The sequence below is a fragment of the Neobacillus niacini genome (assembly GCF_031457145.1).
In the GTDB taxonomy this organism is placed as follows: domain Bacteria; phylum Bacillota; class Bacilli; order Bacillales; family Cytobacillaceae; genus Neobacillus; species Neobacillus niacini_J.
On the sequence record NZ_JAVDVZ010000007.1, the window covers coordinates 173,015 to 271,048 of the forward strand.

The following is a 98,034-nucleotide window of genomic DNA, read 5'->3' on the forward strand; positions in this document are numbered from 1 at the left end:
TTTTTCCATGTTTAAGGAGGGATATCCCATTAATTTCCATTTTATTTTTTCCAATTTGTTTCAGCTGCGGAATAAAGGGCGTTTTTCCTTCTTGATAAAAATCAGTAAGAAACAGTTCCAGATTTGATTTTGGCAGATCTTCATTTCTGATATTATGTTCCATCAATTTTGAAATATAGGTGGCAGTTCCTCTTATTCCATATTGTCCAGCAAGTAATTCCTTCGTTTCTCCGTCTACCATGGCTAAATAGAGACCAGACCCAATTGATGGGTCCCTTTGAAAGGCGTCAACCAATGGCAGAATTCCTAATTTTTCGGTTAAGGTCTTACTAAATAAGAGCACCTCAATGCTTCCGGTTACAATTGGATCAGCTGTTTGTCGTTGAATATCCTGCAGAATGGACTTAGTAATCTCAGCTTTTGTCGAGAAGGTATTGCTTTTAGGTGGTTGATCAGGCAGGTAAACGGGAATGACAACTGTGCCAAGGATGTTTTTTTTGTCAATATAGTCGAAGCCTATTCCTTCAATTAAGCTAATATCATCTAATACCTCTTTCTTGACACAGCCAATTAGGTTAAGGGCTAGGAAAACAGAGGCAATCAATTTAAGTATGCTTCTCACGATTTCTCACCTTCTTCGCTATTAACGTACCTGCAAACAATAATGGAACGTATATGAAATTGAAGTAAAAACCAACCTTTCCTGTATAATCTGTCAGTATATTAATTTGTCCTCTTGTTGATATCAAACTGGTGGCTATTAAACAAAGAATGGCAATGGCCGGAACCGATGTTTTTTGGCGAATGGAAAATAGCTGTTTGGCTAATCGACTTGCACACCATAAACAAATACATATATTGGGTAATATCACTAAACCCCAGTTTGAAACTCCGATATATTCAAAGCGTTCAACGAAAGGTAATTTAATAATTTTCCACATTGCCAATGTAGGCCATATGTTTTTTTGCAATTGTGCCTCTGGAAAAAAGCCAAAGGCTAGAATAGCCAAATAGATACAAAGCATTGTTGTATATAATGCTCCAAAGTGAGCCCACTTTTTACTCCTCTCTGGGTTTTGAATGAACGGATAAAAAAATAATAAGGTTTCAAATCCTAATAGGGTAAACGACATATCACGACTAGCAAGCAGTAACTCCTTTACCGAATGATCGAAAATTGGCAGGAGATTGGTAAAGTCAGCATACGGAATGATCACAACAAACAATACAGCAATGTAGAATGGTAATATGATCGAAAAAAAGGCAATCCCCGCTACCGTCCTAAAACCCCCAAACACAATATAGATAACTAAAATATGAAAGACAAGAGCAAACCAAAATGTTCTTAGTTCTGGAAACATCCATACTTGAACAACCTCTATGTAGCTGCGCAAGATGGCTACGGTAAATAAACAAAAATAAAGGATAAAAAAGCTACTAAAGATTTTCCCGATTTTTTTTCCAAGTACAAAGGTATGAATCGAAGTCATGTCGCCATCTGCTATTTTTAGCATTTTAAACATCATCCACAAAAGTATATGGACAAACAAACCCGATAGAATGATGGACATCCAAGCATCATATCCTGCGGTTTTAGCGATAAATCTTTGAAATCCTAGAATACCTACCCCTGACTGCATGGTATGAATAAGAAAAAATACGAGAAAAGGAGATATCTTTTTACTATCTGGAACGTTAGAATTCATAGTGGTCCCTCTATTCATCTTCAATATCTTTCTTGTACTTTGCAGCCTTTTTATGAAAACGATTGGGTTGCTTTGTGTTCAGCAGGAATGGTCGTTTTCTTTGTTTATCAAAAGATAACCGTATAAAAGCATCTTTAAGGTCCTGCATCCTAGGAGGGTACAAAGGTTCTAAATAAGGCCTTCCTAGTGAAGTAAGTCGAATAAGGTGGGTCAATAAAAAACAAAAGCAGACTACTATTCCCAGGAGTCCCCAAACTTCCGCAAAAAGTAAAAAGGGAAAGCGCAGTAATCGAATCGTGTTGCCTATTCTGTAGACTGGGGTTGTAAAAGAAGCGAGTGCTGCTAAGGCAATGAAAATTAATAGAATGTTACTCGTAAGACCAGCTTGGACACTAGCCGTTCCAATAACAATCCCGCCAACGATACCAATTGTCTGACCGACCTTTGTCGGCAATCTTGCTCCTGCTTCTCGTAAAAGCTCAATCGTTAATTCCAGAAATAAGGCCTCCAAAATAGGGGGGAAGGGAATGGCTCTACGAGAGGCTACTAAGGTATTCATTAAGTCTATCGGTATTAATTCATAATGATAACTAAGAGTTGCCACATATACTGGAGTAACCAAAATAGAAAACACAACAGCAAATAATCGAATTAAGCGAAAAAAGGAAGATAGTATCCAATTTAAGTAATAATCCTCAAATGAGCTAAAAAATTCAACCAGTGTGGTGGGTCCTATTAATGCATGTGGTGAACCATCAACGAAAATGGCTACTTTGCCTTCTGCAAGTATGGCAGAAATTCGGTCTGGTCTTTCCGTGTCAAGAAGCTGTGGGAATGGTGAATTTTGATTATCTGAAATAATTTGAACAATATAGGAGCTATCTGTAATCTCATCAAATTCAATGTCTTCAATTCGCTGCCGGACTGTATTTACATTCTCGGGATTTGTAATCCCATCTATGTAAAGAATAGCTACTTTTGTCTTAGAAAGTGTTCCGACCGTTAATTTTTCCATAATTAATTCTTTAACTGGAACTCTTTTTCTTATTAGATTAAGATTCTGATCAAGTGATTCTACAAAGGACTCCTTTGGACCGATTACGCTGAATTCAACTTCTGGGAGGCTCACGTTTCGCCCGATTTCTTTCCGGGCTCCTAAAAAACAAAACTTGTTTTCTTTACCACTTACAGTTAATAGGACAGATCCGGTAAAGAGCTTATCTTCAATCTGCGAGATATCCTCTGAGAGTTGGATATCAGCAAGAGGAATAATTTGTTTGGCATCTTCAATTTGTTTGAAGTTTTCTTCCAATAAATAGGGCAGGACACTTTCTTGAATTGTTTTCGAATCAACAAGAGTGGCCAAAAATTTCAACGTAAAAGAAACGTTGGTTTTATTGTTAAAATACTCAATGCATTTAAAATCATCGGATTTTGCTAAGAGCTTATCCAAATTTTCCTTTTCGTGATTTTTGTTTTTAAAAAGATTAAACATACTTCTTCTCCTTTTTTGGAAGAGGCTAAGTGTAGTGTTACCAAAATTGGAAAGTTTATGATACTGAACAGCTATGGTTCGCAGTATAATAGTCGTAATAAGTAATTTCGGGGGAATTTTGATGAGACATAATAGCTTTATTGGCCCATTGGCTGCCATTTTAGTTCCTTATCTAACCTTTGAGGCTTTTCATTTGGGTTATTTTAAGGATTTGATTTTCTCCAAACCAATGGGACATTTTTATATCGTAAGTCTAGTGTCTATTTTAGCCGCTATTATTTCTGTTGCAGTAGGAATTGCTGGGAGGAGGTTACGAAATATACAAGTAAGTTTCCTGGCATTATCATTTCTATCTCTTGGATTAATGTTTTCGATTCATGGTCTTTCTACTCCCAATTTCATACATGGTTTCACCCATTTGCCTGGAATATCTTCGCAATTAAGTATGCTGCTGGCAACAGTCTGGCTATGTTTATCTTCCATGCCATCAGATCATCCAATAGTTGAATTCTTCGCAAGAAGGCAGAGGCTGCTCTTACCGGGATGGACAGTTGCTTTAACTATTTTTGGGTCTATAGGGATGCTTTATCCGAATATTGTTGATATCATTCCGTTAAATGCAGATCCTTTAACTATCATTATTACAATCATTATCTTAACGTTAAACAGCTTTACGATTTACCGCTATTACCAATCATATAGATACACTAGGTTTCCTTTGCAGATAGCCATTGTCTATAGCTCAGGCTGGATAATGGTCTCACAATTAATTATGGTAAGAGGAGTACAGTGGGCATTCAGTTGGTGGATTTACCACTTTCTATTACTTGCAGCAATGATTATTATGATTATTGGCTTAGTTAAACAATATGCTGTAAAAGGAACACTTGCAGAGTCGATTCGTTCTCTGTTTACCAATGATCCTTTTGAACGGATTACGAATAGTATTTCTCCTAGTGTTAAAAATTTGGTGACTGCTACCGAAAAGAAAGATACCTACACAGCAGGACATACCTTTAGGGTTACCATGTATGCTTTAAAGCTTGCGGAGGAACTTAACTTGAAACCTGAACAACTTCGAGCAATTGTTCAAGGAGGACTTGTTCATGATGTAGGTAAAATAAAAGTACCTGATGAAATACTTAATAAACCGGGGAAATTACTTGATGAAGAAAGGGCTCTGATTGAAAAGCATCCTGTATATGGTTATGAAATGTGCAGGAACCTTGGATTTATGAAGGAAGAGCTGAGCATAATCAGATCTCACCATGAAAAGTGGGATGGAAGCGGGTATCCAGATAGATTAAAAGGGAATGAAATCCCTCTCTATTCTAGAATAATGGCGGTCGCAGATGTATATGATGCACTTACATCAGAACGTTCTTACCGTAAAGCGTGGTCACATCTTGAAACGATGAAGTTTATGGAAGAAAACAAAGGAACTCATTTTGATCCTCTATGTGTCGATGCATGGGAACAGCTTTGTTTGCGCAGTCCTGAAGTTTATCTGTATCCTTCGCAGGTAATCAAAGAAGAGACTACCATCCAAAAGCTTTCTTTATTCTAATCATTCATGTTCCGATAAATCTAGATGAAATTAAGAAAGCTGTCCAGCCTATTGGACAGCTTTCTTAGGTTGAATGATTAAAATAATTTAACCAAATCGTCTTCAATTTTAACAGGTTCTGTCGTTGGGGCATAACGCTCTACAACCTGCCCGTTCTTATCAACTAGAAACTTAGTAAAGTTCCATTTAATATTTTTTGAAAGAAGTCCTTTTTTCTGTTCTTTTAAGTGGTTGAATAATGGATCAGCATGCTCGCCATTTACATCAATTTTTGCAAGGATAGGGAAGGTTACTCCATAATTTAACTGGCAAAACTGAGTGGTTTCATCAATATTAGCAAATTCTTGATTGTTAAATTGATCACAGGGAAAGCCTAATATCTCTAAACCACTGTCCTTGTACTTTTCATATAATTCCTGAAGACCTTTGAATTGGGGTGTAAGCCCGCACTTGCTCGCAGTATTAACGATGATTAATGGTTTTCCTTCGTATTCCTTAAGGGATTTTTCCTCACCATTTGTCATTTTTACAGTAAAATCATAAACAGTTTTCATTGCGGCTCCTCCTAAATAACATGTAACGGGTCGTGTGTGATTTTAATGGTACACGATAAAATTAAAAACAACAATAAAAAAGCAGTATCCCAAATTAAATGAGATACTGCTTTTACGTTGGATTAACGAATACCTTTCATTAACCCTTGAATTCTTGGAGCTAATGCAAAAAGAATAATACTTAATACGATGGCTGCTCCACCAATGACACCGAAGTAGGTCATTTCATTTTCAGGTGTATAAAATTTAACGACTTGTGCATTTAGAGCTTGAGCAGCAGCACTTGCTAAGAACCATAAGCTCATTGTTTGCGCTGAAAATGCAGCTGGTGCTAATTTTGTTGTTGCAGATAAACCTACAGGTGATAAGCACAATTCACCAAACACAACAATTAGATAGCTGAGTACAAGCCACATTGGACTAACTAATGAATCTGTTCCGCCAAGGTATGAAGGTAAAAGGATAACTAGGAAAGATAGTCCTGCAAACAATAACCCTAATGAAAATTTTTGAGGTATCGTTGGCTGACGTTTTCCTAATTTAAGCCAGAACCAAGCAAATATAGGCGCAAAAATGATAATGAATAACGGGTTCAGGGATTGGAACCATGCTGGAGAAATAGTAATTCCCATCCAATCTAATTGAGTACGTTTATCCGCATAGCTTGCAAGGATAGTTGAACCTTGCTCTTGAATGGACCAGAACATAACAGCTGCAATAAATAGCGGTATATAAGCAATGACACGCGAACGTTCGACAGCCGTTGTTTTAGGGCTGCGGTACATCACAACAAAATAAATAGTAGGAATTAAAACTCCAAGGAATGTTACGATATTAATAAAGCTAGCGAACGTTAAAACGCCCATTGGAATTAAAATAGCACACAGAACACCGAGTACTACAATTCCTAATCCAATGAAGGTGAACGTTTTTTTCCTTTCAGACTTTGAAAGTGGGTTCGGAACCGTGGTACCCGCAAGACCAAGGTTTTTCTTCTTCGTTAGGACAAATGTAACAAGACCTGCGAACATACCGATAGCTGCAATTCCAAAACCTAAGTGGAAGCTATAACCCATAACACTTCCGACAATTAATGGTGCTAGAAATCCACCCATGTTTATTCCCATGTAGAAGATGGTGAAACCAGCATCACGTCGGTTATCGGTTTCACTGTACATTTCACCAACAGCGGTAGATACATTTGGTTTCAACATTCCTGTTCCAAGAACGATTAATACCATAGATACAAAGAACATCGCTACGCTTCCTGGTATGGCAAGCACAATATGACCAAACATAATTAATATTCCACCATAGAATACCGCCCGTGAAGTACCGAATATACGGTCCGCTAACCAACCGCCGATGATACCGGACATATAAACGAGAGATCCATAAATGGACATAATGGAAAGAGCAAGATTTTCATCGAGTCCTAATCCACCTTTTGAAACTTCATAATACATATAGTAGACTAAGATTGCTCTCATTCCGTAGTAAGAGAAACGCTCCCAGAATTCTGTAAAGAATAGTGTGAATAACCCTTTGGGATGTCCAAAGAAACCTTTCTGAGGTACACTATCCACAATTTTCTGCCTATTGTAATTCGACATAATTCTACCTCCCTGTATTATATTATAATACTTTTGATTGTTTTCAATTGTCAAAAACTATTTTTGGTAATGTATATTTAAAAAAGCATGAAGCGTTGATATATAGGGGATTATAACGGCAGACTATTAAAAAAGAAAGTTTTTTTAAAATAATATTTTTATTTTGATAAAATAGATAATTATATTTTTGTGGGGGGTGATAAAAAAATGATATCGCTTTCACTTGTTTTTTTCTGTTTTGGTGTTATGATTATAGTAAATAGTGATCACATGTTACTGATACGCATCAGGCATGGTGGTAAGTAAAAAGGCACATTCGCTGCCCTTTTATTGTACCCCCATGCCTTTTTTATTTATTCTTTTAAAGTAAAGGGGAATTGGAAATGGCATTTAATTTTTTTAAAAAAAAGATACACATCGTTGCACCAGTTAATGGGTCAATTGTTCCATTAGAGGAGGTTCCAGATCCTGTATTCAGTCAAAAGATGATGGGGGAAGGTGTAGCAATACTTCCTAAGGAAGGAAATATATTTTCTCCAGTAAATGGGAAGGTTATTCTTGTCGCAGCTACAAAGCATGCGATTGGTCTGCGAGCTGATGAAGGGTCTGAAATACTCATTCATGTTGGGTTAGAAACCGTTGCCTTAAATGGTGAAGGATTTAAAATGGCCGTTCATGATGGGGATAAGGTTTCGGTTGGGCAGCTGCTAATGGAGGTCGATTGGGAATATATTCTTACACATGCAAAAAGCACGATAACACCAATTGTCATTACAAACAGCCAGGAAAGGAAAAAGGAATATATCCTCACCGAGGAAAAGGAAGCCTTACAAGGTAAAACCGTAATTATTTCAGGCTCCTGAGATGTATCCTATTGAAAGGGGGTGGGTAATTTCAAAAATTAATTATGTTTTCTTAGTAGACCCAGTTAGGTTGTATTCAAGTTACTTTAGAGGACCAAATGGACAAATTCATGCGACATAGCACTTATCCTTATTTTCTATCGCAGCTGTCTTGAGCAGGAATGTAAAACATTTGAGGCATTAAGTAAGTTGAGGCAATGGGTCAAGGAGATCATGAACATTATTTTAAAAAAAGATAGGGGGAATTAAAATGATGAAATACCTTCAAAGGCTAGGTCGTTCTTTAATGCTGCCAGTAGCAGTATTGCCTGCTGCAGCGATACTAATGGGAATCGGGTATTGGATTGACCCTTCAGGCTGGGGTGCTGGAAGTCCAGTAGCCGCTTTCCTAATTAAAGCCGGGGGTTCGATTATTGATAATATGGCTATCCTTTTTGCTGTTGGGGTAGCTCTTGGGATGTCAAAAGACAAGGATGGTTCAGCGGCTCTAAGTGGTTTGGTAGCCTATCTTGTCATTACGACTGTCCTCTCCACTAATTCTGTGGCGTTGCTTCAAGGAGTGGATCCGGAAAATGTAAACGCCGCCTTTGAAAAAATTGGAACTCAATTTACGGGGATTCTTTCCGGTATTATTGCTGCCATTATGTACAATCGTTTCAGTCATGTGAAGTTACCGGATGCGTTATCCTTCTTTAGTGGAAAACGACTTGTTCCCATTATGACATCCGTAGCGATGTTAGCTGTATCTTTAGCAATGTTCTTTGTTTGGCCATGGGTTTTCTCCGGATTAGTTTCTTTTGGTAAAGGGATTAGTGAATTAGGAGCAATCGGTGCAGGCATTTATGGTTTCTTCAACAGACTACTAATTCCTATCGGTTTACACCACGCCTTAAACTCTGTATTCTGGTTTGATGTAGCAGGAATTAATGATATAGGTAATTTCTGGAAAAGTGCAGGGGAAAAAGGTGTAACCGGAATGTATCAGGCTGGTTTCTTCCCAGTTATGATGTTTGGTTTACCAGCAGCAGCATTAGCGATGTACCATACTGCTAAATCTTCAAAGAAAAAACAAGTGGCTGCTTTAATGATGGCAGCAGGTGTAGCTTCCTTCTTCACGGGGGTTACAGAACCTCTTGAATTTGCATTTATGTTTGTTGCTCCAGCACTTTATGTAACACACGCAATCTTAACAGGTATTTCATTAGCCGTTGCTGCTGCGTTCCATTGGACTGCAGGCTTTGGTTTTAGTGCAGGGCTTGTTGACTTTGTATTAAGCTTAAAAATCCCAATTGCCAATCAACCTTACATGTTACTCGTTCAAGGTCTAGTATTTGCAGTGATATACTATTTCCTATTCCGTTTCATCATTACAAAGTTCAACTTAATGACTCCTGGTCGTGAAGAAGATACTGATGAAAGTTCGGATGAAGTTGTTACAGCAGGAAACAAATTCGCTGGTATGGCTGCTAAGATTTATGAAGGCTTAGGCGGCGATGCAAACGTAACATCTGTAGATAATTGTGTAACTCGTCTACGATTAGAAGTGAAAGATATGCAAGCGGTAGATCAGAAGAAGATTAAGTCTACTGGTGTACCGGGGATTAATGTTGTAGGTAAAAACAGCATTCAAGTTATTGTAGGTACCAATGTACAATTCGTAGCGGATGAAATCGCGAAAATTCGTAAGGAAAAATAATCAATGAAAAACCGCTAGGACCATCTGGTCCTAGCGGTTTTTAGTTTATCTGTTTCTAATTCTTTCTATATGAATGGTTATATAGCCCAGTTCCTGTTCCGGCAAATGAATGCCATAATTTTTCGAAAGAAGCTTGGCCACTTTTTGTGCAATCTTATAGGAAATAGAGAATTTATTCTTCAACATGGTCAGCATTTCTTCATCCATGATCGGCTGATTTTCATTACTGAGTCTGGATAGAGTAAAACGCAGGTGGGTCATTAATCGTTGGTAAGAAAGATCATCTTCTTCTAATTTAACCGTAATAGATTCTTTAATGGTTTGTATCATTTCTCCGATAATCGCTGTTTGTCTTAATGTTTGCTTCATATCATCGCTTTGGGGCTTGGAAGTATGAATATGAAGGGCTATGTATGCTGCTTCATCCACTGGCATTTTTACTAGTGTCTTTTTTTCAATATGTCTAATCGCCCACATACCGATATCAAATTCTTTTTTATAGAGAATTTTTATTTCATCAAATAGTTTATTTTTAAGGTGAATTCCTTCCGTTGCCCTTTCGATGGCGAAAGACAAGTGGTCAGTAAGGCCAATATGGATGTGCTCATTTAATTTTAAACCCAGACAATCCTCGGCATAAGAGATGATTTCTTCAGAGATGGAAAAGTGTTCTTCTGGTATTTGCTGAAGAAGCTGTTGGAATTTCTCATTTTCCTTCATGACAAATAGCTTTTCAATTTTACCTGGATTGACAATGTCATTTTTCCGTTTTTGAAAAGCAATTCCTGCGCCGATTGCTATTTTTTCTTCATTGTTATCTGAAACTACAACAGCATTGTTATTAAGGATTTTTTTAATTTTCATGAAAAACCAGCTCCTCGAATTCCCGTTACTTCCATCTTACCCATTAAAACAAAATGGGTCCACCACTAAAAAAGATTGCTATACAAAACGGCTCAAAGAGAGTAAACTTATATTTACATAAACCGATAAAACCAATAAGAAAGGTGGGTTTTAATTGTCTGATAAGGTCCGTTCCATTCCAAGGCCACTTGTAAGAACGAACCAATGGGTCATTGTTATTAGTGCTCTTTTAGCAATGGTTTTCGCTGAAGGATGGTTTTTAATAGTCCCGTTACTCGCAGGAATCTCAGGAATTGTCTTTAAATATAATCCAATCATGAATTTCGCAAAGCTCTTTCTAAAGAAAAAACCAGAAGAATATCTCCCGGAGGACTGGGAGCAGCAACAATTTAATCAAACGCTGGCTGTCTTTTGCTTAGGTGCTGGATTCATAAGTTTTCAGCTTGGGTGGACTATAGTTGGATATGTATTCACAATCATGGTAGCATTAGCTGCTTCTATAGCAATATTAGGCTTTTGTATTGGTTGTTTTATTCACTACCAGTGGAAGATGTATCAATATAAAAAAGCAAATTCATAATAAAAAAACTGATGCGGGACTTTGCCTGCATCAGTTTTTTGTTTTTTATATAGCTGTTTTTGCTTTTATTGAATGCCTTTGCCAAGTGAATGTAATAAATAGAGTTACTATTAATAATACAAGTCCTAAAACAAATGGATAGGTAATTTTAATATCGTATAGAAGTCCTGCGAGTGTTGGACCAAGTACGTTTCCAATACTCATATAGGCATTATTCATCCCCATTGCAAACCCCTGCTCATTCCCAGCAAGCTTTGAAATCAGCGTATTAAGCACAGGGCGGAGTATGGATGTTGATAGGAAAATAAAAAGTGATATTACAAAAAATAGCGTGTAGTTGGAGGCGAAAAGTGAAAAAAGAAATCCTGCCGCAGCTACGGCTATAAATACATTTAGTACTGATCTTTCTCCAAACCGGTTAACAATTTTATCAACAACAAAGAGCTGAACAATTACACTAACAATTCCGGTTGCTGTTATCATGATGGCAATATCTTTAGCGGTTGACTGGAACTGGTTGTCAAGGTATAGTCCAATGACTGATTCATAGGCAATTAAGCCGAAGCTCATCACTAGAGTAATAATGAGTGGAATAAAATAAGGCATTTTCACTGAGCGGGCGATTTTACGAGCCATTGACTCGTCTGGGAGAGTTTCCATTACCTCACCAATTTGCTCAACTTTGCTCTCCTTTAGAAGGAGAACGGAAAACAATACGGAAACAAGTGAAACAAGTGCGGATATTAATATGGGGAATTTTAACCCGAATCCTGCTAAAAATCCACCGATTCCAGGACCCACGACGATCCCAAGCGACATGGCTGCCGACACTAAGCTATTTCCTCTCGCACGTTGTTCAATGGTCGTAATGTCTGCTATATAGGCAAAGATTGCTGGTACTAGCATCGCGCAGCCGATTCCACCAACAGCACGAGAGGCATACAATACCCAAATTGAATTAGAAGCGTAAAAAATAAACATCGACAGGGTAAGTCCTGCCAGACCATAAATAATCATTTTTCTGCGTCCATATTGATCTGTCCATTTACCTGCAATCGGGGAAAAGATGAACTGCGCACCGGCAAAGATGGCAATGAACAGTCCAGCAGCAGTTCCGCCTTGATTAATCGATTCCAAATAGGCAGGTAAAATGGGGATGATGATTCCAAAACTCCCAATTGCAATAAACATGTTGATCATCAACATGATAATTTTCTTTCGTTGTTCTCCTGTCATCATAAGCCACCTTTCGATATAGGGATTATTCATTTATTTGTAGTGGTAACTCTTTTTCACTGTTTACTATCATATATAGGGCGACAGGGTTTTGTCAAAGAGAAAGAACATTCGAAAAATAGATTTCTGGTGCGTGAATTGTTAGGGAATTGTTAAAGATTGATCAGTTCCTTAAGAAACTATGTGATATGTTCTATGTAAGATGTAGATTTAGCTAGTGCTAAGGAGGTTAAGTACCATGAATAGACAATTAAATAATGGTCCAAACATCCAAAAGGAAAAGGAAATTGTCACCAAGATGATTAATCTGTATTGTCAAAAGAAGCATCACCACCAACAAGAGTTATGTAAAGATTGCCAGAACTTAAAAACCTATGCTTTGATGAGACTTTCACTCTGCCGCTTCGGTGAAGAAAAAAGCGCCTGCTCCAATTGCACTGTTCATTGTTATAAGCCAAAATATCGTTTAGAAATGAAAACAGTCATGCGATATTCAGGACCATGGATGATGTTGTATCACCCAGTTTATGCCGTGAAGCATTTGCTGAATAAACCAAAAAAGTAAGATGTATGAGCGGTAATTTTTCCATGTGTTGTATTTTTTCGATAATTCTATATTAACTATCTCCAATATTTGGTATTATTTAGCTAAGACAAGTACATGGAGGGGATTGAATGACAGGAATAATCGCGGTTATTATGGTATTCTCGATTCCGATTATCGCAATTTTAACAAGCCATTTTCAGAAGCAATCCAAAATCAAATACAAAATGATTCAAGGGGAATTAGAACTTGAGAAACTTAAACACCAAAATTATTTGATTGAAACGGAAAGAATGAGGCTTGAACTAGAGAAGATGAGTCTAGAAGAGCCGAAGGACAAAATTAAATTAGTTTAAGTAAAAATGAGCGTGAAATCTTCAGCAATTACACGGAAAATTTAATTTAGCAATCAAAAAAAGGTTCTATCTAAATAAGATAGGACCTGATTTTATTAAACTGGCTTATCCCCTGGATTTATTTTTAAAAGGGCCTCTTTATTGCAAATAACAAAAAGCTGGGCTTCCTCTGGAATGGGCTCATCAAGTTTTTGATTGATGTGCAGATTTCCTCGGTCTGCTACAAGAGTTGCACCTTTATTGAGCAGATCCAAGTAAGCATCCCGGTAGGTTTTCCAGTCTGCTTGTTTTGCTATTTCATACATGGATTCTTCATACTGACTGCTCATTAGCTCAGAATACATATTGGTTACCCCATGAGAGAATAACGAACGGACCGCAGCATGAGAAATCATTTCTTGTGTTGGAATGAATTCATCCACCTTTACATGTTGAAATAACCGAATATGCTTTTGATAGACAACTTCCGCTGTAACATGAATAGGAGTATTAAGTTTCTCTTCAATCGCCGTAATCGCTGTTGCAATCAGCATTGTCTTTCCATCAACAAGCAGTGGGTCTTTAGAGCCGAAGTTATCTTGCAGGATTTGATCAGCGAAGATAATAACCCCTTTCGCTTCTGGTAAATTTGCTTGGAGCAGTGTTTCTTCCTCCGTTGCATCACCGCGGACATAATATAATTGTTTCTCCACCATTGGAGCATTTTCCAGTTCGTCAATAATCACAACATCAATCGATTTATCTGATTTCAGGATTTCTTGAATAGCCAGCTTCGATTTGTCACTCCAGCCAATGAGAATAATATGGTTTTTGCCTGTATACTTCATTTTTCCACCAACCTTGAGTTTGTCGAACAGATAGACGATTTTTATCATTTTTCCAATAAACACGCTGACAAGTCCAATTCCTGTTATGTAAAGGACGATTGTGAATGCCTGGCCCAGTTGGGTGACAGGAGCATAATCTCCAAATCCAACTGTTGCAAGTGTTGTCAGCACCCAGTAAATAGCGGTGAGATAGGTGCCAAAGGTCTGTGGTTCAATGTATAAAATAATATAGGCGGCAAATAAAACATACAAAATGAAAAGGGGGAAAAATATTCTATTTCGTAGCTTTGTTAAGTAGTATAGAAATTTTTTAAACGTCATTCCCATAGGTTCTCCTAGCTTTTGAGTGATTGAATAAACTTATGTTCCCAAAAGCAGTGGAAAAATAATCATTATGGTTTTATCCTATTGGAAAGCTTATAATGGAAACAAAATTATTTGCCCGTGGGAGATGTGGAATCCGTTGTCAAACAGTGCATGGAGAGAAAAAAATATCGTGTTTATTGGTTTTATGGGGGCTGGCAAAACAACTATTGGAAAGTTAGTAGCCAAAAAGCTTGATCGAGATTTTATTGATATCGATGAAGAAATTGAAAAAGAATACAAGATGCCAATCCCTCAAATATTTGCTGAAATTGGTGAGAAAGCTTTTAGAGCCAAGGAAAAAGAATTCATTCAACATCTATGTGACTATAAATTAAAGATTATATCTGTAGGCGGAGGAGCTTTCCTTCAAGAAGAAATTAGGAATGTTTGTCTTTCTTCCTGTATTGTATTTTATTTAGATATTGTCTGGGATGCCTGGAAAAACCGTCTAAGTTCGATCGTCGACAGCCGTCCGGTACTCCAAGGAAAGTCAATGGAAGAAATCGAAGAGTTATTTTACAAACGACAAGAAATCTATAAAAATAACTTTCACTCAAAGATTGAAATTAGCAATCAGGATATGGATGAATTAGCTGAGTGCATTGTAGAAAACCTAAAACTATCTTGGGAATTGCATGAAACGAAATAAGGCTGGAGAGCGGAGGGGAGTTTTAATGAAAAAAACGATAACGGTAAAGGGTGTTACGCTTGGAGAAGGGGCACCAAAGATCTGTGTTCCAATGGTAGGGAAAAATCTAGAGCAATTAAAGGAAGAGGCAGTGTTTTTAAGAACCGTGGACTTGGATATCGTGGAATGGCGTGTTGATTTTTTTGAACAAGTGGAAGATTTAGAGAAGGTAAAAGAAGCGCTAGCTGCCATTCGTAAGATATTAAAAGATATCCCGCTTATTTTTACCTTCCGCAGTGCCAAAGAGGGCGGAGAAAAGGAAGTCAACGAGAATTATTATTTTCAGTTAAATAAAGAAATTGCTAAATCTGGTCTGGTCGACATTGTCGATGTAGAGTTATTGACCGATGAACATGAGGTTAAATCATTGATTGAAATAGCACATCGGAATGATGTTTATGCGATTGTTTCGAATCATGATTTTGATAAGACGCCGGCAAAGGAAGAGATTATAGCTCGTTTGAGAAAAGCACAGGAATTGGGAGCGGATTTACCAAAAATTGCTGTTATGCCGAGGAATGCAGTGGACGTATTAACCTTATTAGAGGCAACAAATACGATGTTTGAACAATATGCCGACAGACCGATTATTACGATGTCAATGGCGGGTAAGGGAATTGTCAGCCGCTTAGCTGGGGAAATATTTGGATCGGCCCTTACTTTTGGTGCAGCTAAGAAAGCTTCGGCTCCTGGACAGGTGCCTGTCACTGAATTACGGAATATTTTATCACTAATAAATAGAAGTTTATAATCACTTCTTATTATAAAAGGGTAAATACCTAGGCAGGTTAGGTATTTACCCTTTTTTCTTACAGTCAGACATGAGAGATCCTCGTGCCTGTCTTTTTTTACGTAATTTTCTTAGGTTTGGGTTGGTTCATTAAAGATAGTTGTCCATAGATTCCAGTGGATTTATAAAGGAAAAGGGTACAAACCCAAAGCGAGTGCAGTTCATAGTACATATAAATAAAGTACACTCAGACAACAGAGATAGATGGAAGGGGGGGACAAGAGCGGACTTGGGCCTTGAGGAGGTAGAGTCATCTCATGAAACATCATGAAAAACTAACTAGATTGGAAGGGGAAAAATATGATTCAACCTATGGTTTGGATGACCATTTTAGCTTTTGTGGCTACGCTCATCTTTATTCTATGGAGACCTAGAGGAATTAACGAAGCCATTCCTGCCACAATAGGTGCGATTTTTGTGTTAATCAGTGGAAGTGTATCGCTTACAGACCTTGGAATTATTGCGGAAACCATCTCGGGTGCAGCGATTACCATTATGGCAACGATTGTAATGGCTATTGTATTAGAAAGCTTTGGATTTTTTAATTGGGTAGCGGAGAAACTCGCTGCTAAAGCAAATGGGTCAGGTATACGGTTATTCTGGTATGTCAACCTTTTATGCTTTCTAATGACCCTTTTCTTTAATAATGATGGAAGTATTTTAATCACGACACCCATTCTTGTGATGTTATTGAATAATATGGGGTTAAAAAATCATCAGAAAATACCTTATTTATTATCAGGTGGATTAATTGCTACTGCGTCGAGTGCTCCAATTGGTGTCAGCAATATCGTCAACCTCATTGCCTTAAAAATAGTAGAAATGGACTTGTGGCTGCATACCGCGATGATGTTTGTGCCAGCAACGCTTGGTCTTTTGTTACTTGTTTGGCTTCTGTTTCTTCGCTTTAAAAAGGTTATACCAAAAACTGTTCCTGTTAAAGTAACCGGCCTGACTCAAAGTTCCTATCATCCACTTAAACCTGGTCCAACTTATGCCTCTGAAAAGGATCGGTCTCGCTTTATGAGAAATGTCCTCCTATTCGTATTTGCAGTACGTCTCAGTCTATTTGCCGCATCATACTTTGCCATACCTGTATCGGTAATGGCTGTGATAGGGTCACTTGTCCTTTTAGGCTGGAGATGGGCTTATTTAAAAGTATCGCCAGTAGATATGCTGAAAAAAACCCCATGGTATATTCTCGTTTTCGCATTTAGTATGTATGTCATTATTTATGGCTTGCATAATATTGGTTTGACAGATTTGCTTATTGATTATATGCGTCCAATGGTATCAGGAAGCCTGCTCCATGCGAGTGTGATGATGGGAGCACTATTAACGGTTCTCTCTAACATCTTTAATAATCACCCGGCACTCATGGTCGGAACGCTTACGTTAATGAATATGGACCTTAGCCCGCTTGCATTGAAAGTCTCGTATTTAGCTAATGTGATTGGAAGCGATATGGGGTCATTATTACTGCCAATGGGAACGCTCGCAACACTAATGTGGATGCACATCGTTAGAAAAGGAAAAGTCATGATCACATGGTGGGAATATGTAAAAATCACCTTTGTTGTTATTCCTCCAGCGACATTGTTTACATTAGTTGTTTTATATTATTGGGTTTCATGGTTATTTGGCGGAGCACTTCAGTAACGAGAAGATAGAAACAAAGGAGAATTTTAGATGACTTTATATAAAGGTTTAATTGGGAAAAATATTGAAATTGAGATTTCAGGTGGGAATTTTTACTCAGGTATATTAGTTGATTCTGGATTAGATATTCTGGTTTTATATGTGGGGAGAAGTCAAAGATTCTATTATATTCCGACCGTTCATATTCAGCGGGTGAAAGAAGCAAAAATGGACCAATATTCAGACGTGTATGAACTTCCTGAAGAAAAGCCGCTTGAACCGGATTCCCTTACCATTTCATTTCGAGGAATATTGACGAATGCGAGGGGAAGGTTTGTCGAGGTATATGTAACAGGTAATAAATCCATTCATGGCTATTTGACGAGTATCATGAACAATCACTTTGTTTTTTACTCACCAATATACAAAACAGTGTTTATTTCGATGGATCATGTTAAATGGCTCATTCCCTATCCAGAGCATAGTGCACCCTATTCCATCAACAATCAGACACTCCCTGCTGCTCCAGCCTCGATTCCATTAGCAAGAAGTTTTGAAGATCAGTGCAAAAAATTAGAAAATCAGCTTGTGGTAATAGATGGTGGCGACTGCAGTGAAAAAATAGGGCTGCTTCAGAAAGTCTCGAATTACCAATTAACACTCATTACGGCAGAAAGGGAAATTGTGTATAGAAATTTAGAACATGTCAAAACAATCCATTTCGCGTGAACGCTATGGAAACTCAGGTCGATTATAAGAAAGATAACAAAAAATAATCCAAGCTTGTATGGCTGACAAGGATGGATTACTCTTTCGCACAGGCGCGATAATATGGAACCGTGGTGGTAGGTGGTCCACGGTTTTTTTTTGTTATACTTATTGTAGTAATAAAATATGATTTGAGCATTAACTTGGTTCTGGTTTAAAGATAAAAATGTTGCTTTGGAGGATTGGAGTTTTACACCATCGCAGATATATTTTGATTTACGCAGATATATTCCGATTAACGCAGATATAATTGAATTAACGCTGATAAAATGAATTTATCGCAGATATAATGATTGTAAAGCAGCAAAATGGTCCAAAAAGGAGGGAAAAGCTTGCACCATAGACTTTGGGTAGTAATAAATAGTATCTTAATTGTTTTTTCATTTATATATATCTGGTTTTTCCGGCCGCATGATAGCAGTTTAGTGGTAACGGCTCAGTTTTTAGCACAAATTGCTATGCTGCTGTTTTTAATTAATATCAATATGTATTTCATCTTTCTCGTTATTCGTAAATCATCCGTAAGGCAGGTAAAGATTCGACTTGCAAAATTTTCACGAGTCATGATGAAGTGGCATATTCCGATAGCGGTTACTGCCACAACGATTATTATTGGTCACGCCGCGATCAACTTATATGAAGTTGCACCGGCTGTTGGCTTTGCTAATCTAAAATTAGTCAGTGGTTATGTTGCCATCATCCTACTATTCGTTACATTAGCAGCAGGCTATTTACGCCATAAAAAGTCTTCCGGATTCCGACGAAAATTCCATCTGACAACAGCAATGGTATTTTTCCTGGTTTTTCTTATACATATGTTCATACCAATCTAACCCGAGGTGAGATGATGAAGCCAACTGAAGGTAATAAACGAATAGATATTCTTGATTATTTACGGGGCTTAGCACTGCTGGGGATCATTCTAGTCAATATCCTGCCGTTGTTGGCTGTTAAACTTCCGTCTCCTGGGTCGGCGGATGCAGCCTATCAAAGGTTTCTATTTTTATTTGTCGAGGGCAGGTTTTATACCCTTTTCTCATTCTTGTTCGGTGTTGGGTTTTACATATTTATTTCAAGAGCGAATGCGAAGGGGAAAAATGGCTATGTTTTGTTTTTACGGAGAATCGCAGCGCTATTTATCTTGGGATGGTTTCATGTTAAGTTTCATCCAGGTGAAGCCTTAACGGTTTATGCCGTTACTGGGCTTCTCTTACTCCCATTCTACAAAGTAAAGAAAGAAATTAACCTTGGTATTGGATTAATACTCCTTGTTAGTCTAAGTATCATGGCATTTAAATTGTTTATGGTGGTACCGTTAATACTGCTGGGGATCGCAGCCGGTCAATATCGAATTTTTGAAAAGTTGGCCGGTAAGCTGAAAGAAGCAGCCATTTTTACTGGGGTCATGTTTTTATTGAGCATGGCTGGACTTATTTATCAATTTCAACATGCTCCATCTGCACCCTTTGGATTTTTTGAGGGAGGAGTAGATGAAACAACCTACATGTTTTTAAGTATCGGAATTATGATTGGACCACTGGTTTCGGCGTTATATGTTGGACTGCTAATTTTGCTTTTACAATTCTCGTTTGTACAAAAGCTATTATCACCTTTGAAAAGTTATGGGCGAATGGCATTAACCAACTATATCTTTCAAACTGTATTTATCTATCTAGCAGGTTATGTATTTAACTTGTTTGACGCTCTTTCCTATCTTGAGTCTCTTATTGTTTGTTTAATAGTTTATGTAATCCAGCTTATCTTTAGTGTCGTGTGGCTTCGATACTTCCAATTTGGACCGCTGGAGTGGATATGGAGAGGACTTACATACTTGGAATTACCGCCAATGAGGAAACGAATTAAAGATGAAAATTGATTCTTCTAAGAACTTCTAAGACTAAGGGCACTAATAGCCCTAATAGATTTAACGATATTGCGGTCACTAATAGCCCTCATTAGTTCCCACTTTACCGATAATAATAGAGTTCCGGTCACTAATAGCCCGTATAAGTGCCCACTTTTCCAATAATAATAGAATTCCGGTCACTAATAGCCCGTATAAGTGCCCACTTTTCCGATAATAATAGAATTCCGGTCACTAAGTCCGCTTTCTCCAAAAAGAGGGCCTAATCTCATAACGATTAGGCCCCTTCTTTTTGCTATTCTTCTGTTTGTTCTTTGCGAATATAATCCGAGTATTCCATAAGTGATAATGTATTATCAATACTTTTTTGTAGACCTTTGGTATTCTTTGTTTTCTTCATTGTTTTTCGGTCATATATGGAGGCAGACAGCTTGGCACTCGGTGCTGTGTAAAACGTTTTATCACTGATAAACGATCCTCCAGGGAGATAATACCGCATTCCAAGCAGATTCTTTTTGTATTGAAACAAGTTATGCCCGACCATTTGTGTATCATGCTCAATACCCAGCAAGTTTAAGAGAGTTGGCATAAGGTCAATTTGACCGCCAAGGTGCGAGTATGTTTCACCCTCAAATAACTCAGGAACAGTAAAGATGACCGGTACAATAAATCGATCCTGCATAGTATATTCATGGCCTAATACTTCTTTTAAAAGGGCTTTATCATTTTCTGTAACAGGTGCACCATGGAGGCCTGAATGGTCTCCATAAATAAGAATAATCGATTCATCATATATCCCAAGCTGCTTTAAGTGATTGATAAATAACCCGATTTGTTCATCCGTGTACCGAACCGATTGAAAATAGTTGCCGACATAGGTTTCTTGATAGTTTTCCGGTAAGTCAAGAAGCTCATATTCTTCGGGCATTTCAAACGGTGTATGGCTTGTGAGCGTAATAATATTGGAATACATTCTGTCGTGTGTTTTCAACTGCTTTGGAAGTTGTTCTTCTATATAATTAAATAGCACTTCATCTGCAGGTCCAAAGCCAATTTCTTTCTCGTCCGGTATTTCGTTACTCGTATAAATATAGTCAAATCCTAGTGCTGGATATAATTTATCACGGCTCCAATAGGTAATATCATCAGCGTGATAGGTCGCAGTACCATAGCTATTCTTTTTTAATGTCCTGACTAGAGAAGGGATCTCAGTTCCTTCAATCGTGTTAACAGTTGGATCCATGCCCTCAGGATAGAGGGAAGTATGCATAAGCCATTCCGCATCAGAAGTATTGCCTGCCCCGATTTGTTGGTAAACATTATCGAAATAGGCACTATCCTTTAACAGAGTATTTAAATTTGGCGTAATTTCTTGACCATTTATACTTTGATTGATGGTAAATCCCTGTAACGATTCCACTTGGATAATAAAAACATGGCGATTGCTCGCAATCCCAAAGCTTTCGTGTTGTGCAGCAGGGACATACGTATTGCCTTTTAGTTTTTCAAGTTCTTTTTCTGATAACCGCTCCTGGCTGGCAAGAGCTGTTCCAAGGCTGTTTTCGTATGCTTGAACGAACTGCGATTGGATATAGCCATGCTTTTTGGCAAAGTAGGATACATCAATTAACGGATAGCGAAAAGCCACAATTGTCATGATGAGTCCGATACATCCAAAGCCAATTGCCCATCTTTTTGCAAAGGCAAACGATGTGGAATTTTTTTTGAAAAACCAAATAAGCGGGAGGACTACTACGACATCTAAGAAAAATAAAAAGTCATAGGGACCGCCGAGCAGTGCTACAGTGCCGCCGACAGAATTGGATTGATAGATTTGTTTTACATCATAATAGGAAGGCACCGTTGAAAAATACCGGGTGTAATAGACGACAACAATAAAAAGTCCCGATAGGATTAAGTTGTAAATCCATATAGCCAGCCAGATCCTTTTTTTAAAAAACATAATAAGGAAAGTCAGTAATAGTGCCCACATTGGAAACTCAACAAATAACACATGGAAAAATGATTTATTCTCAAAAACGATAACCTGAAAGGCATAAATTTTAATAAATAATACGGCTAAAATTAATACGACTGGGTGGAGGAAATGGTCTTTTACAGAAATCCCCCAATGATTTTTCATAGCGCAACACCTCTAAAAAACTCTTCTCTCATTAACTTATCAAATCTTATACAACTCTATCAACAGATAAATGGTAAATCGATTGTAAATTTTCTAAAAATGACCATGGTTTTGATGAAATATGTTTTCCAGTATGATATGATTATGCAGAATTTTGGCAAAAATAACTATATAAATGTTTTGGGGGAGGAATACCATGCAAAATAGTAATCAGGGCTCATCAGCCATTTCTACAGGAAATATCTTTGCAAATCGTATTGTATTGGCGATTATGAGTTCAAATTTTTTGCTGCAGTTAGGTATTTGGATTAGAAATTTTGCCATTTTATTATACGTTACTGATATTACAAATAACGATCCGTTCTATGTTTCATTGATTTCGGTTGTTGAGTTTACACCTATCTTTATCTTTTCGTTTATTGGTGGGACATTTGCAGATCGATGGAAGCCCAAGCTTACAATGGTTTGGTGTGATATGTTGTCTGCCGTTTCAATTGGATTCGTCTTGTTAGCACTTCTTTTTGGATCCTGGCAGGCGATTTTTTTAGCAACGTTTGTTTCAGCTATTCTATCACAATTTTCTATGCCTTCTGCGATGAAACTATTAAAGCAGCATGTTCCTGGCGAACAATTGCAATCCGTTATGGCTATGTTCCAATCGTTGATGGCAATCTTCATGGTCATTGGGCCCGTTATCGGAACACTTGTCTATCAAAAGTATGGTATATATGTATCTATTGGTGTGATGGGAACGATGTTTTTACTTTCAGGTCTTGTACTGATGTTTCTTCCACGTGATGTAGAGAAGGAAAAAGCAAATGTTGAAAATAACTTTAAGAAAGAGCTGGCAGATGGATTCCGCTATGTGATGTCCAATAAGATACTGAAATCAATGGGTGGTATTTTTGCTTCATGTGGCTTAGCTGTCGGGTTGATTTCACCATTAATGATTTTTGTAGCGATGGAAAAACTCGGGCTGCCAAAGGAATCTTTGCAATGGCTGCTCATGGCGAATGGAATTGGTATGTTAGCCGGCGGCGGTATCGTGATGGCTTTTTCTAAAAAAATCTCTCCGCAAAAGCTCCTTGCCCTCGGGATTTTCGCCAGTATGGTGTTTACGGTGGGGATAGGCTGGTCAACAAGCTTTGTGATAACGATCATTTTACAGGTATTAAACGGTATGTTCTTCCCATGTATTCATATTGGGATTAACACAATAATTCTTAAATATTCAGAAGAAGCCTTCATTGGGCGTGTGAATGGTGTCCTTAGTCCGCTATTTATGGGGATGATGGTGATTGGAATGTCGGTAGCAGGTGTTGTAAAAATACCGCTGACCATATCCGGAGTTTTTACTTTATCAGGCGTGTTATTTCTAATTGGAACTTTATTGGTGATTCCGCTTTTCAAAGTAAAAGAAGAAGGGGCGCAAATCTCTATAACAGAGAAGCAACCCCAGCATTAGAATGTAAAAGGTGCATTAAGTTCAGCTTAATGCACCTTTATTATTTTCTATGTCTCCGCTGGTTAATTGCTGTTCAGCGAATTCTCGATATAAATCATGTGATTGTGTTAATTCGTGATGGGTTCCGATTCCAGTGACTTTCCCTTTTTCGATAAAAATGATTTTGTCCGCATCCACAATGGTTGATAAGCGGTGGGCGATCACAAAGGTTGTTCTGCCTTCCATTAATCGTGATAATGCTTGTTGGACGATTCCTTCGGATTGGCTGTCTAAGCTTGCTGTCGCTTCGTCCATCATTAATATTTTGGGGTTACGTAAAAAAGCCCGTGCAATCGCAATACGCTGTCTTTGTCCGCCAGAAAGTTTTACCCCGCGTTCGCCAACTTCTGTATCCAATCCATCTGTAAAGGATTGGATAAATTCATCTGCATAGGCCATCTCTGCTACTTTCCAAAGTTTTTCGTCTGAGATCTTTTCTTTATCAGGTAAACCATAGCATAAATTTTCACGAATGGTTCCTGCCATCATGGCACTTTCCTGTGATACATAACCAATTTGACTACGCCAAGATTCAATCGATAAATTTGTGATGGGGGTTTCACCAACCAGTATTTGCCCTGATGTTGGCTCGTAAAAGCGTTCAAGTAAACCAAACATCGTTGTTTTGCCCCCGCCGCTTGGTCCGGCAAAGGCAATCATTTCACCGGGCTGTGCTTCAAATGACACAATTTCAAGGACAGGCTCATCCGCACTGTAGGAAAAAGAAACATCCCTTACATGAATAGGCTTATTGGTAATATCTATTTCCAACCCTTCCTGTCCTTCTTCTAAAGGCAGCTCTAAAATATCAATAATCCTCTCGGTTGCACCTTTTGCCTTTTGTAACTGGGTAAAAAACATGGCGAAACTAGTAATGGGAAAAATAATTTGAAAGAGGTAGAGCAAAAAAGCAACAAGGGAACCCGTTGACATCGTTCCATCGGCAACTCTCATTCCACCGTACCCAATAATCATCACAATCACAATCATGACAACTAGGTACATGAAGGGAGCAATTAAAGACGTTATGCGTGCCTCTTTAAGACCAAATCCGAGTAATCTTCCAATTCCTGATAATCCTGTTGTTTCTTCATGCTGTTCCGCAGTAGAGGCTTTCATTAAACGGATTTCACTGAGCGTCTGTTGGATCTGACCAGTAAAAGCAGCCGTTTCATCCTGTAAACCGCGGGAGATTTTCGCCATTTTTCTTCCAAGGGGCATCATAATAATAAATGTAAGGGGAACAGATATTAACATTAATAACGTCATTTTCCAATCCATAATAAGGAGAATTACGATCGCACCGATAATCGAAATAATCCCTGAAATGAATTGTGGAAAATGGTTCGATATTAAATCACGGACCACACTTGTATCATTGACAATCCTGCTGACGGTTTCACCGCTTGATTGTTTGTCAAAATAATTTACCGGTAAACGGATCATTTTCATCCACATCCGTTCACGCAGACGAACGACAATTTTCTGACCGACAAAACTAAGCAGATAAATGGATACACCACTGATGATGGCTTGAAAAATAAAAGCAGCACCAATTCCAATCATCAGCGGAACACTTAAGGCAGAGACAGAGAAACCATCCACTAAGTTTTTCGTTAGTACTGGAACAAGGAGACCAGCAAATGTTGTAATAAGACTTGCAGTTAACCCGATTCCTAATGCAAGCTTAGGAATTTTCGTTGATAATATGAGGGAAATGAATGGCTTGAGACCTTCTTGATTTTTGTTCACAATGTATACTCCGATCCTAGAAAAAAGAATATTTCAATAAGCATGATACGTTCAAATGGAAGTATATGCAAATATTTTGTAAGATGGAAAAGGCAAAGAAAGAGAGGAATTAATTATCGATGAATGAATCAAAAGTGATAACAAAATCAAAAGCGACGAACGAATCAACAGCATGGCTTTTCGTTATTCTTGCAGGACTTCTTGAGATTGTCTGGGCAAGCGGATTTAAATATGAAGAAGTTCCCTCCCTTGTTGTTCTTATTGCGATTTTATTAAGTTTTGACTTAATTATTAGGGCAACAAAAGTGATACCTGTAGGCACGGTTTACGCCGTATTTGCGGGAATTGGCACGATTGGGACCGTGATTGTTGAAGTTATCTTTGAGAATGGCTCTGTTAGTCCATTAAGAATCGCCCTTATTTTATTACTATTGGTTTGTATCATTGGCTTGAAATTAACAAATAAGGAGGGTGAGGTTTAATGGATTGGCTGATGCTTATTTTTGGAGGATTATTTGAAGTCGTTGGGGTTATCGGTTTAAAAAGAACGGCCGATAAAGGTAACTTTGTCAATTATCTAATTCTAATTGGTGGATTTATTATGAGTTTCCAGCTGCTCGTTCGGGCAATGGAGACGATTCCGTTATCAACCGCCTATGCGGTATGGACAGGTATCGGAACAGTAGGGGCTGCAGTAGTCGGGATGGTTTTCTTTAAAGAATCGAAGAGCTGGCTTCGCTTAGCGTGTATTCTAGGTATTATTATTTCGGTCGTTGGTTTAAAACTCGTTCATTAATTTTATTTATGGAGGGATTAAAGTGAAGAAGTTAAAGAATCATGTAGATGAATTATTTAAAGATGTGGCAGTGAGTGATTCCTTCCCGAATTTGAACGCTACCATTTAAAATACATCGCTAAAGACCACCATAATACCGCAAAGGTCGGATATACAAACCAAATTGTTCTTTGGTGAATAATAGGCCAATTCAGGCTCATATTGTTGCAGCTGCCATGGCGGCCATTGCCGATTCAAATAAAAAAGGTCAAAATGTAAATCTTTCATCAAAAATAGCTCGGATAGAAATTAAGTTGGGATGAAAAATAAGGTCAAATAGCTAGTCATATGCACATTTCCCGATATTAGCACACTTAAAAGATAATCCTTCATAATATACACATATATAGAAAAAGACAAAAATAAAAGGAGGATTATGGGTAATTGCTGACTAGCATACATGATATACGTAAAATTCCTTGGGGGATTCCAGTCTTACTTTTTCTAAAAGGTAATAATCACTGTGTAAACGGAATTTTTAGTACTAAGTTTTTATTGCTAAACCAATTTGATGATGATAAAAAATGTGTTACGGCAAGAGAATTAAAAAAATGTAAGGTTTGTTGTGACGAATTTGTTCTTATACCTACTGATGTATGCATTTCATTTGATATTGGTTGTATTTGTGGCTTCCAAGTATTTCCTGATACCTGTGTTAGAAAATGCGAACATCCCCCGATTGAGTTTGAAGATAGTATTTGTGGGAATTTTGCAATAACGTCGGGATTTCAAGAAGCGGTCATTTGGCAATCAAACTTTGGTGATCATCAATATGGTCGTGTTTCTATTGAAGTTGAAAAGGGGGAAAAGATTGGTTTGAAATTAGGAGCGTACAATAAATTTACAAGTATGGTCGAATCATATCCTTTATTTGAAACACCATCCTACGCATTTGATCTATCCAATTATTCTTCCATAGCCATCTTTAAATCAAATTTAGACTCGGAAGTAAGTGGACAATACGAAATTGATTTAATTAGTCAAATTGAAATAAATTAGAACTTAGAAATTACTGTATAAAAGGTAAAACTTTACCAATACAGTAATACCTAAGTTTTTTCTGTGAAAATAAATATTCTTATCTCCGCCTGTATACTACGGATCAAGCGGGGGAATTCTAGCTCGTTTAAAGTACCAAAAAGGGAATTAGAAATTTTTTGTTTTTTCCAGCCATTCTTACATGAATACTGGTTTCTACATTTTAAAGAGTAAAAAGATATTAAACAGTAAACATAAAAACTAGTTAAAAACAGTAAATCAAATTGTTTCATTAAAACAGGTCCGAAACGGGACCTGTTTTTTCAATTAATTGGACTTTATTTAAATAAACTTCATTCATAAATGGACAAATAGAATTTAAGTTAATAAAAAGCCTGACCAAAATGAGGAAATAGCCGTTTCACTACATGTCCCTTATTAATATTGTAAAACATGACCTAATAATTTTTTAAAATAGGAGATGAAGGGTTTGAAAAAATGTCGTAAGAATAAATGGCATGATGATGATTGTCATTCAAACAAAAAGAAATGTGATCTGAAGCTAATCAAAGAATGCATATGTGTTGAATGGTCTGTTCCACACGGGGAAACTCAAACTGTTTTTGAAACGGGAGGTTTTGATCAATTTTTCGCTTCTGGTTTTGTCAGTTTTGATTGTGGCAGTCCACCATTTATCCGCGTTAGATTTTTCTTAGGGAATAACTTGGTTGGAGAGGTAATTAGAGTGTTTGAGGATAGCAGTGTTGCATTCACTTTTACTAGATTTGATCGAATCACAGTTGAATGCCCTGGATTTACAGGAACGCCTGATCCCGATTGCCCGACTGCATGTGAAGGTGAAATTTGTATTACGGCAAGGTTTCCTGTCAGTGTAGGTGATTAATTAACACTAGTTTATTAGACGGTATTAATGAAGGTAACCCGATTTAATAAAATATAATTTTTGAGTTGAAATTGGGGTAATCGCCGTTGCCAAGAAACTAAAGTTTAATATTTTATAGGGTAAATAAGAAATGAGGTGGATTTTCTTGTCTTGCAAAAAATGCAATGGGCATGATGATGATTGTGAATGTCATGATCATCATTGTGATTGTAATAATGACGATTGTTTAAGAAGAAAGAGGAACAATAAAGCTAAGCGAGGACCCACCGGGCCAACCGGGCCAACTGGGCCAACCGGACCGACAGGACCAACCGGACCAACAGGGCCGACAGGACCAGCCGGAGCAGTTGGAGCAATTGGTGCAACCGGAGCAACTGGTGCAACAGGAGCAACCGGACCAACCGGACGAACCGGACCAACCGGACCAACCGGACCAACCGGACCAACCGGACGAACCGGACCAACCGGACCAACCGGACCAACCGGACCAACCGGACCAACCGGACCAACCGGACGAACCGGACCAACAGGACCAACAGGACCGACAGGACGAAAAGGACCAACCGGACCGACAGGACCAACTGGACCGACTGGACCGACAGGACGAAAAGGACCAACCGGACCGACAGGACCAACTGGACCGACAGGACGAAAAGGACCAACCGGACCGACAGGACCAACTGGACCGACAGGACGAAAAGGACCAACCGGACCGACAGGACCAACTGGACCGACAGGACGGACAGGGCCAACCGGACCGACAGGACCAACCGGACCGACAGGACGGACAGGACCAACCGGACCGACAGGACCGACAGGACCGACAGGACCGACAGGACCAACCGGACGGACAGGACCAACCGGACCGACAGGACCGACAGGACCAACAGGACGGACAGGACCAACCGGACCGACAGGACCAACCGGACCGACAGGACCAACCGGACCGACAGGACCGACAGGACCAACCGGACCAACAGGACCGACAGGACCGACAGGACCGACAGGCCCAACCGGACCGACAGGACCGACAGGACCAACAGGCCCAACAGGACCGACAGGCCCAACCGGACCAACCGGACCAACCGGACCGACAGGACCAACCGGACCAACCGGACCAACCGGACCGACAGGACCACTAGGACCAACAGGGCCAACCGGACCAACCGGACCGACAGGCCCGACAGGCCCGACAGGACCGACAGGACCAACAGGGCCAACAGGACCAACAGGACCGACAGGACCGACCGGACCAACGGGACCAACGGGACCAACCGGACCAACAGGACCGACAGGACCGACCGGACCAACAGGACCAACAGGACCAACCGGACCGACAGGACCAACGGGACCAACCGGACCGACAGGCCCAACCGGACCAACAGGCCCAACCGGACCGACCGGACCAACGGGACCAACCGGACCAACAGGACCGACAGGCCCAACCGGACCGACCGGACCAACGGGACCAACAGGCCCAACGGGACCAACGGGACCAACCGGACCTAGAGGACCAACGGGACCAACCGGACCGACAGGACCAACGGGACCAACCGGACCAACCGGACCTAGAGGACCGACAGGACCAACGGGACCAACCGGACCGACAGGACCGACAGGACCGACAGGACCGACAGGACCTAGAGGACCAACAGGCCACAGTGCAATTATTCCATATTCATCGGGTAGTGAGGTTACAATAATTTCTGTAGCTGGTGGTTCGGCCGATACTGGTGCTGTTATTGCATTTGGTGACAGTTTTACTAATGCAGGTTTTGGTGGAGCTACTATAAATCTACAAGGTGTTGTTAACAATGCTTTTGTAGTACCTCGTCCTGGGGCGATTACGTCAGTAGGAGGTTTCTTTAGTATTAGAAAAGACATTAACCTTAGTTCCGGAAAAGCAACTATTCAAGCCCAAGTTTGGAAATCACAAACCTCTAACTCGAATATATTTGAGCCACTTCCAGGAACGCTTGTATCATTATCTCCAATATTAACAGGAGTGGTGATTGTAGGTACAAATGTTTCAAATGTACTTTCACCAATAAATGTGCCAGTTGCAGCAGGAGATCGTTTAATAATGGTATTTACTGTGGTATCTACTGGTATAACTGAGGCACAATCAGTTGTAGGAGTTGCAAGTGCAGGTATTACTATCGATTAAAAAAATCTAAAACTATGAGTTAACGATTATTTAGGTCAACCAAAATTTGGTTGACCTTTTATATTGACTATTTGGACACATATTAAAGTATGATACTGTAATCGTATGCTCAGCTTTTTATCAAACGTAACGAAACCAATGGGAGTTGAATATATTGGGGGTGGAGGTGATGTTACTTTGAGAATTGTGCAAATAGCCCCGGATGTTTTTCCAATTCCACCTAATGGCTATGGTGGGATTGAAAAAGTGGTTTATGATTTAACTGAGGAACTGGTAAAAAGAGGACATGAAGTTTATGTATATGCACCCCGTGGAAGTTCTACCAGTGCTAATCTTATTTCCTACCAGCATGATGGTATTTGGCAGTTTGAGGAGATGGTCAGTCGTGTTATAAATACACTACCTGAGAATATTGATATTATCCATGATCATACCCATGATTCTCTCATTGGGAAATTGAACTTACCTATACCAACCTTATGCACCATACACGTTGATCATGGCAATGGGGTAAGCAATCAAGTATTTATTAGTAAACGCGCAAGAGAATTTTTAGGGAGTCCAAACGAAAGATACGTTTATAATGGACTTTATCCATCGGAATATGATTTTAGTTATGAGAAAGAAGATTATGTTCTTTTTTTTAGCAGATTGGTTCAATTTAAAGGACTTGAGTATGCCTTGGACGTTGTAGAGAAGACAAATGATAGGCTCATTATAGCAGGCCCTATACATGATCAGTATCTTTTTGAAACGGATTATAAGCCAAGGATACAATCAAACCCAAATATCGAGTATGTAGGAACCATTGCAGGAAAACAAAAACAAGAAATATTAAAGAAAGCAAAATGTCTATTATTCCCAGTTGTTTGGGAGGAACCCTTTGGCCTTGCCATGATAGAAGCGATGGTTTGCGGAACACCTGTTCTGGCGTTTCCAAATGGTGCAGTCCCTGAAATTTTGGAACAATTTCCAGATTTTATCTGTCATTCCGTTGAAGAAATGATAGAAAAAGTTCGTGCAAATTCCTTTCCATACCCTGATCAGCTTCGGAGATATGTAATTGAACGTTTTTCAGTTAACAAGATGACCGATGACTATTTGGCTATCTATCATGAATTAGTGGATTGTAACAAATAGTAATCATTATGACTGCTAAATAGTAAGAAAAAGACCCGCATATCATATGCGGGTCTTTACCTTTAATCTACCTGTATTTGCAGATGTTTCTTTACAGAAACATTGTTTTGATCCAAAAATATTGATTGAAGCAAGACATGATACTTACCTGTCGTTTGATATGTTCCTTTTGGTGGCAATTTTACATATCCTGTACTACTCCATTGATTAATATTCGATGTTGAAACTAATTTGGTTCCCCCTGTCCAATCAATGAGTGTAAAACCAACACCTGCACGGTTAGCTGAATTGTCGTAATAGGCATTGACAGCTTCTATCACAACAGTATGTTTCCCTTTTTCTAGGAAAAGTGTTCCATTTTCAGGCGGTAAGTCGTAGCCGTTTTCTACTATCCCCCGTTCGAAATATCCCCCTTTATATGCTATTGGTTTTCCATCAAGATAAACGATGGCAGCATCATCTGCGAAATGTAGGAAGAAATGAATATGCGTAGGTTTATCAAGTTTAAAGGTTGACAAGTAGAAAATGAGTCCGCTTGGTTCCCCCCATCCGCCATAAGGAATTTCGTTTAGCCACATACAATCAGTTTCTCCAATATGACTATGCGTTACAGACTTAGTGAACTGGTCTGTTTCAAATGTAGGGTGATAATCCCAATAGTAAAATGGTACTTGATTATCTGCAGGATTAGGTGTGTCCAAGTGAAGTGTTTCGTTTGTCTTTAGCCTAATGATTTGATCGTGATTCTTCTTTGCTAGTAATGGTTTTGAGATAATATGGGATGTTTGTTCTTTTATTTTCCTTAAGCTATTTTTATATCCATAAATATCTTTCCAAGGGTGATGGAGTGCCATCATACAAATTTCGGGATCGCTAAGCCCGTGTCGCTTAAAAATCTTTTTTAGATTTTCTGCATTTCCATCAACCCCGCGGAAACTTATGGGATGCTCCTGATGATATCCTACCGTGTTGTCAATACTCCGAAATTCTACTCCGATTTTCGAAAGTCGGTAACCAAGTTCCCAATCTTCAAGACCATAATGGAAGAACTCTTCGTTAAAGCCGCCAGCACGGAGGAAATACTTCTTCCCCACTGATACCCCTCTTGTTATAAAGAGCATCCATGGGGCAACATCTGTTTTTTTACATTCCTCTTTAACTTCTTCATGTAATAACCAGTCTGAAACCAACCGTAATTTTTGATAATTTCTTTCTCGAATATCTTCCGGAGTTACGATTGAAATAATTTCAGATGAACGTAAGAAGGAATTTTTCCATAATTCATATGGAGTCAATCGTGTTTTCATCATGTCTTTTTCCCAGCTTGAAAATTCCGGATAATAATGAGTATAAGCACCAATCCACGACTCAGGTACGACAGATAGGGAAACATTTTCTTTAGAATCATGTCCATTTATGAATGTTTCAATGAAGGTGGGGAATACGACAAAGTCAGAATCACAAAAGATTAGGATAGGACCATTTGAATGTTTCACACCTTGATTTCTTGTAGCAGCCCTTCCTCTTTGTTTCTTCGTTGATGTATAAATCAAAGGAAAAGGAGATTCAGCTTGGTAATCTTTAATAAATTGTTCAAGTTCATCGCTAGAACCATCATTAACGATAACGACTTCAAATCGGTCTAAAGGATAAGTCTGATTCTCTAAAGAAGCTAAAGTCAATTTTACTTGATGGACCCGATTGAACGCAGGAATGATCACGCTTGCTTCAATCGACATAAATTTTCACCCCTTGGAATAACGTTACTTATAAATGTTTGTAATAGGAGACATTTAAATAGTATGTTTAACCAAATTACAATGTGTATATTTTTTTGGAATGTGTTTAACGTTTTCCTTTAAGAAGTCATATATTATAAAGAATTTCAACAAAGAATAAACTTCGTATTCAGGAGTGATAGCGTGTTAGAACGTGTCTCAATTATAATCCCATTTAAAAATGATTTTGGTCCTAGAACACTTGCATTTGAGTGGATTAAAAAGTTTTATCGTGCAATGTTACCTGAAACAGAAATTTGTATTATTGAAACTGATAGTAATCCTTACAATAGGTCAGAAGCGATAAATAATGGGGCAAAAAGAGCAAAGAATGACATTTTTGTGATAGCGGATTGTGACATTTTTTATGATCCCCAAATTCTTTTAGAGGCAACAAAATTACTAAATGAGTATGCTTGGGTTATACCATTTCGATATGTCCGGAATCTTTCTAATAATCAATCTATAGAAATATTCCATAATGAACCAAAATGGCCGATAGAGACTGAAATTACTGATTTTGAGTTTGTTGATTTCCAGCCTTACAAAGGAGCAAAGTTATTAGTAGTGACAAGAGAAAATTTTGAAAAAGTTGGCGGTTTTGATGATCGATTCATTGGCTGGGGACGTGAGGATGAATGTTTTACATTTGCCATAGATACATTATGTGGACCGTCTATTCGTCTTGAGCATACGATTAATCATTGTTGGCATCCATTCGTTGGTTCAGCAGGAAATCCGAATATTGAACAGAGTAACCAGCTTTGGTGGAGATATGCTACGGCTAATGGGAATGTAGAATCTATAAAGAAAATAGTTGAGGAACGCCGAAAGGGAAACAGTTAATCGTGTAATTCGTAAAGACCATTTTCTTTATTGTGAGGTGATCTTTTTGTGCCAACAATTAGTCTTTGTATGATTGTAAAAAATGAAGAGGAAGTTTTAGAGCAATGCTTGAATAGTGTAAAAGAAGTATGTGATGAGATTATTATTGTTGATACTGGCTCAACGGATAAAACGAAAGAAATCGCTTCGACATTTACGAACCGGATTATTGATTATAAATGGATTGACGATTTTTCTGCGGCTCGGAATTATGCCTTTAGTAACGCTACAATGGATTTTATTTTATGGTTAGATGCAGATGATTCTATACAAAAAGATGATCTTGAGAAATTAAAGGCTTTAAAAAATGACCTAAATTCGACCATTGATGCTGTGTCAATGATTTATCATTATGGCTTTGACGAAAAAGGAAATCCAAATTTCATTTTTAGAAGAAATCGTCTTGTGAAACGATCAAATCAATTCAGATGGCATGGACCGGTACATGAATATTTGGAAGTACGGGGAAATATTATACATTCGGATATAGCGGTCTCGCATAATCGGGACATGAAACAGAATATTCCCTCACGCAGGAACATTACAATTTATGAGAATCGATTGAAAAAAGGAGAAGTCTTTGCACCAAGAGATTTGTATTATTACGCAAATGAATTGAAGGATCACCAAAAATATAGAAAAGGAATTAGATATTACGATAAATTTTTAGCAACAAAGAATGCTTGGGTCGAAGACGAAATAATGGCCTGTTTTAGTAAAGCCGAATGTTATCAAGCACTTGGAGAGAAGGATAATGAAATGAATTCATTACTTCAAAGTTTAAAATATGATTGGCCCAGACCAGAATTTTGTTGCAAAATGGGTAATTCTTTCATGGAGAAGAGGGAGTTTGAAACTGCAGCCAAATGGTATCACGCTGCATTAGAGAATAAAAAAACAGACACTGGGGGATTTCAAAATCTAGATTACTCTACCTGGTATCCCCATTTGCAATTATGTATTTGTTATTGGGAATTAGGGGACCTTGAAAAATCTTGTGAACACAATGAGAAAGCTGGAGAATATCGCCCAGATGACCCAAGTGTATTATCTAATCGAACTCTATTCAAATAACATTATGCAAAAATTTCAACTTTATTTTCTTTTTCAATTTTTTTTTCAATATGGTCTCAATTCCATTGAAATGTCGTGAAGGTAAATACTTCAAACCATTCAAAAGTTATTTATAATAATAAAAGGATGAACTAAAAATGCATAAGGTAAAAAAAGCCATTATCCCGGCAGCCGGGCTCGGAACAAGATTTTTACCAGCAACAAAAGCTATGCCAAAAGAAATGTTGCCGATTGTAGATAAACCAATGATTCAATATATAGTTGAAGAAGCAATCGAATCTGGAATCGAAGACATTATTATCGTTACCGGAAAAGGAAAACGTGCGATTGAAGACCATTTTGATTCTGCCTTCGAATTGGAACAAGCCCTATTAAAGAAAGAGAAGTTCGACCTATTAGAAAAGGTTAAGGAACCATCGAGAATGATTGATATACATTATATAAGACAAAAGCAACCAAAAGGCCTGGGTCATGCTGTGTGGTGTGCACGAAAATTTATCGGTAATGAACCTTTTGCCGTTTTGCTAGGTGATGATATTGTTCAAGCAGAAACCCCTTGTTTAAAACAATTAATCAATGAATATGATCGTACACATTCCACTGTTATTGGTGTGAAAAAAGTTCCGGACCACCAGACAAATAGGTATGGGATTATAGAGCCCTTTCACCAGATAGAACGTTCTTTTCAAGTGAAGAATTTTGTTGAAAAACCAAAATTAGGTACCGCTCCATCAAATTTAGCGATTATTGGCAGGTATATTTTTACACCAGAAATTTTCATGTTTTTGGAAAACCAAGAAATTGGTGCCGGTGGAGAAATTCAACTTACAGATGCGATTCAAAAATTGAATAAAATACAACGGGTATTTGCTTATGAATTTGAAGGGGAAAGGTTTGACGTAGGAGAAAAACTTGGTTACATTCAAACAATTATTGAATTTGCACTTAAGAAGGAAGAATTAATGGAAGATTTATTAAAATTTATGGAGAATAAATTAAATAGGAAATAGTCAGGGAAATGTACCGTTCAAGTTGCGGAATGGTTAAAAAAGCAAATCAATAAATAATATTTAATGATGTGTACCTTTGAAAGGTGCACTTTTTTATGTTATCAAAAAGCAGCGTAAAACCTCTAGCTTTAGATATGGGGATATAAGCTGTATTTTTTTGGATAAAGTCAGGGCTCCTACTATACTTTCTATCAAACTATTTGTTATAATGAAAGTATAAATAGAACGTTTGTTCTTTGTGAGGAGGTGAACGAAATGTATAGTGCCTATAAAATACAAATACATCCGGCCCATGAATTGTTTGATTACTGTGATACTCTATGTTTTAAAGCAAAAAATTTGTACAACATTACCAATTACTATATTCGACAGGTTTACACGGCTCTAAATAAAGAAATGAAAAATGAAAATCAACTCCAGGTTCTAATGGATATTGAATTACATTTAAGTAAAATGAATGAGATTCGCCAGAAAAGCTATGAAATAGCAAAGATGAAAGCTAAGAAAGTAGATAAAAGCGGCAAATTAATTGATTCAAAGTTGAAGCCATTTGAGATGCCCCATCATAAAAAATCATTTATTGGATATGGCTTTGTGGAAGCCTTATTTAAAGTGATGAAACAAGTAGATTACACTTCTATGCCCTCCCAGTCCAATCAACAAACGATGAAAAAAGTTTATGATGATTGGAAAAGTTTCTTCGAAGCCTTTAAGAAATATAAAATCAATCCTGCCAGCTTTTCCGGTAAGCCAAAGATTCCAAGATATAAACAGAAAAATGGAAGAACCACGTGTTATTTAACCAATCAAATAACAAGGATCAAAGAAGGTAATGTTCTTAAATTACCAGGAACCCATCTTCAATTAAGCTTGGGTAAGGTTGCTTGTTCCGAAGGAAAACTACAACAGGTTCGAATTGTCCCCTCCTATGGCCGCTATGTAGTGGAAGTCATTTTTAAAGGTACACAAGACAAGGAAATTCATCGTAGTGAAAAGCAATTTAATGAATTTGTATTTGAGCCTAAACGAGTAATGGGTATTGATTTGGGCGTTGATAACCTGGCAACTATCGTCGATAATATGGGGCTAAAGCCTCTCCTTATCAAGGGCACAAGGTTAAAATCGATCAATCAATACTATAACAAATTAAAGGGCAAGTACATGAGTATTATTCGAAATGGGAAAAGTCCCAAAGAAGGGATTTTTAACACTAAACGAATGATATCGTTGGATCGAAAAAGAAATAACCGAGTCATGGATTTTATGCATAAAGCTAGCGCTAAAGTGGTGGAAATTGCTCTAGAAAGAAACATCGATACAATTATCATTGGAAGGAATGTTGGCTGGAAATTGGAGGTTGATATGCAAAAGGCAAATAAGCAAACCTTCATCCAAATTCCATATGCGACTTTCATTGAAATGATTCGATACAAAGCTGAGCGAAAAGGTGTTCAAGTTATTGATAGGGAAGAAAGCTTTACTTCCAAGTCTAGTTTCTTGAATCATGACCCCATTCCAACATTCGGAGAAGAACATCAAACCATTTTTAGTGGGTATCGAAGCACTAGAGCTTTCTACAAAATTAAGGGCTCAAAAGTTCTAATCCATGCAGATGTAAATGGCGCCTTTAATATCGTTCGAAAACATGTAAAGAATGCCTTTGAAGGACTCGAAAGAAAACACTTCCTTCAAGCTCCACAGAAAATCATCATCATGAAAAATAGACATGCAAAGCTGAAGGCTTCGGCCTGATGTAGTAGCGGGACTTGTGGTAGCCCACGTAAAGACAATGGTGCTTTTTAAGACTATTCTTTCGAAACCCCTAGCTTTAGCTATGGGGATATTCATCGATAGCCATTGGCCTATGATCATTGAAGAATGATAAAAGATAAATATTCAAAGGGTCGGCTTAACACTTTGCTAAATGTGAAGGCGTATCAATAGTAGAAAACATCTCTCGAATTTATATCGGGAGATGTTTCGCTTAAATTATTTAGTTAACTTTTCAAGTTCAGAGAAAACAGCTTCATAATCTTCTTTCTTGTCTGCTTTAAAGGAGGTGTTTATATAGGTAATGCTTCCATTTTTATCGACAACAAAGACCGAGCGGATGGCGACTTCCCCTTTTTCGTTAAACACCTTGTAGGCTTTGATTGTCTGCCTGCGCCAATCGGAAGCTAAAGGATAAGGCAATGTCCCCATACTGGCGGCAAAAACTCTGTGCGAATGAATATGATCCGCACTGATTCCAATAACTTCTGCACCTAACTGTTCAAACCTTTTGTAATCCTCTTTCCAAGAGGAAATTTCTTTAATTCAGCCGGGAGTAAAATCCATTCCATAAAAGGCCACAACCACATTCTTTTTGCCTCTGTAATCTGAAAGTGCGAGGGGGTCCTTTGTTGTTGCAGGCAGTGAAAAATCAGGGGCAACATCCCCAACATTCAAGGTTGCTTCCAAGATAACTCCTCCTTTCTCGAAACAATATCCTTTCCTAGGTTTCCCGGTTAATGAAAAAATAGACAAAAAAGATGGTGCCTGGCACCATCTTTTTACTTTATAGATATGGCCTGGCTCCCAAATTGGGTCCAGCTGGTTACAAAGTCTTTAAAATTAGCTGATCTGTTTTGGTCACGATAGAAGGGGTCATTAAAATAGACGCTGCTTTCGTCATACCCTGTTACTAGAACAGAATGGGTTTTGAAAGTGATTTTCATTTCTCTATTAGTCGTATTCCAGGTTTCCCAATGTTCTTCTGGTAAAAAAGTAAATTTACTGCCAACAATAACCCAAACCGGTTTACCCTCGTTCAGTTTCTTTTGCACAGCAGAAAAACGTTCTCCAGTCATATTATCAATTTTGTTTGGCAGGTATTGATTTGCAAGGTCTTCGATCACTTCATGGTAAACAGCTAAGCCAGGTTCGTTATATGTATACATATTTCCTACAAATCCATGATGGGGATTCCCATAAAAGCCGTCGCTTAAGAAAGGAACCTTAGGGACCTGATCGGCGAGGGTAAGCTTATCAACTGTAACACCAGCAAAGTTTAATAACATGGCCAAGCTTGTTACTTCACAGCCTCTAGGAAGTTCTGGGAATTGCTGTATAGCTGGAACACTTAAAATGACGCGCTCTTTTAGCAGGGGTTCATTTTGATATGTTACGATTGTTCGGTCTAAATGGACATCTGATCTAAATTCAGCTCTGGTTTTCAAGGGAACAAGTGAGGCATAAAAGATTGGTACGATTAGCAGGAGGCTAAAAAAGGCAACTTTATGTTTATTATTATTCATATTTTATCCCTCCTTTTATATAAATCTCTTAACCTATTGAATTTTTAGCTGCTTGTTAAGGTCAAATTTAATTTTTCCTACATTACTATTAATTCCTCATATTAATAATATTCTCCTTCATTAAAGTAAGGATAAAGTCCCGATTCTTTTACAATGATATTGCCTCTCAAATGTGCCTTGAAATAGAAATCCAAAAAATACCTATATTGAGGTTTACGAGGTTAATACCTTCTATATGTCACAAAATAGTCAGAAATGAGTGAAAATAGTTCTCAACTACCTGTTGACGAGAAAATTATCACTGTTTATAATCAATGTATAAGACATTGATAATGATTTTCAATGCCGATTATTTTTGTAAATGAGTGAAAACTATTCTCATTTGAATTTATTGTGTCTATGAGTGATAATTATTCTCATTGACTATCATTTTGTTTATTATTGATAATGATTCTCATTTAAGGGATAATCATAGAAAAATAGAAATGTTGGGGACTGCCATGAAGAAGAAAAGATATTTACTACTAGCATTAATAGGATTATCTGCTGTTTCCTTGTTTGTTGGCGTTAGCAGTATATCACCAATGGACCTGTTAGATGTTCAATCGGAGGAAACCCAGATTTTCCTAATAAGTAGACTTCCAAGGCTTGTAGCTATTTTACTTGCAGGAGCTGGAATGAGTATTGCTGGCCTAATTATGCAGCAGCTCAGCAGAAACAAATTTGTTTCGCCGACCACGGCTGGAACGCTAGACGCAACCCGGCTTGGTATTCTAGTCTCTATGTTGTTATTTGCAAATGCAACCATGCTTGAAAAAATGGCTGTAGCCTTCGCCTTCGCGCTTGCTGGTACGTTTGTATTCATGAAAATTCTAGACAGGATTAAGTTTAAAGACGCTATTTTTATTCCGCTAGTTGGTCTTATGTTCGGTAATATCTTGTCCTCAGTGACCACTTTTTTCGCGTATCGAGCTGACGTCATTCAAAATATGTCTGCTTGGCTTCAAGGCGATTTTTCCATGATTATGAAGGGGAGATATGAACTTCTGTACATAAGTATTCCAATCCTAATCATTGCTTATTTCTATGCCAATCGCTTTACCATAGCTGGTATGGGCGAGGATTTTTCAAAAAATCTTGGGCTTGCCTATCGTCGTATTGTGAATATTGGCCTCATCCTAGTAGCGCTAGTAACGACAACAGTTGTATTAACAGTAGGGATTATCCCTTTTCTAGGCCTGATTATTCCTAACATTATTTCGATTTTTAAAGGTGATCATTTGCAAAAAACTTTACCGCATACAGCACTCCTTGGAGCTATCTTCCTTCTTATTTGCGATATTTTAGGAAGAGTTCTAATCTATCCCTATGAGATTTCGATCAGTCTCATGGTTGGCGTAATCGGAAGCGGAATTTTCTTATACTTACTGTTCCGGAGGAAGGCATATGCGTAACTCAGTAAAGTTGATGATTCTCGCATTGATCGCTGCGGGGGTTTGTGCCATTTATTTATTTCATGAATTAAACGGAAGTTTTGGATATGCTCTTCCAAAACGAATGATAAAAGTGTTAGCAATGGTGTTAACGGGTGTCACGATTGCCTACGCAACCGTTGTTTTTCAAACCATTACTCATAATAAAATCTTAACACCAAGCATTATGGGGCTGGATTCACTTTATCTGCTCCTACAAACCTTAATTATTTTCTTTTTAGGTTCCGGTCACATGATTATGGTCAATAAGCAGGTGAATTTTTTACTCTCAGTTGTCGTAATGATCATATTTGCTCTTCTTTTATACAAGTTTTTATTTAAAAAGGGCAATCAGCCAATCTACTTTTTACTACTAGTCGGAATCATAGTCGGAACGTTTTTCTCTAGTATCTCAACCTTTTTTCAGGTATTGATTGACCCGAATGAGTTCCAAATCGTTCAAGACCGCATGTTTGCAAGTTTTAATAATATCAATTCAGACTTAGTCTGGCTGGCGATTATCATCGTATCACTTGTGATGATTTATGCATGGCGTTTTTTAAAGTATTTAGACGTGTTGTCATTAGGCCGTGATACAGCTATTAATTTAGGTGTTCCGTATGATTCGATTGTCAAAAAAATGCTGGTGATTGTGGCAGTCTTCATTTCCATCTCGACTGCTCTAGTAGGACCAATTACCTTTTTTGGTTTAATTGTTGCCAATCTGTCCTATCAATTTTTCAAAACATACAAACACACCACACTGATAACAGGTGCGATTCTCATGAGTATTGTCGCTCTTGTTGGCGGGCAATGGGTAGTCGAACGAGTTTTTACCTTTTCGACCACGCTAAGTGTCATTATTAACTTTATTGGTGGAGTGTATTTCATCTATTTACTGCTAAAGGAGAGGAAAGCTGCATGATACAAGTCCGAGCGTTGACAAAGTTATATGGGAAAAAGTCGGTTGTTGAGGATGTAACGGTTGATATCCAGCCGCGGAAGATAACAAGCTTCATCGGACCAAATGGAGCAGGTAAATCAACACTATTATCCATGGTAAGTCGGCTTCTTGATTCAGATACAGGTGAGGTACTCATCGATAAATCGGATGTTAAAAAGATGAAGTCGAATGAGTTTGCCAAAAAGGTGTCGATTTTAAAACAGTCTAACTACATGAATGTTCGCCTGACCATTCGTGAACTTGTTTCCTTTGGAAGGTTCCCCTATTCGAAAGGGCGGCTGACGCAGGAAGATGAGCGAATTATCGAACAATCACTGGAATATATGCACTTAACTGATATGCAGGATAACTTTTTAGATGAATTATCTGGAGGTCAAAGGCAGCGGGCATTTATCGCAATGGTAATTGCTCAAGATACCGAGTACATTTTGCTTGATGAACCGTTAAACAATCTAGATATGAAGCATTCCGTCCAGATTATGAAAATCTTACGTCGCTTGGTCGATGAGCTTGGAAAAACAGTTGTTATCGTACTCCATGATATAAACTTTGCGTCCGTTTATTCCGACCGAATTGTCGCAATGAAGGATGGTAGGGTCGTGAAAGATGGACCTACGGAAGAGATTATTCAATCAGCCGCGTTAAAAGAAATTTATGATATGGATATTCCGATTCAGCAAATGAATGGCTGCCGTATCTGTGTATATTTTGGATCATAATAATAAGGGGAGATAAGTATATGAAAAAGTGGAGTTTTCTATTAGTTATGTTTTCAATGATTTTGGTATTGGCAGCTTGTGGTGGTGCGAAGGAAGAAAGTAAGACAAAATCAGCAGGAACGGAAACGGCGAAAGCTGAAAAGATGACGATTGAGCATAAGTATGGAGAAGCAGTAATTGATAAAAACCCAGAAAAAGTAGTTGTATTTGACTTCGGAATTTTAGATACATTGGATGAATTAGGTGTTGAAGTAACAGGTGTTCCACAAACAACTATTCCAGCTTATTTAGAAAAATACGCTGGTGAAAAATATACAAACGTTGGCAGCTTGAAAGAGCCTGATTTTGAAGCGATTCATGCTATGCAGCCTGATGTTATTTTTATCAGTACTCGCCAAGCTGAATTATACGAACAGTTCGCAGAAATCGCTCCAACTGTGTATGTGGAATTAGATTATACAAAATACATGGAGTCCTTTGAAAAGAATATGAATCTTGTCGGTGAAATTTTTGACAAGAAAGATGAAGTGGCAAGTGCGGTTGAAGAAATTAAAGCGAGCGTTGAAGATTTAAACAAAAAGGCCTCTGGACTTGATAAAAAAGGGTTAATTGTCCTAGCAAATGAAGGAAAAGTGAGCGCCTATGGACCAAGCTCTCGTTTTGGCGTGATTCATGATGTATTTGGTTTCGGTGCGGCAGATGAGAAAATTGAAGTATCAACCCATGGTCAGAGTATTACCTTCGAATACATTATGGAAACAAATCCTGACGTATTGTTTGTCATTGACCGTAACTCAGCTGTAGGCGGAGAAGCTGGTGCTGAAAAAGTAATCGAAAATGAACTTGTGAAAAAGACGACGGCCTTTAAAGAAGATAAAGTTATCTATCTTGATCCAGACGCTTGGTATTTAAGCGGAGGCGGATTACAATCTGTAAAAATGATGGCTGAAGAAATCGAAGCAGCATTATAAAATTTAAGCCAGGTTTATTCCTGGCTTTATTTATAGGGAGGGATTTTGATGTTTTATCAAATTAAAAGAATAGTGGTTAAAGAGGGATTTAGTAATCAGGTAGTTGAGGGCTTTTCTAATCGGGGCGGTTTGCTGGCTCAGCAGCCTGGATACCTAGGGAAGCAGGTACTGGTAAAAAAGGTTCGCCGTGGTGAAGAGGAAGTAATGGTTATGGTTAACTGGGAGTCTGAAGAGGATTGGAAAAATTGGGAGAAAAGCCCGGAGCATATTGCCGGTCATAAGGCGAAGCCGAAGGCAGAAAAACCTGAGTATATTGTTGAATCGAGTCATGACCTTTACTATGTAAAAGGGTAATCGTTAGGGATTAAAATTAGAGAGGCTTACACCGAGGGTAGATTGGAATGACCTTAGGTATCAGCCTCTTTCGTTTAATTTTTTTCTATTTCTACGTTATTTTCTTCAGCTAGGGCATCAAGCTTATCATTATAGTCTTCGATTTGCAGACGGCCCTCTTCTAAAAGTTTATTGGCTTCATCAATTATATTGGAATCCTGCTTTTCGATGGCTTCTATTATCTTTTCAAAGGCACTGAATTGTTTCTGTACTCCTGAAAGGTAGATTGCATGAATCTCCTTCAGTTCATCTGTTTCAATGTTTACGGACTCTAATTCGTTGAGTAACTTTGTATAGGTTGGAATTACTGCAGTTACCAGAGCATTATGCATGGTTTGATCATCCGTGTAATTAGCACCTGCAACCCCTTCATACGCAGAAACAGCCTTCACTTCGAGGTTCTGTGCTGATTTCAAATCCTCATTTATATAATTCAAAATGTCATCCTGAACAGGTCCCCCACACCCAGCCAAAACAAGCAAACACCCAAACACCATTACAGCCAATATGCGCTTCACCATCACTCCACCTCCACCCGACCATTATATGAACCAACGGAAGTCCACTATGTATGAAGAAAATGTGGGAAAAAGTTCTGATTGTCCACCTGGGGTGGAAAGTGTCCACGGGCGGTGCCTGTCACCAATCTCCACTAATTTTTACCAATTTTCAAAAAACAATTATATGCCTATCAATCTTTGTGCCAGTCCATCATTAGATAAAGAAAGAAGATTAATTATGGATAGGGGATTGAAATGGCGAAGAGGAATAGAGGCAAAACGGTAAACTACCTGCCATCAAGGGGCCGCGGGACATGTCCGTTGTGTGGGAGGACAAGAATAAAGCTGTTATATCCACATAAAACCGAAACCAACCAAACCGTCAAAGTATGCAAAAACTGCCGGTTAAAAAAATACTAAACTATGTTCCTAGGGAGTTTCCTTAGGGACCTTTTTATGGCTTAAAAGGTATTTAATGAGATTTTTCTAATAATGAAAAATAGTATTGAACAAAGCCTGTTCCACTATGGACCAGGCTTTATTTTATAGTTATCTAGTTCCATTTTTTGTAGACTGTCATAAAGTACAAGTTTATTAATCCCATTGACTAAGTAATATTTTTCTTTATAAATCGCATGGATGATTTTTTTAATTGTTTCTGTGTCAGTTTCGTTCTTTTGTAGATTTTTAATAAAGAGATTAAGTGGAATTGGTTCATGTTCCTTATGTAAGGGTGGCTGCAGGTAAATGATTTTGTTTACCTTTTTGTAATGATTTCTTTCGAAGAACTGGTTTCTTTTCACGCAATTTTCTTTTTCCTCACTTGTATGAACCATATCTTGAGTTTCCGTTTCAAGAATAATTTCTTCCAGGTTGGAGTTTCCTGCTGTAATTGCATCCTGGTTTAATAATTCTTCCATTTTCATTAATGTTTTCGAACCTACTCCTTTACTTCTAACTAGAGGATCTGTTGCGATATAAACAATAAATCCTGCATTTACCTCCTCTAAATAGTGTCCAGTTGCAAAGGATACAAGTTGTTCTCCATCTAAGCCTAACAAGAAACGAAAGCTATTCGGCTTTCGATTTTTCGCATAGTGTAGCCCCTTTATAAAAACTTCATGGGGTTCTCTCACCTCAATGGGAAATACTAAATCATATAATTTTAAAACCTTTTCGAAGTGAAGCAAATGATCAATGGTAACTTCATCCCATGTAATTGTCATGAAAAACCCGCCTTACTCATGTGCAAATCTATAATGGTATCACTATAATTGTACAACAAATATTTAATATATAAAAACAAGGGGCACCTGGCTTTTATATTTATGCAGGTATTCCTATTGTACGCAGAGAAATACTTATACAATATCAAATGGAGGGTAGATTGCATGGCTTATACAGAAAGAGAGATTATCGCAGAATCGAATATGTATCATGTTAGCAATGTAAAACTAAATGAATATTTAGATGACGCACGAGCAGAGTGGTATAAATATAGTGTTAACGCAGGTGTTGAATCCGTAGTAGTACATATCAGTGCAGATTATAAAAAGGAAATCTTCCCCAAGGACTTGCTGCGAATTAGAACCTCGCTTGAACGGGTAGGGAATACTAGCTTTACTCTTAAGCATACTGTAATGAATCAAAGAGATGAACTGGCTGTATCTGCTGAGGTAGTGCTGGCAACCATAGACCGTCAGAAAAGAACAAAGGTTGCTGTTCCGAACGAGATTCGCAATCTTATGGATATTCCTGACGCTTTGGATTTGACTCTATTAAATAGGCAACAAAAAAATCCCTAGGAATCTGTATCCTTAGGGATCTTTTCGATTCACCTATTCAAACTTTGGTGACATGCAGGGTGTTGAATGACCAAAACAATGAAACCCATGCTTTTCTAGTATGGGCCGGCTCATATGGCTTGCATCGACCATGAGTAACGGGTAACCGTTGGCTGCAGCTTCACGTGCACGAATGGCTAAAAGGGAACTGTAATAGCCCTTTTTCCGATAATTGGCTAGGGTTGAACCTCCCCAAAGGCTGGCAAATGGTGTCCCTTCATGAAGATACATCCAAGCAGCACTGACTACTTTCCCATTAACGAAGGCTCCGTAGAGGGAAAGGTGAGCAGTACTGTCATGAAAATCCCGAACAAGACGCTGACCTAAATCCTGATGATTCTCGCTCCAAACATCTTCTTCGAGTTTCATAATATCCCAGATTTCCTGTTCATTTATGATTCTTCTTATCTCTGGCTGAACAGGTATATCAAGTAACAGATTTTCCTTAGTTAAATCAGAAATCATGAGTGCCTCTGATTCTTCTATTGTAAACCCTTTTTTTAGCAATCTTTCCTTTAAATCTGATGGCTTATCGTAATCATATACCTTCCACTCAAATTGCTGTTTTAATTTTTTATAATAAGCAATTTGTTCTTCGATGACACGGTCAGCGTTTGATTCATTCATATTGGAATAAGTTATAAACCCAGGTTCGTTCGTTAAGGACACCTTCCTGATAACAGAATCGGTCTGCTCCCTTCGAGAGTCAGGTTCAATAATATCAATCCGTAAATGTTTATTAAAAAGATCAAGTATTTCATCACTCTTCATTAAAGGTCTCCTCTGAGAAGTAATTCTATAGGTACATATTCTAGCATATAGAGATTTTTTCCTGTTAGGCAGCTATTTTATTTTAACCTTTTTTTTATGAAGTCTGCGAGTTGCTTAGGATGATGTGGATAATGGATAATTTCAACTTTCTAAATCCATAATAAATACATTTGATTCAGGAAAATTGAGGGGGGCAATATGTCCATGAAACGGCATGGGAGATGGGTTTTTCCAGTTGTTATTAGCATTTTATTAATGGGAACCTTTATGAGGTCAATTGAGGCAGATGTTAATAGTGGTGATAGTAGAAATATTATTTTTCTAATTGGTGATGGGATGGGCGTATCATTCACTTCAGGATACCGCTATTTAAAAGACAATCCAACTACTATAGAACTTGAATCAACAGAGTTTGGACCATATCTTGTTGGTCAACAGACAACCTTCCCGAATGATTCAAGGCATAGTGTAACAGATTCGGCAGCTTCAGCAACAGCAATGGCAACCGGTGTAAAAACCTATAATGGGGCAATCGGGATTGGAACTAATCACTCAAAATTGAAATCAGTTCTGGAAAGAGCAAAGGAAAAAGGGAAAGGAACAGGGCTTGTTGCTACCGCGCAAATTACCCATGGCACCCCTGCCGCTTTTGGCGCTCATGTTTCCCACCGGAAAAGCATGGCTGCGATTGCTGATGAGTATTATCAGGATTTAGTATCCGGTGAGCATAAAATTGATGTAATGCTTGGCGGAGGTTCAGATTGGTTTATCCGTAAAGATAGGAACCTTGTAGAGGAGTTTGTTAAAGATGGCTTTAGCTATGTAACAAACCTTGAAGGGATGAAAAACGACCATAATACCCAGGTGTTAGGGTTGTTTTCAAAAGGCGGTCTGCCGAAAATGATTGATCGGTCAAAAGAAACACCTTCTTTAGCCGATATGACAACTTCTGCATTAGAGCGATTAAATCAGAACCCAAATGGATTTTTTCTTATGGTCGAAGGAAGTCAGATTGACTGGGCAGCACATGACAATGATATTGTTGGAGCTATGAGTGAAATGGAAGATTTCGAGAAGGCATTTAAAGTGGCCATTGATTTTGCGAAAAAGGATGGACAAACATTAGTCATCGCAACAGCTGATCATTCAACCGGGGGATTCACAATAGGTGCAGAGGGGCAATATAATTGGTTTCCTTCTGTGATAAAGGCTGTTAAGCGCACACCTAATTTTATAGCTGCAGAAATAGTCAAGGGAGCAGCGGTCAAAGAAACCTTAACGAAGTATATCGACCTTCCTTTAACAAAAAATGAAATAAAATCAGTAGAAAGAGCAGCTAGAACAATGAAAGCAAAAAACATAGACAACGCCATTGAAGAAATTATAAACATCCGGTCCTTCACAGGCTGGACAACCAGCGGGCACACAGGCGAAGACGTAAACGTCTATGCATACGGACCAGGAAGCAAACGCTTCGCAGGTCAAATTGACAACACCGACCATGCAAAAATCATCTTTGATATACTGAAATAATTTGGTGCCTGTCACCGCTCGTGGACAATGTCCATCTCAGGCGGACAGTTGTTAGGCAGCTCTTTGTAATGTTTGCTTATAAATGCTGGCTATTACACCACAAACTTTTGGGATGGTCGTGCCGCCTCCCTAGAAGAGCAAGCACTGGGACCCATTCAAAATCCTGATGAGATGAACCAGCCCCTAAATGAACTCATTAATGAGTTATCTGCAGTTAAAGGATATCAAGAACGATTCTAGGCTGCTTTTAACGATGGAATCACCGAACAAAATATTGCAAAAGCTCTTGCAGCCTTTCAAAGGCAAATTGTTGTAAAGGAAACACCCTATGACAGGTTTCTTGAAGGTGATACGAACGCATTAACCAAACAAGAAATCAGCGGCTTGAGATTGTTTATAGGAAAAGCATATTGTGTGACCTGCCACAATGGACCGAAACTTTCTGATAACAACTTTTACAATATTGGCCTCAATACTGAGGACAAAGGCAGACAAGCCGTTACCGGAGAAGAAGGGGACTTGGGGAGAATTCGTACACCTGGATTATATGGAATAACCCACACTGCACCCTACATGCGGGATGGCAGTCTTGCAACTCTTGAAGAAGTAATCGATTACTATGACCGTGGCGGGGATAATCACCTAAATAAGAGCTTTTTTATGCAAAAATTTATGAGTCCTCTAGGTTTAACAGATCAAGAGAAGGCAGATTTATTAGCGTTTTTAAAAACCTTAGGCGGGGAGCCGCCAGTTTTTACGAAACCAGAACTTCCATAACAAAGAATCCTGAGCCACCCTGCGTTGTGGGCAAAAAACGCAAGTGGCTCAGGATTTTATTTTATAGAAGCCGCCAAGTCCTTCATTACCTTTTTGTAATGTTTAATAGAGAATAGTTTCCCGGAATAAGAAACCTGTTTTTGGTTATCTAAGGAAATGAACATAATAGCAAGCTTAGGAAAAAATTTCTTATTCCGAAAACGAAGATCTTTCCAATAGATGAAATAACCGCTTTTTCTTTTTTGAACAAACGGATAGGCATAATGAGTACTCCTAAGAAAGTAATCAACCTTTGGGTCCTTACTGCTGTATAAAACTAATTCCGGGTAGTCAATTTTTTTGGAGAAAGTGTGCTCTACCCATAAGTCGCCTTGCGAATATGACCCAAATAAAAAATCCATATCCGTTTCAATTAGAACGCTCCACTTGAATGGTGCTGTTTTAGGAATCAATTTTATTTGGAGTGCATTTGAAAAATGCAGTTTAAGTTTCCTTTTTAAAAGTAGTGCGGATATCAATCGAATCAAAAGGTAAAATGCGATTCCAAGGTAAATGATAGAAAAAACACTACCCGGGGGATAGAAGGGCAGCAGGCTGAATCCTAGAATATGAATCATAATGATATAGGGGTCGACCAAGGGCAGGAAATCTAAAGAAATCCATTTTAAAGAAAATGGGCGTAATGCTTGTGTCCCATTTACATTAAAAATATCAAAAAGGACGTGGAAGGTTACAGCAAGTAATGTCCAGAAAAACAAGTGGGAAAAAGAGGTGCCCGGGAAGAGAATGAGTATGAAAGTTGAAAGGAGTAAGGACAAAATAGGAATGGCAGGAAGAGAATGTGACAACCCCCGGTGATTTCGAAAATAACAGCTTTTCCCTTTGAGACGATACATGAAATCAACATCAGGTGCATTAGAACCCACTACGGATCCAATAAGGACAGCTGTTGATAAGGTGCTATCGCTTGAAATCACAGGGTCAATTTGAGCAAGAGCACCAAGGCCAAAGCCAAAAATAACGTGAGAAACTGTGTCCATTTGATTTCCCCCTTACATCAAGCATATATTTTTTTAGCGGGTTGATCGATAAGGGTAGAATAATGGTTAATTAAGTTTTCGAATATCTGATCCCACTTTTGGGTTAGTGCATATTTCCTAGCATTTATCGCCATTTGGGCCCGTAGGTGATCATTACTTAACAACTGAACAATACGTTGGATAAAATCCTCTGCATTACCTGACTCACACAGATGTCCGGTAACACCAGTAGAAATAATATTTTTTACTCCGCCAGCATTTGCCCCTATTACCGGTGTTCCGCTTGCCAGTGCTTCTAATACAACATTGCCAAAGGTTTCAGTTGGAGATGGAAAAATAAATAGGTCTGAAGCTGAATAAACCTCTGCTAATCCTTCGCCTTTTAAAAAACCTGTGAAGGTCATATTAGGCGGTGAACTAATTTTGAGTTCATCAAGTAATGGACCATCCCCAGCAATTAACCAGTGTACCTGTTCATTTATTTCAGATGGTAAAGAGTTAGCAATCTTCATAAGAGTGTGCAAATCCTTTTCTGGTGCAAGTCGGCCAACAAACGACAGGATAAATTTCTTGGATATACCGTATCGATTGCGAGCATTTTCTTTTACATAATTGGGATGGTAAAGCTGGCAATCAACACCCCTTGGCCAGATTTCCAGGTTGGAAAAACCGCGGATGTTTAGTTTTTCCAACGTGTCAATAGATGGAACGAAGAGTTTTTGAAAAGGACTATGAAACCATTTCATGTATTTCCAGAGAGGTTTAGAAAGGAATTCAAGGTCATAGAAATGTAAATAGTCACTGAAATCAGTGTGATAGGAACCGACCATTGGAATATTAAATTTTTTTGCATAATAAACACCGGAAAGACCAACGGTAAATGGTGTTGCAACATGAATCAAATCTGGAGAAAACAGCTCTATTTCTGACCTGATTTTCATGAAATTTGGAAATGCTAATCGGCATTCAGGATAAAGGAAAAAGGGTAAACTTTTTAACCGGTGAATATGATCTGAAACATATTCATTTGTAACGGAATCAGGAGCAAATACTTTATAGGAAAAGCCCTGATTTTCAAGATAGTTAGTAAATCGATTAAGTGTTTTAGCAACCCCGTTTACTTCTGGAAAAAAAGTGTCAGTGAAAATAGCAATTTTCATATAAGCCCCTCCTCTGGTAAGCTCCACATCATTTTAGGTTAAGAAATAATAACAGAGATTTCCGAAGCACGCACCAAGAATAGCTCCAGCAATGACATCCGAAGGATAATGAAGACCTAAATAGATTCTTGAAATACCTACACTTATCCCCAAAGGAATTAGGTAGAAGGCTAGTAAAGGTGTTAGAAGGACAAATGGCACAATTACTGAGAAAACGGCTGTTGTATGACCGGATGGAAAAGAATGATCCTTTAATGGATTAGGCAAAATCTTAGTTGTTTCAATTAGTAAATATGGCCTTTTACGAGGAAAAAGCTTCTTTACTAGCTGCACGGGTATATGACTCAGAGCCAAGGCTGCAGCGCTTGAAATCGCTGCAAGTCTTGTTTGGTTAGAAGTTAGGATGATGAGCAATAATGTCGTTACACTGATAAACAATGCTCCTCCAATATGTGTAATCGTACGAAAAAAGAGATTAAAAATTTTTTTATCGAAATGGCTATTAATCTCTTGAAATACTTTGCATTCGAGGTGATAAAATGATTGGATTATTCTCATGTTAGGATTCTCCCTCTATTTGATAGACATTGGCTTTACCTTCGAAATAACCGGTCTGCCAATCGATACGTAGGTAATTGGGTATCGTTGAATATCCTTAATACAATAGCAATTTCGTCCATCTAGAACAATCGGTTCTTTCATACAGACAGCGAAGGTATCCAAAGGCAGATGCTTTATTTGCTCCCACTCTGTTGCAATGATAGCAAAGTCTGCGTCTTTAAGCGCTTGTCGAATATTCGTAGTGTATTCGATAGAATTTCCAAACAGCTTATGTGCATTTGGAATGGCTATTGGATCATAAGCAGTGACAGTTGCCCCTTCTTCAAGCAATTCTCTAATAATCGTTATGGAGGCTGCTTCACGAATATCATCTGTTTCCGGTTTAAAAGCGAGCCCTAGTATGGCAGCTTTTTTTCCTTTTAGTGAATCCATCATTTCTTTTGCCTTTACGACCAGAAGAGAATGTTGGTGCTGATTTACCTTAATTACCGACTCGAGCAATTCAAAGGGATGTTTGACATTGCCTGCAAGCTGAACCAATGCTTTTGTGTCTTTAGGAAAACATGAACCCCCATAGCCAATCCCCGCTTGGAGAAAAGACTCTCCAATTCGTTTATCCTTGCCAACTCCGTATGCGACCTCATCAATGTTAGCTCCTACCTTTTCACAAAGGTTGGCAATTTCATTAATAAAACTTATTTTCGTTGCTAGAAATGCATTGGATGCGTACTTAATCATTTCTGCACTCCTAATATCCGTTACGATTATTGGAATTTTTAATGGGAGATAGAGCTGTTCCATAATGGCTGCAGCTTCAGGGTTATCAGCTCCCACGATAATGCGGTCTCCTAAATAGAAATCCATGATGGCCGACCCTTCACGCAAAAATTCAGGGTTTGCTACTACATCAACCTTAAGGTGCCGAGGCTTACCATATTGGAAGATTTGCTTGATTTCATCGTTTGTACCAACAGGGACAGTACTTTTCGTACAGACTATTACGTTATTCTCAATATTATTGGCAATGCTGTAGGAGACAGCATAAATGTATGATAAGTCTGCTGAACCATCTTTTTTTGCAGGAGTTCCAACTGCAATAAAAATGATCTCAGCATCGGAATAGGCAAGCTTCGGATTTGTTGTAAACCGGAGCTTCCCGTTAGAGAGAGTCTTTTCTAATAAAGGTTCCAATCCAGGTTCAAAGAATGGAGAATGTCCTTTTTCGAGCATTTCTATTTTCTCTTTTTGTGTGTCTACACAGGTTACTTGATGACCTGCATCAGCCAGACAAACTGCTGTAACTAGCCCAACATTTCCTGCACCTGCAACGGTAATCCTCATCTTATCCCTCCATATTAGTTTTGTTTGTTTAATTTTATCGGAAAAATTGGGATTCTTTCTAAACCTGGTGTTAAAAGTATGTAAAGACTTTGTATAGTTTGAGGATAATGAAAGATGAAAAAGTAAAGACCTGAGCCCTGGTGCGTATTTAGTGAACGCAACATGGCTCAGGTCCCTATTTTGTATACCGATTGGCATAGCTTGAGGCAACGAAGGCATTTGGTTTAATCTTTGGTTCTACCCCCATAGATTCCATTCGAGCGACCATTTCTTTAACAAACTCCCTAGTTTTGTTGCGTTTCCCAGCTCCTATGTCAATATGTCCTTCCATGATGAATGTTGCACCTTGATAGACAAAGGGAAGAACAATATTGATTAGCCGATTTTTTCGATCCTCATTAAATAAAGAGACAATATCTTCAGTTAATGATAATTCAAAGGAAATGCGCTCATGCAGCTGCGTCATCTTTCTTGGAATCACAATCTTTCGAATGCAGGCCCAAACACCTTTACCCTGATTTTGGATGACAATTCCGGTAATAAAAATGGTGTGACTTTTATGAACCTGCGAATCCGTTCCGACCATTAAACGGTAATTCCCGCTTGGCGCTAAGTTCATGAATTTAACAATGTGTTCAAAGACCTGCTCAAATGACATACTTTTCTCGCGAAGATTTTGAAACGAATAATCAAAAACCTGATAATTTTTCATTTATAACACCACATCTTTCCTTTCACTATTTATCATTACTCTTACAATTCTTAATATTATTTTATGGAATAAAAATTATTCTTGTGCAGCTCTAAAGGGACAAGTACGAAACAAAGTTGTCCATCATGAGTAGCGCTAAGTCCCAATAGGCAAATTGCGCAAATTTAGGATAGAGGTTAATTTTTTGTAAATATATAAATACATAATTTGGTAACTGTCCGCCTGGGGTGGACAGTGTCTTTTTGTGGTGCCTGTCACCACATTGATTGTAAGGTCAGGCTATGTTGTTGTACTATTTGTATATTAGTTTTTTTGAGGGATAGGGGTGTTTTTTGTGTTGAGGGAGAATCTTGAGAAGCAGATTTTGGCTTGGTTTGAGCAGTTTCATGCGAATCCTGAGGTTAGTTGGAAGGAGTTTAAAACTACGCAAGCTATTGCGGATATATTAGATAATTTGGGTGTTACATACCGTACCTTTTCGGATGTTACTGGTCTTATCGCAGAAATAGGCGAAGGCGATGAAGTGATTGCGGTACGAGCAGAAATCGATGCATTATGGCAGGAGGTTAATGGCGTTTGGCAGGGGAACCATTCTTGCGGACATGATGCAATAATTTCAATGGTGCTTGGAGCATTGCTTTATTTGAAAAATCAGAAACTTACTAAGAAGATACGCTTTATATTTCAGCCTGCTGAGGAAAAAGGGAACGGATCCTTAGCAATGATTGAGCGTGGAGCGATCGATAACGTGAGCCACTTATTCGGAATTCATCTTCGTCCAGTGGAGGAACTTCCAATGGGACTAGTCTCACCATCTATTCATCATGGGGCAGCTATCTTCTTAGAAGGAAAAGTCCTTGGTGAGGACGCACACGGAGCGAGACCCCATCAAGGAAAAAACGCGATAGATGTGATTTTTGGGTTGCAGCAATTCATTAAATCTATTTACTTATCGCCGTTCGAGTCTTATTCTGCAAAGCTTACGAAAGTCATGGCAGGAGGAGAGAGCTTAAACATTATCCCAGGGTCAGCAGAATTTGCAATTGATGTCCGTGCTCAAAAAAATGAAGTGCTGGAAAAACTGAAAGACAAGATTGATACTGGGCTAGGCAGTTTATGTGATTTATATGGTATAAAGATTGAATGGAATTGGAGTGATTTTACACCTGGGGCAGAGGTTTCTTCTGAGGCAGAAGCAATTGCTGAAGAAGCAATTCGACATACCGTCGGTGATGAGGCGCTAGCCTCACCGGTAATCACATCTGGAAGTGATGATTTCCATTTTTACACCATACAGAATCCAAAATTAAAAGCGACAATGATTGGTGTAGGTGCTGATCTTCAACCAGGATTGCACCACCCCAAAATGACCTTTAATAAATCTGCACTTAACATCGGCGCCCGAATACTAGCGGAAACCTTGTTGAGAGCCTAAAACCTAAAAGAAGGAGCAATGCAGCATGAGCTGCAAGCCCCTTCTTTTTTTGTGATGTAAAAATTTGGATATACACTGATGTATAAATGGTGACAGGCACCATTTTATAGCAAAGATTTTAGCTCTTTGATTTGCTCGATATGCCGCTCTTCATGGAGGTAGATTAAGTCTACCCATTGATCTAGCGGCAAGTAACCAAAAAGTGGGTGCTTTGTAGATTTTTCTGCGAGGACTGAGTTGTCTTCTATTTGATTATAAAAGTCCAAAAATATATTTCTTGAATTATTTAATAGGTCTATAATTTGCTTTAACTCCCATGGTCCTTCTCCAGGTATGACTATTTCGGGTGCTTGTATCTTCTGTTTGCGGTCAGATGTAACCTGAATTGCCTTTGCTTCCGCTTTTTTTCCATTACTTTTATTAAGCCCGTAAATAATGGCTTGCGTGAAGACACTTTCTGTTAAATACAAATGGTGGCAAACCTGAGCAATACTCCATGTATCGGTATCAGGCTTTTTGTTCAGTTCATCATAGCTTAGTATATTAATTTCCTTTAGTAAACGATCCCTGGTTGTAACTAGATTTTCCATTACAGAAGTGCTCATGATCTATTCCCCCTCAAAAATCATTCCATATAGCTTATATTCTCCGTGATGGAAAAATATTCTTAGTTATGTTCATCGAGGTGGTGACTGTCCACGAAAAAATGCCTGACTCTTTTAAGGGGTCAGGCATTTTTCTGTGGGCCAATTGTTAAGTGTTTGCTAATCGTTACAGCGAATTTTAATACGAAAACAGATAGGATGACATAATACCATTGTTCCCACCAGACTTGGCTGTGGAGGATTCCTGCTTTTTGTAGAAGAAGGTTCACGGCATATATTAAAAATACTGTTAACACATATTTCATCCATTTAGTCTTCCAATGAAGTTTGGCTATCCAAATATAGAAAAGACAGGCAGATAAGTAATAGATTGCGCCAAAGGCAGTGGTATTTTCTGACCTGCTACCAAACCATCCTAGGTCATAGTAGCGGTTTGATAAAAATATAATCGGTGTAAATTGGAAACTTGCTGATATTGGGCTAATAATTAAAAATAGAAATAGGGAGTGGAGTTTCCCTTGTAGTGGCTGCGATAGCAATTGATAGAAAACTTTTGCTACAGGAAAATAAACAAGAAGAAGTCCAAGTACCGTGTCACCAATCTTCCACCAATTGTGGGAATATATATCGAGCTTCAAGAATGTCAATTCTATACCTGCAAAAAGACAAACAAAAAATATCATCCATATCCAATTCTTCCTTAGTGCAGCTATAAATGTGGCCACAACAGGTAATGCTAATGCATTAGAGGCCATTGCGCCCATATTACTATCATAAATCGAATTGTGCTTAATAAGTTTAGGATAATACTTATAACTATGTCCGAAGTTATAAATTACAGCTTCTATGATATACCCTAGACCTATTATAGTAATAAAAAGCAGTATACTTCGAGGATTTCTTGTTTTTAGATACACATAAATTAACAGAAGAATACTTAAGATACCTAATCCCAGATACCAGTAGGAATTAAACTCCATATTTAAATCTCCTTCTGATTTTATTGTTAGCAGGTAGTGTTCATCAAAGTAAAAATATTATTCAAATATATACTATTCCGACTTGACTGATAGGATTATTTGTAATAGTATTTTCATAGATTATTTACAAAACACAAATTAATATAACAGGGGGAAAAAGATGAACACGATTCTTATTATTGTGAATGTCGCCGTTTTGCTTTTACTCATGCTCGGTTTACGCGTGATGGCAAAGAAGCATGTATCATTCTCAAAACGTGTATTTGCAGGTTTAGGTTTAGGACTTATCTTTGGTTTTATTATTAATTTAATTTATGGGATTGATTCTGAGGTTACAACTAGTTCAATAGGATGGTTTAGTATTGTAGGATCAGGATACGTTAAGTTACTACAAATGGTGGTTATGCCGCTTGTATTTATTTCGATTGTAGGAGCTTTTACAAAATTAAAATTAACCAAAAACATTGGGAAAATTAGTTTTCTCGTAATTGGAATTTTACTTGGAACAACAGCTGTTTCTGCAGCGATTGGAATTGGTACATCGATAGGGTTTGGTCTTGATGGTATCGAGTTGACTGAAGGTGAAGCAGAAGCAGCTCGTAATGCTGCATTAGAGGAAAGAGTCGTCACAGTGGAATCGATGACCATTCCACAACAAATTCTTGAATTATTCCCTGCTAATCCGTTTTTAGATTTAACAGGTGCACGTGCAACATCTACGATTGCGGTTGTAATCTTTGCGGCCTTTATCGGGATTGCTTATCTTGGGGTTAAGCGTAAAGACCCTGAGCATGCTGAGCTTTTTGGAAAAATTATTGATTCTTTATATGCAGTTATCATGAGGGTTGTTACCATGATTCTTCGGTTAACACCATATGGTATTTTAGCAATCATTACAAAGGTTGCGGCAACAAGTAACTATGACGCTATCCTAAAATTAGGAAAGTTTGTTATCGCATCGTATGTTGCACTTATTGCTGTGTTTATTGTTCATTTACTATTATTAGCAATCGCAAAAATTAACCCAGTTCACTTTTTGAAAAAGGCTATGCCAACTTTAACATTTGCTTTTACTTCACGTTCAAGTGCAGGAACACTGCCATTAACGATTAAAACACAAACGAAAGACTTAGGTGTTTCTGAAGGGATTGCCAACTTTGCCGGTTCCTTTGGACTTACAATTGGTCAAAACGGATGTGCTGGGGTATATCCTGCCATGTTAGCGGTAATGGTTGCACCAGCAGCAGGGATCAATCCACTAAGCCCTGGATTTATTATTTCATTAATTCTCGTTGTAACAATTAGTTCATTCGGTGTAGCAGGAGTGGGCGGCGGTGCAACATTCGCAGCTCTAATCGTTTTATCCGTAATGAACCTTCCGCTTGCCATTGTGGGTCTCCTAATCTCAGTAGAACCACTAATTGACATGGGACGTACAGCTCTAAATGTAAGTGGATCCATGATTTCCGGAGTCCTAACTAGCAAAGCAACTGGCGAATTCGAAAAAGAAGTATACCAACAACCTAAAATTGTAGAAGCCTAAAATATAAAGGCAAAAAAAGCAATCCTCTTCAATCATTTTTGACTTAAGGGGATTGCTTTTCTTTTTATTCCTTTTTTCCGACTCCATGCATGATAAATTGAATTGTACGTTCAATTTCAAGTTCATCATCCCATTCCAAATGAGGGAATAGAAGATAACGGGTAAATAAGAATCCAAGAATATTGGTAATCGTTAATCTTGCTATACTTTCTGGAGGCATATCAATTAAAAGTCCTTTTTCCTGATAACCGATGATTACTTTTTCAACCCGATTAAAAATATTCTTTACCACGAGTTCAAGAAATTGTTCGCGCAATTCCGGTTGGAAGGGAATTTCTTGAAACATGATTTTCACAACAGGGAGCATCCGTACGAGCAAATCCCTTCTATTTTCTATGGTTGCTCTCAGAAATTCTTCGACAGTTTCAAAGTCCCGATCGAGCACTTTATTAAAGTCCATAACAACTAAAGGTGCGATAAACTTTGTCATCAGCGGGGCAACAATAGAAACTAATAATTCCTTTTTGGTTTTATAATGCCGAAAAATAGTTCCTTCCGCGACTCCTGCCTTTTTGGCAATTTCACTCGTAGAAGAAGCCGCATAGCCCTTTTCCGAAAAGGTTTCAATCGCGGCCACAATGATTTTCTTTTGTTTATCGGTTAATTTATCTTCATCAAATAACTGCTGCAGCATTAATTCTTCTTCTGTCATTGTTTACTCCTTTAGTTATCACAATATCTAAATTTTCCTATATTTCTTCAATGCTACGATATTTAAAACAATAAACACCAGGGCGAATCCTAAAAGGACAAAGAGGTCATTACGAATATCACGTAAACCGAGTCCTTTATACATAACATCCACTAAGGCACTTCCACCATAGTACATCGGCATACATTTAGCGAGAACCTGCATCCAGCCAGCCATGGACTCAAACGGGAAAATCCCAGCAAAAAAGACCTGTGGAATAATCGCAATCGGGATAAATTGCATCATCTGAAACTCTGAATTTGCGAAGGCTGATAAAAGAATACCAAGTGACAATGCCACAAGAGCCAAGGTTAAATTTATGATGACCACATTCCAGAACGATCCTACAAGCGTGATATCTAATACATTAACCGCATACGTAACAACAATAATCGTTTGGATTACAGCAAATAAACCGTACCCCAACAAATAACCAAAAACAATTTCTCTTCTAAGAATGGGTGTTGCCAGCAAACGTTCTAGGGTACCAGTGGTCCGCTCCCGCAATAAGGCAATACCAGATATTAAAAACACGAAAAAGAAGACAAAGAATCCAACTAAAATCGGGCTTAACTGATCAAAAAAGGTGGTATCTTTATTGCCATATATATAAGAAGTATTGATGTCAGGTGCGTTTACTTGCTCCATCTTTACTGGAACTCCTGGCAGCTTACTCTGAATCGTTTCCATGAATGCAGACAAATTTGCAGCTTGTTCTTTAGCCTTTTCAGCTGCAATTGCTTGTTGAACTTTTACTTGTAAGGCCTTTGCGGCATTGGGCTGGTCGTTTGTAAGAGTTAACGAAATTTCTTCTCCAATAAATTCAAGAATTCCATCTAGGTCCTTATTCATTAAGTTATCCTTCGTGTTTTCATCAACCTGTAAAACAACAATGTTGTTTTCTTCTAATCTTTCTACTAGTTTTTCATCTGCATCAATGACACCTAGTCTAGGATTGACAGTATTCCCTGCAAGAAGGTAATTGAGGAGGGTAAGAACCAATAAAGGAGCCACCATCATCAAAGCGAGCGCCCGCTTATCACGTAACATTTGATGGAATATCCTTTTAACCAAAGCCAATATACTCATCACTGTTTACCCCCCGCTTTTAAAAATACTTCTTCTAAACTTGAAATCCCATACTGCTTTTTCAACTCTGCAGGCGAACCGCTTGTGATTATTTCACCATCTCGTACCATAGCCAGGCGATCACATTTTTCTGCTTCATCCATTACATGGGTAGTCACTAAAATCGTTTTTCCTGCATTTTTTAACCGATATAACTCAGCCCATATCGACTGCCTTAGCTCAGGGTCAATCCCAACAGTCGGTTCATCGAGAATAAGAATTTCAGGGTCTTGTATGAGAGCAACGGCAAGTGATAACCGGCGCTTCATCCCTCCGGAATAGTTTTCAACCTTATTTTTTAAATCAGTCGTTAAATTCACTAAATCTGCAGCGTAGGCAATCCGTTCTTTTTGGGCCTTCTTTTTTAGTTTAAAGAGGGAAGCGAAGAAAGCTAGATTTTCTTCTCCAGTTAAATCAGAATATAGTGCGTCTGCTTGGGCCATGTAGCCGATTTTCTGCAACAATTTTAAGTTAGGAACAGCGGTATTCAAAACCTGGACATTCCCTTGGTTAGGAGAATCCATCCCTACTATAAGCTTTACTAAGGTTGTTTTGCCTGAACCTGAAGGACCGATTAGTCCAAAAATACTTCCGGATTCTACTGTTAAACTAACTTTATTTAGGACTATTTTTTTCCCAAAGCTTTTACTCACGTCTTTGATCACTATGGTTGATGACATCTCTAATCAATCCTCTCCAAAATGAGTGATTACTCACTCTGATTATAACAAATTTACAAATTGGGTCAATGGGCAAAGGAAGAGACCAACCTAAATATTTTTAGTTGATATGGTATACTATTTTTAAATAGTAAGTGGGGTGAATAGATGGCACGGGAACGGAAATTTAATACAGTGGAATTATTTCATGAAGCGAAACAGCTGCTTTTGCAACATGGATATGACGGATTTACCTTTAGTCTTTTGGCTGACCGGATGGAAGTATCAAGAGCCGCTTTATATAAATACTACGAGAATAAAGAAGAGTTAATTACCGACTTTATGATTTATGAAATGGAAGAATTTTTACGTGATTTAAAAAAGATGGAAGAACTTGAAGGGTTTGAGCATCAATTTGATTTTCTAATGGAACTTATTTTTAAAAAAACCGAAGTACATCATCTCATTGAAGCAGCCCAACAAGTCTTGGCAAGAATAGAGCATTCTATTGAAAGCAAAGACAAACTCAAAAAGCTGCCATTAGAAATGTATAAGTATTTACAGGGATTTATCCTTTTGGGAAAGAAAGAAGGAGTTTTGAAAAATCATCTTCCTGATAGTCTGATTATCGGATTTATTCTTCAAACAGTGGCGATTCCCAATCATTTCAGGATTCCTCAACCAGAATGGGTAAGATCAATAAAGGAAATGATTAGCCAGGGAATGTTCACGAACAGATAATTGACACAAGTGTCACTTTGAACGATAATAAAAGTGAAATGTGTGTCAATTATTTTTTTATCTAAAGTTACAGTTGTGTCACTTATATAATAAAAGAAAGCGAGGCAAAAGGATGAATTCATTTTTACAGTCAATAACCGACCGGGTTACCTCCAAAAAGGGAATGTGGATGACGCTTGGAATATGGCTTTTAGTAACCATGCTTTTGGCAGTTCTTGCTCCAAGTGCTAAGGATTACGAGGTATCAAGTATTGACTCCATTCCTTCCGATGCAAAGTCGATGATTGCGCAAAAAAAGCAAGATCAGTATTTTAAAAATAATGAAGGAACACCAGCCATACTGGTTTTTCAAAAAGATGGGAAAAACATCACCATATCGGATTTAAATCCCTTATTTGAAGAAATCGATCAGGTAGAAGGGATAAAGGAATATGTACCATTAACAACGATGCCGCCACAAGCGACTGTTAGTTTCTTCTCTGAGGATCAAACTACGTTAATACTTCCTTTAACACTTGAACCGTCACTAGAGTCAAAGGAAATGAGGACGGTCCTAGAGGAAATTACTGAAATCGTTAAGAAAAATACTGACTTAACCTTAAATATTACCGGTCCAGCAGGTATTGCTGTGGATTCTCTCAATTTGTTCTCCCGTGCTGATATTGTTTTATTATTGTCGACAGTTGGAATTATTCTTATTTTATTAGTTGTTATCTATCGTTCACCATTACTAGCGTTAATTCCATTAATTGCTGCAGCATTTGTTTATGAAGTAGTGAATCAGGTATTGGGCTTGATGGGGGCATCAGGATTGGTAATAAGTAATCAAACCTTTTCGATTATGACCATTCTTCTGTTTGCAGCGGTTATTGATTATTCCTTATTTGTCTTCTCTCGATACCGTGAGGAATTAAAAAAATCTGAAAGCAAATTTGAGGCAATGAAACATGCCATGAGAGAAACGGGGCTGCCTGTATTCTTCTCTGGAGGAACGGTTTTAGCCGCGATGCTGGTATTGTTTTTTGCACAGTTTGGGGATTATCGTAATTTTGCACCAGTCTTTGCTACAGCCATGCTTATTATTATGATAGCTTCAATTACCCTAGTTCCTGCCTTGTTTACTTTATTTGGTCGAAGGTCCTTCTGGCCTAAAATCCCAAGAGTCGGGGAGGATACAGTTAAATCTAGTTCTGCATGGAGTAAAGTGGGCCGCTTTGTTGTGAAAAAGCCAGTTGTTTCAGCTTCAATTATCGGGCTGATACTCCTAGCTTCAGCACTTAATATGCTGAATCTGAACTATGAATTTGATACGATGAAGTCGTTTCCGAAGGATATGCCTTCAAGGCAAGGCTATGAAATATTAGAAGAAAAGTTTGAAAAAGGTGACTTAGCTGCAACAACGATATTGTTTGAAGCGAAAGAGGCTGTTACACCCGAACAGCAAGCTGCCTTGCTTGAGACGCTTGCTGTTCAAGAGCTTGTCAGTAATGTCCGTCTAAATGGAAGCACAACGGATAAAACCGTGATCCAATATAGTCTTACTTTTAAGGAAAGCCCATATGCTGCAGAAACCATGGATGCATTGGAAAAGATGAGAGACAATGCAGATAAGCTAGTAGCAGATAGTAATCTCGACGGCGAACTTTATTTTGCAGGAGAAACGGCAAAAAAAGTGGATGACCGTGCAATAAACGACCGAGATCTTATCGTAATCGTTTTGCTCGAGTCACTGTTGATTTTTGTTATGTTAATTGTGATGACAAAATCATTTAAAATGCCAATTTATATGATGGGGACAATTTTAATTTCATTCTTAGCGGCGGTTGGTTTAGGAATGTTTTTAAGCAGTTTGTTCTTTGATATTGATACCATCAGTAATCGTGTTCCGCTTTATTCATTTGTCTTTTTAGTCGCTCTTGGTATAGATTACAATATCATTCTAATTTCAAGATTTATGGAAGAACGGAAAAAGCATTCCGTGAAAAAAGCAGTCGAGATTGCTGTTTCTACTACGGGAGGCGTCATCTCGTCAGCCGGAATCATTCTAGCAGCAACCTTTGCGGTGTTGATGACTCAGCCGATTCAATTATTGTTTGTATTTGGTTTCATCGTGGCGGTCGGTATATTATTAGACACATTCTTAATCAGAGGAATCTTATTACCAGCATTAATTGTTTTATTTGAAAAAGATAAACCAGCAGTAGAAAAGAATGTGCAATAAGGTGATTTTTATAAAAGAAGTATCAAAGACCAATAGGCTTTGGTGCTTCTTTTTTTACTGGAGTTATCCTCCATTTGAAATAAAATATTACTTGTAGCCATAGTTAATATTCTAGTTTATGATAGAGGAAAAAATAGACTTTTTTATGGGTGGGAGTTCATTGTTTCTAATAGATTATATTATCAATCTTTCAATTTTTTCACTCCTGGTTAGTACTCCATTAGTTATTCGTTCCTTTATTAATCATAAACCAATAAAACATGTCCATCTTTGGGTGGGGATTTATGGTGGACTTGTAGCCGTAATACTCGTTTTAATTTCCATACAAGAGCAAGGGTACACATATGACACCCGCTATGCACCAGTTATTTTGGTATTTGCATACCTAGGACCAATTGCAGGAATGATTACGGGATTATTTGCGTTACTTGCACGACTATTCTCAAGTGGTCACTGGGAACCGGCTATTATCGGCTGGACAGTTCAAATGATTTGTTTTTCCATCATTAGTTATCATTTTAAAAAATTTACACCCATTAAAAAAGTTTATCTTTTATTTGCAGCTTATATCATTATTTATGTCGTGACTGTCCCAATTGCTTTTAACATATTTAGAGATAACCCATTCTTTCATTTTCAATATATTCTGTTTGTGCTGTTAGGAGTTATTTTAGGTGTATTAATGATAGAGTCGTATGTTAAACTTCATAGACTAAACAATAGATTGTCGGATATGTATAGAATGGTAGAGGCAAGTGAATCCAAGTATAGGCTAATCGCTGAAAATACATCTGATCTTATTATGGTGATGGATAAAGAACATTCTCTGACTTATTTTTCTCCGTCCCATGAAGTTGTATTAGGTTTTCAATGCTGTGAGCTCGAAGCGGCAAAATTATGTAGTTTCATTCATCCTAATGATGTTGAATTATTTAAAGATACTTTAGATAGGATGTTTAAAACGAAAGAATCAAAGTCCATTGAGTTTCGTCTCGGTCACAAGAACGGCGATTGGATTGAATTTGAATCTCGATGTGTGCCGGTTAAGGGAGAAAATGATGATATTGAGCATATTGTCATTATCAGCCGTGATATTTCTGAACGTAAAAAGGCAGAAGAGATCCTCTTGCAATCTGAGAAATTATCAATCGTCGGGGAGTTAGCGGCAGGGGTAGCACATGAAATCCGCAACCCGCTCACAACCATCAAGGGATTTGTTCAACTATATAAATGGGAAAATGGTAAAGATGAAATAAATGAGTTACTTCTAAGTGAACTTGCACGAATTGAAACCATTACGAGTGAAATGCTTACATTAGGAAAACCACAAGCGGTCCAGCTGCATCGTACCAACTTAAAAGTATTGATAGAGAATACGCTTGAACTCCTTTCCCCTCAAGCACATTTGGAAAATATTCAATTCAAATTTTACGTAGAGGAATCACCATTTTTTATTATAGGCGAGAAGAATCAATTAAAGCAGGTACTCCTAAATGTTTTAAAGAATGCAATAGAAGCCATGCCTGAAGGAGGAAATATTCATATTAATCTCCAAAAAGTAGAAGAGGGTGAATGCGTTCTTTCTGTTCGGGATGAAGGCAGTGGAATACCAGAAGAACTTCTGCCTCGTTTAGGGGAACCTTTTTATAGTTTAAAAGAAAAGGGAACCGGGCTTGGATTAATGATTTGTAATAAAATAATTAAGCAGCACCATGGCAGTATTACGTATCAAAGTAAAGCTCAGCAGGGTACTTTGGTGGAAATTAAATTACCAATGGCTAGTTAAAACAAGAGATGGGCACTTTCCGAACTAGGAGAGTGCCCATCTCTTGTTTGGCACACTTCTTGCATATTAAGAAGGTGTGAGCATTAAACTCACCTATTTTTCAGGAGGTGCTGTTCGTGAAAAAAATTATTTCAATGGACGAAGTTACTTCGATTTTTAAAGATGGAATGACGATTATGGCAGGTGGCTTCATGGGGGTTGGTACACCAGAAGACCTAGTAACCGCATTGCTAGAAGCAGACGTTAAAGATATAACTTTGATTGCAAATGATACCGCTTTCATTGAAAGTGGCGTAGGACCATTAATTGTTAACCATCGAGTGAAGAAAGTAATTGCTTCGCACATCGGGACGAACCCAGAAACAGGCCGGCAAATGATTGCGGGTGAAATGGAGGTAGAACTAGTTCCTCAAGGTACGCTTGCTGAAAGAGTTCGTGCAGGTGGAGCAGGTCTTGGCGGAATACTTACTCCAACCGGAGTGGGGACAGTTGTGGAAGAAGGAAAAGAAAAGCTGACCGTAGATGGACGTGTGTATTTACTTGAAAAACCACTTCGTGCAGAAGTCGCTCTACTTAAAGCTTATAAAGCAGACAAATCTGGAAATTTGGTTTATAATCGCTCAGCTCGTAACTTCAATCCCTTCATGGCACTGGCTGCAGATCTCGTCATTGTTCAGGTAGAAAAATTAGTGGAAGTCGGAGAAATTGACCCAGATGATGTTATGACACCGGGAATCCTTGTGGATAAAATTTATGTTCAGGGAGGTAGTAAATAATGATACAAACATTAATAAATCCAAAACAAATCATCGCTGCCCGCGTGGCAAAGGAAATGAAAGACGGAGATGTTGTGAACCTGGGTATCGGCTTACCAACAATGGTTCCAAACTATCTGCCTGAAAGTGTAAATGTTATTTTACAATCGGAAAATGGCTATGTCGGACTAGGTCCTTTAGAAGGAGAGATTGATCCGGATTTGGTCAATGCAGGTGGACAGCCATCGGGGATTCTTCCTGGCGGTGCATTCTTTGACAGCGTATTCTCTTTTGAGTTAATTCGTGGCGGACATGTTGATGTAACTGTTCTTGGAGGGCTGGAGGTGGATTCAAAAGGAAATCTTGCAAACTGGATGGTTCCAGGCAAAATGGTCCCAGGTATGGGTGGCGCTATGGACTTGGTAACCGGCGCAAAGAAAGTTATTGTCGCAATGGAACATACGGCGAAGAATGGCTCTTCTAAAATTCTAGAAGAATGCCGCTTACCGCTGACTGGCAAAGGTGTGGTGGACCTGATTGTGACCGAATTAGCTGTCTTTCGAGTAACAGAAGAGGGGCTTGTTTTAGAAGAACTTCAAGAGGGCGTTGATCTACAAACGGTGAAGGAAAAAACGGAGGCTGCGTTTAGAATTAGCTCGGCAATGTTAATACCAGCCTAATTAATAGTAGGGGGATTAAAAGTAAAAATTCTAAGCACAGGTAGAAATGGAAAAGATGGTTTTTTGTATACCGATTCCGCAAAACCGGAAAATTCCGTTTTTGCGGAATCGGAGACAACCAATATTCCGTATAAACGGAAAATCACAGGAGAATGTTTGCGAGTTTTATAATGCTAATTAACTAGAAAATAATATTTAAATAGTATAATAAGAGGGAATTTTCCTATTATTTAGACATTAAGTAAAGTTGGCATAGAACTTGCATTAAAATAAATGTAGGCATTTGGTGAAAACGCTTACGAGGGGATGTTTGTTTGAAGCTTGCAAAATAAAAGGTATAGGGGGATTTAAATGGATTTAATTGTTATTTTATTGGCGCTCGGACTGTTAATGTTTGCCGCCTACCGTGGTTTTTCTGTAATCTTATTCGCACCACTATGTGCCATTTTAGCTGTTGTATTAATTGATCCAAGTCAAGTTTTACCGTTTTTCTCCGGAATATTCATGGAAAAAATGGTTGGGTTTATCAAATCTTATTTCCCAGTCTTTCTACTAGGAGCAATCTTTGGGAAGGTTGTTGAAATGTCCGGGATTGCTGAATCCATTGCGAAGACGATTGTTCGTATGCTTGGTGCAAAACGCGCGATGCTGACAATTGTTTTACTAGGTGCAATCTTAACGTATAGCGGTGTAAGTTTATTCGTTGCCGTATTTGCCATTTATCCGTTTGCTGCGCAAATGTTTAGAGAAGCAAATATCCCTAAAAGGCTTATTCCAGGTACGATTGCTCTTGGTGCATTTACATTTACCATGGACGCATTACCGGGAACGCCGCAAATTCAGAACGTTATTCCGATTGCTTTCTTCAAAACTGACATTTATGCAGCACCAATCCTTGGTATCATAGGTGCCATTTTCGTCTTAACGCTTGGCTTATGGTATTTGGAAATGAGAAGAAAAAAGGCAGAAAAGGCTGGAGAAGGCTATTATGGCTTTGGTGCTGAAAATGCCGCTGCTTTGGCAAAAGACGTACTTGAAGAAAAAGAAGAAGGAGCACCTGATTTAACTTCAAATCAATCAGTTTTAAGACAAGTTTTAGCATTTGTTCCACTTATTCTTGTAGGGGTAACCAATAAACTTTTTATTACATATATCCCGCAGTGGTACCCAAATGGATTTGACTTTAAAGCGATAGGTTTAGCATACACAATCGATGTAACAGCGAATCAAGCAATCTGGGCAATTGAGATGGCATTAGTTGTCGGTATTATTTCTTCTCTTTTATACGATTGGAAACGAGTAACACATAAATTTAAAGAAGGAATCAATCAAAGTATTGGCGGTTCGTTACTTGCAACCATGAATACCGGTGCTGAATATGGTTTTGGCGGTGTTATCGCCGCACTTCCAGGATTCGCAAAAATTAGTGATGGAATTTCTTCTACTTTCACCAACCCGCTTGTAAATGGTGCGGTTACAACAAGTACACTTGCAGGGGTTACCGGTTCTGCTTCTGGTGGTATGGGGATCGCATTAGGGGCAATGGCTGATAAGTACAATCAGGCAATTGCTGCGGCAAATATTCCACCTGAAGTTATGCACCGTGTTGTTGCGATGGCTTCTGGCGGTATGGATACACTTCCACACAACGGAGCGGTTATTACCCTTCTAGCCGTTACAGGTTTAACACACAAGCAATCCTATCGAGATATTTTTGCCATTACGATTATTAAAACAGTAGCTGTTTTCGTTATCATCGGAATTTATTCGCTTTTTGGATTGGTGTAGACTTCAAACAAATTTTCATAGAGTAAGAATAGAATATAGGAGGCTCACAACATGTTAGTAGGAAAAGTAGCGTTTATTACCGGGTCTGCAAGTGGAATTGGTTTAGAAATTGCGAAGTCTTTTGCACAAGAGGGAGCAAAGGTAGTCATTTCAGATTTAAATCAAGAAAAAAGCGACATCGTTGCGGGTGAACTAAGAGATCAGGGGTATGAGGCATTCTCTGCTCCATGTGATGTTACCGATGAAGGTGCGTTCAAGAATGCTCTTGAGTCTGCACATAGCAGGTTTGGTAGAATTGACATTTTGGTTAATAACGCAGGACTTCAGTATGTTTCTCCTATCGAGGAATTTCCTACTGAAAAATTTGAGTTTTTAATAAAAGTAATGCTGACAGCTCCGTTTATTGGGATCAAACATGTATTCCCAATCATGAAAGAACAGGGATTTGGAAGAATCATCAATATGGCTTCAATTAACGGTGTAATTGGGTTTGCTGGAAAGGCTGCCTACAATAGTGCGAAGCATGGAGTAATTGGTTTAACAAAAGTAGCGGCATTAGAAGGCGCAACACACGGTATTACTGTAAACGCCCTTTGCCCGGGTTATGTTGATACACCACTAGTTAGAAATCAGCTTAAAGACTTATCGATAACAAGGAATGTAAGCATAGATCGCGTAATCGATGATGTCCTTCTTACACTTGTTCCTCAAAAGAGGCTTTTAGCTGTATCAGAAATTGCTGATTACGCTGCTTTCTTAGCAAGTGATAAAGCAAGAGGAGTAACAGGTCAAGCGGTTATTCTTGATGGCGGTTACACCGTGCAATAGTCGTAAAGATCCTGGTCGGAATTTTCCGGTCAGGATTCTTTTATTCTTAGATAAAAGGCAATACCACTTTGGTATAATGTACATATATAAAAATTACTAGGGTGATAAGATATGAAACTAGGAATAGAAAATATCCCTCATCACTGGATTGAAGAAATTGTTAATCTTGCAGGTGAGCGGATTGTCGTTGTAGACCGGGAAGGTGTTGTTCTTTATATCAACTCAGCTTATTGTGAATTTTTAGGGACCACCGTTGAAAATGCAATTGGAAGACCTGTTCAGGATGTAATTGAAAACTCGAGAATGCATATCGTCGCCAAGACCGGACAAGAAGAGCTGGCCTCCCTTCAGCCAATTAACGGCAGTGAGATGATTGCAAACCGATATCCGCTTATCATTAACGGTGAATTGGTAGGAGCAGTTGGAACGGTTATGTTTCGTAATCCCGAGGATTGGTTATCATACAAAAATAAAATTCAACATCTTGTTGAAGAATTGAATTATTATAAAACAAAAGCTGAAAGAAATAGTAAAAGCAAATATTATTTTAGTCACCTAGTTGGGGATAGCCCTTCTTTCACGGCAGTTAGAAAATTAGCGGAAAGAGTTTCTAGCAGTCAGTCAGCGGTTTTATTACTTGGAGAATCAGGTACGGGGAAAGAATTGTTTGCTTCTGCTATTCATAATAACAGCACGCGTGCATCTTTTCCTTTTGTTCCAATAAATTGTGCGTCCATTCCGGAGCATTTACTGGAATCTGAATTGTTCGGATATGATGAAGGCGCTTTTACAGGGGCAAAGAAAGGCGGTAAGAAAGGACACTTCCAACTTGCCAACCGTGGAACCATTTTTCTTGATGAAATCGGTGATATGCCGCTTGCGATGCAAAGTAAGCTTTTGAGAGTCCTGCAGGAGCGTGAATTTCTGCCAGTCGGCGGTCAAAAGTCAATTGCGGTTGATGTCCGCATCATTGCAGCAACACACCGAAATTTAGAGAAAATGGTAGAAGAGGGGACGTTCCGTCAGGATTTATATTATCGATTAAATGTTATAAAAATAGAAATCCCCCCGCTAAGAGATCGCAATGGGGATGTTGAATTAATTGCTATCAATCTCTTGGAGAAATTAGGAAGGAAATTTTATCGCAAAGGTATAAAGTTATCTGCTGAAGTGGTAGAGAGACTCAATCAGCATAAGTGGCAAGGGAATATTCGAGAGCTCGAGAATGTTCTAGAGAGGTCTATCAATGTCTTAGATGGAAAAATAATAGAATTAGCACACCTGCCATTATATTTGCGAGACCAAGAGACAGTAAATATTCCTGTAAAGATAGACGAGAGAGAATCAGTAAACGTTGCTGACATACCTGTTCAGCCATTAAAAGAAACACTTGCCCAAGTGGAGAAAAAGGCGATTCTTAATGCCCTTTCCGCTGCCAACGGGAATAAACAGGAAGCGGCAAAGCTCCTCGAAATAGGTAAAACTAGATTTTACGAGAAATGTAAACTATATAATATCCATTAAAATTCAAGGCTGTTACGTTTTTTGTCACTAGGCGAACAATGAATAACACATAGTTAATCTAAAGTGAAATAATGGAGTGGGAATGGATGAAAATTACAGATAAACTATTCGGTCATTATATCGATGAGCCAGTAATGGAGTATACCCTTGTCAACGATTCAGGGATGTCGGTTTCTTGTCTGAATTACGGTTGTATCATCACGAAAATACTGGTCCCTGACCGTAGTGGAAACATTGAAAATGTCGTGCTTGGATTTGAACAATTCTTTGATTATCTAGATTTGTCTACGTATTTTGGATCAGTTGTCGGACGAGTAGCTGGAAGAATTAGTCATGCCGAGTTTGTGCTAGATGGAGAATCCTACCAACTGACAGCTAATGAGTACCCAAACCACCTGCACGGTGGGAAGAAGGGGTTTCATTCGGTTATATGGAAATCGGAACCGATTGAAACTGAGAATGCAGTTGGGTTGAAATTTTTCTATCGTAGTATAGATGGAGAAGAAGGCTATCCAGGAAATTTGGATACGACAATCATTTACCGTTTAAATAATCAAAATGAGCTCAGCATTACCTATGAAGCCCATACAGACCAAAAAACAATCGTCAATTTAACCAATCATTCTTATTTTAATCTAAGCGGCAATATAAAAAGAGATTGTTCTGAGCACGTTCTTCAATTAGAAAATGATCGTTTTTTAGAGCTTGGATTAAATTTAATTCCTACTGGAAGGTTGATAGATGCTGCTAATACCCCTTTTGATTTTAAGCATGGTCGTTTGTTGAAATCAGGAATGAAATCCTCCCATCCTCAAAATGCGCTTGCTGGTAATGGTTATGACCATCCGCTTCTTTTTGCCAAAAAGGGCGAAAATACGGTTGTGTTAACGGAAAAAGAAAGCGGAAGAACGCTGCAAGTTACGACGGATCAGCCATGTGTGGTCCTTTATACGGCTAACCAACTAGAAGGTCTCTATTCCATATCTGGTGTTCGTGCGAGGAACCACCTAGGAGTGTGCCTTGAAACACAAGGATTTCCTGACGCTATTAACCAACCCCATTTTCCATCAATTGTTTTAAATCCAGAAGAAGTGTACCATTCAACTACGAAGTATCGCTTTTTTTCTAATACAATAGGGGTTTGATGAAGGGCTGCAATAAGATTTATTTAAGGTGGTGAATGTCATGTGTTTAGTATTATTTGCATACAAAGTACATCCCAAATATAAGTTAATTGTTGCTGCAAATCGGGATGAATTTTATCAGAGACCGACTGCTCCTGCCGAATTTTGGGAGGATGATCCTGAAATCCTGGCAGGACGTGATTTAGAAAAAATGGGCACATGGATGGGTGTCACCAAAATGGGGAGGTTTGCTGCGTTAACCAATTATCGAGATCCGAATGAAGTTACGCTGGGAAAGCGTTCCCGCGGGGAGCTTGTAACAAATGCACTTCAGTACAACGGAGATATAAAGGAATACATGCAGAGTTTAGCTAGAAATAATGACTTGTATCCTGGATATAATTTACTGGCTGGGGACGATGACAAACTGTACTATTATTCGAATATTGGAAGAGAAATGCTGGAGGTAACACCAGGTATTTATGGTGTCAGCAATCATTTATTAAATACCGAATGGCCGAAGGTACAAATGGGTAAGGCAGGACTTGGAGAAATCCTAAATACTAATACTGGAGATTTTGTAGAACCTCTTTTCACCCTCCTGCAAAAATCAGAGCATGCTCCAGATGAAAAACTGCCTAAAACGGGGGTTCCATTAGACTTGGAAAGAATGCTTTCACCAATGTTTATCAAGAGTGACAATTATGGCACAAGGAGTTCAACTGTATTATTAAAGTCTGAAACAGAAATTCAGTATGTTGAACGTGTCTTTTCAAATAATGTTATAAAGGATCAAAACTATGCAATAAAACTATGATAAAAACTAAACAAACGATTGATTAGTTTGGTTGGTAAACTAATCAATCGTTTGTTAAAAAAAACTTTGCATACAATTAGGTCTAGGAATTACTTGGGGTGTCGCCGTTGTCTCTTTCTGTTGGCTTTTCGGACTCCGCTCTTTTAACCCCTTTGCTGACATAGGGCTTAGCATTTTTTGCCTTTTTAGCACCAACCTGCCAACGATTCCAACCCTTTTTGCCAGTTCCTCTTCCTACTCCACTTTTTGCCTTTGCTTTTGGCATATTACCACTCCATCATTTTGAAGGCAGGTTTGCAGGTGTTTTTCTGAGTATGACTATTGAATCTCACTCCCGAAAAAACCCAATGCATATTTAATGCCCTCTTCAATTTCATTTGTATCATAACCTTGTAAATCCTCGTGGGTAATTTCTAAGGTTGTTCTTGATAATGAATATCCACTGTCGAGATTTATATCAAGCAAGACCTCAAACCCATTTGCTGTGTTCTTAATATCAATAATATCATAATCAAGAATCGGTGCTCCCGTTTCGTACTCCATTGGTTCTAACTCAGACATATCCACACCTCCATATTAACACTAGTTCACATTCGTACATAGGTTTTGCAAAAAATAACGAATATAAACATCTAACTTATTCTGTAAAAACTCCAGTGGTAATTAATATTAACTGAGTATTTACATAAATATATACAAGGCTCCCAAGATTAACTATCTAAAAAGGGGTGATGGATGTGCAGCGACAAAAGCTACTAATTAATGGGGAAAGATTAAAGAATGAGCTGGAGCGGTTTGCTAATTTTGGCAGGACAGAGAACAATGGCGTAACCAGGCTAGCATTATCGGAGGAGGATCGATTAGCAAGACATTTCTTTCGTTCATGCTGTGAGGAATTAGGATTAGAGGTTAAGGTTGATGATATGGGCTGTATGTATGCGACTTTAGAGGGTACGGAAAATAAACCACCTATTGTTATCGGGTCACATTTGGACTCTGTTAAGAAGGGTGGCAGGTTTGACGGGGTGCTTGGTGTTTTAGCTGGTTTAGAAGTAGTTCGAACACTTGTTGAAAATAATATTAAACCTAAAATACCAATCACACTCGTTAATATTACCAATGAAGAAGGTGCTAGATTCGAGCCCTCAATGATGGCTTCAGGAGTACTTTCCGGAAAATTTGACAAGAATACGATGATGAAAAAGAAAGATGCTGCTGGAGTGACTTTTGAAGAAGCACTTAAAGCTATTGGGTATGAAGGGAAAGTAGAGAATCGGCTGAAAGAGGGTACTGTGTTTTTAGAATTGCATATTGAACAAGGGCCAATTCTTGAAACGGAAAGTCTATCCATTGGTGTCGTTGAATGTGTAGTTGGCATGGCATGCTTTGATATTGAAATAACGGGCGAGTCAGACCATGCCGGAACAACACCGATGAGGATGAGAAAAGACGCACTCTTTGCAGCCAATAATTTAATAAATGAAATTCGCACGGTATTGGGTTCATTGGATGAAGAGCTAGTATTTACTATCGGCAGGGTAAACGTGTATCCGAGCATTCATACGGTCATTCCAAACAAAGTTGTATTTTCTCTAGAAGCAAGACACAAAGACCCTGGGATTGTAACTACCTTTAAAGATTTTGTTCAAGAACTGCCCAACTTAGGCCTAAATGAAGGCTGTGAGGTTAAAACAACGAAATTATGGGAGCGCGATACGGTTTGGTTTGATGTAGAAGTCGTGAATCAATTAGAAAAGTCCGCACAATCACTTGGATATACAAATAAAAGAATGGTCTCAGGTGCAGGTCACGATGCGCAATTTATTGCCAGCCTCGTTCCAACTGCCATGCTATTTGTTCCAAGTGTGAATGGAAAAAGTCATTGTGAAGAAGAACTGACAACGTGGGAAGAATGTGAAAAAGGCGTAAACGTTTTATTAGATACTGTTTTAGCATTGTTATCAAGGTAAAAAAGGAAGAGGCACCTAGTGCGAGGTGTCTCTTCTTTTTGGGAGGTTTAATAGTATCAAATAAATAATTTCCAACAATAATTGAGAAACTATTTGAAAAATTCTTTGCAGTTAGTAATGATATTTAGTATATTAATATAGGAAAAATTATAACAATTTACTTAATTAACTCTTTTTCGTAACGACATTGAAGGCAGTGGATTTCACTGCTTTTTGCTTTATATTTAAATGGTTTAAAGAATCTAAAGGATGATTAAATTGGATGAACTTTTAAGTAAATGTTGGCTAATTAAGAATGCTTTTAATATAGATGTACAAGTGGTTGATGAGGATTCTCAAACGATTTACCACCTTTCAAATGATAGTGAACCTCTTATTATGGTTGAAGCTCGAAAAGCAATGTATTTAGATCTTCAAAAGGCATTAGAAAAGGCAAATAAAAATAGCTTTTGTTTTCATACAGACCCTTTCCAACTATCGTATTTGGCAGTGTCCCTGCACGAGGATGAACAGTTTCAGGGCATAGTTTTGGTTGGACCTTTCTTGAATGAGCGGGTCACGGATCGTTTTATCTGGAATATTATGAGGGACAATCGTCTAGATAATAATTGGTTTAAGCCTTTGGAGAAGTTTTATAAATCGCTGACCTACTTAGGTCAATCATACCTTGCAATCAGTGAATTACTAGTGAATATAATCGTTAACCCGCGTGTTGACTCTAAACTGATAACGATGAAAGGCCATAAAGAGCAATCTCAGCGGGTTGTACAGCCACAGGATTATACTCAGAGTGGTATGGATGTGAAATTAAGGTATGCGGCGGAAAAAGTTTTTTTGCATTTTATCGAAGCAGGAGATAAAGAAAATGCCTTGAAAGCATTCCTCGAATTTGCAGGTGATTTTTCATATAGAGTTCCAGGAAATCCATTACGTGCTAAAAAAAACCTTACCTTTTCAAGTAACACGATGACTAGACAGGCGGCTGCTAGGGGAGGGGTCGAACCTCAATATTTACATGCAATTTCGGAAAAATTTGCCTTTAAGATTGAGGCAGCCGTGGCAATGTCCGAATTGGATTCGTTGGAATTCAATATGATAGAGGAGTATTGTGAAGCGGTTCAGAATTTTACTGTTAAAGGGTATAGTGAGGTTGTAAGAAAAGCGTTAATGCATATAAATCTCTACTTTAAGGAACCTATAACGGTCCAATCAATAGCAAATGAAATTGGATTTAATCGAAACTATCTCGCTAAGAAATTTAAAGAAGAAATGCATATAAGTGTGATTGATTATATTCATAAAAAGCGGATCGATGAGGCTATTTTTCTACTGGAACAAGGGCGGTTATCCATTACAGATATTGGGATCCAAGTAGGTTTTAGCAGCTATAATTATTTTTGCAAAATATTTAAAGATGTAAAAGGATTGACAGCAACAGAGTATAAGGGCAGCAAACAAGTAGAATAAGAGGTACATGACTAAACTTAAGCCGTTCTCTTTTGGAGTACCCTCATAGGAAAAAGCAAATATAAATACATGTATAAAAGCAGTGGATTTCGCAACTGAAATCTCACTGCTTTTGGTATTTTTTAAAGTAGTGAATGGCTTATTGCACTTACCTTGAAAATAGACATAGATATTAGTCGGGATAAGAGATAATTATATAGAATCTAGCCAGTTCATCAGAAGAGTTTATATAAATGTGTTCAGTATTTGCGTTAAATTTAATCGTCTCATCAGTGTTTAATTCATACTTCTCACCTTGAACATCGAGTGTAAGTATACCGCGTTGGATAAGTACATATTCTTCACCTAAATGCTTTTCGGATCTATGACTAAAACCAGGTTTTAGGTCTACAGTGAAAATTTCAAACTTTTTTTCTGGATGAAATGGGAAAACGGAATAAACAAGATAATTTCCATCATCATCAATCAATGGGTTCAGTTGATTGATGTTTATTTTTTCAATTTGTGGCTTATCAGTTTCCTTTAAAAAAGCAGAAAAAGATACTTGTAACCCATTTGCGATTTTCCAGAGAGTGGTGACTGTCGGATTTGATTTTCCATTTTCAATTTGAGCTAACATTGCTTTACTAACTCCAGTCAGTTCCGCTACGCTATCTAAGCTCAAACCACGCTTTTTTCTCATTTTGGCAAGATTATTAGCTATAACCTCTTGAATGAACTCCATAAAAAATCTCCTTGACTCTTTTTTGTGTTTATTATAGCATACAAATATACAATATAACATACAAAAAGGTGGGGGAATTATGAATGAATTATCTTATGAAATGACTAGCGAAGAACATCTCCCTACATTTTCTCAAGGAGTAAAAGATTGCATTCCAACTTTAATTGGTTACATCAGTATTGGAATTGCTGCGGGTATTGTTGGAGCTTCATCAAATCTAAGTATATTAGAAGTAACTCTTTTATCGGTATTAGTTTATGCTGGTGCATCTCAATTTATTATTTGTGCACTGTTAGTATCAGGAAGTCCTATTTCAGTCATTGTATTTACAACTTTCATAGTAAATTTGCGGAATTTTTTATTATGTATGACATTGGCTCCCCACTTTACAAACTATTCCTTAATGAAAAATATCGGGATTGGAGCTCTTGTAACAGATGAGTCATTTGGTGTTGCCATTAATAAAATTGCTAAAAGAGAAATAATTAATGCCCAATGGATGAATGGATTGAATGTAACAGCTTATATATTCTGGATTTTATCTTGTATGTTGGGTGCCGTCTTTGGCAAATGGATTTCAAATCCAGAAGTGTTTGGATTAGATTTTTCTTTAACAGCTATGTTTTTGGCATTGCTTGTTTTGCAATTACAAAATATTGATTATGGTAAATTGAAGTTTTATCTATCATTAATTGTTTATGTAGTTTTATTGATGTTGGTTCTATGTATGTTTGTTCCTTCTTATATAGCCATTATCTTATCAACAATAATTGTTGCAACGATTGGGGTGGTAAAAGACAAATGAGTATAAATTTATCCATTTTATTCATCATTTTAGGGTGTGCCATTGTAACCTTCATTCCGAGAATTATTCCATTTATCGTTATACGAAATATTAAGCTCCCGAAAATTGTAGTCAAATGGCTTTCCTATATTCCTATTTGTATTTTTGCTGCACTTATCGTTGATAGCTTTATCATCGATGATGAATCATTATTATCGATTGATTGGAGTGTTCTTGCTGCTATTATCCCAACTCTTATTGTAGCTATATGGACGAAGAGTTTGGCCGTTACCGTTATAGTAGGCATAGTATGTATGGCTACTGTTAGGTTTTTGTTTTAATGAAGCCAACGATTGTGAAGAAATGCACTTAAACTAACAAATGCTTATGTTCAATAATAAATTTCAAAAACGACAGTTACCCTGTCGTTTTTTAGTTATGGAAATAGCATACCAATTCTCAATGGCCTCTTTTTTGTAACTATTTTTCAAAAAAATATTTGAAGAAGTGTGCAATTTTATATAAGGGTTTGCAATATTGGGTGTGAAACCGGATTCAAATTGTTAATATGAATCTATAGTAAACATTCGGGACACTCTATTTAAGTGGACCGAACAAGTTTTTCAGGAGGTATTGATTTGGAAAATAACCAAAAACAACCGAATTTAGAAGTCAAAGTCAAAAACATTATTGAAGTTGATGGTTTGAAATTTAAAGATTTGAATAATAGCGGGAAACTAGAACCTTATAAGGATTGGCGCTTAAGTCCAAAAGAACGGGCAGAAAACCTAGTTTCATTGATGAATCTCGATGAAAAAGTCGGTATGATGCTCATCAATACGCGTAAAATGGGTCTTTCCCAGGAAGATAAGAGTAAGACAAGTCATGATGGTGTCCTTGATGAAGCGATTGTTGAAAAAGGCGAAAGCATTTTTGCAACTTCAAAAGTCTATGGAACGACCCATACAATTGAAAATAGGCATATTCGTCACTTCATTCATAGAGACAATTTTAGTCCAGCCGAAATGGCAGAGTGGATTAATACCATGAATGAATTATGTGAAGGAACCCGCCTTGGTATTCCTTGTTTAATCGCATCCAATTCACGAAATGAAAATGGTGAATCCATATTCGGTATGAACGATGCAGTTGGGATTTTTTCTACATGGCCAGGTACTTTAGGGCTTGCTGCTGCAGCAAAGGGCGATATCAAAAATGGCGGCGATGCCTCATTGATTAGTGAATTTGCTAAAATTGCACGTGATGAATGGGATGCTGTTGGAATCAGAAAAGGCTATATGTATATGGCGGATACGGCAACAGATCCTAGATGGCAGCGGACATATGGTACGTTTGGTGAAGATCCTGAATTTATTTCTGATGCGATTGGCCGCATTATTGACGAATTCCAAGGAAAAGAACTTGGAAAGCATAGCATTGCTATGACAACCAAGCATTTTCCTGGCGGCGGTGCAAGGGAAAATGGATTCGACCCTCACTATGCAGAAGGAAAATGGAATCTATATCCAACTCCAGGTAGCTTAGAAGATTATCACTTACCACCATTTAGAGCAGCAGTCGAACATGGCACTTCATCGATCATGCCATATTACTCAATCCCTCGTATCAATAAGAGTGCGGTGCAAGAATTCGAGGGTGAGGATATTCCATTTGAAGAAGTTGGATTTACGTTTAATCATTATTTCTTACAAAATATCCTTAGAGACAAACTAGGTTTCAAAGGCTATGTAAATAGTGACAGTGGAATTGTGAATAAAATGGCCTGGGGCCAAGAAACGAAAACCGAGGCTGAGCGTTTTGCAAAAGCAATCAATGCTGGTACAGACCTTGTTGCGGATACAAATGATATTGAAAATCTTAAAAAAGCTATCGAAAGTGGCTGGATTAGTGAAAAGCGAATTAATGAAGCTAATACACGCTTACTAGAAGAAATGTTTACGTTAGGACTATTCGATGATCGTACGTATGTTTCTCCTCAACAAGCTGCTGAAGTAGTTAGTACTCCAGCAAATTGGGAAGCTGCTTATGACGCTCATAAAAAATCTGTAACAGTTCTTAAGAATCAAAATCAAACATTACCTTTAACAGCTGAAAACCTTAACAATAAGAAAGTGTATATCGAAGTTTTCCATAAGGAACAAAAAATAGCAGATACTTACACGGAACAAGCAAAGAAAGAGTGGAAAGAACTTGGAACCATTACATTGACTGAAAATCATGAAGAAGCAGATGTTGCGATTTTGATTTTACAGCCAAAATCCGGAAACTATTTCCATGCGACACCTGGACTGTTAGAACTTGAATTAGTTGAAAATAAAACGATAAAAGCTTTAGATGGTTCTGAGTATCAAGATACAACAGTAAGTGGTTTGGAGCATCTGAAGGAAGTTTGTGACAGTATCCATAATCGTGATGGAAAAGTCATTATCAGTGTGAATATCACATTGCCGTGGATCCTTGGAAATGTGGAGCCTTTAGCTGATGCAGTGGTTGCAGGTTACGATACCTTCTTTAAGCCACAATTTGAGGTAATCACAGGCAAATTCCAACCAGTTGGAGTTTTACCGCTGACATTGCCAGCAAGTGAAGCAGTCATTGCGGTTGATGAAAACGGGGACTGTTTCTCAAGAAATGATGTTCCAGGCTATGACAAGGACAAATATATGCCAGAAGGAACTTCCTATGCATATAAAGATAGCGATGGTAATGTCTATAAACTTGGATATGGACTAACTTATTAATAATAATGAAAAAGCGTTAAACCTTGATAATTAAGGGTTTAACGCTTTTTCATTATTATGATTATGTAATCCGAGATACGAACAGTTTTATCCAGTGATTTAGTTTATTCAATGGAAAAAGACTAGGCTTAGCCTAGTCTATTACTTTCTAATTAATGCAACTCGGTATGGAAACAGTGTGGCTTCCATAACTCCTTCTTTTACCGCCGGGTCATTTTTCATCAATTCTCTTGCTTCTTCCTCAGAGTCTACTTCAAGAATAACAATACCCATTCCGGTCGGGTCCATATTTAATGTTCTTCCTGCTAAGATAAGTTTTCCCTCTTGCAGCAATCCTTGAAGCACCTCAAAATGATGCTGAACAATCGATTCTTCTCTGTCTGTCCAATTGGCTTCATCTAATAATTTAGGAATTAGTTTGAGCTGATATAAAAACTGTAGTTTTTCCATGGTTAATCCTCCTATTATAATTGCTTACGGATTCGATAATGCCCCTTACTACTCTATTATTCGCATGAATATATTGAAAATCCTTCTTTGGCAAAAGCTGGAGTTTATTGGAAGCACAATGGGAGTTTAAAGTGAATCCACTATTATCGGAATGCTGCAAACGACTAAAGATTCATAGTTGAAGGGAAGGGTTCATTAAAATGGTGAATTGGATTTCATAACACGAATGAAGAACAAAACTTAAAAAAATAAATGTAAAATGGTCTTCATAACGTGGATGAAGACCAAAACTTATAAAAGTTAATGGAGAAATTGTCTTCATAACGCCGGTGAAGGACAGAACTAAACAATAATGGTGAAGAACTGTTCTACATAATAACTGATATCGTTAATCCCCCTTTCTCTATCATATATTCTGTTTAATAATCCAATAAAAGGATATATTGTAAAATAATAGAGCATAGTGTAAAATTACACTGAATACATATAAAAAGTTTTTAGGAGTGTTATTTATGGGGGAAAAAATGCTTCAACTGTTTTTGTATTTTGGTGTAGTTCCACTTGTTATTTCATTCATAACATTGCCCCTTACATCAACCAATTTTTTAATTACTACTATTCTGCCACTTATCATTGGCGGGTGTATTGCTGGTGGGATTGCAAGTAGAATACTGATCAAATCTGATGATAAAAGAGGGCTTAGTCTTCTGTTCTTCTTTCCGCTAGCTTATACTGCTGTATTTTGGGCAATTTTTATGCTCATCAGCGGCGGGTTTTACGGGGCAAATTCATGGTTGTTTTATAGTATTTTACATATAGCTATGGCGCCAATCTTTTTTATGACGATGCTGATGGGCGAGGGAAGATTGTTTCTATGGGCACCACTAGCATATGAACTAGCATTTGTGTTTGCTATTTTCTTATCACTCCTCATAAAAAGGGCTTGCCCCACTTTTAACAAAAAGCAAATGTTGACGGTGATAACCGTATTTGTAATAGCAATGGGCACGGGGGCTGCTGTTCAATGGGAGCGGAGTAAGACGGTTCTGCCATCCTATGGATTTGAGTATGGAGGCGGTTACTCTTCAACAGATTTATTTCCGTATGATGTTACAAATCCAGATCATATTTTGCCACAGCTTGAAACAGCTTCAACTTTTACCATCAAGAAAGTTAGTGAAATGCCTATATTGGACGGTGCAGAAGCAGCCTACCCAGTCTATTCAGCATTTGCAAATGCAGTCTATGAAAATATCGGAAATCTAGATAGAGCAGGGGAAATCGTCAGCTTTACCAACACCATTTATTCCTATGAACGACTCCTATCAGGTGAAGTAGATATATACTTTGGGGCGGAACCCTCCAAGGAGCAGCAGGAAATGGCAAAAAGACAAGGAAAGGAATTGGTTATGACGCCTATTGGCAAGGAAGCATTTGTTTTCTTTGTGAACCCTGATAATAAAGTAGATGGTTTAAAAGTTTCGGAGATTAAAAACATTTATTCTGGAAAAATAAAAAATTGGTCAGAACTCGGAGGAAAGAACGAAAGAATAATAGCCTTTCAACGGCCGAAAAATTCAGGAAGCCAAACGCTCTTAGAAAAAATAATGAGTAACACGCCAATCATGGAGCCTTTGAAGGAAGATGTTCCTGAAGGAATGGGCGGGATCATTGAACAAGTAGCAGATTACCGGAATTACGATAACTCGATTGGATTTTCCTTCCGTTTTTTTGCAACAGGAATGAAAGCAAATCCTGATATTAAACTGCTTGCAATCGAGGGAATCGAACCTAATCCAGAGAATATAGCCAGTGAAAAATATCCGTTCACAGCTTCTCTTTATGCGATTACATTAAAGGATAATCCTAAACCTCAAATTGAACCTTTCCTTGAGTGGATGAAGGGTCCTCAAGGGCAAGAAATAATTGGAAAAATAGGTTATATAAAAAATTGATATACGGTAGAATATTACTATAAATATAGCAAAGGGCAATGATGCTTTTTGCTAAGGAGGAAAAGTAGATGAAGAAGGTAAGGTGGGGAATATTAAGCACTGCTAAGATTTCTCAACGATCATTGATTCCTGCATTTGGCCGGGCCCAAAATGCAGTTGTTGCAGGAATTGCCTCAAGCAGTGGAAAAGCAGCGGATGTGGCAAAAGAATTTAATATAGCAAAATCCTATACTAGTTATGAAGAAATGCTGCAAGACCCCGAGATAGATGCTGTCTATATCCCACTTCCAAACCATTTACATAAAAAGTGGACGATGGAAGCAGCCAAACATGGTAAGCACATTCTATGCGAAAAGCCTGCCTCTTTAAATGCAGAAGAAACGAAGGAAATGGTAGAGTTTTGCCGCGAGAAAAATGTAAAGTTCATGGAAGCATTTATGTATCAATTTCACCCTCAGCATGAAAGGGTAAGAGAGATTATCAAATCAGGCGAAATTGGTGAAGTTAAATATATGCGCGCCAGCTTTTCTTTTTTCCTTGCCCAACATGAGGGGAATATCAAGATGGATCCCAATAAGGGTGGAGGCAGCGTTTATGACGTAGGCTGTTATGCAATCCATGCCATTCGAAATATATTGAACGCTGAGCCAGTAGAAGTCCAAGTCCATGCCAATATCGATGCAGACTATCAAGTAGATACATCAGCCTTTGGATATATGCAAATGGATAATGGTGTTCGTGCTCATTTTGATTGCAGCTTTGATATGGTATTTAGAGCAGAGTACGAGATTATTGGAACTGAGGGTCAGATTAAAGTGCCAAGGGCATTCCGTCCGGATAATCATGGAGGAGAAGGGCTTATCATTGTTCAAAAAGAAGGCGTAACAAGAGAAGAAAGAATAACAGCTGATATCTATAGGTCTGAGGTTGAGCATATTTCGCAAGTTATTTTGGAAGATGGCGAACCTTCTTATACAGGTGAAAATGCGATTCAAAACATGCGTGTCATTGAGGCATGTTATCAATCAGTAAAAACAGGTAAAATGGTAAAACTTCATTAAGCTTCTATGGTAAAAACAGTGTAAATCCTAAAAGTTTAAAGGGAGATATACTGTTTTTTTTTTGTAAAAAAGCTCCCTAAAATATATGCCCTGAAAAAGTATTAGAATGATTTGGATTTAATAATAATACGCTATTATTACAATCTTTTAATAAGGGATATTGTAGTTGGAGGGATACCAATGAAGGATTTCACACTTGAATATTTCACCATGATTGAACAGGATGCAGTGGATTATGCAAAGACAAGGATTGATTTTTTTCAAGAAGACGCAGTATTAACCTGTAAAGAAATTGGTGACGGCAACTTAAACTATGTTTTTAAGGTTGTTGATGAGAAAAACAACAAGTCAATTATTATTAAACAGGCAGGACCAGTTGCGCGGATCTCCGACGAATTTAAGCTTTCGACCGACCGTAATCGAATTGAAAGTGAAATACTAGGATTACAACATAAACTAGCTCCAGGCTATGTACCTGAAGTCTATCAATATGATCCAATTATGAACTGCTGTGCAATGGAAGATTTATCAAATCATGAGATTATGAGAACAGCGCTATTAAAACATGAGAAATTCCCACTTTTTCCTGACCATATTTCTACTTTTCTAGTAAATACCTTGTTATTAACATCTGATGTAGTAGTAGAGCATAAGGAAAAGAAAGCTCTTGTTAAGCAATTCATTAACCCAGAGCTTTGTGAAATAACAGAGGATTTGGTTTATACAGAGCCGTTTTATGATTGCCCTCGCAATGAAATATTTGAAGGGTCGATGGAATTCGTAAAAGAAACGATCTGGAATGATAAGAAACTAGTACTTGAAAGTGCAAAATTAAAATTTGAGTTTATGAACCATGCTCAGTCATTACTACATGGTGATCTTCATACAGGATCTATTTTTATAAAAGAAGATTCTACCAAGGTAATTGACCCAGAATTTGCGTTTTATGGACCGGCTGGCTATGATATCGGAAATCTCATTGCCAATCTTATTTTTGCTTATGCCAATGGTAAATTTACGATTGAAGATGAGGAAACACGGGATGACTATTTAAATTACCTTGTCACTACTATTAAGGATGTTGTAAATTTATTCACAGATAAATTCAACAAAGCTTGGGATGAAAAAGCGACTGAACAAGTGGCAGGGTATGACGGGTTTAAGGAATATTATCTAGATACTATTTTAAGAGATACTGCAGCGGTTGCAGGTCTTGAACTGCTTAGAAGAGTTATCGGGCTTGCAAAGGTGAAGGATTTAACGACCATTGAGGATCGTGAAGCAAGAATTCGAGCAGAAAAAATTTGTTTAGCTGCTGGCAAAACATTTATTTTAAATCGCGAATCCATTAAAACTGGAGCAGATTTTATCCATGTGATTCAATCTGCTGAACTTACATCTCTGAAAGGGGCATAAGCGTAATGCAGAATCCAGTTACTGTCATACAATCCGTAAGACTAGATGATGAGAATGATACATTAGTAGTGTTAAATCAAACGGTTTTACCAAACGAAACTAATTTCTTGGAATTACGGGAACTGGAAGATATATGGGACGCAATTTATCAATTGAAGGTTCGCGGAGCGCCCGCAATCGGGATTGCTGCAGCATATGGTGCCTATTTAGGAGCAAAGAAATCTATAGCAGAAACCTATGAAGCTCTTTTTGAAGACTTCAAGAAGGTGAAGGATTACTTGGCAACTTCACGACCAACGGCTGTTAACTTGTTCTGGGCGTTAAATCGCATGGAAAATCGATTTAAGCAAGAAGCAGGGAAAAGCGTAGCGGAAGTGAAGGCAGCACTGAAAGAGGAATCTGAAGCGATTCGTGCAGAGGATGAAAAAATTTGTGAAGCGATTGGAGAACATGCACTATCTTTGCTTGAGCCAGGGTGGGGATTACTCACTCATTGTAATGCTGGAACCATTGCCACTGCCAAGTACGGCACGGCATTAGCTCCAATTTATTTAGGGCAGGAAAAAGGTTATAACTTCAAAGTATATGCAGATGAAACAAGACCATTACTCCAGGGTGCCCGCTTAACGGCGTGGGAGCTGCAGCAGGCTGGAGTAGATGTCACGTTAATTTGTGATAATATGGCTTCCATCGTAATGAAGGAAGGTAAAATTCAGGCCGTGCTAGTTGGCTGTGACCGCGTCGCAGCGAATGGCGATTCAGCAAATAAAATTGGAACTTCAGGTGTTGCAATCCTAGCAAAACACTACAATATTCCTTTTTATGTTTGTGCACCATTATCTACGATTGATTTGGAATGTAAAACAGGGGATGACATTCAAATTGAATTGCGCCCTTCTGAGGAAATCACAAGCAAATGGTATGAAAAGCCCATGGCTCCTGAAGCTGTTCAAACCTATAATCCTGCCTTTGATGTAACTGACCATTCATTGATCACAGGAATCGTTACGGAAAACGGAATTGCATATGCGCCATATACAGAAAGCCTTCCGAAGATGTTTAAAAGCTGAATACTTAAAAGCTGTGAAACATTGAAAAAGAGGCACATGATTAACCTTAACAGGTTTGGCTGTATGCTATAAAAACTAAGAATTCTTATTATATAAACAATGACATGAATGTAGGCTTTTTTTCATACTATATTTTGGGGAGGTGATGAAATGGCAAGAGTAAGGGCTAGAAGTCATGAAGTAGATGAAATGGCAAGAATGATGAGAGCAGAAGCAGAAGGCGAAGGAAAGCAAGGAATGTTGTATGTTGGAAATGTAATAATAAATCGTGCTGTAGCACAATGCTTAGATTTCAAAAATGTAAACACTGTTCATGATGTAATATTTCAAGTACAAGGAGGAAATTTTTCTTTTGAAGCAGTGCAAAAAGGGAATGTATTTTATCAAAGATCAAGAACTGCTGAAAGAAGATTAGCACAACAAAATATAAATGGTTGGAGAGATCATCCTGCGAAATTTGCTCTTTGGTATTTTAATCCAGCGGCGCCAGGGTGTCCTCCTACATGGTACGATCAACCTCATACTGGTGCATTTAAAGAACATTGTTTTTATGAACCAAAACCTGGAACATGTGATAGTGTTTATAGAGGTTAAGCTTACTCTTTGAGTAAGCTTTTTTACATAAAATATTTACACGAAATAAAATAAAACTTTCATTAATAGTTTTTATCCAAGAAAGCAAGATGGTGAAGAGTTTAAGAAATCTTTTTTCCGAGAATAATCAAATCTCTCTTAATTCCATCTAATTTAGCGACTTCTGGCAAATGGGCCCACTTCTCAAAACCAAAACTTGAAAATAGTCGAATACTGGGCTCATTATGTGCAAAGACGAATCCAAGAAGAGTATCAATTTCAAACGTAGGACATTCCTCTATAACTTTGTTTAAAGTCTTTTTCCCGAGTCCTTTACCTTTAAAATCTTCATGAAGATAAATACTTATTTCGGCAGTTGCATTATAAGCTGGTCTTCCGTAGAAAGATTGAAGACTTAGCCAACCACAAATTTCGCCTCCATACTCTACAACCCACAAAGGCCTTTTGTAAGGGTTATGCTCATTAAACCAATCTAATCTATCGTTTATAGATACAGGTTCAGTATCAGCAGTGACCATTCTGCTTGGAACAGTCGAATTATAAATATCCACAATAATTGGTAAATCTTCAATACTTGCATCTTTAAATGTAATATTTCCAAACATAAAATGCCTCCTTTGTTGTGAATTTCAGAAAATTTATTGAATCCCTTTCCAAAAAATATCCCAAGTAATCCTTTGCACTCTTTCGTAAGCTTGACGTGTTTCGTATACTAACTGGATGTCAAGACCATCTAGTATCGTAATAAAACCAATCGTACATTCTTCAGCACTTATTCTACATTTATGTTTGGTAAAGCACGAGCCAATTACCTCTTTTAATGTTGCTAGATACAAGCGGAATTGAGAGAGTAAAAAATCATTCACATCTAAAGGAGTAATGAATGACAAAGAATACATAAGGGTGACATTAGGTTTCGTTAAAAAACGATTTTTGTGTTCAGTTAAAAAATCGTACAACAGTTTTTCTAATGATTTCCCCTTATGTTCTTCAAAATATTGACGAATAAAAGCTTGTTCTTCTTCTATTACCTCTTGATAAACTTCAATAAGTAAATCCTTTTTTGTAGGATAGTGATAGGAGAGAGATTGCTTTCGAATTCCTGCCTCTTCAGCGATTTGAGCCATTTTCGTTCCATCATAACCAAACTGGTTAAAATGTTTTATGGCTATTTGTTTAATTTCTATTTTGCTCATTTTTCCTCCATTAATGAAAAGTCGAAACTTTATCTTCGCCTTTTAAATTTCCCGCAGCTATGATATCTCTATTTTTACTTCCTGAAAAAATAAAATAAGTAAGTAGAAACAGTACATAAGCTACTATCGCTACGTAATATACAGCCTGGTATGAAAAAGCTTCTGCCACTAAACCAAGGATAATAGAACCTCCTCCTAAACCAAAATCGAAAAAGTTAAAAAAGGATGCAATGGCATTTTCACGTTCGTATTCTTCAACCAAGTTCAAGCACCACGTTAGAAGTGCTGGAAAAATAGCACCAAATCCAGAGCCATATAAGAGACCAGCTATAAGAAACTGGAGATCATTTTGTGCTAATACTAACACAATAAACCCAGCAATCGTAATGATTCCAGAAGGGATTAAAACAGCCCCAGGGCCGTAACGGTCGAACATTTTTCCGGATATCACCCTCACCAATAGACCACTCGCAGCTGTAATAAAGAAAAACCATGCAATAAAGTGGAATCCTTTATCTACTGCGTATAATACCGTAAAGGAAATCACTCCTCCAGCAGCTATTCCAGTCAAAAAGATAAGAATAGAAGGGAGCAGTACTCGTTTTTCTACCCATTTGAATTTTGAAGTGGGAGTGTTTTCATGCTCATTTTCATTAATAAACTCAGATTTTCTAGAAGTAATACAGGCGAATAATATGGCTAAAAGAGAAATCGCCATAGCACTCCAAAACATTCCATTAAAATCGAAAGCTTGTAACACACTGATCCCAATTACCGGCCCGAGAGAAATAGCTATAGTCTCCCCAACACCAAAATAACCCATAGCTTCACCCATTCGCTCCTTAGGCATGTTTTCAGCTGCGATCGTTGTAATATAGATGGTTGCCAGTCCAAATCCAATTCCATGAATCAAACGGATAATAAGAAGGATCCAGACATCTGACGACAGGTAGTATAGGCCAGTTGAAAGTGCACAAATTGCCATTCCAATAATAAGAAGGATCTTTTTGTTGAATCGTGTTGTGAGTACCCCCGCAAATGGGCGGATCAGAATAGCTGAAACGGTGAAAATCCCTGTTACCAGACCAATTTGAGAAGCCCCTCCACCAATGCTTGAAACAAATAGCGGCAAGGTTGGAAGCAACATTTCAAACGCCATAAACAGCAAGCCATTTGCTGCCATAATAAAAATAAAAGAACGAGTCCATAAGCTTGCTTTTGAAACTGAATGGATTAGGCCAGTCATAAAAATCACCTCAAAACGATGTATATCCTTTTAGATATTAATAGTATTTTATCTGACGAGGGTCAGTTAGTAAATGTTTTTTTTGAATTTGATGCGATTAAGCAGGGAATACCAAGACGCGTTCCCTCACATACTACATTCATTTTATTAACCAACTCTGCCATAACTCGATATGATAAACTCCCTTTTTCGTATTCCTTCACTGCCCATAACTTGTCATCAAATGTGAATTTAGCCATAAAAAACTGCACCTTAGTTTTGAGTCTAACAATGGAGGTGCAGTACATATCTTGGCGAGGTTTCTTTTTGATTCCACTATATAAGATAGTATTAAAAGCCTATAAAAAAACAGGTAATTTGTCACGAATTGACAGTTTTGACAAAACATGACTATAATTTACTTAATTCTGAAAATTTTTAAAAGTATAAACTCGGTATTTTATAGGTTTTGTATCCAGGAGGTCAAGCATGATTGTATTTAATCAGGTAAATAAGTTTTATGGAGATTTTCAAGTCTTAAAAGATATTAATCTCACAATCAATCAAGGTGAAGTAGTCGTCGTAATTGGTCCATCCGGTTCAGGTAAAAGTACTCTGCTGCGCTGTATCAATCACCTGGAAACAATCTCTGATGGAACCCTCACCGTAAATGGGATATCTGTAGGGGATAAAAAAACAGATATCAATAAGCTAAGACGCAATATTGGAATGGTTTTTCAGCATTTTTATTTATATCCCCACAAAACCGTGCTTGAAAATATCACTCTTGCTCCTATGAAAGTATTGGGCCAATCCGAAAAAGAAGCTAAGGAAACAGCCCGACATTATCTTGAAAAAGTAGGGATATTGGATAAGGTCGAATCTTATCCTTCTCAGCTATCCGGAGGGCAGCAGCAGCGTGTAGCAATTGCACGAGGCCTTGCAATGAAACCAGAAATCATGCTTTTTGATGAACCAACCTCTGCACTTGATCCCGAAATGATCGGGGAGGTACTGGATGTAATGAAAACCCTAGCCAGGGAAGGTATGACAATGGTCGTAGTAACCCACGAAATGGGCTTTGCCAGAGAGGTTGCCGACCGAATTGTATTTATTGATGCAGGAAGAATTTTAGAGGAAGCAGTTCCGGCTGAATTTTATGAGAATCCACGTGAAGAACGGGCTCGCTTATTTCTCAGCCGTATATTAAATCATTAACCAAGGGGGAAAATGGAATGTTCAAAACAAAAAATTTCGTAAAAATGGCGTTAGTAACAATACTAGCTGCCTTATTTCTTGCCGGCTGCGGTGGGGACAAGGCCTCTAATGAAAGCAGCAAGGATGTACTAGCCCAGATCAAGGAAGACAAAAAAGTTGTTTTTGGTGTAAAGCATGACACGCGTTTGTTTGGATTGAAAAATCCATCGACAGGTGAAGTGGAAGGGTTCGATATCGATCTTTCCAAAGCATTGACAGAAGAAATGTTTGGCAAGGATGTTAAGCCCGAGTTCGTTGAGGTTACTTCGAAAACGAGGGTAGGTCTCTTAAATAATGGTAAGGTTGATGCGGTTGTCGCAACGATGACGATCACGGAAGAACGCAAAAAAGAAGTTGATTTTACTGATGTTTATTTTGATGCAGGGCAATCATTGCTTGTGAAAAAAGGCAGCAAGGTTCAGAGCATTGATGACTTGAAAAAAGACACAACGGTGCTTGCTGTTAAAGGCTCGACATCTTCAATAAATATTCGTGAGAAAGCGCCTGAAACAACTGTACTTGAATTCGAAAACTATGCTGAAGCCTTTACAGCACTTAAGGCAGATAAGGGTGATGCCCTGACTACAGATGATTCCATCCTTTATGGTATGGCAGAAGAAGATCCGTCATTTGAATTGGTCGGAGGAACGTTTACTGAAGAGCCATACGGGATAGCTGTAAAAAAAGGTAATACACCGCTTGTTGATGAGTTGAATAAAGCCTTAAAAAGCCTGAAGGATTCAGGAAAGTACGATGAGATTAAGGATAAATGGATTAAAAATTAATTATTAATACCAGGTTTCTCATCAGGATGGGCTGTAATCCGTATGCAATCTTTTCGGAGTGAGCTCATCCTGATTATTTAGGAGGGGATCGTTTGCTGGATTTCTCGATACTAACGACTAATATGGATTCCTTTTTAGAAGGATTAAAAATAACCATCATTGCTAGTTTAATAGCTTTATTAGGCAGTTTTATTTTGGGAACACTTCTTGCTGTTATGCGAATTGCCCCGTTTAAACCTCTTAACTGGCTGGGGACGGCATATGTTGAATTTATTCGTAATATACCTGTACTCGTTATCGTGTTTTTTGTTTATTTGGCTGGTAACTTTGGCGGGATGACTGCAGGAACAATCGGGTTGACCATCTATACAGCCGCTTTCATCGCCGAAGCTATCCGTGCGGGAATTATGTCTGTACCAAGAGGGCAAATGGAAGCTGCCCGCTCGACAGGATTAACTTACGGCCAGGCAATGAGAATGGTTATACTCCCTCAGGCTATAAAGATCGTTATCCCCCCTCTTGGCAACCAATTTATCAATTTAGTTAAAAATTCATCCTTGTTAGCAGTCGTGGCAGGAGGGGATTTAATGTATCAGGGGGATTTAATATCTGCAAAAACATACCTAACCTTTGATACCTATGTTTTCGTTGCCTTATTTTATTTAATTTTAACTATACCTTTAAGTCTTGGCGTAGGATATTTAGAAAAACGCTTGGCAAGAAGTAATTAAGGAGGTGCGCAGATGGATTTTCTAGCACCGTTCATTGAAGTATATACACCAGAACATTTTAAATTTTTGCTGGAAGGATTTGGAGTAACCCTAAAGGTCGCTGCAATTTCAATCGTGCTCAGCTTCATTATTGGCGGTCTTATTGGAACTCTCAGATATGCGCGGATTCCCGTTGTTTCTCAATTACTAGCCGTGATTGTCGAGACGATTCGTAACCTTCCTTTGCTGCTAATCATTTTCTTCACCTATTTTGCATTGCCTGAAATTGGGATTGAAATGGAAATAACGACTGCGGCCATTGCAGCATTGACGGTTTTTGAATCAGCGATGCTGTCAGAAATCATCAGAAGCGGCTTAAACTCGATCGAAAAAGGACAGATTGAGGCAGGACGTGCGTCTGGCCTGAACTACATCCAGACATTACGCTTTATCATCATGCCCCAAGCTCTGAGAAGAATGGTTCCACCTATTGTCAGTCAATTTATTTCACTGCTTAAAGATACATCGTTAGCCGTCGTCATCGCGTTGCCGGATTTATTGCACAACGGACAAATTATTTACGCACAAAAGGGATCGTATGTGATACCTGTTTTTGTAATGGTGGCGTTGATGTACTTTATCGTTAATTATGCTTTGTCACTAATTGCGCGAAGGTTAGAATTAAAACAAGCTTAAGAAATCTGGCTCATTCATAGGGCTGGATTTTTTTTACTTTTTTTATTTAAAAAGTTCATAGATTATCATAAAAAACAGAAAAAGGTTACTAACAAATTTTCTGCACAACCCATAAAATAATAATATTGTTAATGGATGATTAAAGTTGAAAAATCTCTGCTGAAAAAGGAGTTCTTACTTATGCAGGATAACAAACAATACTATTCCAATCAGGAAGCAAAGGAAATGATTTGCGAAATTGGAAGGAGAGTGTATAACAGAAATTATGTAGCGGCCAATGATGGAAATATCTCGGTGAAAGTGGGTCCTAATGAAATTTGGACAACACCTACTGGAGTTAGCAAAGGGTATATGACGGCTGACATGATGGTGAAGATGGACCTTTCTGGTATAGTCATTTCGGGAAATTTGAAACCTTCATCCGAGGTGAAGATGCACCTAAGGGTCTACAATGAAAATCCCGAAGTGAATGCCGTTGTTCATGCCCATCCTCCGGTTGCTACATCATTTGCGATAGCCGGAATCAGTTTAGATAAACCAGTGCTGCCAGAGGCGATTGTCCTTTTAGGTAATGTACCAGTGGCCCCCTATGCGCTGCCCGGAACACAGGAAGTACCTGATTCCATTGCTCCATACTGTAAGACACATAATGCGGTACTATTGGCTAATCATGGAGCACTTACGTGGGGGAGAGATTTGATGGAGGCTCATTTTCGTATGGAGTCCCTCGAACATTACGCTACTATCCTTATGTACTCCAATAATATCTTGAAAAAGGCGAATGAATTAAATCGTTCGCAAATCGCTGATTTAATAACGATTCGTGAATCGATGGGAATAAAAGCAGGCGGCATACCGATTAGTGAAGTAGATAAGAAAGCTGAAGAAGAATAGCTCAATAGGTGGCTACCTTTTTTTCAGTCAAAGGGCAGGTAGATGCCATTGGCCAAATTAGCGGCGGACCTGTGATTGGTGTTATTGCGACAAACTTTACGATTAAAATAGCGATTAGGGTTAGTGCGATTCTTTTAATGCCTGTTCTTATCTTATATAACCACATCATGAGAAAAACCAGAGGGTGAGTGTTCATGAGGGGTTCCGTTGCCTATCGCAAACATTAAAAAGTTAATTAAAATGAGTGCCAAATTGTATGAGAATTTGGCACTCAATTTTTTTTATCGGTGTAAAAGTTAATGTTCGTGAGATGTGAAATTATTTAAAATGGTATTATATTCTTGGTCACTAATAATCCCTAACTTTTTACATAAGTAGGAATTAAATAAGATTTTTTTCTTTATTCGTTTAGTTGGAGACACCCTAATCACTCCCTTTATTCTTATTGTATTTCACTTCTACAAAAAAGTTTCCTTTAACCAAAAAAATCCCTGAATAAAAAGTATTGCCAATATAATACTTAAAATAAAAATATAAACCCTTCGAAATGACAGGTTTTCGGCAACTTAAAGTTTGTGAAGGATTGCACTTAAAGTAACGGGTAGCGTTAATCCAGGAAGGGATTGGCGCTCTTTTTGTAGAATTAATTGAACTAACGCAGCAGGTAAAGAAAGTAATTCACAAAAAAGGGGGATAAAAAGTGGATTTATTACTTTGGATAACTGTTGGTTTCATTATAATCGGATTTGTTGTTCTGGCTTCTATGAAAAAAAGTATGGAAAGTAAGCTCGCTTTTATAAAAAGAAATATGGAAAGTAAGAAAAGTTCAACTAAATCCATAGTTTGGTGGATAGTGGGAACCACAGCTTGGGGGATAGTGAGTATGAATCTTATTGTGTGGTGCTTTTCTGCTAAATGAAGTAAAATTTAATGGGTTTTTAGCAATGGTTTTAGAGGGAAGTAGTTCATTTTTGTGAAGAAATTTACTTAAACAAACAGGTGCATTACTGGAACGGTGGTAATGCTTTTTTTCTTCTTCAAGTAACGATGCAGGATACTTTAATAGGTATTTTAGTTTTTTTTGGTAAAATGTTAAATAATGGAGGAGATGATTTGAATAAATTTCTAAAAATCACACTTGGTGTTTTGGGTGTTATCTTATTAGGAATTGGACTACTTGTAGTTGCCTTTGTATTAGAAATGAAGCCTGATAAAGATGAAGAGGAAAAGATAAAGATTCAAGCGGAGCAATATTTAGATGATAAATTTAATAATGACTTCGAGGTATATGACACTCTGTATGATAATATGGGAAACTTTGGATTTGAATATGCTGCTAAGGTTAGGGATAAGAAAGGTAATACAGACTTTTTAGTTTATTATGATAATGAAACAGAACAAATAGTTGACACATACATTGCTGATAAATGGGGGGATGATTTAGAAACTGAAATACGTCCATTTATTAAAGAGAATTTTGGGAAAACAACAGATTTCCATGTTTTCATTACCAATGATAAAATTGGGCAAGAATTGGGTATTGACCCTGTTAATCCTAAAAGTTATAAAGAATTTGATGTTGCACCTACCATCCGTATTACTGTTCATCGAAAAAGGAGCGGCGGGGACGAAAAAATTCTCAATGAGTTCATATCTTTTCTAAAAAGCGAAGATAAATTGCAACATGGTTCGGTTATTATGGAGTATATCGCTGAAAATGGTGTAATTTTAGATGATGAATGGGGTAAAGAATTTTAATTAGATATTTTCTTTAATTAACGGGTTACGTTCGTTGAAGAAGAAAACTAAAGACCACTTATATGTTGGTCTTATTTTTTGTTCACATACGGAACATTTGTTCGTGTATAATGATAATGAGGAGATGATTCGAAATGGCAATTCGTGACCGTGGTAAAATGAAATGGCAGTCAGCTTCATTCTTGCCGCTAGCTTTTGAAATGACAAGCGAAATGTTTAAGGACCAAGCTCGGACTGCTATGCCAATATTAGACGAACATCAGACGGAAGAGTTCGACCTGCGTATAGCATACGCAACAGAATACAATCATGCGGTAAAGCTAACAGTATGGGATGACGGATTTACTCACGACATTACTGGTCGTGTTCATTATGTCGATCCTATAACTCATGAGCTGCGGATTGTACTAAAATCTGGGGAATTTGAACGGGTGGCATTCGATAGTGTAATTGGAGTGAAGGTTTTGAATTGAGCTAACATCTCATGCTTTGACTCAAATTGCGAAAAATAATGAACTGTACTATGAAGACAGTTCAATTAATAAGAATTTTATTTTTTTTGAGGGGAAATGACATTGTTATAAAAAAATCTTTCCCATTTAGCCAACAAACCGTTTCTAAATAAAATGCTCAGTTCATGTATATTATATATGCCTTTTTATAAACTAACGGAAAAAGGGTGGTAATATGCAATTAAATTGGATTTGGAATGCGGTTCTAATTGTTTTAGTGGGAACGCTCTTATTAAGATTTGCTGGTAGAAATTCAATTTCTCAAATGACAGTATCACAACTTGTTATTATGATTACGATTGGACCTATACTTAGTCGTCCCATTGAGAACAAAGGACTTTTGACCACATTTGGTGTTGTTTTTGTTCTTATTTTTACTGTGTATGGTATCCAGTATCTTAAAATGAAGTTTGATAAGATAGAATCATTTTTTAGTGGGAAACCCGTATTTGTCATAGAAAATGGAAAAATAAATGAAGAAAACATGAAAAAATGAGACTTACTACTGACGATCTTGATATCCGATTACGCCAAGCTGGAAGTTACGCCATCGGTGATTTAGAGTGGGCAACAATTGAGGTTAATGGAAAACTTGGTTATAAGTTGAAGGTTAATAAACAACCAGCCACCAGGGAGGACATTCAGAAATTAATCCAATTAGTTGAATCCAAGTACACCGATTCCATTTCTTTTCATAAAGATATGAACGTTGTGGGAAACAATATAGTTACTGAGGTTTCTTCTAAAAAAGATATCAATCCTTAAACTTCAAGTAACACTGATTAAGTAAAACAAGAAATCCTTTCAGAGCGCAAGGTCTGAAGGGTATTTTTTATAGGGGATGTTTTTTCACATTTTTCTGTGTTTCATGGATGGGAATCGGTGCGTTTCAACTATAAGTGGAGATGTATCTTTCTTATTGAAGTAATATGGCAGATTTGTTTGTGAAGAAATGTACTGTGCGAAACGTTTCCTTATAAGTGCTAAAGCACGAAATAGGAGGATTGCTGAAACGCAATTATAACTGATTAATCGAAACTCGGAATGAGAGCCGTCATGTTGAGCTGAAACGAGTTATCTGATACTCCTACATGCACGGAATGGTAGTAGCCCGAACGTGTATGAAGCTAGGTGAAGTCGGCTG

Annotated in this window: 96 protein-coding genes and 2 pseudogenes (1 of these 98 running past the window's edge); 65 read left to right on the forward strand and 33 right to left on the reverse strand. The window is 38.0% G+C overall.

The window, feature by feature from the left end:
• The 3 genes in view from J2Y03_RS17570 to J2Y03_RS17580 are tightly spaced (at most 10 nt apart) and all read right to left on the reverse strand, a layout consistent with a single transcriptional unit that may run on beyond the window.
• Positions 1–622 carry the 5' portion of a Ger(x)C family spore germination protein gene (locus tag J2Y03_RS17570; protein WP_310196170.1) on the reverse strand. It extends 455 nt beyond the left edge of the window, so the window shows 622 of its 1,077 coding nt (coding positions 1–622); it begins with the start codon at positions 620–622; its stop codon lies off the left edge, out of view.
• The gene (locus J2Y03_RS17575; protein ID WP_310196172.1) at positions 606–1,706 is read right to left on the reverse strand and encodes a GerAB/ArcD/ProY family transporter; all 1,101 of its coding nucleotides are present in this window, start codon (positions 1,704–1,706) and stop codon (positions 606–608) included. Before J2Y03_RS17575 ends, J2Y03_RS17570 begins: the two co-directional genes overlap by 17 nt.
• A 10-nt stretch (positions 1,707–1,716) precedes the next feature.
• Positions 1,717–3,201 carry a spore germination protein gene (locus J2Y03_RS17580; RefSeq protein WP_310196173.1) on the reverse strand — a complete coding sequence of 495 codons (1,485 nt, stop codon included), beginning with the start codon at positions 3,199–3,201 and terminating at the stop codon, positions 1,717–1,719.
• Between the two features lie 121 nt (positions 3,202–3,322).
• On the opposite strand from J2Y03_RS17580, the gene J2Y03_RS17585 reads away from it, so the two are divergent.
• Positions 3,323–4,768: an HD-GYP domain-containing protein gene (locus tag J2Y03_RS17585; protein ID WP_310196175.1), complete on the forward strand. Its 1,446-nt coding sequence runs from the start codon at positions 3,323–3,325 to the stop codon at positions 4,766–4,768.
• Positions 4,769–4,845: 77 nt separating this feature from the next.
• Here the strand turns inward: J2Y03_RS17585 and J2Y03_RS17590 are convergent, their stop codons facing one another.
• Together J2Y03_RS17590 and J2Y03_RS17595 are read right to left on the reverse strand one after the other, a co-directional pair.
• Positions 4,846–5,322, reverse strand: coding sequence for a glutathione peroxidase (locus J2Y03_RS17590; protein WP_310196177.1), 477 nt, complete (start codon positions 5,320–5,322; stop codon positions 4,846–4,848).
• Positions 5,323–5,444: 122 nt separating this feature from the next.
• Positions 5,445–6,935 carry a peptide MFS transporter gene (locus J2Y03_RS17595; RefSeq protein WP_310196179.1) on the reverse strand — a complete coding sequence of 497 codons (1,491 nt, stop codon included), beginning with the start codon at positions 6,933–6,935 and terminating at the stop codon, positions 5,445–5,447.
• Positions 6,936–7,318: 383 nt separating this feature from the next.
• Here J2Y03_RS17595 and J2Y03_RS17600 point away from each other — a divergent pair, with 383 nt between their 5' ends.
• Positions 7,319–7,798, forward strand: a complete 480-nt coding sequence (locus tag J2Y03_RS17600) for a PTS sugar transporter subunit IIA (protein ID WP_310196181.1) — start codon at positions 7,319–7,321, stop codon at positions 7,796–7,798.
• A gap of 250 nt (positions 7,799–8,048) precedes the next feature.
• The gene (nagE, locus tag J2Y03_RS17605) at positions 8,049–9,494 is read left to right on the forward strand and encodes an N-acetylglucosamine-specific PTS transporter subunit IIBC (protein ID WP_132092313.1); all 1,446 of its coding nucleotides are present in this window, start codon (positions 8,049–8,051) and stop codon (positions 9,492–9,494) included.
• Between the two features lie 45 nt (positions 9,495–9,539).
• Here the strand turns inward: nagE and J2Y03_RS17610 are convergent, their stop codons facing one another.
• Positions 9,540–10,358, reverse strand: a complete 819-nt coding sequence (locus tag J2Y03_RS17610; protein WP_310196183.1) for a PRD domain-containing protein — start codon at positions 10,356–10,358, stop codon at positions 9,540–9,542.
• 154 nt (positions 10,359–10,512) lie between these two features.
• On the opposite strand from J2Y03_RS17610, the gene J2Y03_RS17615 reads away from it, so the two are divergent.
• The gene (locus J2Y03_RS17615) at positions 10,513–10,938 is read left to right on the forward strand and encodes a DUF4395 domain-containing protein (RefSeq protein WP_310196184.1); all 426 of its coding nucleotides are present in this window, start codon (positions 10,513–10,515) and stop codon (positions 10,936–10,938) included.
• Between the two features lie 45 nt (positions 10,939–10,983).
• Here the strand turns inward: J2Y03_RS17615 and J2Y03_RS17620 are convergent, their stop codons facing one another.
• The gene (locus J2Y03_RS17620) at positions 10,984–12,174 is read right to left on the reverse strand and encodes an MFS transporter (protein ID WP_310196185.1); all 1,191 of its coding nucleotides are present in this window, start codon (positions 12,172–12,174) and stop codon (positions 10,984–10,986) included.
• Between the two features lie 238 nt (positions 12,175–12,412).
• Between J2Y03_RS17620 and J2Y03_RS17625 the strand changes: the two genes are divergently transcribed.
• Both J2Y03_RS17625 and J2Y03_RS17630 read left to right on the forward strand, forming a co-directional pair.
• The gene (locus tag J2Y03_RS17625; RefSeq protein WP_310196187.1) at positions 12,413–12,739 is read left to right on the forward strand and encodes a nitrous oxide-stimulated promoter family protein; all 327 of its coding nucleotides are present in this window, start codon (positions 12,413–12,415) and stop codon (positions 12,737–12,739) included.
• 110 nt (positions 12,740–12,849) lie between these two features.
• Positions 12,850–13,074, forward strand: a complete 225-nt coding sequence (locus J2Y03_RS17630) for a hypothetical protein (RefSeq protein WP_310196188.1) — start codon at positions 12,850–12,852, stop codon at positions 13,072–13,074.
• 95 nt (positions 13,075–13,169) lie between these two features.
• Here J2Y03_RS17630 and J2Y03_RS17635 read toward each other — a convergent pair whose 3' ends face one another.
• Entirely contained in the window at positions 13,170–14,222 is a 1,053-nt protein-coding gene (locus J2Y03_RS17635; protein WP_165903129.1) for a potassium channel family protein, read from the reverse strand.
• A gap of 190 nt (positions 14,223–14,412) precedes the next feature.
• Here J2Y03_RS17635 and J2Y03_RS17640 point away from each other — a divergent pair, with 190 nt between their 5' ends.
• From J2Y03_RS17640 to J2Y03_RS17665, 6 genes are all read left to right on the forward strand, one after another.
• Positions 14,413–14,916, forward strand: coding sequence for a shikimate kinase (locus J2Y03_RS17640; protein WP_310196389.1), 504 nt, complete (start codon positions 14,413–14,415; stop codon positions 14,914–14,916).
• A 25-nt stretch (positions 14,917–14,941) separates the two neighbouring features.
• A complete protein-coding gene (aroD, locus tag J2Y03_RS17645) occupies positions 14,942–15,706 on the forward strand; it encodes a type I 3-dehydroquinate dehydratase (RefSeq protein ID WP_310196191.1) in 765 nt (254 codons plus the stop codon).
• A gap of 339 nt (positions 15,707–16,045) precedes the next feature.
• Positions 16,046–17,404 carry an arsenic transporter gene (locus J2Y03_RS17650; protein ID WP_310196192.1) on the forward strand — a complete coding sequence of 453 codons (1,359 nt, stop codon included), beginning with the start codon at positions 16,046–16,048 and terminating at the stop codon, positions 17,402–17,404.
• A gap of 30 nt (positions 17,405–17,434) precedes the next feature.
• A complete protein-coding gene (locus J2Y03_RS17655) occupies positions 17,435–18,112 on the forward strand; it encodes a DUF2642 domain-containing protein (protein WP_310196193.1) in 678 nt (225 codons plus the stop codon).
• A gap of 371 nt (positions 18,113–18,483) precedes the next feature.
• The gene (locus J2Y03_RS17660; RefSeq protein WP_310196194.1) at positions 18,484–18,984 is read left to right on the forward strand and encodes a hypothetical protein; all 501 of its coding nucleotides are present in this window, start codon (positions 18,484–18,486) and stop codon (positions 18,982–18,984) included.
• A 14-nt stretch (positions 18,985–18,998) separates the two neighbouring features.
• A complete protein-coding gene (locus J2Y03_RS17665; protein WP_310196195.1) occupies positions 18,999–20,027 on the forward strand; it encodes a DUF418 domain-containing protein in 1,029 nt (342 codons plus the stop codon).
• A 283-nt stretch (positions 20,028–20,310) separates the two neighbouring features.
• Here the strand turns inward: J2Y03_RS17665 and J2Y03_RS17670 are convergent, their stop codons facing one another.
• Complete coding sequence (locus tag J2Y03_RS17670) at positions 20,311–22,158, reverse strand: LTA synthase family protein (protein WP_310196197.1); 1,848 nt, start codon at positions 22,156–22,158, stop codon at positions 20,311–20,313.
• 196 nt (positions 22,159–22,354) lie between these two features.
• Here J2Y03_RS17670 and J2Y03_RS17675 point away from each other — a divergent pair, with 196 nt between their 5' ends.
• The gene (locus tag J2Y03_RS17675; RefSeq protein WP_310196200.1) at positions 22,355–23,623 is read left to right on the forward strand and encodes an MFS transporter; all 1,269 of its coding nucleotides are present in this window, start codon (positions 22,355–22,357) and stop codon (positions 23,621–23,623) included.
• Between the two features lie 21 nt (positions 23,624–23,644).
• Here J2Y03_RS17675 and J2Y03_RS17680 read toward each other — a convergent pair whose 3' ends face one another.
• Positions 23,645–25,417 carry an ABC transporter ATP-binding protein gene (locus tag J2Y03_RS17680; RefSeq protein ID WP_396954220.1) on the reverse strand — a complete coding sequence of 591 codons (1,773 nt, stop codon included), beginning with the start codon at positions 25,415–25,417 and terminating at the stop codon, positions 23,645–23,647.
• Between the two features lie 116 nt (positions 25,418–25,533).
• Between J2Y03_RS17680 and J2Y03_RS17685 the strand changes: the two genes are divergently transcribed.
• From J2Y03_RS17685 to J2Y03_RS17715, 7 genes are all read left to right on the forward strand, one after another.
• On the forward strand, positions 25,534–25,896 hold the full coding sequence (locus J2Y03_RS17685; RefSeq protein WP_310196203.1) for a DMT family transporter: 363 nt from the start codon (positions 25,534–25,536) through the stop codon (positions 25,894–25,896).
• Positions 25,896–26,210 carry a DMT family transporter gene (locus J2Y03_RS17690; RefSeq protein ID WP_310196204.1) on the forward strand — a complete coding sequence of 105 codons (315 nt, stop codon included), beginning with the start codon at positions 25,896–25,898 and terminating at the stop codon, positions 26,208–26,210. Before J2Y03_RS17685 ends, J2Y03_RS17690 begins: the two co-directional genes overlap by 1 nt.
• 173 nt (positions 26,211–26,383) lie before the next feature.
• Positions 26,384–26,512 (forward strand): hypothetical protein, encoded by a 129-nt coding sequence (locus tag J2Y03_RS17695; RefSeq protein WP_310196206.1) that lies wholly within the window; start codon positions 26,384–26,386, stop codon positions 26,510–26,512.
• 121 nt (positions 26,513–26,633) lie between these two features.
• Positions 26,634–27,248, forward strand: a complete 615-nt coding sequence (locus tag J2Y03_RS17700; protein WP_310196207.1) for an S-Ena type endospore appendage — start codon at positions 26,634–26,636, stop codon at positions 27,246–27,248.
• A gap of 469 nt (positions 27,249–27,717) precedes the next feature.
• Entirely contained in the window at positions 27,718–28,131 is a 414-nt protein-coding gene (locus J2Y03_RS17705; protein ID WP_310196208.1) for an S-Ena type endospore appendage, read from the forward strand.
• A 145-nt stretch (positions 28,132–28,276) separates the two neighbouring features.
• Positions 28,277–30,298, forward strand: coding sequence for an exosporium glycoprotein BclB-related protein (locus J2Y03_RS17710; protein ID WP_310196210.1), 2,022 nt, complete (start codon positions 28,277–28,279; stop codon positions 30,296–30,298).
• A gap of 186 nt (positions 30,299–30,484) precedes the next feature.
• Positions 30,485–31,438 (forward strand): glycosyltransferase family 4 protein, encoded by a 954-nt coding sequence (locus tag J2Y03_RS17715; RefSeq protein ID WP_310196391.1) that lies wholly within the window; start codon positions 30,485–30,487, stop codon positions 31,436–31,438.
• Between the two features lie 62 nt (positions 31,439–31,500).
• Here the strand turns inward: J2Y03_RS17715 and J2Y03_RS17720 are convergent, their stop codons facing one another.
• The gene (locus J2Y03_RS17720) at positions 31,501–33,177 is read right to left on the reverse strand and encodes a glycosyltransferase family 2 protein (protein WP_310196212.1); all 1,677 of its coding nucleotides are present in this window, start codon (positions 33,175–33,177) and stop codon (positions 31,501–31,503) included.
• A 183-nt stretch (positions 33,178–33,360) separates the two neighbouring features.
• Here J2Y03_RS17720 and J2Y03_RS17725 point away from each other — a divergent pair, with 183 nt between their 5' ends.
• From J2Y03_RS17725 to J2Y03_RS17740, 4 genes are all read left to right on the forward strand, one after another.
• Positions 33,361–34,062 carry a galactosyltransferase-related protein gene (locus tag J2Y03_RS17725; RefSeq protein WP_310196214.1) on the forward strand — a complete coding sequence of 234 codons (702 nt, stop codon included), beginning with the start codon at positions 33,361–33,363 and terminating at the stop codon, positions 34,060–34,062.
• A gap of 48 nt (positions 34,063–34,110) precedes the next feature.
• On the forward strand, positions 34,111–35,175 hold the full coding sequence (locus J2Y03_RS17730; protein ID WP_310196215.1) for a glycosyltransferase family 2 protein: 1,065 nt from the start codon (positions 34,111–34,113) through the stop codon (positions 35,173–35,175).
• Positions 35,176–35,312: 137 nt separating this feature from the next.
• On the forward strand, positions 35,313–36,185 hold the full coding sequence (gene galU, locus J2Y03_RS17735; RefSeq protein WP_310196217.1) for a UTP--glucose-1-phosphate uridylyltransferase GalU: 873 nt from the start codon (positions 35,313–35,315) through the stop codon (positions 36,183–36,185).
• A 255-nt stretch (positions 36,186–36,440) separates the two neighbouring features.
• Positions 36,441–37,937 carry an RNA-guided endonuclease InsQ/TnpB family protein gene (locus J2Y03_RS17740; RefSeq protein ID WP_310196218.1) on the forward strand — a complete coding sequence of 499 codons (1,497 nt, stop codon included), beginning with the start codon at positions 36,441–36,443 and terminating at the stop codon, positions 37,935–37,937.
• A 237-nt stretch (positions 37,938–38,174) separates the two neighbouring features.
• On the opposite strand, the gene J2Y03_RS17745 is transcribed toward J2Y03_RS17740, so the two are convergent.
• Together J2Y03_RS17745 and J2Y03_RS17750 are read right to left on the reverse strand one after the other, a co-directional pair.
• Positions 38,175–38,711 carry a redoxin domain-containing protein gene (locus J2Y03_RS17745; RefSeq protein ID WP_310196220.1) on the reverse strand — a complete coding sequence of 179 codons (537 nt, stop codon included), beginning with the start codon at positions 38,709–38,711 and terminating at the stop codon, positions 38,175–38,177.
• A gap of 26 nt (positions 38,712–38,737) precedes the next feature.
• The gene (locus J2Y03_RS17750) at positions 38,738–39,481 is read right to left on the reverse strand and encodes a C39 family peptidase (RefSeq protein ID WP_310196222.1); all 744 of its coding nucleotides are present in this window, start codon (positions 39,479–39,481) and stop codon (positions 38,738–38,740) included.
• 500 nt (positions 39,482–39,981) lie between these two features.
• On the opposite strand from J2Y03_RS17750, the gene J2Y03_RS17755 reads away from it, so the two are divergent.
• The 5 genes from J2Y03_RS17755 to J2Y03_RS17775 are packed head-to-tail and all read left to right on the forward strand — an operon-like array spanning position 39,982 to position 43,961.
• Entirely contained in the window at positions 39,982–40,935 is a 954-nt protein-coding gene (locus J2Y03_RS17755) for an ABC transporter permease (RefSeq protein ID WP_310196224.1), read from the forward strand.
• Positions 40,928–41,878, forward strand: coding sequence for an iron chelate uptake ABC transporter family permease subunit (locus J2Y03_RS17760; RefSeq protein WP_310196226.1), 951 nt, complete (start codon positions 40,928–40,930; stop codon positions 41,876–41,878). The genes J2Y03_RS17755 and J2Y03_RS17760 overlap by 8 nt, the downstream gene beginning before the upstream one ends.
• Entirely contained in the window at positions 41,875–42,636 is a 762-nt protein-coding gene (locus J2Y03_RS17765) for an iron ABC transporter ATP-binding protein (RefSeq protein WP_310196228.1), read from the forward strand. Before J2Y03_RS17760 ends, J2Y03_RS17765 begins: the two co-directional genes overlap by 4 nt.
• Positions 42,637–42,656: 20 nt before the next feature.
• On the forward strand, positions 42,657–43,607 hold the full coding sequence (locus tag J2Y03_RS17770) for a siderophore ABC transporter substrate-binding protein (protein WP_310196231.1): 951 nt from the start codon (positions 42,657–42,659) through the stop codon (positions 43,605–43,607).
• A gap of 48 nt (positions 43,608–43,655) precedes the next feature.
• Positions 43,656–43,961, forward strand: a complete 306-nt coding sequence (locus J2Y03_RS17775; protein ID WP_310196234.1) for an antibiotic biosynthesis monooxygenase family protein — start codon at positions 43,656–43,658, stop codon at positions 43,959–43,961.
• A gap of 74 nt (positions 43,962–44,035) precedes the next feature.
• Here the strand turns inward: J2Y03_RS17775 and J2Y03_RS17780 are convergent, their stop codons facing one another.
• Both J2Y03_RS17780 and J2Y03_RS17785 read right to left on the reverse strand, forming a co-directional pair.
• The gene (locus tag J2Y03_RS17780) at positions 44,036–44,521 is read right to left on the reverse strand and encodes a hypothetical protein (RefSeq protein ID WP_310196236.1); all 486 of its coding nucleotides are present in this window, start codon (positions 44,519–44,521) and stop codon (positions 44,036–44,038) included.
• A 503-nt stretch (positions 44,522–45,024) separates the two neighbouring features.
• Positions 45,025–45,726: a GNAT family N-acetyltransferase gene (locus J2Y03_RS17785; RefSeq protein WP_310196239.1), complete on the reverse strand. Its 702-nt coding sequence runs from the start codon at positions 45,724–45,726 to the stop codon at positions 45,025–45,027.
• 165 nt (positions 45,727–45,891) lie between these two features.
• Here J2Y03_RS17785 and J2Y03_RS17790 point away from each other — a divergent pair, with 165 nt between their 5' ends.
• Positions 45,892–46,305, forward strand: a complete 414-nt coding sequence (locus J2Y03_RS17790; protein ID WP_310196242.1) for an acyl-CoA thioesterase — start codon at positions 45,892–45,894, stop codon at positions 46,303–46,305.
• Between the two features lie 33 nt (positions 46,306–46,338).
• Here J2Y03_RS17790 and J2Y03_RS17795 read toward each other — a convergent pair whose 3' ends face one another.
• Complete coding sequence (locus J2Y03_RS17795; RefSeq protein WP_310196245.1) at positions 46,339–47,115, reverse strand: GNAT family N-acetyltransferase; 777 nt, start codon at positions 47,113–47,115, stop codon at positions 46,339–46,341.
• A gap of 255 nt (positions 47,116–47,370) precedes the next feature.
• Between J2Y03_RS17795 and J2Y03_RS17800 the strand changes: the two genes are divergently transcribed.
• The 3 genes and pseudogenes from J2Y03_RS17800 to J2Y03_RS17810 all read left to right on the forward strand — a co-directional run bounded on the left by J2Y03_RS17800 (position 47,371) and on the right by J2Y03_RS17810 (position 49,425).
• A complete protein-coding gene (locus J2Y03_RS17800; protein WP_396954221.1) occupies positions 47,371–48,648 on the forward strand; it encodes an alkaline phosphatase in 1,278 nt (425 codons plus the stop codon).
• 72 nt (positions 48,649–48,720) lie between these two features.
• A pseudogene (locus J2Y03_RS17805) lies at positions 48,721–48,990 on the forward strand (cytochrome-c peroxidase); the annotation flags it as partial.
• Between the two features lie 42 nt (positions 48,991–49,032).
• The gene (locus J2Y03_RS17810) at positions 49,033–49,425 is read left to right on the forward strand and encodes a cytochrome-c peroxidase (RefSeq protein ID WP_310196393.1); all 393 of its coding nucleotides are present in this window, start codon (positions 49,033–49,035) and stop codon (positions 49,423–49,425) included.
• Positions 49,426–49,481: 56 nt separating this feature from the next.
• On the opposite strand, the gene J2Y03_RS17815 is transcribed toward J2Y03_RS17810, so the two are convergent.
• From J2Y03_RS17815 to J2Y03_RS17835, 5 genes are all read right to left on the reverse strand, one after another.
• Positions 49,482–50,465, reverse strand: coding sequence for a metal-dependent hydrolase (locus tag J2Y03_RS17815; protein WP_310196250.1), 984 nt, complete (start codon positions 50,463–50,465; stop codon positions 49,482–49,484).
• 17 nt (positions 50,466–50,482) lie between these two features.
• Positions 50,483–51,625 carry a glycosyltransferase family 4 protein gene (locus J2Y03_RS17820; RefSeq protein ID WP_310196253.1) on the reverse strand — a complete coding sequence of 381 codons (1,143 nt, stop codon included), beginning with the start codon at positions 51,623–51,625 and terminating at the stop codon, positions 50,483–50,485.
• A 33-nt stretch (positions 51,626–51,658) separates the two neighbouring features.
• Positions 51,659–52,183 carry a phosphatase PAP2 family protein gene (locus J2Y03_RS17825; protein WP_310196256.1) on the reverse strand — a complete coding sequence of 175 codons (525 nt, stop codon included), beginning with the start codon at positions 52,181–52,183 and terminating at the stop codon, positions 51,659–51,661.
• A gap of 15 nt (positions 52,184–52,198) precedes the next feature.
• On the reverse strand, positions 52,199–53,527 hold the full coding sequence (locus J2Y03_RS17830) for a UDP-glucose dehydrogenase family protein (protein WP_310196258.1): 1,329 nt from the start codon (positions 53,525–53,527) through the stop codon (positions 52,199–52,201).
• Positions 53,528–53,702: 175 nt separating this feature from the next.
• On the reverse strand, positions 53,703–54,239 hold the full coding sequence (locus J2Y03_RS17835; protein WP_132096955.1) for a ribonuclease H-like YkuK family protein: 537 nt from the start codon (positions 54,237–54,239) through the stop codon (positions 53,703–53,705).
• Positions 54,240–54,576: 337 nt separating this feature from the next.
• Here J2Y03_RS17835 and J2Y03_RS17840 point away from each other — a divergent pair, with 337 nt between their 5' ends.
• A complete protein-coding gene (locus tag J2Y03_RS17840) occupies positions 54,577–55,674 on the forward strand; it encodes an amidohydrolase (RefSeq protein WP_310196396.1) in 1,098 nt (365 codons plus the stop codon).
• A 104-nt stretch (positions 55,675–55,778) separates the two neighbouring features.
• Here J2Y03_RS17840 and J2Y03_RS17845 read toward each other — a convergent pair whose 3' ends face one another.
• Both J2Y03_RS17845 and J2Y03_RS17850 read right to left on the reverse strand, forming a co-directional pair.
• Positions 55,779–56,279: a DinB family protein gene (locus J2Y03_RS17845; RefSeq protein ID WP_310196261.1), complete on the reverse strand. Its 501-nt coding sequence runs from the start codon at positions 56,277–56,279 to the stop codon at positions 55,779–55,781.
• Positions 56,280–56,401: 122 nt separating this feature from the next.
• Positions 56,402–57,259, reverse strand: a complete 858-nt coding sequence (locus J2Y03_RS17850) for a hypothetical protein (RefSeq protein ID WP_310196263.1) — start codon at positions 57,257–57,259, stop codon at positions 56,402–56,404.
• Between the two features lie 160 nt (positions 57,260–57,419).
• Between J2Y03_RS17850 and J2Y03_RS17855 the strand changes: the two genes are divergently transcribed.
• The gene (locus J2Y03_RS17855; RefSeq protein ID WP_310196266.1) at positions 57,420–58,802 is read left to right on the forward strand and encodes an L-cystine transporter; all 1,383 of its coding nucleotides are present in this window, start codon (positions 57,420–57,422) and stop codon (positions 58,800–58,802) included.
• A gap of 64 nt (positions 58,803–58,866) precedes the next feature.
• Here the strand turns inward: J2Y03_RS17855 and J2Y03_RS17860 are convergent, their stop codons facing one another.
• From J2Y03_RS17860 to J2Y03_RS17870, 3 genes are read right to left on the reverse strand one after another with little or no spacing between them, the layout of a single operon-like run.
• Positions 58,867–59,514: a TetR/AcrR family transcriptional regulator gene (locus tag J2Y03_RS17860; protein WP_310196268.1), complete on the reverse strand. Its 648-nt coding sequence runs from the start codon at positions 59,512–59,514 to the stop codon at positions 58,867–58,869.
• Between the two features lie 27 nt (positions 59,515–59,541).
• Positions 59,542–60,642 (reverse strand): ABC transporter permease, encoded by a 1,101-nt coding sequence (locus tag J2Y03_RS17865; protein WP_310196270.1) that lies wholly within the window; start codon positions 60,640–60,642, stop codon positions 59,542–59,544.
• Positions 60,642–61,361, reverse strand: a complete 720-nt coding sequence (locus tag J2Y03_RS17870) for an ABC transporter ATP-binding protein (protein WP_310196273.1) — start codon at positions 61,359–61,361, stop codon at positions 60,642–60,644. Before J2Y03_RS17870 ends, J2Y03_RS17865 begins: the two co-directional genes overlap by 1 nt.
• 147 nt (positions 61,362–61,508) lie before the next feature.
• On the opposite strand from J2Y03_RS17870, the gene J2Y03_RS17875 reads away from it, so the two are divergent.
• The 10 genes from J2Y03_RS17875 (at position 61,509) to J2Y03_RS17920 (ending at position 73,604) form a co-directional block, all read left to right on the forward strand.
• Entirely contained in the window at positions 61,509–62,081 is a 573-nt protein-coding gene (locus J2Y03_RS17875) for a TetR/AcrR family transcriptional regulator (RefSeq protein WP_310196275.1), read from the forward strand.
• 112 nt (positions 62,082–62,193) lie between these two features.
• Positions 62,194–64,302, forward strand: coding sequence for an MMPL family transporter (locus J2Y03_RS17880; protein ID WP_310196276.1), 2,109 nt, complete (start codon positions 62,194–62,196; stop codon positions 64,300–64,302).
• A gap of 160 nt (positions 64,303–64,462) precedes the next feature.
• Entirely contained in the window at positions 64,463–66,088 is a 1,626-nt protein-coding gene (locus J2Y03_RS17885) for an ATP-binding protein (RefSeq protein WP_310196278.1), read from the forward strand.
• Between the two features lie 116 nt (positions 66,089–66,204).
• A complete protein-coding gene (atoD, locus tag J2Y03_RS17890; protein WP_310196281.1) occupies positions 66,205–66,864 on the forward strand; it encodes an acetate CoA-transferase subunit alpha in 660 nt (219 codons plus the stop codon).
• Positions 66,864–67,523, forward strand: a complete 660-nt coding sequence (locus tag J2Y03_RS17895; protein ID WP_310196284.1) for a 3-oxoacid CoA-transferase subunit B — start codon at positions 66,864–66,866, stop codon at positions 67,521–67,523. The genes atoD and J2Y03_RS17895 overlap by 1 nt, the downstream gene beginning before the upstream one ends.
• A gap of 351 nt (positions 67,524–67,874) precedes the next feature.
• Positions 67,875–69,311 carry a GntP family permease gene (locus J2Y03_RS17900; protein WP_310196286.1) on the forward strand — a complete coding sequence of 479 codons (1,437 nt, stop codon included), beginning with the start codon at positions 67,875–67,877 and terminating at the stop codon, positions 69,309–69,311.
• Between the two features lie 51 nt (positions 69,312–69,362).
• The gene (locus J2Y03_RS17905) at positions 69,363–70,139 is read left to right on the forward strand and encodes a 3-hydroxybutyrate dehydrogenase (protein WP_310196288.1); all 777 of its coding nucleotides are present in this window, start codon (positions 69,363–69,365) and stop codon (positions 70,137–70,139) included.
• A gap of 111 nt (positions 70,140–70,250) precedes the next feature.
• A complete protein-coding gene (locus J2Y03_RS17910) occupies positions 70,251–71,663 on the forward strand; it encodes a sigma-54 interaction domain-containing protein (RefSeq protein WP_310196291.1) in 1,413 nt (470 codons plus the stop codon).
• 86 nt (positions 71,664–71,749) lie between these two features.
• Positions 71,750–72,808 (forward strand): aldose epimerase family protein, encoded by a 1,059-nt coding sequence (locus J2Y03_RS17915; RefSeq protein ID WP_310196294.1) that lies wholly within the window; start codon positions 71,750–71,752, stop codon positions 72,806–72,808.
• Between the two features lie 40 nt (positions 72,809–72,848).
• Positions 72,849–73,604 (forward strand): NRDE family protein, encoded by a 756-nt coding sequence (locus J2Y03_RS17920; protein ID WP_310196296.1) that lies wholly within the window; start codon positions 72,849–72,851, stop codon positions 73,602–73,604.
• Between the two features lie 82 nt (positions 73,605–73,686).
• Here the strand turns inward: J2Y03_RS17920 and J2Y03_RS17925 are convergent, their stop codons facing one another.
• Positions 73,687–73,869 carry a DUF3934 domain-containing protein gene (locus J2Y03_RS17925; protein ID WP_132096938.1) on the reverse strand — a complete coding sequence of 61 codons (183 nt, stop codon included), beginning with the start codon at positions 73,867–73,869 and terminating at the stop codon, positions 73,687–73,689.
• Positions 73,870–73,922: 53 nt separating this feature from the next.
• Positions 73,923–74,165 (reverse strand): hypothetical protein, encoded by a 243-nt coding sequence (locus J2Y03_RS17930; RefSeq protein ID WP_132096937.1) that lies wholly within the window; start codon positions 74,163–74,165, stop codon positions 73,923–73,925.
• A gap of 176 nt (positions 74,166–74,341) precedes the next feature.
• On the opposite strand from J2Y03_RS17930, the gene J2Y03_RS17935 reads away from it, so the two are divergent.
• Positions 74,342–75,574 (forward strand): Zn-dependent hydrolase, encoded by a 1,233-nt coding sequence (locus J2Y03_RS17935; protein WP_310196299.1) that lies wholly within the window; start codon positions 74,342–74,344, stop codon positions 75,572–75,574.
• Between the two features lie 258 nt (positions 75,575–75,832).
• Positions 75,833–77,041: a helix-turn-helix domain-containing protein gene (locus J2Y03_RS17940; RefSeq protein WP_310196301.1), complete on the forward strand. Its 1,209-nt coding sequence runs from the start codon at positions 75,833–75,835 to the stop codon at positions 77,039–77,041.
• 172 nt (positions 77,042–77,213) lie between these two features.
• Here J2Y03_RS17940 and J2Y03_RS17945 read toward each other — a convergent pair whose 3' ends face one another.
• Positions 77,214–77,765 (reverse strand): helix-turn-helix domain-containing protein, encoded by a 552-nt coding sequence (locus J2Y03_RS17945; protein WP_310196303.1) that lies wholly within the window; start codon positions 77,763–77,765, stop codon positions 77,214–77,216.
• Positions 77,766–77,844: 79 nt separating this feature from the next.
• Here J2Y03_RS17945 and J2Y03_RS17950 point away from each other — a divergent pair, with 79 nt between their 5' ends.
• The 3 genes from J2Y03_RS17950 (at position 77,845) to J2Y03_RS17960 (ending at position 81,311) form a co-directional block, all read left to right on the forward strand.
• Entirely contained in the window at positions 77,845–78,570 is a 726-nt protein-coding gene (locus J2Y03_RS17950; RefSeq protein ID WP_310196305.1) for an AzlC family ABC transporter permease, read from the forward strand.
• Positions 78,567–78,890 (forward strand): AzlD domain-containing protein, encoded by a 324-nt coding sequence (locus tag J2Y03_RS17955; RefSeq protein WP_310196307.1) that lies wholly within the window; start codon positions 78,567–78,569, stop codon positions 78,888–78,890. Before J2Y03_RS17950 ends, J2Y03_RS17955 begins: the two co-directional genes overlap by 4 nt.
• 297 nt (positions 78,891–79,187) lie before the next feature.
• Positions 79,188–81,311 (forward strand): glycoside hydrolase family 3 protein, encoded by a 2,124-nt coding sequence (locus J2Y03_RS17960; RefSeq protein ID WP_310196309.1) that lies wholly within the window; start codon positions 79,188–79,190, stop codon positions 81,309–81,311.
• A 141-nt stretch (positions 81,312–81,452) separates the two neighbouring features.
• On the opposite strand, the gene J2Y03_RS17965 is transcribed toward J2Y03_RS17960, so the two are convergent.
• On the reverse strand, positions 81,453–81,761 hold the full coding sequence (locus J2Y03_RS17965; RefSeq protein WP_310196311.1) for a YciI family protein: 309 nt from the start codon (positions 81,759–81,761) through the stop codon (positions 81,453–81,455).
• 512 nt (positions 81,762–82,273) lie between these two features.
• Here J2Y03_RS17965 and J2Y03_RS17970 point away from each other — a divergent pair.
• From J2Y03_RS17970 to J2Y03_RS17990, 5 genes are all read left to right on the forward strand, one after another.
• Entirely contained in the window at positions 82,274–83,716 is a 1,443-nt protein-coding gene (locus tag J2Y03_RS17970; protein ID WP_310196315.1) for a PstS family phosphate ABC transporter substrate-binding protein, read from the forward strand.
• Positions 83,717–83,784: 68 nt separating this feature from the next.
• Entirely contained in the window at positions 83,785–84,777 is a 993-nt protein-coding gene (locus tag J2Y03_RS17975) for a Gfo/Idh/MocA family protein (RefSeq protein ID WP_310196318.1), read from the forward strand.
• A 180-nt stretch (positions 84,778–84,957) separates the two neighbouring features.
• Positions 84,958–86,193, forward strand: a complete 1,236-nt coding sequence (mtnK, locus tag J2Y03_RS17980; protein ID WP_310196320.1) for an S-methyl-5-thioribose kinase — start codon at positions 84,958–84,960, stop codon at positions 86,191–86,193.
• Between the two features lie 5 nt (positions 86,194–86,198).
• On the forward strand, positions 86,199–87,263 hold the full coding sequence (mtnA, locus tag J2Y03_RS17985) for an S-methyl-5-thioribose-1-phosphate isomerase (RefSeq protein ID WP_310196323.1): 1,065 nt from the start codon (positions 86,199–86,201) through the stop codon (positions 87,261–87,263).
• Positions 87,264–87,413: 150 nt separating this feature from the next.
• Entirely contained in the window at positions 87,414–87,857 is a 444-nt protein-coding gene (locus tag J2Y03_RS17990; protein ID WP_310196326.1) for a cell wall hydrolase, read from the forward strand.
• A 101-nt stretch (positions 87,858–87,958) separates the two neighbouring features.
• Here J2Y03_RS17990 and J2Y03_RS17995 read toward each other — a convergent pair whose 3' ends face one another.
• From J2Y03_RS17995 to J2Y03_RS18005, 3 genes are read right to left on the reverse strand one after another with little or no spacing between them, the layout of a single operon-like run.
• The gene (locus J2Y03_RS17995) at positions 87,959–88,462 is read right to left on the reverse strand and encodes a GNAT family N-acetyltransferase (RefSeq protein ID WP_310196329.1); all 504 of its coding nucleotides are present in this window, start codon (positions 88,460–88,462) and stop codon (positions 87,959–87,961) included.
• A gap of 33 nt (positions 88,463–88,495) precedes the next feature.
• A complete protein-coding gene (locus tag J2Y03_RS18000; protein ID WP_310196332.1) occupies positions 88,496–89,053 on the reverse strand; it encodes a TetR/AcrR family transcriptional regulator in 558 nt (185 codons plus the stop codon).
• Positions 89,054–89,063: 10 nt separating this feature from the next.
• Complete coding sequence (locus J2Y03_RS18005) at positions 89,064–90,299, reverse strand: MFS transporter (protein ID WP_310196335.1); 1,236 nt, start codon at positions 90,297–90,299, stop codon at positions 89,064–89,066.
• Positions 90,300–90,767: 468 nt separating this feature from the next.
• On the opposite strand from J2Y03_RS18005, the gene J2Y03_RS18010 reads away from it, so the two are divergent.
• From J2Y03_RS18010 to J2Y03_RS18060, 10 genes and pseudogenes are all read left to right on the forward strand, one after another.
• Positions 90,768–91,496, forward strand: a complete 729-nt coding sequence (locus J2Y03_RS18010; protein WP_310196338.1) for an amino acid ABC transporter ATP-binding protein — start codon at positions 90,768–90,770, stop codon at positions 91,494–91,496.
• A 17-nt stretch (positions 91,497–91,513) separates the two neighbouring features.
• Positions 91,514–92,320 carry a transporter substrate-binding domain-containing protein gene (locus J2Y03_RS18015; RefSeq protein ID WP_310196341.1) on the forward strand — a complete coding sequence of 269 codons (807 nt, stop codon included), beginning with the start codon at positions 91,514–91,516 and terminating at the stop codon, positions 92,318–92,320.
• Between the two features lie 92 nt (positions 92,321–92,412).
• The gene (locus tag J2Y03_RS18020; RefSeq protein ID WP_310196343.1) at positions 92,413–93,051 is read left to right on the forward strand and encodes an amino acid ABC transporter permease; all 639 of its coding nucleotides are present in this window, start codon (positions 92,413–92,415) and stop codon (positions 93,049–93,051) included.
• 12 nt (positions 93,052–93,063) lie between these two features.
• Complete coding sequence (locus J2Y03_RS18025) at positions 93,064–93,726, forward strand: amino acid ABC transporter permease (protein ID WP_310196345.1); 663 nt, start codon at positions 93,064–93,066, stop codon at positions 93,724–93,726.
• Between the two features lie 180 nt (positions 93,727–93,906).
• Positions 93,907–94,620, forward strand: a complete 714-nt coding sequence (locus tag J2Y03_RS18030; RefSeq protein ID WP_310196348.1) for a class II aldolase/adducin family protein — start codon at positions 93,907–93,909, stop codon at positions 94,618–94,620.
• Positions 94,621–94,628: 8 nt separating this feature from the next.
• Entirely contained in the window at positions 94,629–94,808 is a 180-nt protein-coding gene (locus J2Y03_RS18035; protein ID WP_310196350.1) for a hypothetical protein, read from the forward strand.
• A 512-nt stretch (positions 94,809–95,320) separates the two neighbouring features.
• Positions 95,321–95,539: a hypothetical protein gene (locus J2Y03_RS18040; protein WP_310196351.1), complete on the forward strand. Its 219-nt coding sequence runs from the start codon at positions 95,321–95,323 to the stop codon at positions 95,537–95,539.
• A gap of 128 nt (positions 95,540–95,667) precedes the next feature.
• Complete coding sequence (locus J2Y03_RS18045; protein WP_310196353.1) at positions 95,668–96,378, forward strand: hypothetical protein; 711 nt, start codon at positions 95,668–95,670, stop codon at positions 96,376–96,378.
• Positions 96,379–96,512: 134 nt separating this feature from the next.
• Positions 96,513–96,851 (forward strand): YolD-like family protein, encoded by a 339-nt coding sequence (locus J2Y03_RS18050; RefSeq protein ID WP_310196358.1) that lies wholly within the window; start codon positions 96,513–96,515, stop codon positions 96,849–96,851.
• A 442-nt stretch (positions 96,852–97,293) separates the two neighbouring features.
• Positions 97,294–97,655: pseudogene (locus J2Y03_RS18060) on the forward strand (YetF domain-containing protein).
• Positions 97,656–98,034 lie beyond the last annotated feature (379 nt).

What these genes read in the sequence shown, in the direction of transcription:
- J2Y03_RS17575 (WP_310196172.1), bottom strand. Translation starts at nt 1,706, where the DNA reads ATGAATTCTAACGTTCCAGATAGTAAAAAGATATCTCCTTTTCTCGTA.
- J2Y03_RS17580 (WP_310196173.1), bottom strand. Translation starts at nt 3,201, where the DNA reads ATGTTTAATCTTTTTAAAAACAAAAATCACGAAAAGGAAAATTTGGAT.
- J2Y03_RS17585 (WP_310196175.1), top strand. Translation starts at nt 3,323, where the DNA reads ATGAGACATAATAGCTTTATTGGCCCATTGGCTGCCATTTTAGTTCCT.
- J2Y03_RS17590 (WP_310196177.1), bottom strand. Translation starts at nt 5,322, where the DNA reads ATGAAAACTGTTTATGATTTTACTGTAAAAATGACAAATGGTGAGGAA.
- J2Y03_RS17595 (WP_310196179.1), bottom strand. Translation starts at nt 6,935, where the DNA reads ATGTCGAATTACAATAGGCAGAAAATTGTGGATAGTGTACCTCAGAAA.
- J2Y03_RS17600 (WP_310196181.1), top strand. Translation starts at nt 7,319, where the DNA reads ATGGCATTTAATTTTTTTAAAAAAAAGATACACATCGTTGCACCAGTT.
- nagE (WP_132092313.1), top strand. Translation starts at nt 8,049, where the DNA reads ATGATGAAATACCTTCAAAGGCTAGGTCGTTCTTTAATGCTGCCAGTA.
- J2Y03_RS17610 (WP_310196183.1), bottom strand. Translation starts at nt 10,358, where the DNA reads ATGAAAATTAAAAAAATCCTTAATAACAATGCTGTTGTAGTTTCAGAT.
- J2Y03_RS17620 (WP_310196185.1), bottom strand. Translation starts at nt 12,174, where the DNA reads ATGACAGGAGAACAACGAAAGAAAATTATCATGTTGATGATCAACATG.
- J2Y03_RS17625 (WP_310196187.1), top strand. Translation starts at nt 12,413, where the DNA reads ATGAATAGACAATTAAATAATGGTCCAAACATCCAAAAGGAAAAGGAA.
- J2Y03_RS17630 (WP_310196188.1), top strand. Translation starts at nt 12,850, where the DNA reads ATGACAGGAATAATCGCGGTTATTATGGTATTCTCGATTCCGATTATC.
- J2Y03_RS17635 (WP_165903129.1), bottom strand. Translation starts at nt 14,222, where the DNA reads ATGACGTTTAAAAAATTTCTATACTACTTAACAAAGCTACGAAATAGA.
- J2Y03_RS17640 (WP_310196389.1), top strand. Translation starts at nt 14,413, where the DNA reads ATGGGGGCTGGCAAAACAACTATTGGAAAGTTAGTAGCCAAAAAGCTT.
- aroD (WP_310196191.1), top strand. Translation starts at nt 14,942, where the DNA reads ATGAAAAAAACGATAACGGTAAAGGGTGTTACGCTTGGAGAAGGGGCA.
- J2Y03_RS17650 (WP_310196192.1), top strand. Translation starts at nt 16,046, where the DNA reads ATGATTCAACCTATGGTTTGGATGACCATTTTAGCTTTTGTGGCTACG.
- J2Y03_RS17655 (WP_310196193.1), top strand. Translation starts at nt 17,435, where the DNA reads ATGACTTTATATAAAGGTTTAATTGGGAAAAATATTGAAATTGAGATT.
- J2Y03_RS17665 (WP_310196195.1), top strand. Translation starts at nt 18,999, where the DNA reads ATGAAGCCAACTGAAGGTAATAAACGAATAGATATTCTTGATTATTTA.
- J2Y03_RS17670 (WP_310196197.1), bottom strand. Translation starts at nt 22,158, where the DNA reads ATGAAAAATCATTGGGGGATTTCTGTAAAAGACCATTTCCTCCACCCA.
- J2Y03_RS17675 (WP_310196200.1), top strand. Translation starts at nt 22,355, where the DNA reads ATGCAAAATAGTAATCAGGGCTCATCAGCCATTTCTACAGGAAATATC.
- J2Y03_RS17685 (WP_310196203.1), top strand. Translation starts at nt 25,534, where the DNA reads ATGAATGAATCAAAAGTGATAACAAAATCAAAAGCGACGAACGAATCA.
- J2Y03_RS17690 (WP_310196204.1), top strand. Translation starts at nt 25,896, where the DNA reads ATGGATTGGCTGATGCTTATTTTTGGAGGATTATTTGAAGTCGTTGGG.
- J2Y03_RS17720 (WP_310196212.1), bottom strand. Translation starts at nt 33,177, where the DNA reads ATGTCGATTGAAGCAAGCGTGATCATTCCTGCGTTCAATCGGGTCCAT.
- galU (WP_310196217.1), top strand. Translation starts at nt 35,313, where the DNA reads ATGCATAAGGTAAAAAAAGCCATTATCCCGGCAGCCGGGCTCGGAACA.
- J2Y03_RS17740 (WP_310196218.1), top strand. Translation starts at nt 36,441, where the DNA reads ATGTATAGTGCCTATAAAATACAAATACATCCGGCCCATGAATTGTTT.
- J2Y03_RS17750 (WP_310196222.1), bottom strand. Translation starts at nt 39,481, where the DNA reads ATGAATAATAATAAACATAAAGTTGCCTTTTTTAGCCTCCTGCTAATC.
- J2Y03_RS17755 (WP_310196224.1), top strand. Translation starts at nt 39,982, where the DNA reads ATGAAGAAGAAAAGATATTTACTACTAGCATTAATAGGATTATCTGCT.
- J2Y03_RS17760 (WP_310196226.1), top strand. Translation starts at nt 40,928, where the DNA reads ATGCGTAACTCAGTAAAGTTGATGATTCTCGCATTGATCGCTGCGGGG.
- J2Y03_RS17765 (WP_310196228.1), top strand. Translation starts at nt 41,875, where the DNA reads ATGATACAAGTCCGAGCGTTGACAAAGTTATATGGGAAAAAGTCGGTT.
- J2Y03_RS17770 (WP_310196231.1), top strand. Translation starts at nt 42,657, where the DNA reads ATGAAAAAGTGGAGTTTTCTATTAGTTATGTTTTCAATGATTTTGGTA.
- J2Y03_RS17775 (WP_310196234.1), top strand. Translation starts at nt 43,656, where the DNA reads ATGTTTTATCAAATTAAAAGAATAGTGGTTAAAGAGGGATTTAGTAAT.
- J2Y03_RS17780 (WP_310196236.1), bottom strand. Translation starts at nt 44,521, where the DNA reads ATGGTGAAGCGCATATTGGCTGTAATGGTGTTTGGGTGTTTGCTTGTT.
- J2Y03_RS17785 (WP_310196239.1), bottom strand. Translation starts at nt 45,726, where the DNA reads ATGACAATTACATGGGATGAAGTTACCATTGATCATTTGCTTCACTTC.
- J2Y03_RS17790 (WP_310196242.1), top strand. Translation starts at nt 45,892, where the DNA reads ATGGCTTATACAGAAAGAGAGATTATCGCAGAATCGAATATGTATCAT.
- J2Y03_RS17795 (WP_310196245.1), bottom strand. Translation starts at nt 47,115, where the DNA reads ATGAAGAGTGATGAAATACTTGATCTTTTTAATAAACATTTACGGATT.
- J2Y03_RS17800 (WP_396954221.1), top strand. Translation starts at nt 47,371, where the DNA reads ATGGGAACCTTTATGAGGTCAATTGAGGCAGATGTTAATAGTGGTGAT.
- J2Y03_RS17815 (WP_310196250.1), bottom strand. Translation starts at nt 50,465, where the DNA reads ATGGACACAGTTTCTCACGTTATTTTTGGCTTTGGCCTTGGTGCTCTT.
- J2Y03_RS17820 (WP_310196253.1), bottom strand. Translation starts at nt 51,625, where the DNA reads ATGAAAATTGCTATTTTCACTGACACTTTTTTTCCAGAAGTAAACGGG.
- J2Y03_RS17825 (WP_310196256.1), bottom strand. Translation starts at nt 52,183, where the DNA reads ATGAGAATAATCCAATCATTTTATCACCTCGAATGCAAAGTATTTCAA.
- J2Y03_RS17830 (WP_310196258.1), bottom strand. Translation starts at nt 53,527, where the DNA reads ATGAGGATTACCGTTGCAGGTGCAGGAAATGTTGGGCTAGTTACAGCA.
- J2Y03_RS17835 (WP_132096955.1), bottom strand. Translation starts at nt 54,239, where the DNA reads ATGAAAAATTATCAGGTTTTTGATTATTCGTTTCAAAATCTTCGCGAG.
- J2Y03_RS17845 (WP_310196261.1), bottom strand. Translation starts at nt 56,279, where the DNA reads ATGAGCACTTCTGTAATGGAAAATCTAGTTACAACCAGGGATCGTTTA.
- J2Y03_RS17850 (WP_310196263.1), bottom strand. Translation starts at nt 57,259, where the DNA reads ATGGAGTTTAATTCCTACTGGTATCTGGGATTAGGTATCTTAAGTATT.
- J2Y03_RS17855 (WP_310196266.1), top strand. Translation starts at nt 57,420, where the DNA reads ATGAACACGATTCTTATTATTGTGAATGTCGCCGTTTTGCTTTTACTC.
- J2Y03_RS17860 (WP_310196268.1), bottom strand. Translation starts at nt 59,514, where the DNA reads ATGACAGAAGAAGAATTAATGCTGCAGCAGTTATTTGATGAAGATAAA.
- J2Y03_RS17865 (WP_310196270.1), bottom strand. Translation starts at nt 60,642, where the DNA reads ATGAGTATATTGGCTTTGGTTAAAAGGATATTCCATCAAATGTTACGT.
- J2Y03_RS17870 (WP_310196273.1), bottom strand. Translation starts at nt 61,361, where the DNA reads ATGTCATCAACCATAGTGATCAAAGACGTGAGTAAAAGCTTTGGGAAA.
- J2Y03_RS17875 (WP_310196275.1), top strand. Translation starts at nt 61,509, where the DNA reads ATGGCACGGGAACGGAAATTTAATACAGTGGAATTATTTCATGAAGCG.
- J2Y03_RS17880 (WP_310196276.1), top strand. Translation starts at nt 62,194, where the DNA reads ATGAATTCATTTTTACAGTCAATAACCGACCGGGTTACCTCCAAAAAG.
- J2Y03_RS17895 (WP_310196284.1), top strand. Translation starts at nt 66,864, where the DNA reads ATGATACAAACATTAATAAATCCAAAACAAATCATCGCTGCCCGCGTG.
- J2Y03_RS17900 (WP_310196286.1), top strand. Translation starts at nt 67,875, where the DNA reads ATGGATTTAATTGTTATTTTATTGGCGCTCGGACTGTTAATGTTTGCC.
- J2Y03_RS17905 (WP_310196288.1), top strand. Translation starts at nt 69,363, where the DNA reads ATGTTAGTAGGAAAAGTAGCGTTTATTACCGGGTCTGCAAGTGGAATT.
- J2Y03_RS17910 (WP_310196291.1), top strand. Translation starts at nt 70,251, where the DNA reads ATGAAACTAGGAATAGAAAATATCCCTCATCACTGGATTGAAGAAATT.
- J2Y03_RS17915 (WP_310196294.1), top strand. Translation starts at nt 71,750, where the DNA reads ATGAAAATTACAGATAAACTATTCGGTCATTATATCGATGAGCCAGTA.
- J2Y03_RS17920 (WP_310196296.1), top strand. Translation starts at nt 72,849, where the DNA reads ATGTGTTTAGTATTATTTGCATACAAAGTACATCCCAAATATAAGTTA.
- J2Y03_RS17925 (WP_132096938.1), bottom strand. Translation starts at nt 73,869, where the DNA reads ATGCCAAAAGCAAAGGCAAAAAGTGGAGTAGGAAGAGGAACTGGCAAA.
- J2Y03_RS17930 (WP_132096937.1), bottom strand. Translation starts at nt 74,165, where the DNA reads ATGTCTGAGTTAGAACCAATGGAGTACGAAACGGGAGCACCGATTCTT.
- J2Y03_RS17945 (WP_310196303.1), bottom strand. Translation starts at nt 77,765, where the DNA reads ATGGAGTTCATTCAAGAGGTTATAGCTAATAATCTTGCCAAAATGAGA.
- J2Y03_RS17950 (WP_310196305.1), top strand. Translation starts at nt 77,845, where the DNA reads ATGAATGAATTATCTTATGAAATGACTAGCGAAGAACATCTCCCTACA.
- J2Y03_RS17955 (WP_310196307.1), top strand. Translation starts at nt 78,567, where the DNA reads ATGAGTATAAATTTATCCATTTTATTCATCATTTTAGGGTGTGCCATT.
- J2Y03_RS17965 (WP_310196311.1), bottom strand. Translation starts at nt 81,761, where the DNA reads ATGGAAAAACTACAGTTTTTATATCAGCTCAAACTAATTCCTAAATTA.
- J2Y03_RS17970 (WP_310196315.1), top strand. Translation starts at nt 82,274, where the DNA reads ATGGGGGAAAAAATGCTTCAACTGTTTTTGTATTTTGGTGTAGTTCCA.
- J2Y03_RS17975 (WP_310196318.1), top strand. Translation starts at nt 83,785, where the DNA reads ATGAAGAAGGTAAGGTGGGGAATATTAAGCACTGCTAAGATTTCTCAA.
- mtnK (WP_310196320.1), top strand. Translation starts at nt 84,958, where the DNA reads ATGAAGGATTTCACACTTGAATATTTCACCATGATTGAACAGGATGCA.
- mtnA (WP_310196323.1), top strand. Translation starts at nt 86,199, where the DNA reads ATGCAGAATCCAGTTACTGTCATACAATCCGTAAGACTAGATGATGAG.
- J2Y03_RS17990 (WP_310196326.1), top strand. Translation starts at nt 87,414, where the DNA reads ATGGCAAGAGTAAGGGCTAGAAGTCATGAAGTAGATGAAATGGCAAGA.
- J2Y03_RS17995 (WP_310196329.1), bottom strand. Translation starts at nt 88,462, where the DNA reads ATGTTTGGAAATATTACATTTAAAGATGCAAGTATTGAAGATTTACCA.
- J2Y03_RS18000 (WP_310196332.1), bottom strand. Translation starts at nt 89,053, where the DNA reads ATGAGCAAAATAGAAATTAAACAAATAGCCATAAAACATTTTAACCAG.
- J2Y03_RS18005 (WP_310196335.1), bottom strand. Translation starts at nt 90,299, where the DNA reads ATGACTGGCCTAATCCATTCAGTTTCAAAAGCAAGCTTATGGACTCGT.
- J2Y03_RS18010 (WP_310196338.1), top strand. Translation starts at nt 90,768, where the DNA reads ATGATTGTATTTAATCAGGTAAATAAGTTTTATGGAGATTTTCAAGTC.
- J2Y03_RS18015 (WP_310196341.1), top strand. Translation starts at nt 91,514, where the DNA reads ATGTTCAAAACAAAAAATTTCGTAAAAATGGCGTTAGTAACAATACTA.
- J2Y03_RS18025 (WP_310196345.1), top strand. Translation starts at nt 93,064, where the DNA reads ATGGATTTTCTAGCACCGTTCATTGAAGTATATACACCAGAACATTTT.
- J2Y03_RS18030 (WP_310196348.1), top strand. Translation starts at nt 93,907, where the DNA reads ATGCAGGATAACAAACAATACTATTCCAATCAGGAAGCAAAGGAAATG.
- J2Y03_RS18045 (WP_310196353.1), top strand. Translation starts at nt 95,668, where the DNA reads ATGCAGGATACTTTAATAGGTATTTTAGTTTTTTTTGGTAAAATGTTA.
- J2Y03_RS18050 (WP_310196358.1), top strand. Translation starts at nt 96,513, where the DNA reads ATGGCAATTCGTGACCGTGGTAAAATGAAATGGCAGTCAGCTTCATTC.